This window comes from Mycobacterium sp. IS-1590 (assembly GCF_001500025.1).
Lineage (GTDB): Bacteria > Actinomycetota > Actinomycetes > Mycobacteriales > Mycobacteriaceae > Mycobacterium.
The window spans coordinates 398,413-511,537 of sequence record NZ_LQIW01000001.1 but is presented as its reverse complement, the minus strand read 5'-3'; the positions used below and the strand labels follow the sequence as shown (position 1 = coordinate 511,537).

The window sequence follows — 113,125 nt, the reverse complement described above, 5'->3', positions numbered from 1 at the left end:
CCGGGTTCCGCGACGGGCTGACCGTCGTGCACACCGGCGACTCGGTCCCGTCCGCGCCGCATGTGGCGATGACGGTTGCGATGCTGCGCGACGCGGGAGTCGCCGTCGACGACGGCCGGGACAACCAGTGGCGGGTGTCGCCGGGGCCGATAACAGCCCGGCACTGGGACATCGAGCCCGACCTGTCCAACGCGGTGCCGTTCCTGGCCGCCGCGGTGGTCAGCGGGGGCAGCGTGCGGTTGACGGGCTGGCCCCGGGTGAGCACGCAGCCGGCCGATGCCATCGTCTCGATCTTGAAGAAGTTGGGATCTGTTGTGCAACACGGTGATACCTATCTCGAAGTGTCGGGAGCCGGAGTGTACGGCGGTATCGACGTCGATCTGCACGACGTCGGCGAGCTCACGCCCGCCGTCGCCGCCCTGGCGGCACTGGCCGCTCCGGACTCGGTGTCGAAGCTGTCGGGTGTCGCGCATCTGCGTGGGCACGAGACCGACCGGCTCGCGGCACTGTCGGCGGAGATCAACGGTCTCGGCGGTCAGTGCGAGGAGACCGAGGACGGGCTGGTGATCACGGCCCGGCCGCTGCACGGCGGGTTGTGGCGGTCCTACGCCGACCACCGGATGGCGACCGCGGGCGCGATCGTGGGGCTACGAGTGCCCGACGTCGCGGTGGAGGACATCGACACCACAGCCAAGACGTTGCCCGGTTTCGCCCAGTTGTGGGCCGACATGCTCGCGGGGCAGACGACCGAGGCCGACCGCGCTTGAGCCGACGCGAGTACGACGAGTCCGATGTCCGGGTGCGACCCGGCCGAGGCTCGCGGCCGCGGACCAAGATTCGGCCTGAGCACGCCGACGCGCAGGAAGCGATGGTGGTGACCGTCGACCGGGGCCGCTGGGGGTGCGCGCTCGGCGGTGATCCGAACCGTCGCGTGGTCGCGATGCGCGCCCGCGAACTGGGCCGCACCCCGATCGTCGTCGGTGACGAGGTCGGCATCGTCGGTGACCTGTCCGGCCGGCCCGACACGCTGGCCCGGATCGTCCGGCGCGGTGATCGGCGAACGGTGTTGCGCCGCACGGCCGATGACACCGATCCGACCGAGCGGGTGGTGGTGGCCAACGCCCACCAGCTGTTGATCGTCGTCGCACTGGCCGACCCGCCGCCCCGCACCGGGCTGGTGGAGCGTGCACTGATAGCGGCCTACGCCGGCGGGCTCAAACCGATCCTGTGCCTGACGAAGACGGATCTCGCTCCGCCCGAACCGTTTGCGGCGCAGTTCGCCGATCTCGATCTGACGATCACCGCCGCAGGCCGCGACGATCCGCTCGATGCGGTGGCCCCGATGCTGACCGACCGTGTCACGGTTCTGCTCGGCCATTCGGGCGTGGGAAAGTCGACATTGGTGAATCGCCTTGTGCCACAGGCTGAGAGGGCTACCGGGGAGGTGACCGATATCGGAAAGGGCAGACACACCTCCACCCAGTCGGTCGCACTGCCGCTGGAATCCGGCGGCTGGGTGATCGATACGCCCGGCATCCGGTCGTTCGGACTGGCGCACATCGAGCCCGACGATGTGCTGCTGGCGTTCTCGGATCTGGCCGAAGCCATCAAGGACTGCCCCCGCGGGTGTGGGCACATGGGTGCTCCCGCCGATCCGGAGTGCGCGCTGGACACCTTGACCGGTCCCGCCGTCGACCGGGTCGCCGCCGCCCGGCGGCTACTGGCCGCCCTGCACCCCTGACCCCCTTTTGCGCGAGCGTGCGTGTTTGCACACGAAACGCCGCGCATATTAGGCATTTTGGGCACACTCGCGGACCCCGATCTGCGATTCGATGCCGAATCCATGACGGATCTGCCCTACCCCGGATCCTCGAGGAGCCGTCCGGGAAGGGGTTGCGCTGACGTTCCATCGCCGACGCCCGGATGTGGTCGGGAGTCGACACCGACACCGCAGGCCTACCGACACCGCGCGCCCGCAGGGGGCGCACGCTCGCCACGCCGTCGGCGTGCGCAAACTGCCGTAAATCCGCGGCGTGTCGTGTGCAGACACGCACGCTCGCGGAAGGGGGGTTGCGCTAGGCGGCCAGTTTCGCTGCGCGCTTGTCGCGGCGCCGGGCCCGCACGGCCGCGATCGACGACTTGAGGCCACGCCGCTGCGTCGGTTCCAGTTCGGCGAACATCCGCTCGCTGCGGGTCTCGGGGGCATCGTCGACGGTGTCGTGCAGGAACCGGTCCGGCAACGACAGCTTGGCGATGGTCCGCCACGTCTTGCCGTACTGCACCAGGAACGAACCCGTCGTGTAGGGCAGGTCGTACTTGTCGCACAACTGGCGCACCCGCGATGAGATCTCGTAGAGCCGGTTGCTGGGCAGATCCGGGTACAGGTGATGCTCGATCTGGTGGCAGAGGTTGCCGCTCATGAACCGCAGTACCGGGCCGTTCTCGAAGTTGGCGCTGCCCAGCATCTGGCGCAGGTACCACTCGCCCTTGGTCTCGCCGACCATGTCGGTCTTGGTGAATTTCTCTGCGCCGTCCGGGAAGTGGCCGCAGAAGATCACCGCGTTGGACCAGATGTTGCGGATGATGTTGGCCACCGCATTGGCCTTCAGCGTCGACTTGTAGGTTGCGCCCGGCGACAACGAGGTCACCGCGGGCCACGCGACGTAGTCCTTGACCACCTGCTGGCCGGCCTTGGTGCCGAACTCGCGCAGTCGCACCATCGTCGCCTTGCGATCGTCGCGGCCCTTGAAGATCTTGCCGATCTCGAGGTGCTGCAGTCCGACACCCCACTCGAAGAGCGTCGCGAGCATGGTGTTGAACAGCAGGTTGAAAACGTTGTGCGGCTTCCACTTCTGGTCGCGCGTCACACGCAGCAGGCCGTAGCCCACGTCGTCGTCCATGCCCAGGATGTTGGTGTACTTGTGGTGCATGAAGTTGTGGGTGAAGCGCCAGTGTTTGGCCGCCCCGCTCATGTCCCACTCCCACGTCGAGGAATGGATCTCGGGATCGTTCATCCAATCCCATTGACCGTGCATGACGTTGTGGCCGATCTCCATGTTCTCGATGATCTTGGCCACGCCCAGCGTCACGGTGCCTGCCCACCACGCGGAGCGGCGCGAACTCGCGGCCAGCATCACGCGGCCTGCGATCTCCAGGACCCGCTGCGCGGCGATGGTGCGGCGGATATAGCGCGCATCGCGCTCACCGCGGGAGTCTTCGATGTCCTGGCGGATCGCATCCAACTCCACGGCCAGACTCTCGATGTCCGCATCGGTCAGATGCGCGAATTCGGGAACGTCGGTGATTGCCATCGTCAGGCCTCCTCTCGCGTGCCTACGCTACCGTAACCTACGTACCCGTAGGTTACCAGCCAGTAAACCTCAGACATCGAGCACACAATCGCCGGATGCTGCGGAAACGCACGTCTGCACGCGACTTCCGGGTTCGTGTTCGACGCCCGTGCGCAGGTCGCGCACATAGCCGTCGACGAGACCCACCACACAGGACTGGCAGATGCCCATCCGGCATCCGAAGGGCATCCGGATGCCGGCCGCCTCGCCGGCCTCCATCAGCGGCGTGGCCGCGTCGACGCTGACCGTCTTACCGCTGCGCGCGAACTCGACGGTTCCGCCCTGCCCGTGCACGGCGGTCTTGGATACGGCGAACCGTTCCAGATGCAGGCGTTCGGCGAGGCCGGCCGCCGACCAGTTCCGCTGAGCCGCATCGAGCATGCCCTCGGGGCCGCACGCCCAGGTCTGGCGTTCGCGCCAGTCGGGCACCTCGTCGTCGAGCCGGACCAGGTCCAACCGGCCCGCGGTGCGCGTCGCGCGCAACCGCAGTTGGTAGCCGCCGTGCGCACGGGCCAGCTCGGCGAGCTCGGCGGCGAACATCACATCGGATTCCGTTGGCGCGGAATGCAAATGGACGATATCGGTGATCTGGTCGCGCCGGACCAGCGTGCGCAGCATCGACATCACCGGCGTGATGCCCGAGCCACCGGTCAGAAACAGGACCTTGGCCGGTGCGGGGTCGGGCATCACGAAATTGCCCTGCGGAGCGGCCAGCCGCACGATCGTGCCCGGCGCCAGCCCGTCCACCAGATGCGTGGACAGAAAGCCCTCGGGCATGGCCTTGACCGTGATGGTGATGGTGCGGGTGGTGCGCGACGGCGCCGAGGTCAGCGAATAGGACCGCCAGCGCCAGCGGCCGTCGATCTGCACACCGATTCCGATGTACTGACCGGGCTGGTAGTCGAACGAGAAGCCCCACCCCGGCTTGATCACCAGCGTCGCCGAATCCTCGGTCTCGCGCCGGACGTCGAGCACCCGGCCGCGCAGCTCCCGCGCCGACCACAGGGGGTTGGCGAGCTTCAGGTAGTCGTCGGGCAGCAGCGGCGTGGTGATCCGGGTCGCGATACTGCGCAGAGCTCGCATGCCCGGATGCCCGCCGGCGACGTTCGGCCGCACCGTATCGGCGACGTTGGCCGAGACCTTGACGTAATTCTTGGCCATGAACCTACGGTACCGTAACCTACGTTTCCGTATCCAGCCGAGATCACGGCCGATACCCGGTTCAGAGCAGTTCGAGCAGGAACGGCAATTCCTGCGGCGCGTACCAGGCCAGGTCGTGGTCCTGGGCGTCGTTGACCACGAAGTCCGCGTCGTCGTCGCCCAGGTCCGCCTCGTCGACGGCCTCGATCGCGGGCAACACCGCGGACTCGGCCTCGGCGTTGTCGACATAGGCGGCGATGACGTCCTCGAAGGCCACCGGACCGGCCAGCCGCACCACCGCATCGTCGAGATCGGGGCGCGGCGTCACACCCTCGACCTCGGCCTCCACCACCGCGCGGCGCGGCGGCAGGTCCCCCACGCCCTCGCCGGCGAGCAGTCGGAGCGACGCCAGCGCGGCTTCCCGGCGCGCGACCTCGGCGAGTTCCTCGTCGTCGCCCTCGGCGTACGACTCACGCAGGGCGGGTGTCAGCGCGAACGCCGTACCGCTGCGGGCATGCAGCACCCGGTCGGCCACGAGCTGCTGCAGCATGGTCAGGGTCGCGGGGATGTAGACGCGCACCAGGCGAGATTAGTCGTCGGGCGACTTGTCGCTCGCCGGATCCTTCTCCACCGAGATGACGAAGTCGTCGCCGTGCTCGGTGACGCCCTGGATGACCGCGGTGTCGACGGCCTCCCGCGCATACTGTCTGCGGACCATCAGCGGGTCGCGGCGCAGGTCCTTGACCAACCCCACCGCCATACCGACCATCACGACGACGAACGGCAGCGCCGCGATGATGGTGATGGTCTGCAGCCCGGTCAGCGCGTCCTCCCCGCCGACCAGCAGCATCACCGCCGCGACCGCGCCGGTGGCCACACCCCAGAAGATCACGGTGGCTCGACCCGGTCTGATCGTGCCGCGTTCGGACAGCGACCCCATCACCACCGATGCCGCGTCCGCGCCGGAGACGAAGAAGATGGCCACCAGCAGCATCACCATCACACTGGCGATCGTCGCGATCGGATACTGGTCGAGCAGGCCGAACAGCTGCGCCTCGATGCTGCCTTCGCCGGCGAGGTCGGTGCCTTCCTCCTGCACGCGGATCGCCGAACCGCCGAACACCGCGAACCACACCAGCGACACCAGGCTCGGCACCAACAGCACGCCGGTGACGAACTGCCGGATGGTGCGACCCCGCGAGATCCGCGCGATGAACATTCCGACGAACGGCGTCCACGACACCCACCACGCCCAGTAGAAGATCGTCCAGGACTGCAGCCACTCGTTGACGTCGGCGCCTTCGGCGCCGGTGCGCGCGGACATCATCGCGAAGTCGGCCATGTAGCTGCCCAGCGATGTCGGCAACAGGTTGAGGATGAAAACCGTTGGCCCGACGACGAATACAAAGAATGCGAGCACCGTCGCCAGCACCATGTTGATGTTGGACAACCACTGGATGCCACGCGCGACCCCGGAGACCGCCGACAGCACGAACGCCGTCGTGAGCACCGTGATGATGACGACGAGGATGGTGTTGCCGGTCTCTCCGATACCGCCGACGATCTGCAGGCCGCTGCGGATCTGCAGCGCGCCCAGACCCAGTGAGGCGGCCGAGCCGAACAGCGTGGCGAAGATCGCCAGCATGTCGATGACCTTGCCCCACGGCCCGTTGGCGCGCGAGCCCAGCAGCGGTTCGAACGCCGCGCTGATCAGCTGCAGCCGGCCCTTGCGGTAGACGCCATAGGCGATCGCCAGGCCCACCACCGCGTAGATCGCCCACGGGTGCAGCGACCAGTGGAACAGCGTGGTGGCCATCGCGGTCTGCACGGCCTCCGGGTTACCGGGCTCACCGGTGCCCGGTGGTGGTGTCACGAAGTGCGAAAGCGGTTCGGCCACCCCGAAGAACATCAGTCCGATGCCCATGCCGGCGCTGAACATCATCGCGACCCACGACACCCCGTGAAACTCGGGTTCCTCGTCGTCACGACCGAGTGGAATAGCGCCGAAGCGGCCGATCGCAAGCCACAGAATGAAGACCACGAAACCCGACGACGTCAGCACGAACAGCCACCCGGTGTTGTCCATGACCCACGTCAGCGCACTGCCCGACGCCGATGCCAGCGACTCGGTACTGACGAAGCCCCACACCAGAAAGGCGATGGCCACGACGGCGGTGACCCCGAAGACGACCCAGTCCACGCCACGCGACCGGGTGACGGCGCCATCTCCTGGCGGCAGATCGAGCGCCGGATGGGGCACGACGGAATCGGTCGGCGATCTGAGTGCGCGCCTCGTGGCGGTTCTGGCTTTTCCCGGCGTCTCGTTCTCTGCGCTCGTCGTCATGGTGACCCAATTCGACCCCGCTGGCGGCGAGAGAGTCAATCCCGCAAACGCACAGTCGGGTTTATTGGGCCGCCTCGAGCAGCTCTTCGAGTGACTCGCGCAGCAGGCTCGGCAAAACATCGACGTCGCTCATGGCGTCGCGGTCGGCGTTGATGCCGAAGTAGACCATGCCGTTGTAGGACGTCACACCCAGCGCCAGCACCTGGTTGCTCAGCAGCGGCGGCACCGCGTAGGTCTCCAGCAGCTTGGTGCCCGCGATGTACATCTGATGCTGTGCGCCCGGCACGTTGGTGATCAGCAGGTTGAACTGGCGCGCCGAGAACGTGGTGGCCACCCGGATGCCCATGGCGTGCAGGGTCGGCGGAGCGAACCCCGACAGGGTCACGATGGTTCTCGCGTCGACCAGGCTGGCTGCGGTGGACGCGGACTCGGTGGCGTGCGCGATCTGGGAGAGGCGAACCACCGGGTTGCCCTCGCCGACCGGAAGGTCGACGAGGAACGGTGTCACCTCGCTGATGGCCTGGCCGGGGCCGGTCGCGTCGAGTTCGGCGTCCGGATACACCGACATCGGTGCCATCGCCCGCACCCGGGCGGTGGAGGTCACCGGTTCGCCGCGCGACATCAGCCAGTTGCGCAACGCGCCGGCGACCACGGCCAGCACCACGTCGTTGACGTCGCAGTCGTAGCGGGCGCGCACGGCGCGGAAGTCCTCGAGCCGCCCGCAGGCGACGGTGAACCGCCGGTTGCGCGACACGGTGGTGTTGAGCGGGCTGCTCGGTGCGGTGCCGCGCGCGACGGTGCGGGCCACCTCGAGTGCCCGACGACCCATGTCGACCAGCTGGCCCGCGTTGGTCGCGACGTCGACGACCGCCGAGCGGACGGCGCCGAGCTGCTCGGCCGGGCGCATGATCCACTCGCCGAGCGCACCGAGCAGCAACTGTCGATCGCTGGGCTCGCGCAACGGGATCCAGATGTCTTCACCGAACTCCGGCGGCTTCTGCGTGCGGTCTGCGATGACGTGGCCGATCTCCAGCGCCGTCATTCCGTTCACCAGCGCCTGGTGCGACTTCGTGTAGATCGCGAGGCGGTTCTTGGCCAAACCTTCGATCAGGTACATCTCCCACAGCGGCCGCGACCTGTCCAACGGGCGTGACCCCAGCCGCGCGATGAGTTCGTGCAATTGGGCGTCGCTTCCCGGCGAGGGCAGGGCGGAGCGACGGATGTGGTAGGTGATGTCGAAGTCGCGGTCGTCCACCCACACCGGGCGCGCCAGGCCCAGTGTCACCTCGCGCACCTTCTGCCGGTAGCGGGGTATCTGCGGCAGCCGCTGTTCGACGGTGGCCAGCAGGGTCTCGTAGCTCAGGCCGCTGCGGGGTTTGCGAAGGATCGACAGCGAACCCACGTACATCGGCGTCGATGTGTTCTCCAGGTGGTAGAACGACGCGTCCGCCGTCGACAACCGGGTGACCATCGCGACGTCGTCCCTCCCCTGTACCGGCGCGGCCCGACCGCGTGCGCCGAAGTTCCCGCCACGCTATAGGCAAACCCTGCGGATGTGCATCACGGGTGCTTCTCGGTGTCTTGGAGCCCCTGCCGGTCGTGCGATCATGGTGGTGTCTGCCACTCTCCAGCAGACGGGTTCTGTCTCGTCGAGTCGCTGGAGAACGCGTTGTGACATCATCGTGCACCCCCGCCGGAGCCACCGTGCCCGCCCCCGACAAGGAGCGACCGGCCGCGCTGGTGGCGCCCGTCATCGACTGTGAGCCACCGCCCCTCGGTGTCGGCGCCTGTGCGCCACCGTCGCCAAAAGCGCTGCGCCGCCGCCCATCCGGCAGGGCGGGTGCCGGTGTGCGCACTCCGCACCCGCAACGGCCCGCGCCGAACCCCGCGGAGCCCGCCCCGCCGCGCGCCGCGGTCGTATTCGCCGATGCGGCGTTGCGCCGGGTGCTCGAGGTGATCGACCGGCGCCGACCCGTGGCGCAGTTGCGCCCGCTGTTGGCGCCGGCGCTCATCGAAACTGTGCTCGCGATGACCCGGCACCCGCACTCCACCGTCGCCACCCTGCGCCGGGTCAGGGTGCGCGTGACCGACGTCGAGGGTCCGGCCGCGGAGGTGTTCGGCACTTACAGTCGCGGACAGCGCATCCGCGCGATCGCGGCGCGCATCGCGTTCGACGGCCGGCGCTGGCGGGTGGTCGCGCTGCAGATCGGTTGAGCGCTAGCCTGCTCGGCGTGCAGGGAAACTCGATCAGCGTGCAACGCCTCATCAAGGCGCATCCGGCCGCGATCTTCGCGTTGCTCGCCGACGCCGGCAGGCATCCGGCCTTCGACGGTTCGGGCACCGTCGCTCACGCACCCGGTGAGAAGTCTCAACCTCTTTCTGCCGGGGCCACATTCGGCATGGCGATGCGGGGCAGGCCCGAGTCGCTGTTCCTTCCGTACCGGACCACCAACACGGTCGTCGAGTTCGAACCCGACCGCCGCATCGCGTGGAAGACGACGATGGGCCCCCTCGGGCTGATCGGCGGGCGCATCTGGCGCTACGAACTCGAACCGACATCCGAGGGCACGCTGGTGCGCGAAACCTGGGACATATCCGGCGACCGGCAACGCCTGTTGCTCAAGCGGGGCGAGACGCCCAAGCAGGCCGAGGACGGGATGCGGGCCACGCTGGGCCGCATCGCCGCTTTGGTCGAGCCTTAACGCCTGCGCATCGTCTTCTGTTCGCGGGCCTGCTGCCGCGCGGCTTCGCGCCGCTGCTTGCGGGTGCCGCCGCTGGGCCCCGCGGGCCGCGGTGCGCCGCTACCGTTGCCGGACCGCTGCACCTCAGCCGAGCCGTCCTCGGACGGCCCGGTGTAGGTCAGCGGACGCGACTCGTCGTCGATCCCCTTGGCGCGCAGGCCGGTTCCGGTCGGCCGTTCCTTTGTGGCCACGCCACCCTGGGCCTGCGCGGCGGCCGCCTCGGCGAACTCGGTGAGGCCCGACGGTGTGGCGATCGGGGCGACGGCCGGCTGCGGCGCGGGTTCGACCGCGACGTTGAACAGGAACCCGACCGACTCCTCCTTGAGCCCCTCGAGCATCCCGATGAACATGTCGTAGCCCTCGCGCTGGTACTCGACCAGCGGATCGCGCTGGGCCATCGCGCGCAGGCCGATGCCCTCCTTGAGGTAGTCCATCTCGTAGAGGTGTTCGCGCCACTTGCGGTCCAGCACGTTGAGCAGCACGTTGCGCTCCAGCTGACGCATCGCGCCCTCGCCCGCGATCTCCTCGATCTGCTTCTCCCGCTCGGCGTAGGCACGTTCGGCATCGGCGAGCAACGCCTCGAGCAGCTCCTCGCGGGTCAGTTCGCCGGGCTCACCGATGGCGTCGGAGTCGATCAGGTCGTGGTGGTCGATGCCGACGGGATACAGCTGCTTGAGTGCGGTCCAGAGCTGCTCGAGGTCCCAGTCCTCGGAGTAGCCCTCGGCGGTGGCCCCGTCCACGTAGGCGGTGATCACGTCGACCAGCATTTTGCGGGCCTGTTCGGCCAGGTTCTCGCCCTCGAGGATGCGGCGCCGCTCGTCGTAGATGACCACACGTTGCTTGTTCATCACCTCGTCGTACTTGAGGACGTTCTTGCGGACCTCGAAGTTCTGCTGCTCGACCTGCGTCTGCGCGCTCTTGATGGCGCGGGTGACCATCTTCGCCTCGATCGGCACGTCGTCGGGCAGGTTGAGCCGGGTCAGCAGCGCCTCCAGCGTGGCGCCGTTGAACCGTCGCATCAGCTCGTCGCCGAGCGACAGGTAGAACCGGGATTCGCCGGGGTCGCCCTGGCGTCCGGAGCGGCCGCGCAGCTGGTTGTCGATGCGCCGGGATTCGTGCCGTTCGGTACCCAGCACGTACAGGCCGCCCGAGGCGATGACGTCCTCGGCCTCGCGCGCGCACTCCGCTTTGACCGCGGACAGCGTCTCGTGCCAGACCTTCTCGTACTCATCCGGCGTCTCCACCGGGTCCAGACCACGTTCGCGCAACCGCTTGTCGGTGAGGAAGTCCGGGTTACCGCCGAGCACGATGTCGGTACCGCGGCCCGCCATGTTCGTCGCAACGGTGATCGCGCCCAGCCGGCCGGCCTCGGCGATGATCGAGGCCTCCTGCTCGTGGTACTTCGCGTTGAGGACGTTGTGGGGGATGCGGCGCTTGGTGAACTGGCGGGACAGGTACTCCGAACGTTCCACGCTGGTGGTGCCGATCAGGACCGGTTGGCCCTTCTCGTAGCGCTCGGCGACGTCGTCGACGACGGCGATGTACTTGGCCTCTTCGGTCTTGTAGATCAGGTCGGACTGATCGGCGCGGATCATCGGTTTGTTGGTGGGGATGGGCACCACCCCGAGCTTGTAGATCTCGTGCAGCTCGGCCGCCTCGGTCTGTGCGGTACCGGTCATGCCGGCGAGCTTGTCGTAGAGGCGGAAGTAGTTCTGCAGCGTGATCGTGGCCAGTGTCTGGTTCTCGGCCTTGATCTCGACGCGCTCCTTGGCCTCGATGGCCTGGTGCATGCCCTCGTTGTAGCGACGGCCGACCAGCACGCGGCCGGTGAACTCGTCGACGATGAGCACATCGCCGTCGCGCACGATGTAGTCCTTGTCGCGCTGGAACAGCTCCTTGGCCTTCAGCGCGTTGTTCAGGTAGCTGACCAGCGGCGAGTTGGCCGCCTCGTAGAGGTTGTCGATGCCCAGCTGATCCTCGACGAACTCGACGCCGAGTTCGTGCACGCCGACGGTGCGCTTGCGGATGTCGACCTCGTAGTGGACGTCCTTTTCCATCAGCGGCACGATGCGCGCGAACTCGGTGTACCACTGCGATGCGCCGTCGGCGGGGCCGGAGATGATCAGCGGGGTGCGGGCCTCGTCGATGAGGATGGAGTCGACCTCGTCGACGATCGCGAAGTTGTGCCCCCGCTGAACCAGATCGGCCAGGGAGTGCGCCATGTTGTCGCGCAGGTAGTCGAACCCGAACTCGTTGTTGGTGCCGTAGGTGATGTCGGCGGCGTAGGCGGTCCGCCGCTGGTCCGGGGTCATCTGCGCGAGGATCACGTCGACCTCCAGGCCGAGGAACCGGTGCACACGGCCCATCCACTCGGCATCGCGCCTGGCCAGGTAGTCGTTGACGGTGACGATGTGCACGCCCTTGCCGGACAGCGCGTTGAGGTAGGCCGGAAGCACACCGGTCAGCGTCTTGCCTTCACCGGTCTTCATCTCCGCGACGTTGCCGAAGTGCAGCGCCGCGCCGCCCATCAACTGGACCTTGAACGGTTTCTGATCCAGCACCCGCCAGGCCGCCTCGCGGGCGACGGCGAACGCTTCGGGCAGCAGGTCGTCGAGGCTTTCGCCGTTGTCCACGCGCTTTTTGAACTCGTCGGTCTTGGCCCGCAGTTCAGCGTCGGTCAGCTTCTCGACATCGGCTGCCAGGGAGTCGACATAGTCGGCCACCCCCTTGAGGCGTTTGACCATCCGGCCCTCGCCGAGACGCAGCAACTTTTGCAGCACGCTAGTTCCCCTATGGGTTTGGAAGTCTTGAGCTCAACCCATGGTAGGCGACATGCTGCCCGACCCGGCCCAGCTACGTCAGGCCAGGGGAAATAGTGCTCGGTCCGGCTCAGGCGAGCCGGACCGAGCCGCCGGCTCAGGCGAGCCGAATCAAGCCGTAGTCGTAGGCGTGCCTGCGGTAGACCACGGACGGCAGGTCGCTCTCCTTGTCGTGGAAGAGGAAGAAGTCGTGGCCCACCAGCTCCATCTGCGACAACGCGTCGTCGACGGTCATCGGTGTGGCCGGATGCTCCTTGATCCGCACGATGCGCCCTGGCTCGTGCTCGTCGAGCGCGGCGCCGTCGTGTTCGGGCGGTGTCGTGGTCAGCGGCTCTGGTGCGGCGGTGAGAGCGGTGGCCTCGGCGACCGATACCGGGGTCTTGTCGCCGTAGTGAATCTTGCGGCGGTCGCGTGCGCGGCGGAGCCGCTCGGCGAGCTTGTCCACCGCCGATTCCATCGCGCCGTAGAAGCTGTCGGCACACGCTTCGGCGCGCACCACCGGGCCGCGGCCGCGTGCGGTGATCTCGACGTGTTGACAGTTCTTGCGTTGACGTCGGTTGCGCTCGTGGTCGAGCTCGACGTCGAACAGATAGATCGTGCGGTCGAATCGTTCCAGGCGTGACAGTTTCTCTGCGACGTACGTGCGGAAGTGGTCGGGGATCTCGACGTTGCGGCCGGTGACCGCGACTTCGGCGCGCGGTCGGGGTTCGGGCGTTTCGTCCTCGATCACCATCGTTCGGGAGTCCAGGGATTGGCTTGACATGCTTGGCAACTCGTTTCTTCGGCGTCCGCACGCGTCAGCGTGCCCGGGTTGTCGTGGATCCGCACCGACGGGGTTTGCATGTCTCGCCGCTCGCCGGTGCAAGGTGTCGTCTACTCACCTCCTACCGCGTCGGCGATGCTGGCGCTTCGAATCTTCAGCGCCGGCCGTGAGTCATTCACGGGTGTTGCAGCCGACGGTAGCCGCGTTCACCCGGTAGTGCCAGTGAATCCGGGTACCTGTTTCCAGTTCTTCACCTCGGTCTGCTATGTGAGCCCGACAATCGGCGCCGCGGCGGCGGTCACGCGTTCGCCACAACCAACACGGCCGCCACGCGCGCCCCAACGGTGTGCAGCACGCGAACCGACTCGGCGGCCGTGGCGCCGGTGGTGATGATGTCGTCGACGACGAGCACTTCGCCCGCGACGGGCCGTGCGACCCGGACCCGGCCGCCGATGTTGCGCTGCCGGGCGGCGGTGGACAGCCCGACCGAATCCGCCACGAACGCGCGGGTGCGCAACGCTGGTAGGACGGCAACCCCTGGCAAGTCGGCCGCCGCGGTGCGGACCATCCGGGTCACCGGGTCACCGCCCCGCCGGCGCGCCGACCACCGCCGGGTCGGTGCGGGGACCACCGTCACCGGGGTGTCGACCAGTCCCCAGGTGAGCAGGTGCACCAGGCCGGCCCGCAGCGCCCCGGCGAGCGCAGGCAGCAGATCGGTTCGGCCGTGCTCTTTGACCGCGATGACGGCTGCCCGCCGCGGCCCGGCGTAACGGCCGAGGGAGTACACCGGAACTCCGGGGTCGACGCGCGGCGAGACGAGGTGCGGATCTTCGGCCTTGACCGTCAGTGCGGCCGCGCACGCCGCGCACCACCGCGTCGACGGGGCGCCGCAGCCCCCGCACTGCAGCGGGAGAACGAGATCGAGCACGCGGTCAGTGTGGCGGTAAGGGGTGACACCCGGGGGTACTCCGTGTCCATGCAGGACCAACGGGAGTCGTTGATCGTCGATTGCCTGGTGAACGCGTTCGCCGATCTGATGGAGGCCGATCCAGATGCGTTCCGGACCAAGTTCCGCAAGATGGCCGCCGAGCCCTTCGCCTTCTTCCGCGGCAGCGCCTGCGTCTTCTACCGCGACGTCGCCGAGCGTGAGGACCGTTGGGTTGACGAGCGCACGAGCCGGGTGTGGATCCAAGGCGACCTGCACACCGAGAACTTCGGCACCTACATGGACGGCGCAGGCAAGCTGATCTTCGACGTCAACGACTTCGACGAGGCCTACATTGGGCACTTCACCTGGGACCTGCAGCGGTTCGCCGCCAGCGTCGCGCTGATGTGCTGGCAGAAGGCCCTGTCGGATCACGAAATCAGCAGGCTGATCGACACTTTCACACGCGCCTACATCGATCAGGTGCGGTGGTTCCTGCAGGCCGACGACGACGCGAGCTTCTCGTTGAATCTCGACACCGCGCGCGGCGCCGTGCGGTCGGCCTTGCAGAGCGCACGGCTGTCGACGAGGTCCGAGATGCTGGATCGTCTGACCGCGGTGGACGATCGGGACAGACGCTTCCGGCAGGCCGCCGGGGTACGTCGACTCGAGGACGCTGAACGCGCCAAGGTCGAGACTGCCTTCGCCGAATATCTTGAGACCATTCCGAAAACCAAACGGTTCCAGGGGATCACCTACGACATCAAGGATGTGATCGGTAAGAAGGGTCACGGTATCGGCAGCGCGGGTCTGCCGACCTACACCGTGCTGATCGAGGGGTTCAACCAGGCGTTGGACAACGACGCCGTGCTGTCGATGAAGCAGGGCAACGTCGCCGCGCCCAGCCGCGTCGTTCAGGATGGAGGCCTGAGTCGGCACTTCAAGCACCACGGCCACCGAACGGCCGTGTCTCAACGCGCGCTGCAGGCGCACGCCGATCCGCTGCTGGGCTACACCGACATCGACGACGTCGGCTTCGTCGTCAGCGAGATATCCCCGTATGCAGCCGATCTGGACTGGAGCGAGTTGACCGAACCGGACGAATTGGCCGAAGTGATCGAGCAGCTGGGGCGGGCGGTGGCCAAAGTGCACTGCGTCGGGGATGCCGACAGCGACCAGAGGGTGGTCGAGTTCCAGACCGAGGAGGCGATCGACTCGGTCATCGGCGACCATGTCGAGGAGTTCTCGGCCGACCTCGTGACGTTCGGTCTGGAGTACGCCGGCATCGTGCGCGACGATCACCGCCATTTCGTCGAAGCGTTTCGTGAAGGCCGCATTCCCGGCGTCACGTCAACGTGAGGTGCTCAGCGTAAGATGATCGAATCTCCCTGCAGGTCAACCTGTCTCGACCCCAGAGGACGGGCTGCCGGCCCGTTGGCCACCGTGCCGTCGAGGTTGAACCTGCTGCCGTGACAGGGGCAGTTGATGGTGCCGCCCGCCACGTCGCGCACCGTGCACCCGGCGTGAGTGCAGGTGGCCGAGAACCCCTTGAAATCACCTGGCGTCGGCTGCGTCAACACCGTCCCGTCGACGATCACACCTCCGCCGACCGGAACGTCGGCGACCTTTGCCAGGACCGCGACCGGCGCCCCCGCTCCCCCGGTGGTCGTGGCGGCCGGCTCCTCGGCGGCGCCGGAATCTTCACCGTACGTGCTGCAGGCCGCCAGCGCGCCGGTCGCGATTCCGAGCCCGGCGCCCACCAGAAATTGTTTGCGTCGCATGGCAATCCCTTCGTCAGAACCTCAGTCCGCTGGTTTGGAAGAACCACAGCGCCGAGGTGAGCCAGACGTAGACCAACCCGAAGAACACCAGTCCCCCGACGATGGGAAGCACCCAGCCGCGAAGCCCACCACGCGTCAGCAGGATCATCTTGGTGACGAAGACGCCGTAGAAGAAACAGCCGAACAGCGAGTGAAACAGCACCCGACTGTCGGTGTCGGCGAAGCCGAGCGCGTAGAGGCAGTGCACGGCCACCGGCACGGTCGCCAGCACCGCCAACCGGCCCGACCATACGTGGGCCGTTCCGATCCACGCCGGCGCGCGCCCACCGGGGGTCAACCGGTACATCACGAACGCCGAGAACAGTTGGAACAGCGCCAACGAAACCGCAAGGGTGGCCAGCCACGACTTCACCGCCGTGCCGCTGGAGAACCCCGCGACGTTGATCGAAAAGAATTGCGGCTCATGGAGCTTGCCGAACACCCCGAGCGTGATGGCGACCAGTGCGCCGAGGCTGACGGCGATCAGCATCCCCGCCGCGCCGGTGTTGCGGGTGGCCACCAACCCAGAAGCGGGATCAGACATCGCTGCCACCGCCGACGCGAACGGCCCTGACCCGCTGCCCGTCGATCACCGCGGTGCCGTCGGTGGCCAGAACCGGTGCGGGACCGATGGATCCGTCGTTGCGACGGAGCACGCCGGTGACGTCACCGTCCTCGTCGACGATCCAGCTGCTCCGCACGCCGTCGCGCTCGTATACGAACAGGCCGGCGGGCGCTTCGGCGGCCGGCGCCGTGAACACCCAGCTCTTCTCGCCGATGGTCAGCAACCCCATCACCGCATCGCCGTCGAGGTGGCCGTCGAGAACCCCGGTCTTGTCCCTGCTCGTGAGGTTCACGACACCGTCCGTGGCGTCGCCTCGCAGCCACATCTCGACCGAGTCGCCGTCACAGGCGTACGCGATCGCCTGGTCGCCGTCGACCGAGATCTCCAACGTGATCGGGCCGATGGCCGTCGGCACGGTTCCGACGTAGTCGGCCCTGGCCGGGAAGCCCGTCGCGGGCGGTTGCGGCGCGGTTGCGGGCGCCGGAGCGCTCGGCGTGGTGGCCGATTCGGTCGCCGGCGCGGCCGCGGGCGCGGGTTCCTGGGAAGCATTGCCGAGCCACAGCGCGGCTGCCAGCGCGGCGACCGCGCCCAACGTGATCAACGGACCGCGAGTCCTCATCTTCACTCCTGGCTGATAGCAAACGCCTGCGGCGTCGTTCTGTCAGGACAACGGGCGATACCGGAGGTCGGTTCACATCGATTTCTCGCGAACGCAACACCAGGGTCGTGACGAGGGGTGTGTTTGCAACCCTGGTGTTGATTTCGCGAGCCGGCTCTAGCCCGGCAGCACGGGCTCGGCGCCCGGCACCAGCAGCGGACGCACCTCGGCCCACGCCGGATCGTCCTCGGCCACCGAGCCGGATAGTTGCACCACCCCGCGGGCATCGGCGACGTACACCGTCGACGGGTTGGCCGCCACGGTGGTGACCGGCATCAGCAGGTTGCGGCTCGGTCCGTCGGAGTTGACGCCGTCGAGGTTCACGTACGAGACCGGATGCTGGGGATCGGTGCGGCTGACCACGATGTCGTCACCGGTGCGCCATGACAGCGACACCACGGTGTTGCCCAGGCCGTACCCCAGCCGTCGCGGGTAGGTCAGCGCGTAGCCGCCGCCGGGCGTCTGCTCGACACCGGCCAGGATCACCCGTCCATCGATGACCATCGCCGCGCGCGTGCCGTCGCGCGACAACTGCAGCTCGGTGACCACGCCGGGGAACCTGCTCGACACCAGCGTGGAGTCGACCGGTATCCGCGCCGGCTGGCCCGATGCGTCCTGGATGACGCGCACGACGTTGTTACCGTCGATCACCACCCAGACCGCGTTGTCGAGCGACCAGCTGGGCCGCGACAGGCTCCGCGCATCCAACACCTGCGATGCGGCGCCACCGAGCGCGCCCACCCACATCGACGACGCCATATCCGGTGCGCCCGGCCGCAGCGTGACAATCGAGGCCACCTCCTGCCCCGTGCGGGACACCGCCGCAGCGGTCTGGTCCGGCATCTGCCCGAACTGTCCCGGAACCCGCGGCGCCCGCCGACCGTCGAGCGCGACGAGCGAACCCCCCACCAACGCGTGCAGGCCGGCCGCCACTCCCGAGGCCGCGCCGGGATCGGTGGCCGCCACGTCGGAGGTCTCCCAACCGTCGGCGAACCGGTCGTCAAGGGCGGCACCGTCGGCATTGATGACGTACGGCCCGTTGACCCCCGCGCGCGACAGCGTCCAGATGAGTTGCGCCGCAAGCAGTTGCCTGCTGTGCGGATCGGTGGTCGACAGGTTGTCCAGATCGATCCTGGCGCCGCCGTAGCCCCGGCCGACGCCCATCTTGCCGCCGTCGGCGCGCGTCACCGGGCCCCGTAGTTTCAGGGGCGGTTCGAGGAGATTACGAACGGTCTTGGCCATCTCCGGTCGCGGTCCGGCGATCAACTTGCTCACCAGTTCGGTGGCCAGCTGGTCGGGATCGGAGACCGCGACATAGCGCGGATCGGGCACGACGGTGCCACCGGTCGGATCGACGAAATACAGGGTGTTGCGCCGGTAGGTCGCCTGAAATTGCTGCCAGTCGAGGAAGACGCCGTTCGGCAGCTTGTCGATGCGCCAACCGTCGGGGGTCTTGACCAGTTCGATCGGCCCCGGGTCGGGCAGCGCGCCCTCCCCCGTCTCGAACACGCCCATGTCCGACAACGACCCGAGGATGTCGGCGCGCATGCTCACCGAAACCCGTTCGGGACCACGCGTCTCGACGAACACCACGTTGTCGATCAACAGCGCACTGCCCGCGTCATCCCAAGCCTGCGAAGCGGATTCGGTGAGGAACTGGCGCGCGGCCAGGTGCCGGTTGGCCGGATCGGCGGTGGCTTTGAGGAATTCGCGCAGCAACACGTCGGGATCCATGCCCGGAGTCGGTTTGGGCAGGCTGGGCGGGGCGGGCCGGTCGACGGTTCCGATGGCTTGCGGCGAGGACGAACTGGGCACGCCCGCACAGCCGGTCAGAACCAATGCCAGCGCACCCAGGACGGCCAGCAGGGTTCTCACACGGACTCCTGCGCAGGTTCACGATCACGGCTGCGCGGCGGCACATCTTCCGGCCCAACGGGTTTCAGCGGCAGCGGGCTGGTGGTCACTTTGTGCCCGCGGACGAGCGGCAGCGTCAGACGGAAGCAGGCGCCCTTACCGGGTTCACCCCAGGCCTCCAGCCTGCCCTGGTGCAGGCGGGCATCCTCGATGCTGATCGCCAGACCGAGACCGGTGCCGCCGGAACGACGTACCCGCGAGGGGTCCGACCGCCAGAAGCGGCTGAACACCAGTTTCTCCTCGCCGGGGCGCAGCCCGACCCCGTGGTCGCGGACGGTGACGGCGACGGTGTCGTCGTCGGCGGCCATCCGGATGCGGACGGGTTTGTGCTCGGCGTGGTCGATGGCGTTGGCGATGAGGTTGCGCAGGATGCGCTCCACCCGTCGCGGATCGACCTCGGCGATGACCTCCTCTCCTGGCATGTCGACGCCGAGTTCGTCGTCGGCGTCGGCCGCGAGATGCCCGACGTTGTCCAAGGCGCTGCGCACCGTCGAGCGCAGATCCAGCGACTCGACCGACAGCTCGGCGACACCGGCGTCGTGGCGGGAGATCTCCAACAGATCGTTGAGCAACGTCTCGAACCGGTCGAGCTCGCTGACCATCAACTCGGTGGACCGGCGCAGAGCGGGATCGAGATCATCACTGTGGTCGTGGATCAGGTCGGCGGCCATGCGCACCGTCGTCAGCGGGGTGCGCAGTTCGTGGCTGACGTCGGAGGTGAACCGGCGCTGCAGGTTGCCGAACTCCTCGAGTTGGGTGATCTGGCGGTGCAGGCTCTCGGCCATGTCGTTGAACGAGACGGCGAGGCGGGCCATGTCGTCCTCGCCGCGCACCGGCATGCGCTCGGTGAGGTGGCCTTCGGCGAACCGCTCGGCGATGCGCGACGCCGAGCGCACCGGCAGCACGATCTGGCGCGCCACCAACAGGGCGATCGCGGCGAGCAGTCCGAGCAGCACCACGCCCCCGGTGGCCATCGTCCCGCGCACCAGCGCGATCGTGGACTCCTCGTTGTTGAGCGGGAAGATCAGGTAGAGCTCGAGGTTCGTCACCGATGACGACGTCGGACTGCCGACGATCAGCGCGGGCCCGGAGAAACCGTCGGTGTGCACTGCTGCGTACTGATAGCTGACCTGGCCGGCCTTGACGAACTCCCGCAGCGTGTTGGGCACCTGCTGAACCGGGCCGGCCGCGGTCGCCGCCCGAGGCCCGTCGCCGGGAACCACCAGAACCGCGTCGTAGGTTCCCGCCAACCCCGGTTCGGCGTCGGCGCTGCGATCGATCAGTGTGTTGCGCGCCAGCTGCAGGCTGCTGTCGAGCGAGCGGGTCTCCTCGCCGCCGACGATTCCGCTGACCGTGGTGCGTGCACGGTCGATCTGCTCGGTCGCCGCTCGCACCTTGACCTCGAGGATGCGATCGGTGATCTGGCTGGTCAGCACGAATCCGAGCACCAGGATCACGGCCAGCGACAGGCCCAACGTCAACGAGACGACGCGCAGCTGCAGGGAGCGCCGCCAGGCCAGGCTGATCGCCCGCCCCAGCGCGCCCAGTCCGCGCACCAGCGGCGCCGAGCGCCGATGGATGCGTCGTCTGGAGCTGAAGATCACGGCGCCCGCCGAGTGGTCAGCACGGCGACCGCCAAGCGGTCGGGATCACGACCACGGCCGAGAGCCGTGCATGTCACGGCGGTCCGGCCTTGTACCCCACTCCTCGAACAGTGAGTACCACCTGCGGGTTCTCCGGATCCTTCTCGACCTTGGCCCGCAACCGCTGGACATGCACGTTCACCAAACGGGTGTCCGCGGGGTGTCGATAACCCCACACCTGTTCGAGCAGCACATCACGAGTAAACACCTGCCGCGGTTTGCGCGCCAACGCCACCAACAGGTCGAACTCCAGCGGGGTCAGCGAGATCTGTTCGCCCTGGCGGGTGACCTTGTGGGCCGGCACGTCGATGTCGACGTCGCCGATCGACAGCATCTCGGCCGGCTCGTCCTCGTTGCGCCGCAGGCGGGCCCGCACCCGCGCGACGAGCTCTTTCGGCTTGAACGGCTTCATCACGTAGTCGTCGGCGCCGGACTCCAGGCCCAGTACGACGTCGACCGTGTCGGTCTTGGCGGTCAGCATGACGATCGGCACGCCGGAATCCGCGCGGAGCACCCGGCAGACGTCGATGCCGTTCATGCCGGGCAGCATCAGGTCGAGCAGGACCAGATCGGGCCGCAGCTCACGGACCGCGGTCAGCGCTTGGGTGCCGTCACCGATGACCGCCGTGTCGAAGCCTTCGCCCCGCAGCACGATGGTGAGCATCTCGGCGAGCGACGGGTCATCGTCGACAACCAGAATCCTTTGCCTCATGGAGACCATGGTGTCACCGAATTGCGATAAACCCCGGCTACCACACGGCGCGTTTCGCGCTTTGACCGGCGAATGACGCCGAACGGGACTAGTGAGGGTCCAGTTCGGCGGCGAGTGCGGCCGGATCGACCTCGGGCCCGGCGACCTCCCAGCGTCCGCACCACTGCGATGCGGCCAGGGCGGCGTAGACGTCGGAGGTGCGTTGCTGCAGCCCGCCGTCGCGCTCGTAGGCGTCCTTGGCCCGGTCGACCTCGGTGTTGGCGCGCTGCTCGGCCCGCTGAGCCGCCAGTTCGATCGGCACGGCCAGCAGTACCTGGGCATCGGGCCGCGGTAGCGCGAGGCGCTCATACTCCAGGGCGCGCACCCACTCGACGACCTCACCGCCCGCGTCCTGGTGCAGGCGCGCGGCGCTGTAGGCCGCGTTGGACGCGACGTAGCGGTCCAGGATGACGACGTCGTAGGTGTTCTGCAGGCGTTGGATCTCGGCTCGCGCGCGGGCACGGTCGAGCGCGAACAGCACCGCCATCGCGTACACCGAGTCGGCGAGGTCACCGTGGGACCCGTGCAGCGCCTCGGCGGCCACGTCGGCCTCCACCGACTGGCCGTAGCGCGGAAATGCCAGGGTTGTCGTCGTTCGGCCGGCGGCTTCGAACGCGATGCGAAGCCCGTTGGTCAGCGTGCGCTTGCCCGCGCCGTCGACCCCCTCGATGACCATCAGCACGGCTGTGACACTAGCGATGCCGGGCGCCTCGGTGCCCGAGGCCGATCAGACGTCGTGTTCTGCCGGGTCGGTGGCCGCCTCCTGCGAGATCGCCCGGAGGCGTTCGAGATCGGCCGGGTGGAGGTCGGGTTGGGCGTCCATGGCGTCCATCAACAACCCGATCTGCCTGCGTAGCGGGGCGATGTACTCCTGCCGGCCCACGCTGCGAGCGTGTTCGATCAGCATCCGCAGCACCCGCAACACCGTCGCAACGACGTTCGGTTGACCGACCGAACTCTGGCGGATCTGGTCGAAGGCGTGCGCGATGTATTCCTCGTGCGACAGATCCCAGGGCCGAAGAAGAATCCTGTCGTCGGGTCCGCAAACCGCCTGCGGCGGCATGTCGGCCGCCAACAGTTTGCGCATCAGGCTGCCGATTCGGAGCACCACGTCGGCCGCCGTGGTCGGGTCGTTGACGGCGGGGCTGAGCGCACGCAGAGCGATGTCGACCAGCTGCCGGACGCCGAAGTCGACATCTTGCTGCATGGTGCGGATATCGGCCACCTCCACCGTCGACCTCAGCTTGCGGTCGACGCGACCGGCGTCGGCCGGCTTCGGCCACAGCGTCATCAGCACCTCGCCCCGGTGTATGTAGGCGCCGGTGCGCGTCTCCAATCGCACGACGGTCGCGGGCGGGACCGCGGCCAGGATGTACCTGCTCGCCGACTGGGTGACCCAGCCGTCGCTGCCCGCATGGACCGTCAGGTGCTCGCCCGTTCCCGGCGCCGGGTGGGGGGCCGGTGTCTCCATGCGCGTCTGCCGCTCCTGCTCCTCGATCACCTCGTCGGCCTCCGCGGCAATGGTGCGCACCACCTCCCCGACCTGCAGCCCGTAGGCCAACCGGTTGAGGTAGGCGATGATCAGCAGCACCGTCACTACCGCCAGTACGACCGCCGCCGTCATCGACACCCGCGGCGCATTCGACATCGGGTCCCCGCTGATATGGCGAAGGGTCAGCACACAGAAGACGAAGGTGCCCACCAGTAGGCCGATGACCAACTGGCTCAGCCGGTCCCGGATGAACGACCGCATCACCCGTGGTGAGAACTGGCTGCTGGCCAATTGCAGGCTCACCACCGTGAGCGAGAAGACCACTCCCGCGGTGGTGATGGTGGCGCCGGCGACGGTGCTCAGTAGCCACGTCGCCGCGTTGCTGTTCATTTCGAGGGTCAACGGGAGTGAGGTGTTCACGCCCACGATGTCGTCGAGGTAGGCCGTCGCCTCCGCGAGGGCGATGCCGCCCACCAGCACCAGGGCGGGGAGCGCGAAGAGACTTTCGCGAAAGTGGTAGCGGGCGGTGGCGAAGCGCAGCGCCGACGGTCGACTGAAGAGCCGCATCATGTCCACGTACACCTTCTGAGTTGTCGTGCGCCAATGGACGGGTGGTGAGAGGTCGTGATGGCTTCAGCAGTGTCGCAGACGCATTCGCCTACGTCCGCACTGCGCGAGGACTATCCGGCAAGGCGGCCGGCGATCGTGACCACCCGTTGCGCCATGTGTTCGAGCGCGGCGTTGGTCGCATCGTTGACAGGGGACTTGTTGTCCGGGCCGGTGATGTGGCTGACGCCGTACGGGTTTCCATCGGCGAACTTGAGCTCGTTGGTGTACCCGGGTGGCACGATGATGCCGCCGAAGTGCATCAGCGTCACGTAGAGGTTGATCAACGTGGTCTCCTGCCCGCCGTGAGCGGTTTGCGACGACGTGAACCCGGCGTAGACCTTGTCGGCGAGTTTCCCCTGTGCCCACAACCCACCCAGTGTGTCGATGAAGGTACGGAAAGGCGCTGCGGGAGAACCGAATCGGGTCGGTGAGCCGAAGATCACCGCGTCGGCCCACACGATGTCGTCCCCCGTCGCCGACGGAAGGTCCTTGGTGTCTTCGTAGTTGGCCGACCAGGCGGGGTTGTCCGCGAACGACTTGGGATCGCGGGTTTCGGCGACCGGGCGGAACCGGACCTCGGCGCCGGCCTTCTCCCCGGCCTCGGCAACGGTGCGCGCCATCGCGGTGCCGTGCCCCGTTGCGGAGTAGTAGATCACTGACAGTTTCACCATGATTGGCTCCTTCCGATCGATGGGTGCTTGATAGGGGTTCCTCTTTCACCGGCTACTAATCCACGGTGCTGCGTTCAGGGCGCCGACGCACTCGCTCGCAGGATCTCGCCAGAGGACGTGAGGTCTTGGGCGAACCGGGCCAGAAGCGTGGCGAGGTCCCGCCGGTCGCGTTCGGGCCAGTGCGCGAATGCGCGCGCGACGACGTCGGTGCCTGCGACGTCCATGCGTTGACAGGTCCGGCGCCCCTTGGCGGTCGCGGTGAGCAGTGCGGCCCGTTGATCGGCGGGATCCGGGCGCCGGCGGATCAGATCACGCTGTTCGAGCCTGCGAACCTGCAACGACATCGTGGACTTGTCGACGCCCTGCCAATGGGCAAGGTCGGAGATTCGCACTGGACCGTTGGAGACGATGGCGCGCAACAGGTCCACGTCGATCGGTGAGAAATCCTGTGCGGCCCGTCCGAGCAGCGCGGCGCGCGCGTCGGGGCGGTTGGACCACCGCGCAATCTGCCGGATCGCCTCGTACACGGCCCGGTCTTCGCCCTCTTCGTGTTTGGCCACCGCGTTCACACCTGCTTAATAGTTGGTATATACCAACCAAAGATACTATAGTTGGGTAGTACCAACCAACTAGATCAGATAGGAGATTTCATGACAGCGACGTTGAACCGAAACTCACTGGAGTCGATGGTGCTGCGCGTGTATCCGACCTACGAAGAGGCACAGCGCGTGGTGGATAAACTGTCAGACGAGGGCTTTCCCGTCGAACGTGTGCGCATCATCGGTCACGGCGTCGACAGTGTCGAGCAGGTGACCGGCAGGATGACCAAGGGCAGGGCCACGCTGATGGGCGCCGGGGCGGGCGCCGGATTCGGTCTGCTGTTCGGCCTGCTGTTCAGCCTCTTCGTCCTCGTCCCGTCCGGGGTGTTGCTGACGCTGCTGGGCAGCCTGTTGATCGGCGCCTTCTGGGGCGGCGTTTTCGGTTTCATCGCGCACTGGACTACCGGTGGCCGGCGCGACTTCTCGAGCATCTCGGGTCTGGTGGCCAAGAGCTACTCGGTGCAGGTCGATGCCCCCTACTTCGACGAAGCGGTCCGCATCGCCGACGGAATCTGACCCGTTCAGAGGACCTGTTGCGTCGATCCGGCGTCAACCGTCGGCAACAGGTCCTCGACCTAGCGCGCGCTTCCGTCGGTGAGGCATCGAACCGCGCCGGCGGGGTCGTGGGACACGGGCGCGGCCTCGGGTATACACCAAGCAATGTCGACCGAAACGCCTCTGCTGCTGGTGCTCGACCTCATCGGCACGTTCGCGTTCGCACTCAACGGTGCGCTCGTGTCGCTGCGCGCAACGCGTCTGGACATCTTCGGCGTGGTCACCGTCGGCATGCTCACCGGGCTGGGCGGTGGCGTCATCCGCGACATCCTTCTGAATTCACTTCCGCCCGCGACCTTCGTGGACTGGCGCTATCTGGCCGTGGCCGCGGGCGGCGGCGCCATCGCGTTCGTGCTGAGCCCCGCCCTCGAGCGGTTCACCATGCCCATCACCATCGCCGATGCCGTCGGGTTGAGCGTGTTCGCCGTGCTCGCCGCCTACAAGGCACTGAACCTCGAGTTCGGCGTCCTGCAGGCGGTCATCGTCGGCACCATCACCGCCGTCGGCGGCGGCACCATCCGTGACATGGCGATCGGGCAGGTGCCCACGGTGTTCCGCAGCGAGCTCTACGCGATTCCGGCGATGATCGGCGCGGCCTGTGCGGCGCTCCTCTACGGCCTCGGCGTGCAGAACATCGCGGCGACGCTGGGCGCCGCGACCGTGTGCTTCGTGATCCGCATGGTCGGGGTGCGATTCGATCTCAACGCCCCCCGGCCTCCATGGCAACGATGACGCCGCCACCGCAGAATCCGCGAGGAAACCGCGGTCCCTTATCGAAAGCCGACGACCCGGCTAGCTTGGATACTGTGACCGAGTCCGGGCGCACGAACGGAACGCGCAGACGCGAATCGTCCGCGGCGTCGAAGCCGCCGAACAACGACGACCCCAAACCGTGGCGCACCGAAGGGCTACCCAACCAGAACGCGGACGCCGACGGTCAACGTCGACGGCCGCGCTGGTGGGTCGTGCTGATGTACCTCGGTCTCGGCTATCTGGCGGTGTTCGGGCTGCTGTCCTTCCAGGACACGCTGGGCGATCCGGCCAAGGTGCCGTACACCGAGTTCACCGCACAGGTGGAGCAGCGCAACGTCGCCGAGGTGTTCTCCCAGGGCGAGTCCATCCAAGGCACGTTGCGCGAAGCGAAACCCGTTCCAGCTCAAGATGATGCGTCGAAAACCTACGACCGTTTCACCACCGAACGGCCCACCTTCGCCCAGGATGACCTGCTCACCCAGCTCGAGGAGGGTGGCGCCACGGTTTCGGCGGAACCGCTGAGCACCGACCGCGGTATCTTCTGGAACCTGCTGCTGTCCTTCGCCCCGATCCTGCTGCTGTTCGGGTTCTGGTTCTGGCTGTTCAAGCGCGCCCAGTCGATGCAGGGTGGTGGCGGCGGACTCTTCGGCATGAACTCGCGCAAGCGCGAGCCCGTCGACCCGGAGACGGTCCGGGTCACCTTCGATGATGTCGCCGGCATCGACGAGGTCAAGGCCGAGATCAACGAGATCGTCGACTATCTGCGTCATCCGGAGAAGTACCGCAAGCTCGGTGCGAAGGTGCCCAAAGGTGTGCTGCTGACCGGCCCACCCGGCACCGGCAAGACGCTGCTCGCACGGGCGACGGCGGGCGAAGCCAACGTGCCGTTCTTCTCGGCGAGCGGAGCCGAGTTCATCGAGATGATCGTCGGCGTCGGCGCCTCCCGGGTGCGCGAACTCTTCGAGGAAGCCCGCAAAGTCGCTCCGTCGATCATCTTCATCGACGAGATCGACACCATCGGCCGCTCGCGCGGCGGCGGTGCCAGCGTCGGCGGGCACGACGAGCGCGAGCAGACGCTCAACCAGATCCTCACCGAGATGGACGGTTTCAGCGGATCGGAGGGAGTGGTGGTGCTCGCCGCGACGAACCGCCCCGATGTCCTGGATCCGGCGCTGCTGCGGCCGGGACGGTTCGACCGCACAGTCACCGTCAACCCGCCCGACCGCAAGGGTCGCATCGCCATCCTGCGCGTGCACACGCGCTCGGTACCGCTGGCCGACGACGTCGACCTCGACACGGTCGCCGCCGCGACACCCGGCATGACCGGCGCGGACCTGGCCAACCTGGTCAACGAGGCGGCGTTGGCCGCCGCCCGCGACGGGCTGACCCACGTGACGGCCCGCTATCTGTCCGACGCCCTGGAGAAGGTGCAGCTCGGGACCGCCCGCAACGTGGTGGTTTCCGAGGAGGAACGTCGCCGCACGGCCTATCACGAGGCCGGACACGCGTTGCTCGGCATGCTGCAACCGGGTGCCGACCCGGTGCGCAAGGTGTCCATCATCCCGCGTGGCCACGCCCTGGGCGTGACGTGGTCCACCCCGGAGGAGGACCGCTACGGCTACACCGCCGACTATCTGCGTGGGCGCATCATCGGCGCCCTGGGCGGGATGGCCGCAGAAGAGGAGATCTTCGGCGTGGTGACCACGGGTTCGGAAAGCGACCTCGAGACGGCTACCAACGTTGCGCGCGCCATGGTCGGACGGTGGGGCATGTCCGAGCGGATCGGCCCGGTGTCGGTGCTGCCTCGCGAGGGCGATCCGCGGATGGGTGGTGTCTCGGACTCCATGCTCGGCTCCGTCGACCAGGAGATCCGTCGACTCATCGACGAGTGCTACGTCGAGGCCCGGCGGCTATTGCGCGACAATCGGCGCCGGCTCGACCGCATCGTCGCCGAGTTGCTTGCCCAGGAGACCCTCGACGAGACCCAGGTGTACGAGGCCGCCGGCATCTCCAGGGCGGCCACCGCGTCGGTGTGACCTGTCAGCGGTTTCGTCAGACGTCGCGCTCACCGTCCGGTTCCTCGCGTGGCTCGTGCGCGCGTTGGCTGCGACGGCCGGCGGAGTTGGCGATGGCGTGACCGGAGGCCGGCGAGGACGCCACCATGAAGGCGATGGTCAGAAACGCGAAGGCGATGATCGCGGCGTTCTCGGTGGCGATCGAGGACGCCAGCACCGCGATCACTCCGGGACCGGTGGCCAGGCCCTGGGCGTGCAACTGGCTCAACGTGTCCGGTATCCGCAGCAATCCGTAGACACTGATCGTCAACAGCACCAGTCCCGCGACCAGCAGCACCGCGCCGAGGGTGTCGAGCACCAGGGAGATCACTCGAACGGCCCTCCGGATCCGAGGTAGCGCGCGGTGGCGACGGTCGCGACGAACGCGAGAAGCGCGAGCGCGACCGCCGCGTTCAAGTAGTAGGGCACGTCGCGCAGATAGCTGACGAGCGCCAGCAGCGCGACCAGGAGCACGGCCAGCAGGTCCAGTGCGATGACGCGCTGGAGCACATCGCGCGCTCGTAGCAGTAACAGTCCTCCGGCCACGGTGAGCACGGTGGTCCAGACCAGGGCGACGATGAGCAGCGCGGTGGGCATGGCGGTCACGGAAAAACGCGGCGCTGCGCGTGCTCGTAGGAACGCATCTGCTCGCGACGGATGGCGTCGGGGTCGCGCGCGTCCAGGACGTGCAACACCAGCGTGCCCTCTTCGTCGTCGACATCGACGACGACGGTGTCCGGAGACAACCCGACACGGATCGCCCAGGCCGTCGCCGACGCCGGTGAACCGGGACGGATCGCCATCGTCACCAGGCCGGGCGACATCGGCTGCAGGCCCAGACAGTGCCGGGACACCGTCCAGCTCGCACGGCACATGTCGAGCACCGTGACCCCGATCAGCGCCGGTACTCCGGCCATCCGGCGCCACGGCGTCGTGCCGGCCGGCCGGTCCGGATGCCGGGTCCGTTTTCGCATGACGGTTCCCGCCAGCACGATCAGGGTCGCGAGCAGCGCCCCGATGAGGATGTCGGCGGGTTCGACGCTGCTCAGCACCATCAGGTAGACGGCGGTCAGCGCGACGACCCGGGATATCGCGGCGATCATGTGAACCTCCCGGTGAGGGCTTCGGCGGCGGTCTGGCTGAGGATCAGAAGCGGCTCGGCCCACAGGCCCGCGGCGATCACGAGAAGAGCGATGGCGGCCACCAACGTGCGCGCCGAAACAGGGCTCACCGCAACGGGTTCGGCGGGCGTGAGATCCGTGCGCCAGAACCGTCGTTGGTAACTGGGAAACATGTAGACCAAGGACAGCACGCTTCCGATGAGGAGCAGCACGACCAGGGCCGCGCTGTCGGCGGCGATCGCGGTGCGGAACAACTCGAGCTTGCCGACGAAACCGAGCGCCGGTGGCACACCGGCGACACTGAATGCCCCGATCGCGAACGCGGCGGCCACCATTGGGCCGCGCAGCCCGTCGGCCAGAAACAGCAGGCCCTTGTTCAGCGCGTTGACCACGCTGTAGAGGACGGCCGCCGCGAGCCCGATCGGACCGCCGACGCCGAGCGCGACCAGGACGTAGCCGACCTGTCCGATCGCCGAGTAGGCCAGCGTCTCGCCGATGTCGCCGCGCGACACCGACACCACGCCGCCGTAGAGGATCGACGCGACACCGAGCACCACGAGTGCGGTCGCCGCGAACCGCACTTCCTCGCCGAAGATTCCGGCGCCGAAGCGCAGCAGACCATAGCCGCCGATGTTGGCGACCGCACCGCTGAGAATGGCCGCCACGGCGGGCCTGGTTCCCGCGTAGACCGTCGGCAGCCAGAAATGAAACGGAAAGAGCCCGAGTTTGACACTGAACGCCACGAAGTAGCCGACCGCGACGAGCAATGTCGCGTTGGCGCCGACGCCGTGGATGCGCTCGGCGACATCGGCCATCGCCAACGCGCCGGTGATGCGGTAGGTACCCGCGACCGCGATCAAGAACAGGAACGACCCCAGCAGGTTCACCGAAGCGAAGATCAGCGCCGCGCGCAGCTGGCGGGCGCCGCCGCCGTAGGTGGCCAGCGCGTAGGACGCCATCATCGAGATCTCGAAGAAGACATAGAAATTGAACACGTCGCCGGTGAAGAACAACCCCGTCAGGCCCGCCGCCAGCAGCACCACCAAGCCGGGGAAGGTGCGGTTCTGCACGCCGACGATGGCTTCGTTGCAGGCCGCGACGAGCAACACGACCACCGAGACCAGCGCGAACGTGGCCCCCAGCGCGTCGGCGTTCAGCACGATGCCCACCCCGGCCGGCCAGCCGCCGGTCGTCGACTGCCGCCCACCGTCGGTCACCACCTGCACGGTGAGGACCGCGAGCACCGTCAACGTCGCCGCCAGCGCGCCCACCGCCGACCAGGCGACCCAGCGGCGCCGGCCGTCCAGCCCGACGAGCACCGCACCCGTCACCCACGGGATGAGCAGGGCCAGCGACAGCGACAGCGAGACCGACATCAGCGCATCACGTCATCTCACTGCTGTCGCGTCGGCGATCGCGCTCGAGCACCTCTTCGTGCGCGATCTCCTGGGCGGCGAGTTCGTCGTGATGGGCTGTGCGCGAAGCGATGACCGCGCGGTGCACCAGGGCGAGCAGCAACGCGAGCGTCGCCAGCCCGATGACCAGCGCGGTGAGTACCAGAGCTTGGGGCACCGGATCGCTGACCGGGGCGCCGGCCTGCGGATCGATCGGGGCCTGCCCGCGTGACAGCCCGGCGCCGATCAGCGTCACCACGGCGGACTGCGAGATCAGCGCGACACCGACGACGATGCGGATCAGGTCGCGCTGCAGCAGAAGGTATGCGCCGCAACCGAAAAGTATGGCCGCGGCAACGGCGAACGCCAGGGTCACGACTCAGCCCCCTCTCCGTCGTCGGCGGCGTGGGCATCGGGTTCGGCCATCTGGTGCAGCAGCACCGTCATCACGCCGACGACGAGAAGGAAAATGCCGAGGTCGAAGATCAGCGGCGTGAACAACTCCAACGATCCGAAGGTGGTGACGGGTTCACCGGGGCCGGGCTCATGGCTGAACAACGGCGCGTTGAACAGCACTGGGAAGAAACCGACGGTCAGCGACATCAGCAGCCCGCCGATGGCGCAGTGCGGCGAGTATCGGAGCGGGGGCAACAAGCGCTCGGCGTCGGCGGCCCCGAAAGCCACGTAGCACAATGCGATTGCGAGCGCGACCACCATACCGGCGGCGAAGCCGTCGCCGACGTCGGTGTAACCCTTGACGATCAGCGCGGCGGCCACCATGAGGCTGGGCCCGAGCAGAAGCCGTGCCACCACGCGCAACACCACGCTCGTCCGCCTCACCACAGTCGACCTCGCCGCAGCAGGGTCGCCACCCCGACGACCGCGACCAGCAGCACGGTGATCTCGCCGAGCGTGTCCAGGCCGCGGAAATCGGTGATGATCACGGTGACGACGTCCTCCCCGTGCGCGATCGGGGTGCGCCGGATGTACTCCTCGGCCACTCCGGCCATCTGCGTCGGCGCCGAGAGGAATCCCCAGATGCTGACGAACGCGGCGATTCCGGCGACCCCCCCGGCAATCACGTTGCGCCACTGACGAATCCGCTCTGTACGGTTCGGGGGCGCCGGCTCGACGGGCCCGCTGGAGGGGGCCCGCTTGGGTAACCGATTGAACGCGGCGATGAAGACCAGGGTGATCATCGTCTCGACCAGGACCGCCACGAGCGCGATGTCGGGTGCGGCGACCAGGGCGTAGACGGCGGCCAGCGCGAAGCCGACCACCGACAACGCCAACACCATCCCGACCCGCGTGCCGATCCGGGCGGTCGCCAGTGTGGCGATGGCGACCAGCCCCAGCAGCGGAAGGATCAACCAGTCGCTTCCGTGCACCGCCCCCACCGCGTACTGGCCGGCCGTCGGCGTCACCGCGAACGCGAACGCGGTCAGCGCACCTGCGGGCACGAGCACGGCCGCGATGCTGCTGCGCAGGTCGCGCACCTCCCGATCGTGAATGGCAGCCGAGATACGCCCCAACACGCGAAGGCTTCTGGTGTAGATGCGCAGCGACCCCGCGCGCTCGCCGGCGCGGGCCAGTACCCGAGAAACGCTGTCGCGCAGCCGAGGCGTGGCGATCAGCACCGCCGCCAGCGCCCATACGCTCAGCGCCATCAGGTTCGCCGGACGCGCGTCGAGATGGTAGGCGGGTGACAGCTGCACCGGGGCGGCGTTGGTGACCGAGCCGGCGTCCGCGGCCAGGCCGCTGAACAGCTGCGGCACCAGTCCTGCCGCCACGCTGATGACCGCAAGGACGACGACGGGCGCGGTGAGGACGCCAGACACCGCCCGAGGCTGCGCCCGCGTCGGACCCAGGAACAGCTTCATCCAGAAGCGGCCGATGTAGGTCAGGGTCAGCACCGCGGCAAGGATGGCGAGCGTCGTCGGCAGCGCTCCGGCGGCACCGGCCGCATCGAAGAACAGTTCGTCTTTGAAGAACCCGGCCGTAAGGGGCAGCCCCGCCAGGCTCGCGGCCGCGACACCCGCCGCCGCCGCGAGCACGGGTCGACGCCGGCCCAGCCCGCCGAGCCGGGACAGCCGATCCTCCCCCGTTGCCATCGTCACCGCGCCCGCGGTCATGAACAGGGCGCTCTTGGCCACACCGTGCGCCAGCACATAGAACGCGGCCGCGCCCGCCGCGGCCCCGCCGCCGATGCCGTAGAGCATCACGACGTAGCCGTACTGGGAGATCGTCGAGTAGGCCAGCACCTGCTTGAGAACGTCCTGGCCCAGCGCGAGCACCCCTCCGACGACGATGGATGCCACGCCGACGACGAGCAGGCCGGTGAGCACGGCGTCGCTGCGCGCCAGCAGCGGATGCACCCGTCCGAGCACGAGCACGCCCGCCGCCACCATCGCCGCCGAATGCAGATAGGCCGAGACCGGCGTCGGCGCCGCCATCGCCTTGGGCAGCCAGAAGTGCAGGGGCACTTGAGCGCTCTTGGCCAACGCCGCCACCGCGAGCAGCACCGCGGCGACGGTGGTCGTCGTCCCGGGCTCGACTCGCTCGAGCAACTCCGGGATCGAGAACGTTCCGTGGCTCGCGTACAACAGCACCGCGGCGATGAGCATCGCCACCGCGCTGGCGACCGTGATCACCAGCGCCATCAGCGCCGCTCGACGCGCCTTCTGTTCGCCGCGGTCGAAACCGATCAAAAAGTACGAGCAGATCGCGGTGATGTCGAAGAAGACGAACAGCAGCACGAGATCCTGCGCGGTGGCCAACCCGACCATCGCCAGCGCGAACAGCACCATCCACGGCCAGAACCGCCACCGCTCCCGCGCCGGGCGACCTTCGTGCGCCAGGTGCAGCGACAGGTACCCGGTTCCGTACCAGAACACAAGGGCGCCGATGCCACAGGCCAGCATCGAGTACAGGGCGGCCAGGCCGTCGAACGAGAAGCTCAGGTGCAGATCCAGGGTCGGCACCCAGGGCACCGTGAACTCGCCGCCGCCGCGCAGCCACATCAACAGACACAGCACGAACCCGGCGAGCGCGATCGCGGCCGAAGCCCACCCCTGCCAGTCCGGCGGCATCCGCGGACGGTTCGACGCGACACCGAGCCCCCCGCTGCTGGAGGTTTTGGCCACGAGGTGCTCCTCGTCGACGGACGGACGGACGGACGGACTCCGGGCGGTACCGCTTACATCGCCTCATCATCATTACCCGCGCCGCCGGAATCTACGCGGGCAAACCCCACCGCGACGGCAGTGCGACGAACTAGTGTCCAGGTACCGGCAATCACCGCCCCAGCGATCTCACGATCGCGTGACGAGGAGTTGGCCTTGGCGACAGCCTCCGAGCCGATCGGCGCGCCCGCCGCGATCGGCGACCCTTACGCCTTGGACCCCGCGAAAATCAAAGAGCCGCCGAAGGGTTGGGGACCGAGCGTTCGCTTCCTCGGGCCCGGCATGATCACCAGCGCCGCCGTCGTCGGCTCCGGTGAGCTGATCACCGCCACGACTCTCGGCGCCGAAGTGGGCTTTCTGCTGCTGTGGCTGGTCTTCGTCTCGACGTTCGTCAAGGTGGCCGTCCAGATCGAAGTGGCCCGCTGGTCGATCTCCACCGGGCAGTCGGCTATCGAGGGCTACAACCGAGTGCCGCCGCGGTTCCTCAAGCGCGGCTGGGTCTCCTACCTCGCTGTGCTGATGTTCCTGCAGTTCCTGACCAGTCAGGCCGGTGTGTTGAGCGCCGCGGGCCTCGCACTGTCGCTGCTGGTGCCGATCGGGGGTGACTCGCCGAGCACCGCATCGGTCGGATTCTGGGTGCTGGTGATGGTGGTGGTCGCCATCGCCATCCACATCGCGAACCGCTACGGAATCGTCGAGAAGGTGTCGACGGTCCTGGTCGTGATCGTCACCGCGGCGGTGGTCGTCCTGGTGTTCGGCATCCAGGTCACCCCGTTCGCGTGGAGCATCTCGGACCTCGCCGGTGGCATGCAGTTCCAGCTCGCCGCAGGGACCATGGGAGTCGCGCTGGCGATGTTCGGCCTCACCGGCGTCGGAGCCGGCGAGATCACGTCGTACTCGTTCTGGTGTGTGGAGAAGGGCTACGCCGCCTGGACCGGACCCAACGACGGATCCGAGGCCTGGGTGCGGCGGGCGCGGGGCTGGATCTCGGTGATGAAGAAGGACGTCTGGGTCGCCTGGGTCATCTACACCACCTCGACGGCGTCGTTCTACATCCTCGGCGCGGCGGTGCTGAATCCGCAGGGGTTGGTGCCCGCCGGAAACGAAGTGCTGACGACGATCTCACGGATCTTCACCGACACCGTGGGCGACTGGGTCGGCGTCGTGTTCCTGGCGTTCGCCGCGCTGGCGCTGTACAAGACGATCCTGGCCAACGTCCCCAGCCTCAGCAGGCAGGTCGCCAACGCGATCGCGGTGTTCGGCGTCTTCGACTGGAAGGACTCGACGTCCCGCGACCGGTGGCTGCGCGGCCTGATGGTGGTCCAGCCGATCCTGTGGGGTGTGCTCGGGGTGGTGGCCGCCTCGCCGCTGGCGCTGGTGATCCTCGGCGGCATCCTCAACGCCCTGTATCTGGTGGCGGTGTCGATCGCGAGCTTGTACCTGTCGTTCAAAGAGACCGATCCGCGGATCAAGGACGGCCGGATGTTCACGGTCTACCTGGTCATCTCCGCGATTGCGATCTTCGCGGTCGGGGCGATCTCGCTCTACGACATGTTCTGACGGGCACCGGTGACAACTGCCGGCCGCCGCGCCTGGATCGACGCGACCGCGGGAGTCGCAGGCGACATGCTGCTCGGTGCGCTGATCGACGCGGGCGCGGGGCTGCCGTCGGTGCAACGCGCCGTCGCCGCGGTCGTTCCCGGTGAGGTGGAGGTCGGCACCCGCACCACCCGTCGCGCCGGTCTGCGGGCCGTGCACGCGCGGGTCACCAGCGTCGCCGAAGAGCACCCACATCGCCGCTGGGCGGACGTCCGGTTGTTGCTCGAACAGGCACCGTTGACCATCGGTGTCCGGGAGTCCGCGCTGAGGGTCTTCGCTCTGCTCGCCGACGCCGAGGCGCGTGTCCACGGTGTGCCCGCCGACGAGGTGACATTTCACGAGGTCGGTGCGTGGGACGCGATCGCCGACGTCGTGGGCGTGTGCGCCGCGCTGGCCGACCTGGGCGCCACAGAGGTGACCGCAAGTCCGGTCGCGCTCGGCTCCGGGCGGGTCGACACCGCCCACGGCGATCTGCCCGTGCCCGCACCCGCGGTGACCGAACTGTCCCGCGGCTGGCGGGTGTCCTCGGGCGGCGACGGTGAACTGGCCACACCGACCGGACTGGCCCTGCTGCGAGGACTGGCCACACAATGCGGCCCCCTACCCGCGATGACCGTGTCGGCCGTCGGCGTGGGCGCCGGAAGCCGCGACGTGGCGGGCCGGCCCAACGTGGTGCGCGTCGTCCTCGGTGAACCAGAATCTGCAGCGGTGGCGTCGATGATGTGGGTGCTGGAAACCAACGTCGACGACATCGACCCGCGCGTATGGCCGTCCACGCTCACCGCGCTTCTCGACGCGGGCGCCGCAGACGCATGGCTGGTGCCGATCGTCATGAAGAAGGGCAGACCCGCGCACACCCTCTGCGTGCTCGGAGCCGAAGGCAAACGCGACACGTTGCGCTCGGAGATCTTCGCTCTGACAGGAACTCTGGGCGTACGGGAGGCTCCGGTGCACCGGAGCGCACTGGAGCGCGTCGTGGTTCCGGTCACCGTCGAGGGCGGCCGGGTCCGGGTCAAGATCGGGCTGCGCGGCGGGGCCGTGGACGTGGCCACGCCCGAGTTCGACGACGCGGCGGCGCTGGCACAGCAGCGCGCGGTGCCGGTGCGGCAGGTCCTCGACGAGGCGAACGCGGCCGCCGCGGCGCGCGGAATCCGCCGTGGCGCGCCGTGGCCGGGCGATGCCGGCCCTCAGGTCGGAGCCGCGATCTGAGCCGCCAAATGCCCTGCGCCGTAACCGTTGTCGATGTTGACCACACCCACACCGGGCGCACAGCTGTTCAGCATTCCCAGCAACGCCGCCAACCCATCGAACGCGGCGCCGTAACCGGTGGAGGTCGGCACGGCCACCACCGGTGCAGCGACCAGACCCGCGACCACCGCGGGTAGCGCCCCGTCCATCCCGGCCACGACGACGATCGCGCGGGCCGCCCGCAGAGCGTCCAGCTTGCCCAGCACCCTGTGCAACCCCGCGACGCCGACGTCCATGATGAGCTCGGCCGGCCTGCCGAGGTGGCGCGCGGTCAACAGTGCCTCGCGCGCGACGACGTGGTCCGCGGTGCCCGCGGCCACGACGAGTACCAGGCCTCCGACCGCCCCCGGCGGCTCCGCCGGCCACGCCAGCAGCCCGCAGTCGTCGGCGTAGAAGGCGTCGGGCAGCGCGGCGATGACGGCACGGGCGTGTTCGGGTGTGGCGCGGGTGAACAGCGCGCGGGCACCGTGCCCTCGCAGGGTGGTGGCGATGGCGCCGACCTGCTCCGGTGTCTTGCCTTGACACAGAACGGCTTCGGGATAGCCGCGTCGCCGGGCGCGATCCAGGTCCAGCTCGGCGAAGGGTTCGGACGCGTCGGCTTCGTCAGTCACCGCGGACGACCATGAGCGGGACGGTGAAAGCGCCGGACTGGATGCCCGCCAGGTCCACCGCCACGAAGCGGAAGCCCGCCGACGTGACGGCGTGGTGTACCTGCGTGCGCAGCTCGCCGGTCGCGCGGCCGATGTCGGCTTGGGGCAGCTCGACGCGGGCGACGTCACCGTGATGGCGGACTCGGCAATCGTCGAATCCCAGTCGGAACAACTCTCTTTCAGCAATCTCGATCTGCGCCAGCTTCTCCGGGGTCACGGGCTCGTAGTGCGGGATCCTGGACGCGAGGCACGGCCGAGCGGGTTTGTCGGCACACGGCAGCGACATCACCCGCGCGATGCGGCGCACCGCCGCCTTGTCGAGGCCCGCGTCGGCGAGAGGACGCAACACCCGATGCTCGGTCGCGGCTCGCGCGCCCGGGCGGTCTTGGCGCGCAACGTCATCGGCGTTCTCACCGTAGGCGACGGCGTCGAGCCCATGATGCTCGCAGACTTCGCCGCCGATGCGGGTGAACAGCTCGTCCTTGCAGTAGAAGCAGCGATCCGGTCCGTTGGCGCGGTATTCCGGGCGCTCCCCCTCGTGGGTCGCGACCTCCACCACCGATGCGCCGAGAAAACGCGCGACGTCGTGGGCGGCCGAGCGTTCGTCGTCGGCGAGGCTGGGCGAGACGCCGATGACCGCGAGCACGCGGGACGGTCCCAGCGCGCGGATCGCCAGTCCCAGCAGCGTCGCGGAATCCACCCCGCCCGAGTACGCCACACCGAGTCGGCCGATCCCGTCGAGTTGCGCGGTCACCCGGTCGACGCCCGCCTGGTCGTCCCCGAACACCATGCCCAAAATCCTAGAGGCTCAACTCACGTGCCAGGGTCGCGACGGCGTCGCGCAACCTGTCGTCGTCGACGCCGAGGCGGGCCAGCACCCGGTCCACGGCCTCGTCGATTCCGGCCGCGGCGGCAAGCGCGGTGAACTCCTCGGCAGCGATGTCGTTCACGGGAGCACCCTGTCCACGCAGATGGCATACCCAGGCCGCCAGGATTCGCGCCGCGCCGACCGGTACGCGACCGGCGGCGAGTTCGCCCCGCACGGTGGGCAGCACCCGGATCGGCAGCTTCTGCGAGCCGTCGGCGGCGATCTGGCTCAGACGGTGGCGGATGCGCGGGTTCGCGTAGCGCTCCAGCAGCGCGGCGCGGTAGGAGGCGATCTCCGCATCGGGCAGCGGCAACTGCCGCGCGGCGTCGTCCCACCACTGCTGGACCCAGCCGAGCACCACCGGATCCGACACCGCCTCGTCCACGGTGTGATGACCGCGCAACGTCGCGGCGTACGCCATCAGCGAATGAGACCCGTTGAGCAGCCACAGTTTTCGCGCCTCCCACGGCGCGATGTCAGCGACGATGCGGGCCCCTGCCGCCTCCCAGCGGGGACGGCCCTGGGGAAACTCGCCGCACAACACCCATTCGGAATATGGCTCGGTGACCACCGCGGCCGGGTCGTGTGCCGCCGCACGGTCGTCGTCGGTGGGGCGCGGCGTGATCCGGTCAACGACGGTGGAGACGTAGGCGATGTGCGCAGCGATCCACTCGGCGAGACCCGGGTCGACGGCCTCGGCCAGATCGGCGACGACCCGCTCGGCCATCGCCCCGTTGTCCGGGACGTTGTCGCACGGCACCACCGCCAATCCGGGCAGACCCAGGCCGCGGCGCACCGCGAAACCGAGTACGAACTTGCCCGGCGCGGTGACCACCTCGGCGGCGGTGCCGTGGTGGCGCAACGCGTCGATATCCGCGACGACCTCGGCGTCGGCCCGGTCCAGGGAACCATCACCTGCCCGCCGGTAGCCCGCCTCGGTGACGGTCAGCGTGGCCAGCGCCAGCTCCGGAAGGGCGAAACAACGTCGCCAGTCGTCGAGGTCGGCGGACACGCTGGTCAATGAGGAGATGATTTCCGGCCGGTCGCCGTCGGCGCCGCGGACCAGCAGTGTGTAGAGCCCGTCCTGGGCGGCCAGCTGTCGTGCGGTGGCACCGGATCGGCCGGCGAACGCCGCGATCCCCCAGTCCGCACCGTCACCGGCGTGCTCGGTGTACCAGGCCTGGTGCGCCCGGAAGAAGTTGCCTGTTCCCAGGTGAGCGATGCGGACCGGGCGTGCCGGGAGGTCGCCGTCGCGGCGATACAGCAGATGCCCGACGTCGGTCATCCGTCGATTGTGCGTCGGGTGCGCGCCACAGTGCCAATTCCTCCCTGCCAACGCCTCCCTGCCGGGCGTCCTTGCCAACGCGTCGAGCGGACCGCAGGATCGGGGTCATGACACTGATCGGCGAGGTACCGCCCGGGCTGGCCGCGAGCGCAGCGCGGGTCGGCGGTGCGGCAACCGTGCTCACCGAGGACGAGGTCACCGAGTTCGTCCACGAGCAACTCGGCGCCCATCCGTTCGACGGGCGCAGTGTCTGTGTCCTCGTGCCCGACGCCACCCGCACGTGTCCGCTTCCGCTGCTGTTGCGTGCGGTGCACGCTGCGTTGTACGGACGCGTGAGCCGGCTGACCGTGCTGATCGCGTTGGGCACGCACGCCAAGATGAGCGAAGAGGCGCTCGCCGAGCACCTCGGCTACCAACCCGGGCGCCTGGCGGACAGCTATCCGGGCACCACGGTGATCAACCACGAGTGGTGGAAACCGGAGAGCTTCGTCGACCTCGGCACCATCCCCGCATCCCGCATCGCCGAGCTGTCCGAAGGGCGGATGAACCTCGCTGTGCCGGTGTTGCTCAACCGCGCCGTCGTCGACCACGACATCGCCCTGGTGCTCGGGCCCGTCCTGCCGCACGAGGTGGTCGGCATCTCCGGCGGCAACAAGTACTTCTTCCCGGGGGTGGGCGGCCAGAAGATCATCGACGTCTCGCACTGGCTGGGCGCCCTGATCACCTCGGCCGAGATCATCGGCACGACAGGCATCACCCCGGTGCGCGCCCTGATCGACGACGGGGCGGCATTGATTCCCGGCGAGAAGTTGGCATTGTGCGCGGTCACCGCCGAGACCGCCGACGGCGCAACCGACAGCGCCGTGGGCAGCACCGTGCGATCGCCGGTACAGACCAGCGGCCTGCATTCGCTGTCGTTCGGGGACACCGTCGCATCCTGGGCGTCGGCGGCCGAGGTGTGTGCGGCCACCCACGTCACCTACCTCGATGCGCCCGTCCGCCGGGTGTTCTCGATCGTCCCGCAGATGTACGACGACATCTGGACCGCGGCCAAGGGCTTTTACAAGGTGGAGCCGGTGGTCGCCGACGACGGCGAGGTGATCCTCTACGCCCCGCACGTCACGGAACTGTCCGCCTCCCACCCCGAGATCTACGAGATCGGCTACCACTGCCGCGATTACTTCGTCAAACAGTGGGACCGTTTCGCCGCGCTGCCCTGGGGTGTGTTGGCCCACTCCACGCACCTTCGGGGTGCGGGCACCTATGACGCCCAAACGGGCGAGGAGAAGCTCCGTGTCCGGGTCACACTCGCCACCCGGATTCCCGAGAACGTCTGCCGCGCCGCGAATCTGGGTTATCTGGATCCGGACTCGGTGGACCCGCAGACCTACGCGGACGACGCCGACACGTTGGTGGTGCCGCGCGCGGGAGAGATGCTCTTTCGACTGCGTTGACCGCCCGAGTCAGAACCGTCCGCAGTTCGGCGCCGTCGGCACACCCTTGAATCGGTCGGCGATCCACTGCATGGCGGGTTCACCGTCGACCAGCATGGGCAGGCCGTGGTTGACCATCGCCTTGTTGAGGAACGGCGGTTGCTCGTTGGTGCGCGCCTCGACGTCTGCGCCCTGGGCGCACCAGTCGCGACCCATCTGCATCGCGGGCGCCCACGGAACCAGCGGGTCGAATCGGTTGGCGTTGATGAGTACGGGCGCATTGGGTTTCGTGCGGCCCAGTTTCTGCTCGTCGAACAGCGACCTGAACGGCTCCTGCTCGACGAGTTCGAAGATGTCCTGATTGAAGTAGGGCTGCAGATGCCGGAACATGAACTTCGTCAGGGTCTCTGCGACGCACTGGTCCTGCACCTTGAACAGCATGTCGGCGCCGCGCGGTGTCAGCGTCGCTCGGATCGCCGCCTCGTGCTCCGGGTAGGCCTTCATCACCCCGTTCAGCGCGTATCCCACCGCCCCGATCAGCATGCTGCCGTCGATGAACGGGAACAGCGCCTTCAGATCGGCGGGCGGCGCCCCGGCGTAGGAGCCGACCACGTTGAGTTCGGGGGCGTACGACTCGGCCATCTCCGCGGCGGACGCCGCCGCACCACCGCCCTGCGAGTAACCCCAGAACGCCAGCGGACCGTCGGGAACCAGCGAGGTGCCGGGCAGGTTCTTGGCGGCCCGCGCCGCATCGAGCATCGCGTGGCCCTGCGACACCCGGTTCGCGTAGGTGTGCAGCCCCGGGGTGCCCAGACCTTCGTAGTCGGTCATGACGATCGCGAAACCGCGCGCGACCATCGTCGCGACGAACAACTCCTCGTAGTTGAACGCGATGTCGAGGTACGGCGACCAGTGGATGCCCTGATTGAACTGACGCGACGGCGCGCACTGGTCGCCCTGGCCCTGGGTGCCCGGGCCGTAGACGATCAGCGGGCGGGGCCCGCCGAACGGCCACGGCGCATGCGGCTCGAAGTACGTACCGGTGACGACGTTCGGGTTACCGCGAGCATCGTTGCTGCGGTACATGATTCGGGTGCCGTCGGCCATGATCATGCCGAGTTGACCCGACGGCTCGAGCACGAGGCGCGACGGTTCGGTGCGGATCAGGTCGCCGGGCTTGCCCGGCGGCAGCGGATCCGGCGGCGTGTAGAACGCCTGGTACTCGTCTTCGTTGAAATACGGATGGTGATCGTCGATCGTCGGGTCGTCGGCCGCCGCCGGCACGGGGATCGCCCAGCACAATGCGAGCACGAACGCGATGACCAACCCGCGCACGCCGCGACCCACTCGCCGACCCTAACAAGAACCGCTACCGCTCGGCGGCAACTAGCTGCCGTACCGCCGGGGCGACCTCCGCGGCGTAACGTTCGGTGGTGGCGGTGTCGTCGGAGGCCAGTACGAAGCCGCTGACGCCGAAGGCCAGCGCGACGTCGGTGAGCTCCTCTGCCCACTGCCGCGGAGGTCCCTGCAAAAAGCCCGATCCGGAAAAGCTGCCGCCGATGTTGAGCAGCCGGCGGATTGCGCGCGGTTCGCGTCCGGCGGCCGCCGCCGCGTCGTCGATGTGGCGGTTCAGCGCCGTGAGGTCGGCGACGCCGCCGGGGAGATACTGCAGCGAGGGCAGCCACCCGTCGGCTTCGCGGCCGATCAGCCGCAACATCCGCGGCCGGTAGGCGCCCAGCCAGATGCCGACGTCGTGCGCCGGTGCGGGTCCGCGTTTGGCGCCGCGCACGCGGTAGTGCGCTCCGTCAACGGTCAGCACACCGGTGGCGTCGACGTCCCACATGCCGCGGATGATCGCGATGGCCTCCTCCAGCGCCGTGACCGACTCCCCCGCGCCACGGCGCGGCCCGCCCATCGCGGCCACCCCGTCCCAGAACGCGCCCGCACCCAGGCCCAGCTCGACTCGACCACCGGTGAGCAGATCGAGGCTGGCCACCGAACGGGCCAGCACCGCCGGCGGGCGCAGCGGCAGGTTGATCACGTTGGCGCTCAGCCGGATTCGTTCGGCTCGCGCGGCGACGTAGGACAGCAACGTCCAGGTGTCGTGAAACCTCGCCACGTACGGGTGGTCCTGGTAGGTGACCAGGTCCAGGCCCGCCCGCTCGGCAACGACGGCCTGGTCGACGGCCTGACGGGCGGGGCTGTTGTTCGGCGTGACGAAAGTGCCGAAGATCAGGTCGTGCCCGTAGTCGGTCACGGCATGACCCGCATGTCCGGGTCGCGCAGTTGCGGCAGCGCGGCCTCGATCGCGGCCCGGTCCGGCTCCAGCCACGGCGGCAGCTTCAGCGTCCGCCCCAATTCCATCAACGGTTCGTCGACGGTGAATCCCGGAGTGTCGGTGGCCATTTCGAACAGCACTCCGCCGGGTTCGCGAAAGTAGATGGACCGGAAGTAGTTGCGGTCCAGGATCGGTGTGACGTTGAGCCCGTTGCCCAGCAGGAGTTCGCGCCAGCGCTGCTGGTCGGCGTCGTCGGGGACCCGCCAGGCGATGTGGTGCACGGCGCCGGCGGCGACGAGTCCTCGTGGCGCCTCCGGTGAGCACACCACATCGAGCCGTGAGCTCGCGCCGCCGTCGCCGGTGCGGAACCGGAACCGGTTGCCCGACTCGTCGATGTAGCGGAATCCCATTGTGTCGGTGAGTAGTTCGGCGGTGCTTTCAAAACCGGCCTCGGTCAGCGTGACCGAATGCAGCCCGCGGATCGCGTGCTCGGCGGCGACAGGCCCCTGTTCCCAGACCGGTTCGTCGGCGGCCTCGGGGTGGGCGGCCAGTTCCAGGCACAGACCGTCGGGGTCGCGCACCGTCATGGCGTCCTCCCCGTTGCGGGTGCCCGGCTCACCGACCGCGACATCCAAGGCCGTCAGCCGGTCCCGCCACCAGCCCAGCGACGCCTGCGGCACCGACAGCGACACGGTGGTGGCCTGGCCGGTGCCGCGGCGCCCGGGCGGGAGGCCAGGCCATGGAAAGAAGGTGATCAGCGTGCCGGGTCGGCCGGACTCGTCGCCGAAATACAGGTGGTAGCCGTCGGCCGCGTCGAAGTTGACCGTCTTCTTCACCAGCCGCAAGCCAAGCACCTCGCGGTAGAAGTCGACGTTGCGCTGCGGGTCCGCGGCGATCGCCGTGACGTGGTGCAGGCCCGCCGATGATTCGGGCCTGGTCGTCATGGTCTCTCCCGAGGCAGCATTGGGCTTCAACGGCAACGGATACCCACGGCGCCGACGAGGTACGCCCGGCGGGTCGAGCGATGAGTTCACGCGCCGGCGCGAGTCTGCCTAGCCGAATGCTCACGTGACGAGGAGGTAGTTGAAATGACGACGCACGCGGTCGGGACGCGTGACCAGTGGCGAGCGGCCTACGAGCGACAGTTGGCCAACGAGAAGGAGCTAACCCGCAGGGCCGCCGAGCTGGCAAAAGAGCGGCAGGCACTGCCGTGGGTGCGGGTCGACAAGCCATACGAGTTCGACACCACGGCCGGACGCCGCACGCTCGCCGAACTGTTCGACGGCCGATCCCAGTTGATCGTGCGGCATTTCATGCACGGCCCGAAGACACCGGAGGGCTGTCCGGGCTGCACCTTCGAAACCGACAATCTCGTCGGGGCCGTCCCGCACCTGGCGCAGCGCGACGTCACATTCATTCTCTCGTCGCGTTCGCCGCTGCCGGTTCTGAGCGCTTACAAGCAGCGGATGGGCTGGGAGGTGGAGTGGGTGTCCTCCGGGGACAGCGATTTCGACACCGACTTCTTCGGCTACATGCATGTTCCGACGCCGCGCCGCGACTTCGGATCGGGCAGCGGCAGCATGCTCGACGTCATGGAGTTGATGGCGCTGAGCTGTTTCGCGTTGGAAGACGGCGTGGTCTACCACACCTACTCGACCTACGATCGCGGCACGGAAGCGCTGAACGCCACCTGGCAGCTGCTGGACCGGGCGCCCAAGGGCCGCGGCGAGGACTTCTCCGACTGGCCGCGCAAGCGCGACGAGTATCCGGCGTAGCCGCGCCGCTGCAGGGTTTCTGCGCGCCTCCTGTGAATCTGCTTGGGACGCAGAGCATCAGCGATCACTCGGTTCCACACTGGCACTGACACCTCGACCGAAGGAGTCCGTCCGATGTCCGGAACCCGTAGGGCATACCCGCTCTCGTTGGCCGTTTTGGCCGGCGCCGCGCTGCTCGGCTTGTCGCCGTCGGCCAGCGCCGAACCACCGAACTGCACCAGCGCCGACCTCGAAGGCGTCCGCGCCGGGGTCGACGCGTCAACGTCGGCCTACCTGTTCACCCACCCTGATCTCAACGGCTTCATGAGCACGCTGCGGGGCATGTCGCGTGAGGGGGTGGCCGAGCAGGTGAAGGGATACATGGCCAGCCACCCGCAGGAGAAGGCCGAGATGGCCGGCATCCGGCAGCCGCTCATGGATCTGAAGAACCACTGCGGAGGCTTGGACCCGACACCCTGAACCGCCGCAGCACAACCCGTCCGTGGCCGATGCCCACGAAAGCGAGAGCCCCCCGGCAGGCGGATGTGCCGGGGGGCTTTCGGGTGTCGATCAGTAGCGGTAGTGCTCGGGCTTGTACGGGCCCTCCACATCGACGCCGATGTACTCGGCCTGCTCCTTGGTGAGCTTGGTCAGCTGACCGCCGAGTGCCTCGACGTGGATGCGCGCGACCTTCTCGTCGAGGTGCTTGGCCAACCGGTACACCGCGTTGTCGTACTCGTCGTTCTTGGTCCACAGTTCGATCTGGGCGATGACCTGGTTGGAGAAGCTGTTGCTCATCACGAACGACGGGTGGCCGGTCGCGTTGCCCAGGTTGAGCAGCCGGCCCTCGGACAGCACCACGATCGACTTGCCGTCGTCGAAGATCCACTGGTCGACCTGCGGTTTGATGTTGAGCTTCTTGGCGCCCGAGCGTTCGAGGGCGGCGATGTCGATCTCGTTGTCGAAGTGGCCGATGTTGCCCAGGATGGCCTGGTCCTTCATCGCCCGCATGTGCTCGAGGGTGATGATGTCCTTGTTGCCCGTGGCCGTGATGACGATGTCGGCCTGGCCGATGCCGTCCTCGACGGTGACCACGTCGAACCCGTCCATCAGGGCCTGCAGCGCGTTGATCGGATCGATCTCGGTGACCGACACCCGCGCACCCTGGCCGGCCAGCGACTCCGCGCAGCCCTTGCCGACGTCGCCGTAACCACAGATCAGCACCTTCTTGCCGCCGATCAGCACGTCCGTGCCGCGGTTGATGCCGTCGATCAGCGAGTGCCGGGTGCCGTACTTGTTGTCGAACTTGCTCTTGGTGACCGAGTCGTTGACGTTGATCGCCGGGAACGGCAGCTCACCGACGGCCTCGAACTGGTAGAGACGCAGCACGCCGGTCGTCGTCTCCTCGGTGACACCCTTGACCGATTCGGCGATTTTCGTCCACTTCGTCTTGTCCGTCTCGAAGCGCTCGCGCAGCACGCCGAGGAAGACCTTCCACTCCGCCGGATCGTCGTCCTCGGCGGGCGGGACCACGCCCTGCTTCTCGTATTGCGCGCCGCGCAGCACCATCATCGTGGCGTCGCCGCCGTCGTCGAGGATCATGTTCGCCGGCTCGCCTTCCCAGGTGAGCATCTGCTCGGCGGCCCACCAGTACTCCTCCAGCGTCTCGCCCTTCCACGCGAACACCGGGGTGCCCTTGGGCTCCTCCGGGGTGCCGTGCGGGCCGACGACGACGGCCGCGGCGGCGTGATCCTGGGTGGAGAAGATGTTGCACGAGGCCCAGCGGACCTCGGCGCCCAGCGCCGTCAGCGTCTCGATCAGCACCGCTGTCTGCACGGTCATGTGCAGCGAGCCCGAGATCCGCGCGCCCTTGAGCGGCTGGACGTCGTGGTACTCCTCGCGCAGCGCCATCAAACCGGGCATCTCGTGCTCGGCCAGGCGGATCTCCTTGCGGCCGAAGTCGGCCAGAGACAGGTCGGCGACCTTGTAGTCGATCCCGTTGAGGGAGTCGGCCTTCAGCTCAGTCATGTAGAGCCCCTTTTCATTCGTCGTGTCTATGAGCATTGCCTATGAGCGCACAGATGTGCGCACGGCGACATCTGAGTAGACATCCATAGCCTGCGGGCTCGCGGGACAGGCGCGTGCGGTTGAACCAGCCGTGGCGCTCTGACAGCTAAGGAATATCGATAACACCGTAGCGTTCGGCGAAGGGCGTCATCAATCGGGCCAGGTCACGCGCCACGTCGTGGCCGCGAGCGGGCGATGCGGCCGGGTCGGTTTCGGGCGGCATCGAGACGTAGCTCATCGCGAGCCGGACGATGGCCCTGGCCAGCACTCCGGCGTCCTCTTCGCTGGCCTTCACCCAGCTGTCGACGAACGTCTGGGTCAGCCGCCTGCTGCAGTGGATGATGATCGGCCCGCTGTCGGTGGTGATGAGCTGCAACAGGTCGGGTTTGGCCTCGCCCGTCAGCAACGAGATGACCAGCGGGTCGGCCGCGGACTCGGCGAAGAAGTCGCGGAAGCCCTGGTGGAACGCGGCGAAGACGTCGCCAACGTGGCCCTCGATGGCGTCGTCGATCTGGTCGACGAGCCGGTCGGCCAGGCGCATGGCGTAGGCCTGCGCCAGTCCCTGGCGCGAGCCGAACTCGTTGTAGATGGTCTGGCGGCTGATGCCTGCCGCCTTGGCGACGTCGGCGAGGGTGATCGCCGACCAGTCGCGGGTGAGCAGGAGTTCGCGCATCCCGTCCAGGATGGAGTCGCGCAGCAGCACCCTCGACGCTTCGGCGTAGGGGATGCGCGGCGCGGTCCGGCGCGGGCTGTTCACACGCGCGAGACTAGCGTCACGGACGGGCGACCTCGACCATCTCGAAGTCGGACTTGGCCGCGCCGCAGTCCGGGCAACTCCAGTCGTCGGGAATATCGTCCCAGCGCGTGCCGGGGGCGATACCGTCCTCCGGCCAGCCCTTCTCCTCGTCGTATTCGAATCCGCACTGCACGCAGACGAACAGTTTGTACGGCTCGCTCATCGGATGTTCCTTTCTCGAACTCGGCTCAGACGCTCTCGAAATCGACCTTCTCGCGCACTGCGCAGTCGGGGCAGCACCAGTCCTCGGGAATCTCGGTCCAGGCTGTGCCGGGCGGAAAGCCCTCCCGCGGAGCACCTTTGGCTTCGTCGTAGACGTAGTCACAGCCCGGGCAGCGATAGGCGGTCATGCGTGCACCCCGTGGCGGGCCAACACCTTGTCACGCATGCGGGGATGCACGTTCACCCGGGTGATGTCACCGTCATAGTGGTCGAGCACCCGGTGGTCCATCACCTTGCGCCACAACGGCGGAAAGTACGTCAACGCGATCATCGACGCGTACCCGCTGGGCAGGTTCGGCGCACCCTCCATGCTGCGCAGCGTCTGGTAGCGCCGGGTCGGGTTGGCGTGGTGGTCGCTGTGGCGCTGCAGGTGATACAGGAACAGGTTGGTCACGATGTGATCGGAGTTCCAGCTGTGCACGGGCGCGCACCGCTCGTAGCGACCGGAGTCGAGTTTGCGCCGCAGCAGGCCGTAGTGCTCGAGATAGTTGACGGTCTCGAGCAGCGTGAAGCCGAACACCGCCGAGATGATGATGTAGGGGATCAACGCCCAGCCGAACACCGCGATCAGCGCGCCGTACAACACGATCGACATCGCCCACGCGTTGAGCACGTCGTTGCTCGGATGCCACTTACTCCTGCCTGCCCGCTCGAGCCGCTTGGCCTCCAGCTCCCACGCCGACTTCAGCGACCCGAACACGCTGCGCGGCAGGAACTCCCAGAACGTCTCACCGAAGCGGGCCGACGCCGGGTCCTCCGGGGTGGCGACGCGCACGTGGTGGCCGCGGTTGTGCTCGATGTAGAAGTGGCCGTAACAGGTCTGCGCCAGCGTGATCTTGGCCAGCCAGCGCTCCAACGAGTCCTTCTTGTGCCCCATCTCGTGCGCGGTGTTGATACCCACCCCGCCGAGCAGGCCGACCGACAGCGCCAGGCCGATCTTGGCCGGCCAGCCCAATCCGCCGTCGAACCCGAGCCAACTCAGGTCCGATGCGGTGAACAGGTAGGCGCCGAGGATCACGCTGGCGTACTGGAACGGGATGTAGGCGTAGGTGCAGTAGCGGTAGTACTTGTCGTTCTCCAGTCGCTCCATCACCTCGTCGGGTGGGTTCTGCCCGTCGGGCCCGAACTTGAGGTCCAGCGCCGGCAGCAGGATGTAGAGCAGGATCGGCCCGATCCAGAACGGCACCTGCGCGGCGGCGTGCCAGCCCCACTGGTTGAAGGCCCACACCAGCGGGAGCATCACGAACAGTGCGGTCGGGGCGATCAGGCCCATCAGCCACAGGTAGCGCTTCTTGTCGCGCCACGCAGCGATGTCCGGTTCCTGGGTCTGCATGGCCATTGCCGAGCCTCCTGAAGTGAGTGCCATCACGTCCGAATTTGACTATAGAGGTCAATTTGTCGGTTGTCTAGACACAAACTCATCCTATGTAAGGCACTGTGGCGTGCGAGCGTGCAGCCTTGTACGGTCTCGAGCTCGAGATGTGTACAAGGCTGCGCGCTCGGCAGCGGTGGAAACCCTGTTACAGGGCTACGCCGAGATCTCCTGGCGTTCGCGGCGGCCGAGCACCGAGTGGCGACGGCCGTACAGGAAGTAGATGACAACGCCGATCGCCATCCAGATCAGGAAGCGGATCCACGTCAGCGCGGTGAGGTTCAGCATCAACCACACGCAGGCCACGATCGAGGCGATCGGCAACCACGGCACGCCCGGGACTCGGAAGCCACGTTTGAGGTCGGGCCGGGACCGTCGAAGCACGATCACGCCCGCGGACACCAACACGAACGCGAACAACGTGCCGATGTTGACCATCTCCTCGAGCTTGCCGATCGGGAACACCGACGCCGTGATGGCCACCAGCACGCCGACGATCAGCGTGATACGCACCGGCGTGCCGTGGCGTCCGGTCCTGGCCAGCCCACGAGGAATCAGCCCGTCGCGCGACATCGCGAAGAAGACCCGCGTCTGGCCGAGCACCAGCACGATCACCACCGTGGTCAGGCCCGCGAGTGCACCGATCGAGATCACCTTCGCCGCCCAGTCGATCCCGTTGGCGCTGAAAGCCGTTGCGAGGTTGGCCTTCTCCCCCGCCTCGCGCAGCTCGGTGTAGTGCACCATGCCGGTCAACACCAAAGCCACCGCGACGTAGAGCACCGTCACGATCCCGAGCGAGGCCAGGATGCCGCGGGACACGTCCCGCTGCGGGTTCTTGGTCTCCTCCGCGGTGGTGGCCACGACGTCGAAACCGATGAACGCGAAGAACACGATGGAGGCGCCGGCCAGCAGGCCGTACCACCCGTAGCTGCTGCCCTCGGCGCCGGTGATCAGCGAGAGCAGCGACTGGTCGGTCCCCCGTCCGCCTTCGCCGGGTTCGGCAGGCGGCACGAACGGCGAGTAGTTGGCCGCCTTGATGTAGAAGGCGCCGACGGCGACCACGAGCAGCACCACCGCCACCTTGATCACGGTGATCGCCAGGCTGACCCCGGCGGAAAGCTTCGTGCCCAGGGCCAGGATGGTGGTGACAAACGCGATGATCAGCAGTGCGCCCCAATCCAGTTGCACGACACCGAGATCGGCGGTCCCACCGCCGAACTCGAAAACCTCGCCGAGGTAGCTCGACCATCCCTTCGCGACCACCGCCGACGCGACCGCGAACTCGAGGATCAGGTCCCAGCCGATGACCCAGGCGACGAACTCGCCGAACGTCGCATAGGAAAACGTGTAGGCGCTGCCCGCGACCGGCACCGTCGAGGCGAACTCCGCGTAGCACAGCGCGGCCAGCCCGCAGGCGATCGCGGCGAGGACGAACGAGATCGAGATCGCGGGCCCGGTGATGTTACCGGCGGTCGAGGCGGTGATGGTGAAGATGCCCGCGCCGATCACCACGGACACCCCGAACACGGTGAGGTCCCACCAGTTCAGGTCTTTGCGTAACCGGGTGTCGGGTTCATCGGTGTCGGCGATGGACTGCTCCACCGACTTCGTCCGCCGAGCCATCGCACGTCCTCCTGGTTGGGTCCGTTCGGGCAATCTACCGAGTACCGTGCACCCAATGGGGCGGAGTTATAAACACGTGGCCGTCATCGGGGGGAGCCTCGCGGGCATGTGCGCGGCCCGGGTGCTCTCTGATGTCAGCGATCGGATCACCATCTACGAGCGCGACGATCTGCCCGACGATCCCGCCAACCGCGCGGCCGTGCCGCAGGGCCGTCACGTTCATCTGCTGATGGCCCGCGGCGCCGAAGAGTTCGAGAGCCATTTCCCCGGCCTGCTCGCCGACATGGTGGCCGACGGCGTCCCGATCCTGGAGAACCGGCCCGACTGCATCCACTTCGGCGCGGCCGGGCACGTGCTCGGTACCGCACACCGGTTGCGTGACGAGTTCACCGCCTACGTGCCCAGCAGACCCCAACTCGAATGGCAGATCCGCAAGCGGGTGAAGGGCATCGACAACGTCGACTTCGTGCACGCCGGCGTCACCGAACCCGTCTACGACGCCGCACGGGAACGCGTGACCGGTGTGCTGCTCGATTCGGGTCAGACCGTCGAGACCGATCTGGTGGTCGACGCCGCCGGTCGGGGCACCCGGCTGCCCGCGTGGCTCGAGAAGTGGGGTTACGCGCGTCCAACCGAAGAAACGGTCGATGTCGGCATCGCGTATGCCAGCCACCAGTTCCACGTGCCCGACGGCCTGTTGGCCGAGAAGGTCGTCGTCGCGGGCGCTTCGCGAGACCAACCGCTCGGCATCGGCATGCTGTTCTACGAGGACGGCAACTGGAACGTCACGGCCTTCGGGGTGGGCAAGGTGCCGCCGCCGCAGACCGTCGAGCAGATCCTCGACCTGGCCGACGACATCCTTCCCCCGCACGTCTCGGCCGCGCTGCGGCAGGCCACCCCGTTGGGCGAGATGGCGTTCCACCGCTATCCGACGAGTCGGTGGCGCCGCTACGACACCCTGGAGCGCTTCCCCGCGGGCATCATCCCGTTCGGGGACGCCGTCGTCAGCTTCAACCCGACGTTCGGCCAGGGCATGACCATGACCGCGATCCAGGCCGGCAACCTGCGCTCGGTGCTGACATCCGGCGATCCGGACGTGGCCGGTGCTCTGGCGAAGGCGACGGCCAAGACGACGTGGCCGGTGTGGGTGATGACGGCCATCGGCGACCTGACGCTGCACAACGCGAGCGGCGAGGCGAAGTGGTGGTACAAACCGGTCGGCGGGCTGTTCGATCAGTTTCTCGGTGCCGCGGAGACCGATCCCGTTCTCGCCGAGTGGTTTCTGCGCCGGTTCAGCCTGCTCGACAGCCTCTACATGGTGCCCTCGCCGCGGCTGGTGGGCCGCACCATCCGGCACAATCTGCGGTTGTGGCTGGCCGAGAGGCGGGCGGCCAAACAAGCCGCGGCGGTGCCTCAATCGGCGTGAACCGGGCAGTAGCGGGTACTTTCTTGGCCATGACGAGGACGCGATGAGCGCAGGATTGTTCGGGCTGCTGGACGACGTCGCGGTCCTGGCCCGCATGGCCGCCGCATCGGTCGACGACATCGGGGCGGCCGCGGGCCGGGCCACGGCCAAGGCCGCCGGCGTCGTCGTCGACGACACCGCCGTGACGCCGCAGTACGTTCACGGGCTGGCCGCCGAGCGCGAACTGCCGATCATCAAGCGCATCGCGATCGGCTCGCTGCGCAACAAGCTGCTGTTCATCCTTCCCGCCGCGCTGCTGCTCAGCCAGTTCCTGCCGTGGCTGCTGACGCCGCTGTTGATGCTCGGTGCGACGTACCTCTGCTACGAGGGCGCCGAGAAGGTCCTGGGGCTGCTTCGACGAGATTCCAGCCACGGCCACCACGCCCCCGTCGCGGCCGAGGGCGAGGACGCCGAGAAGTTCATGGTGACCGGCGCCATCCGCACCGATTTCATCCTGTCGGCCGAGATCATGGTGATCGCGCTGAACGAGGTGGCCGATCAGTCGTTCTGGCCGCGGCTGATCATCCTGGTCGTCGTCGCGATCGTGATCACGCTCGCGGTGTACGGCGTCGTCGCCGGCATCGTGAAGATGGACGACATCGGCCTGCACCTCGCTCAGCGCAGTTCGAAGTTCGCGCAGAAGATCGGCCGCGGCCTGGTGGCCGGGATGCCGAAACTCCTTGCCGCGCTTTCACTCATCGGCACGGTGGCGATGTTGTGGGTCGGTGGTCACATCCTGCTGATCGGAAGTGACGAGTTGGGTTGGCACCTGCCCTACAGCGCCGTGCACCACGTCGAGGAGATCGTCCACCACGCCGTCGGCGGGATCGGCGGTGTGCTGGCGTGGCTGGTCAACACGGCCGCGTCGGCGGTCATCGGTCTGGTGGTCGGCGCGATCGTCGTCGCGGTCATGCATGTGCTGCCGTTCGGCCGTCCCAAGGACGACACGGCGCACTGAGCGCGCGCTAGATTCCGACGGTTGCGCGGAACAGTCGCGTCGGCTCCGTGGCCGCCAGCCGGATCGGCCCCTCGTCGGCGGGCACCCACGCCGCAGATCCCCGGTTCAGCGTGACGGTGCCGCCCTTGGCGTGCACCACCGTCGACCCCTGGGCGCACAGCAACAGCTGCGGGCCGTCGTGCCTCGTGGGTGCGTCGATCTCGTAGCCGACCCGTTCGGCGTCGATGTCCAGCACCGACAGCGAGAACTCCTGTGCCGGTGTGCGGTACACCCATTCGATGCCGTCTTCGACGTTCTCGGGCCGGACCACCACATCCTCGGCGGGAGTGAAGTCGAGCACCCGCAACAACTCCGGGACATCGACGTGTTTGGGTGTCAACCCCCCGCGTAACACGTTGTCGGAGTTGGCCATCACCTCCACACCGACACCGCTGAGATAGGTGTGCAGGTTGCCCGCGGGCAGATAGATGCCCTCGCCGGGATTCAGGGTGATGCGGTTGAGGAGCAGAGACGCCAGCACACCCGCGTCGGCGGGATAGCGTTCGCCGAGCTCGAGCACGGTCCTGGCCTCGGCCGCGAATTCGGCTCTGCCCGAACACACGTAGTGGATGGCCCCGTCGATCACCGCGGGTACCAAGATGTCCAGGTCGGGTTGCGGTGCGGTGATCCAGGTCGTGAACAGCGCGCGCAGGCCGTCACCGTCCGGCTGGCCGGAGAGCAGGTTGACGAACGGATCGAGATCGCTGACCTCGAGCGCACGCATCAACTCGATGGTCCGCCCGACCGGCCGGAAACCGGCGAGTGCCTCGAATGGCCTTACGGCGACAATCAATTCGGGCTTGTGGCTAGGGTCGCGGTAGTTGCGGTTGGGCGCCGAAACGGGGATGCCCAGCCGGTTCTCGCGTTCATAGCCCTCGACCGCCTGCTCGGCGCTGGGATGCGCCTGAAGCGACAACGGCTCGTCGGCGGCCAGCACCTTGACAAGGAACGGCAGCGCCTCGCCGAAGCGCGCGCAGACCGCCGCGCCCAACTGCCCCTCGGGATCGTCACGCAGCGCGTCGAGCAGCGAACGCTCTCCGTCGTCGGTCTCCAGCATGGCCGGGTCACCGGGATGGGCGCCGAACCACAGCTCTGCCTCGGGATGTGCTGTGGGACTGGGCCTTCCAGTGAACTCGGCAATGTCCGTGCGTGAACCCCAGGCATAGGTCCGCACCGCTCCGCGTAGCAAGTGCACTGGCTAACCTCGAACTAGTTTCAGGTAGACGGCAGTCATCTCCAAGCGGACCGCGAGCATGGCCAACTGCTGTTCCATGCCCGCCGCCGTCGACGCGTCCGGCACCGCTGCTGCCTCCGGCAGTTCCGGCACGTCCTGCGCGCTGAGCACATCGACATCGTCGAGATCCGCTGCCCGGGCAGCGACGATCGGCTGCTCGGCATCGGTGGTCAGCACGAACGTGCGCATCCGCCGGGGAAGCGGACCGTCGATCTGTTCGTCGTGGAACATCGACCGCTCCCGGTCGGCCGCCGACGTTCCCGCCATTCCACCGCGCAGCACCACGAGCGCATCGGCGAAGGCGGCCGCGGCGACAACGCGGTGAGCGATGCGCAAGAGGATGGCCGCACAGTGCCGAGCGACCGCCAGCGTCGCCGCGCTGTCACCGGCCAGCACCACTTCGCGGTCGGACATCCGCTCGGCCAGTGTCTTGGCCGGATTCGTGAACAGCTCCCGGTTCGCGCTGTTGCGAAGCGCTTCGGCGTCGAGTTCGTCGGCCAGCGCCTCGAGATCGACGTGCATGGTCGGATCGACGGCGTCCAGTGTCGCCAGCCCGGCGGCGAGGTAGCGCACGAACCCGAACTCGTCGGGCACCCACACCCTGGGCGACAGCGCCGCCGCCCGGCCGGCCGCGACATCGCGCAGCGGTCCTTCATACGGCGCGACGACCACCACGCGCGCGCCGCGCCGCACTCCGGTGGCGGCCGCGTTCACCAGAGCGGGATCGCCCGGGTCGTCGCCCGCGACGACCAGCACGTCGAGCGGACCGATCCACGGCGGAACCTCGGAGGCGACGACGATGGGCGCGGCCACGGATCCACCCCACGCCGAAGCCAGCAGCGATCCGGCCGTCTCCGCGTTGCCGCGACCGGCGACCCAGATCAGCGTCCGCGGGGTCCCGTCGCTGCGCAGCGACTCCAGTTCGCCCTCCGCGAGCGCGGCGGCGGTGGAACGAACCTGGGCGCCGGCCATCGACGCCGCGCGCAGCAGACCCTCGCGGTCGGCACCGAGCAGGGCGTCGACGTCGTCGAGGTCGATGGTCGCGGATGGTCCAGTGGTCACGTGACCACCTCGGAGTCGGAAGGGACCCGACCGGAAACGGTTTCGGAGACCTGTCCGACGATCTGGTCGATCTCGTCGGTGGTGCGGGCTTCGACATTGAGCCGCAGCAGGGGTTCGGTGTTGGACATCCGCAGGTTGAACCAGGTGCCCTCACCGAGGTCGACGGTCACACCGTCGAGGTGGTCGATCGAGTGGATCCGGCTGCCGAACGCCTTGAGCACCTCGTCCACGCATCGCTCGGCGTCGGTGACGGTGAAGTTGATCTCGCCGGACGCCTCGTAGCGTTGGTAGTCGGCCATGATCTCCGACAGCGGCCGGTGTTGTTCGCCGAGCGCGGCCAGCACGTGCAAGGCCGCCAGCATGCCGGAGTCGGCGCCCCAGAAGTCGCGGAAGTAGTAGTGCGCCGAGTGCTCGCCGCCGAAGATCGCACCGGTCTCGGCCATCAGCGCCTTGATATAGGAGTGCCCGACACGGCTGCGAACCGGCGTCCCCCCTCGCTCGGTCACCAGTTCGGGCACCGCCCGTGAGGTGATCAGGTTGTGAATCACCGTGGCGCCGATCTCCCTGCCGAGTTCCCGCGCGGCGACCAACGCGGTCACCGCTGACGGCGAGACCGGATGCCCTTTCTCGTCGACGACGAAACACCGGTCGGCGTCGCCGTCGAAGGCCAGCCCGATATCGGCGCCGGTTTGCAGGACGAAGGCCTGTAGATCGGCCAGGTTGGTTGGATCCAGCGGATTGGCTTCGTGGTTGGGGAAGGTGCCGTCGAGCTCGAAGTACAGCGGCGCCAGCGTGATACCGGAAATCGGACCCAACACCGCCGGCGTGGTGTGGCCGGCCATACCGTTGCCCGCGTCCACGGCGACCTTGAGCGGTCGCAGATCGGCCAGGCTCACCAGCGACCGCAGGAACTCGCCGTAGGCGTCCAACACATCGCGGTCGCTGATCGCGCCGGGCGCACCGTCGTAGCCGGGGACACCCGCGATGACCTCTTCGGCGATGGTCGTCAGCCCGGTGTCCTTGCCCACGGGTTTGGCGCCCGCGCGGCACAGCTTGATGCCGTTGTAGGCGGCCGGGTTGTGGCTGGCGGTGAACATCGCGCCGGGGCAGTCCAGAAGGCCCGAGGCGAAGTACAGCTGGTCGGTCGAGGCGAGTCCGATCCGCACCACGTCGAGGCCCTGGGCGGTGACGCCCTCGGCGAACGCGTCCGCCAGTGCGGGTGAGCTGGCCCGCATGTCGTAGCCGATGACCAGCTGCGACGCGTTGTCCCGGACGAGGCGTGCGAAGGCGCCGCCGACGTCGGCGACGAACGCCTCGTCGAGTTCGGCACCGACCAGGCCACGCACGTCATACGCCTTGATGACGCGATGAACCGACGCGGCGGGCCGGGACATTAGGACTCCTTGTGACACGGACTACTACTGGAGCCAGCCTAACGGGCCGCAGTGACCCGCATGCGGTCTAGTCGGTGGGGTCCGGCAGCACCCGCAGATGGCCTCGGCGACGGCCGTTGGACTCCGGTCGTCTGGCAGGCGGCGCCATCAGCGAGCCCCCGGGTGCACCGGTGACGGGGTCGGAGAACCCGGTCGCCATCCGGTTGATCGGCGGGGCGACGTCACGGCCCTCCCGGACCGCATCGGCGAGCGCGACCAGATCGTCTTCGTCGGGGTGTGCGGGCAGTGGACCGGCGTGCCGCACCAGTTCCCAGCCGCGGGGGGCGGTGACGCGGCCGGCGTGCACGACGCACAGGTCCCATGAGTGCGGTTCGGCCACCGTCGCGAGGGGGCCGACGACCGCCGTGGAGTCGGCGTAGACGAATGTCAGCGTCGCGACCGCATAGTGCGGACACCCGGGCCGGCAACAGCGACGGGGAACGTTCACAGCGGAAGGCTATCGTGGCCGCACTCTGCACGCCGCCGGACACGCGCGGCCTGCCGACGGCCGATCTCGAACCGTTACGATCCAGTGCATCGCGCACGAAAGGAGCACCCAAGCGGTGGCCAAGCGTGGACACATGCGCGCGCGCCGGGGTCGCGAGATGCGCGGGCCGTTACTTCCCCCGACGGTGCCGGGCTGGCGCAGTCGCGCCGAGAAGTTCGACATGGCGGTGCTGGAGGCCTACGAGCCGATCGAGCGGCGCTGGCAGGACCGGCTGGCGCAACTCGACGTGGCGGTCGACGAGATACCACGGATCGCGCCGAAGGATCCCGACAGTGTGCAGTGGCCGCCGGAAGTGATCGCCGACGGACCGATCGCACTGGCCCGGCTGATCCCGGCGGGCGTGGACGTCAGGGGGAACGCCACACGCGCGCGAATTGTACTGTTCCGCAAGCCGATCGAGCGGCGGGCCAAGGACTCCGCCGAACTCGAGGAGTTGCTGCATGAAATCCTGGTAGCTCAGGTCGCCACATATCTGGGCGTCGAGCCGTCCGTCATCGACCCGACGATCGACGACGATTGACCCCGCGGCTCAGATGATTCCGCGCTTGAGGCGGCGACGCTCGCGCTCGGACAGGCCGCCCCAGATTCCGAAGCGTTCGTCGTGCGCCAGCGCGTAGTCCAGGCAGGCGTCGCGCACTTCGCAGCCCTGGCAGATCCGCTTGGCTTCGCGCGTCGAGCCGCCCTTCTCCGGGAAGAACGCCTCGGGGTCGGTTTGGGCGCACAGCGCCTTCTCCTGCCAGAGTTCATCCTCCGGTGTCAGTGCCGGCGCCACATCGATCGGATCTGGCACCAAACTCAGCTGCGGACGCCGCGGCGTCTCAACCGGTGCCGGTTCCGAATGGGCGTGCGGCGCGCTGTCTACTGAGCCGAAGACTCGGCTGTCGAACCGAACCATGCGATCGAAATCGCCGAACTCAAAAGACATCTTCCGCCTCCTCACCTGGTCTCGTTGATCCCCTATAAGTGGCCCACCGGAACGTGGAACACTTCCAATTCGAACAAGTGATCGAATCTCGGTCTGCGGCACCGGAACCGGATGGCCTACCGGGAAATGACACTGCTGTGATTACACACGCGTCAGTCGCCCTGGTCAAGCTCTAGAACAGGAATTCATACCATTCCGTGATCGAAATACGGCGAGTCGTGACCTCGGCGTGTCCATCACACTCCCGGCCGGGCGGGCCGACCGCACTCCTGCCCGTACCGAACTCGCTTGGACGGCCTACCCTCGATCGATGTGAAGGTCACCGTACTGGTCGGCGGCGTCGGCGGCGCCCGCTTCCTGCTCGGCGTGCAACATCTGTTGGGGCTGGGGCAGTTTGGCGCCACCAAAGGTACTGCTGGGACTGATGATACTGCTGAGCACGAACTGACTGCAGTGGTCAATGTGGGCGACGACGCGTGGATGTTCGGCGTGCGGATCTGTCCGGACCTCGATACGTGCATGTACACGCTCGGCGGTGGTATCGATCCCGACCGTGGCTGGGGACACCGCAATGAAACCTGGCATGCCAAGGAGGAACTCGCGGCCTACGGCGTCCAACCCGACTGGTTCGGACTCGGCGACCGGGACCTGGCGACCCATCTCGTGCGGAGCCAGATGTTGCGCGCGGGTTATCCGCTGTCGCAGGTGACCGAGGCGCTGTGCGCCAGGTGGGCTCCTGGGGCCAGACTGCTGCCGGCCAGTGACGACCGCAGCGAAACACACGTCGTCATCACCGATCCCGGCCCCGGCGAGTATGCCGGAGACAGGCGCGCCATCCATTTTCAGGAGTGGTGGGTGCGGTACCGCGCGAAAGTCCCGACGCACAGCTTCGCTTTCGTCGGCGCCGACAAGGCCACCGCGGGGCCCGGCGTCGCGGAGGCGATCGAATCGGCGGACGTCGTCCTCCTCGCCCCCTCGAACCCGGTGGTGAGCATCGGCGCGATCCTCGCCGTTCCCGGTATCCGCGGCGCACTGCGATCGACACCGGCGCCGGTCATCGGCTACTCGCCCATCATCGGCGGGAAGCCGTTACGTGGCATGGCCGATGAATGCCTCTCCGTGATCGGCGTGCCGAGCACCTCCGAAGCCGTCGGCAGCCACTACGGCGCGCGCTCCGGTGTCGGGATCCTCGACGGTTGGCTGGTGCACGAGGGGGACGGCGCGAAAATCGACGGTGTCGAGGTCCGCGCGGTGCCCCTGCTCATGACCGATCCCGAAGTCACCGGCGAGATGGTCCGCGCCGGAATGGATTTGGCAGGCGTGAAGCCATGACCGACCCCTCCCCAACGGCGCCGCCGAGCGGCGACCCTTCCCCAACGGCGCCGCCGAGCGGCGACCCTTCCCCAACGGCGCCGCCGAGCGGCGACCATGGCTCCGCCGCCGCGGTGGAGCTGTTGCCCGTCACAGGACTGCCCGAGTTCCGGCCCGGCGACGACCTCGCGGCGGCGATCGCCGCGGCCGCGCCGTGGCTGCGCGACGACGACATCGTCGTGGTCACGAGCAAGGTGATATCGAAGTGTGAGGGCCGCATCGTCGATGCGCCCATGGACCCGGAAGAACGCGACGTGCTGCGGCGCAGGCTAATCGACGCCGAGGCGGTCCGCGTGCTCGCGCGCAAGGGCCGCACGCTGATCACCGAGAACGCGATCGGCCTGGTTCAGGCCGCCGCGGGCGTCGACGGATCCAATGTCGACTCGGCCGAACTCGCCTTGCTGCCAACCGATCCCGATGCCAGCGCCGCGGCACTGGCATCGGCTCTGCGCGAGCGTCTGCACGTGACCGTCGGCGTCGTCGTCACCGACACCATGGGCCGGGCGTGGCGCAACGGGCAGACAGACGTCGCGATCGGCGCGGCGGGAGTGACCGTCCTGCACGGTTACGGCGGTTCGGTCGACAGGCACGGCAACGAACTGATCGTCACCGAGATCGCGGTCGCCGACGAGATCGCCGCGGCCGCGGATCTGGTGAAAGGCAAGCTGACCGACATCCCCGTCGCGGTGGTGCGCGGGCTGCGGCTGCCCGACGACGGTTCCACCGCGCGCCGGCTGGTACGGGCAGGCGAGGAGGACCTGTTCTGGCTCGGGACCGAGGAGGCCATCGCGCTCGGCAGGAGCCAGGCGCAGCGGCTGCGACGTTCGGTGCGCCGGTTCACGGCCGAGCCCGTTGAGCCCGAACTCGTGGAATCCGCTGTCGCCGAGGCCCTCACTGCGCCGGCGCCGCATCACACCCGGCCGGTGCGGTTCGTGTGGTTGCAGGACCCGGCTCGACGGTCGGTTCTGCTGGATCGGATGAGGGACAAATGGCGCGCGGACCTCACCGCCGACGGGCGTCCCGCCGACGCCGTCGAACGGCGCGTCGAACGCGGCCGAATCCTCTACGAGGCGCCGGAAGTCGTCATCCCGTTCATGGTGCCCGACGGCGCGCACAGCTATCCGGACGCCGACCGCACGGCCGCCGAACACACGATGTTCACCGTCGCGGTTGGCGCGGCGGTACAGGCGCTGCTGGTGGCGTTGGCCGTGCGGGGTGTCGGGAGCTGTTGGATCGGGTCGACGATCTTCGCCCCCGACATCGTCCGTGCGGAGCTCGATCTGCCCGAGGACTGGGAACCGTTGGGCGCGATCGCGATCGGCTATCCAGAAGACGGGATGCCGTCGCGACCGCGGAAGCCCGTGCCGACCGACGGATTACTGGTTCGCAAGTGAGCCTGCACGCATCGGCGGTCGAGATCCTGACCCGTTGGCACGCACCGGATCCCGCGCAGGACACCCTGCGGCACGCGGTACTGGCGTTCCTGGCCGCCAGACCGGACGGGTGCCTGCGCGAATGCGCTCCCGGCCACGTCACGGGGTCGGCGCTCGTGGTGGACCACACCGGCACGCGGGCGCTTCTGACATTGCACCCCCGATTCGGGCGATGGCTGCAACTCGGCGGGCATTGCGAGCCGACCGATTCCGACGTCGTCGCGGCGGCGTTGCGGGAAGCCACCGAGGAATCCGGTATCGACGGTCTCACGATCGATCCGGTCATGGCCGCGTTACACGTGCATCCCGTCACGTGCTCGCTCGGGGTGCCGACCCGTCACCTCGACATGCAATTCATCGTGCGCGCTCCCGCCGACGCCGAAATCGCGGTCAGCGAGGAGTCTTTGGATCTTCGGTGGTGGCCGCTGGACGCGCTACCAGAGGACTGCGACTTCGGCCTCACCCAATTGGCCGCCGCCGCCCGTCATCGGTGATTTCGGTGCCCAAACGCTCGCTCAGCGACTGTGCGAGCACCGAAATCGCTCCGACTCATACGTCGGTCGAGAAGCGGATTCCGCCGTCGGGAATCGTCACTCCCGGCCACACGCGCGCACCGCGAAGGAGTTCGCAGCGGGCACCGATATCGGCGCCGTCGCCGATCACGCCGTCGCGGATCAACGCGCGCGGGCCGATCCGGGCACCGAACCCGACGATCGAGCGTTCGATCACCGCGCCGGCGCCCACCCGCGCGCCGTCGAAGATGACCGCGCCGTCCAACCGTGCGCCACCGGCGATCTCAGCGCCGCGGCCGACCACTGCGCCACCGACCAGCAGTGCCCCCGGTGCGACGCTGGCGCCGTCGTGCACCAACTTCTCACCGCGGTGCCCGCCAAGTGCGGGCGACGGCGCGATGCCGCGCACCAGATCGGCCGATCCGCGCACGAAGTCCTCCGGCGTGCCCATGTCTCGCCAGTACGTGGAGTCGACGTAGCCGCACACCCGAAGCCCATCGGACAGCAGGCCCGGGAACACCTCGCGTTCGACCGAAAGCGCCCGGCCCTTGGGGATGCGCTCGATCACCTCACGCTTGAACACATAGCAGCCCGCGTTGATCTGATCGGTCGGAGGGTCTTGGGTCTTCTCGAGAAAGGCGGTCACCATTCCGTCGGAATCGGTTGGCACGCAACCGAATGCCCGAGGGTCGCCCACGCGTACCAGGTGCAGCGTGACATCGGCGGCGTTGCTCTCATGCGAGTTCAGCAGCGCGCGCAGGTCGGCCCCGGACAACACGTCACCGTTGAACACCAGCGCGGTGTCGTGCCGCAGCTTCCCGGTGACATTCGCGATGCCGCCGCCGGTGCCCAGCGGTTCGGTCTCGACCACGTAGTCGATCTGCAGACCGAACTTGGAGCCGTCGCCGAACTCGGACTCGAACACCGCGGCCTTGTACGACGTGCCGAGCACGACGTGCTCGATTCCGGCCTCGGCGATGCGCGACAACAGGTGCGTCAGGAACGGCAGACCGGCCGTCGGCAACATCGGCTTGGGCGCGGAAAGCGTCAACGGCCGCAACCGGGTGCCCAGGCCGCCGACGAGGATGACGGCGTCAACATGTGCGGGATTCACCAGCGCCGTCCTTTCGCCCGTTGGCGTCGTGAGTTGCGGACCACCAGGCCCGCACGCGCGGCGAGCGAGCTTCGAATCGTCCACCGCAGCGGACCCTGCCACCACCGGGGGTACCGATCCGCCAAGAAAGTGTAGGTGCTGGTGTGATGGGCGGCCAAGTTGCGCGCGGGATCCTTGCCGGTCGCATGGCCCTTGTCGTGCAAAACCTCGGCGGCCGGCACGTAGACGTTCTGCCAGCCCGCCCGCGACAGCCGATCACCGAGGTCGACGTCCTCCATGTACATGAAGTAGCGCTCATCGAAGCCCGAGATCTCCTCGAACGCCGACCGGCGCAGCAACAGACATGATCCCGACAGCCAGCCGACGGTGCGTTCGCTGGGCTCCCGGCGCTCCTGACGATATTCGGCGGTCCACGGGTTGGACTTCCAGAACGGCCCCACGACGGCGTGCATCCCACCGCGCACCAGGCTGGGCTGGTGCCGGGCCGAGGGATACACCGAACCGTCGGGATCGCGGATCAGCGGCCCGAGGGCACCCGCGCGCGGCCAACGGGCGGCGGCTTCGAGCATGATGTCGATGCTGTGCGGGCCCCACTGCACGTCGGGGTTGGCCACCACGAAGAAGTCGTTGTTGTCCGAGTCCTTCACGTACTCGGCGACCGCACGGTTGATCGCGCTGCCGTATCCGAGATTGCCGCCGGTGCGCAGCAATCGGGCGTTGGGATGACGCGTGAGCGCCTCCTCGGGCGCACCGTCAGTGGAGCCGTTGTCGGCCATCACGACCGTCACCGGACGGTCGGTGGCGTGCGACAGCGACGCCAGGAACCGGTCGAGGTGTGGACCCGGTGAGTACGTCACCGTGACGACGACCAACTCGTCACTCATGCGGCACCAGTTCCGAACTCACGGCGTCGAGGGTATCGGGCCGCCACGCCCGTACCGCGACAGCGCATCCAGCAAGGCCTCGCGCCACGGTCGCAGCGGCGTGAGCCCGGCCTCGGCGGAGCGTCGGCCCGACAGCGCGGAGTACGCCGGGCGCGGCGCGGGCCTCGGCTTTTGGCCGCTGGCGACGGGCCGCACCCGCTCGAGGTCGGCGCCGACGGCCTCGAAGACGGCCCGCGCCTGTTCGTAGCGGCTGGCCTCACCGCCGTTGGCGGCGTGCAGCACCGGTGCGCGGATCGCGCCGTCGGCGATCTCCAACAGCGCCGAGGCGAGGTCGCCGGCGTAGGTCGGGGATGCGGTCTGGTCGGCCGCGGCCTCGACCGGGTCCGCACCGGCGGCCTTGCGGCGCACCGTCGCGGCGAAGTCCGATCCGTCCCCGCCCTCGTACACCCACGAGGTGCGCACGACGTGCGCGCCGGGCAAGGCGGCCAACACCGCCCGCTCCCCCGCGAGTTTGGTGCGGCCGTAGACGTTCACCGGCCCCGTCTGGTCGTCGATCTCATACGGGCGGCGCGCTGTGCCGGAGAACACGTAGTCGGTCGAGATGTGGATCAGGCGGGCGCCGACGATGCCGCACGCCCGCGCGAGGTGAGCGGGTCCGTCCGCGTTGACCGCGTGCGCCCGCTCCTGCTCCGCCTCGGCCGCGTCCACGTCGGTGTAGGCGGCGCAGTTGATCACCACGTCACCGGGTTCGACGACACGCTGGGCGGCCGCAGGGTCGGTGATGTCGAGCTCCGACGACGTCAGCGCCAGTACCTCGCGGCCCTGTCGCCGGGCTTGACCTGCCAGAACCCGGCCGACCATGCCGCCTGCGCCGGGAATGACGATGCGGCCCGGCTCGCGAGAAGTCATGGTCACGAGTCTGGCACGCCGAGGCGCGCTACCCGCTTCGCGCCGGTATGGCCAGTAGCCTGGGCTGATGCCCGGTCGAATGCTCCGTGTCATCGCCGTGTCCGCGGCGCTGGCGATCGTGGTCGGTACGGGAGTCGCGTGGGGCAAGATCCGCTCGTTCGAATCCGGCATCAACCACATCTCGTCGATCGCGCTCGGCGAGGGCGGCGAAGACGGCGCGATCGACATCCTGCTCGTCGGCATGGACAGCCGCACCGACGCGCACGGCAATCCGCTGTCCCAGGAGGAACTGGCGGCGCTGCGGGCCGGTGACGACGAAGCCACCAACACCGACACGATCATCTTGATCCGCGTCCCCAACAACGGGAAGTCCGCGACCGCCATCTCGATCCCCCGCGACTCCTATGTCGAGGCACCGGGCATCGGCAAGATGAAGATCAACGGCGTGTACGGCTCCGAACACCTCGAAAAGATGACCGAGCTCGTCGAGCAGAAGGGCGTGGACCCGGCCGAGGCCGAGCCGCAGGCCAAAGAGGCCGGGCGCGAGGCCCTGATCAAGACCGTGGCCAACCTCACCGGTGTCACCGTCGACCACTACGCCGAGGTCGGCCTGCTCGGCTTCGCACTGATCACCGATGCCCTCGGTGGTGTCAACGTGTGCTTGAAAGAGCCTGTGTACGAACCTCTTTCGGGAGCTGATTTCCCTGCGGGCTGGCAGACACTCAACGGCCCACAGGCCTTGAGCTTCGTCCGGCAGCGCCACGATCTGCCGCGCGGCGACCTCGACCGGGTGACACGTCAGCAGGCGGTGATGGCTTCCCTTGCGCACGAGGTGATCTCGGGCAAGACGCTGTCGAGTCCGGCCACCTTGAACCGCTTGCAGGATGCGGTGCAACGCTCCGTCGCGCTCTCCGACGGTTGGGATGTCATGCAATTCGCCGATCACCTGCAAAAGCTGGCCGCAGGCAACGTCGCGTTCGCCACCATTCCGGTGCTGCAGGAAAACGGTTGGAGCGACGACGGGATGCAGAGCGTCGTGCGGGTGGACCCCACCGAGGTCAAGAGCTGGGTTGAAGGCCTGCTGCACGAGCAGGACGAGGGTAAGACCGAGGAGATCGCCTACTCGCCGGACAAGACCACTGTCGAGGTCGTCAACGCCACCGAGGTCAACGGTCTGGCCGCGGCGGTGTCGCAGGTGCTGACCAACAAGGGGTTCACCCCCGGCGCGACCGGCAATCACGAGGGCGACCCGGTGGCCAGCAGCCAGGTGCGCGCCAACAAGACCGATGACCTTGGTGCACAAGCCGTCTCGAAGGACCTCGGCGGGTTGGCGATCACCGAGGACCCGTCGGTGGCGCCGGGACATGTGCGCGTTGTGCTGGCCGACGACTACACCGGCCCGGGTTCCGGCCTGGACGGGAGCAGCGTTCCGATGCTGACCACCGATTCGGTGACCGTCGGTTCGACCGAGACGGCTCCGCCCCCCTCGCCGATCCTGACCGCCGGATCCGACGACCCGGAGTGCGTCAACTAACGTCGATCAGGTGACGACAGTCAGCGGGGCAGTCCTCGACACACTCATGGCCTCCGACCCCGCCGGCCCCCGCATCACCTACTACGACGACGCGAGCGGCGAACGCATCGAGTTGTCCACCGCCACGCTCGCGAATTGGGCGGCCAAGACAGCCAACCTGTTACGCGACGAGTTGGGCGCAGGCCCGTCCTCCCGCATCGCGGTTCTGCTGCCCGCGCACTGGCAGAGCGCCGCCGTGTTCTTCGGTATCTGGTGGATCGGCGCCGAGGTGGTGCTCGGGGACGTGTCCGCGGATTCGGCCGATGTCGCGCTGTGCACCGCGGACCGGTTGGCCGAGGCCGACGAGGCAGTGGGGATGGGCAGCGGAATCGGCGAGGTCGCGGTGCTGTCGCTGGACCCGTTCGGCAAGCCGGCGGCCGACCTGCCGGTCGGCGTCACCGACTACGCCACCGCCGTGCGGGTACACGGCGACCAGATCTCACCGGAGCGCACACCCGGCCCCGCGCTCAACGGCCGCGGCGTCGACGAGCTGCTCGCCGCGGCCCGCCGATCCGCGGCGGCACAGGGTCTCACCGCATCCGACCGCGTGCTGTCCTGCGCCGGATGGGACACCGCCGACCAGCTCGTCGACCACATGCTGGCCGTCTTCGCCGTCGGCGCCTCGCTCGTGCAGGTGGCCAATCCCGACCCCGCGCTCGCCGACCGTCGGCGGACAACCGAGAAGGTCACCAGGGGTTGAGCGGCCACCTCGGCGAAATCGGGCTTTCGCAGCCGTAGCGGGCCTACCAGTGCCACGCTGGAGGGCGTGATCGACCGGCGCGAATTCTTCGTGCTGTCGGCGGGCGTAACGGCCGCCGTCGTGAGCGGCTGTTCGTCGCGGCCGCCCGAACCGGCTTCGGCAGATCGGGCCACCGGCCCGCGATTCGACATCACGTTCACGCCCGCGGAGGTGGACGTCGACCTCGGCGGTGTCGCGGTCCGCACGTGGGGGTACGGCGATCGGCTGCCCGGGCCGGAGATCCGCGTCCGCAAGGGCGAGAGGATGCGCGCGCAACTGGACAACAGGCTGCCCGCCCCGACCACCATCCACTGGCACGGCCTCGCGATACCCAACCCCATGGACGGCGTGCCCGTGCTGACGCAGCCCGCCGTGCCCGCGGGCCGGTCGTTCACCTACGACTTCGTCGTGCCCGACGCCGGGACGTACTGGTATCACTCGCACGAGGGCACCCAGCTCGACCGCGGTCTGTACGGTCCGCTGATCGCCGAGGATCCCGCCGACGGCGCCGAGTACGACGACGAACTGGTCGTCGTGCTCGACGATTGGGTCGACGGCACCGGCCGCACGCCCGACCAGGTGCTGGCGGCGCTGGACAATGCGGGCATGGCTCCGATGCCCAACCTCCCGGACGCCGGTATCACCCCGGCCAGGCCGCTCGGCGATGACGGCGGCGATGTCACCTACCCGTACTACCTCGTCAACGGCCGCCTGAGAGCCGATCCGCAGGTGGTCGATTACCCTGTCGGACAACGTATCCGGCTGCGCATCATCAACGCGGGGTCGGACACCGCGTTCCAGGTCGGCGTGCCGGGGCATTCGCTGCGCGTCATCGCGACCGACGGATTCCCCGTCGAGTCCACGCAGGCCGATTCGGTCATCCTCGGGATGGGCGAACGGGCCGACGCGATCGTCACCCTGCAAGGGTCGGCCCCGGTCATCGCCGCGGCCTACCGCAAAGACGGCTACGCGCGGCTCGACATGCGCGTCGACAACAAGGCCGCCGCCGGCAACATCGACGACTACGTCGCAGCGCTGCGGACCCGGCCCCCGCTCGACACCGCGACGCTTGCGGCCACACCCGAAGTGAACCTGCCCGAGCGCGCCGTCCAACAGGTCATCGACATGCGGTTGGCCGGTCCGGTCGACGGCTACACCTGGACGATCAACGGACGCCGCTACAACCCGCCCCGTGACGGATACCCGGTCACGCCGGGCCAACGCGTGCGCATCCGCTATGTGAACGAGTCGAAGATGTTTCACCCCATGCACTTACACGGGCACACGTTCCAGGTGATGGGGGCCAATGGGCCGCGGGCCCGCAAGGACACGGTACTGGTCGCACCGCTGCGCACCGTCGACATCGACTTCGACGCCGACAACCCGGGGCGCTGGATCACCCACTGCCACAACACGTATCACCTCGAGACCGGGATGGCCACGTTCATCGAGTACGCCTGAGCCCCGGCGGAAAACCGAAAGCGACTACTTGAGCAGCGCGCGCGACATCACCACGCGCTGAATCTGGTTGGTGCCCTCGTAGATCTGGGTGATCTTGGCATCGCGCATCATTCGCTCGACAGGGAAGTCGGTGGTGTAGCCGTAACCACCGAACAGCTGGACCGCGTTGGTGGTCACCTCCATCGCCACATCGGAGGCGAAGCACTTCGACGCCGAGGAGATGAACCCGAGCTCGGCCTCGCCGCGCTCGGCCCTGGCGGCGGCGGAGTACACCGTCAACCGGGCGGCCTCGATCTTCATCGCCATGTCGGCGAGCATGAACTGCACCGCCTGGAAGTCGCCGATCGGTTTGCCGAACTGCTTGCGCTCCTTGACATATGCGATCGAGGCGTCGAGTGCGCCCTGCGCGATGCCGACGGCCTGCGCGCCGATTGTCGGCCGGGTGTGGTCCAGGGTGGCCAGCGCGGTCTTGAAACCGGTGCCCTCGTCGCCGATGATCCGGTCGGCGGGGATGCGGCAGTCCTCGAAGTACAACTCGGTGGTGGGCGAACCCTTGATGCCCATCTTCTTCTCCTTGGCGCCGATGGAGAAGCCTGGATCGTCCTTGTGCACGACGAACGCCGAGATGCCGTTGGCCTTCTTGTCCGGATCGGTCACCGCCATCACCGTGTACCAGGTCGATTGGCCGCCGTTGGAGATCCAGCATTTCGCGCCGTTGAGCACCCACTCGTCACCCTCACGGCGGGCCCTGGTGCGCATCGAGGCGGCGTCGCTGCCGGCCTCGCGCTCGGACAGCGCATAGGACGCGACGGCTTCACCGGCGGCGATCGACGGCAGCACCTGTTTCTTGAGTTCCTCGCTGCCGCGCAGCAGCAGCCCCATGGTGCCGAGCTTGTTGCAGATCGGGATCAGCGACGACGACGCGCACACCCGCGCGACCTCCTCGATCACGATGCACGCCGCGATCGAGTCGCCGCCCTGACCGCCGTACTCCTCGGGGATGTGGATGGCGGCCATGCCCGAAGCGGTCAGCGCCGCGAGCGCCTCGTCGGTGTAGCGCGCTTTCTCGTCGACGTCGGCCGCGTGCGGGGCGATCTCCTTCTCGCAGAGGTCGCGCAGCACCGCACGCAGTTCGTTGTGCTCGTCGGAGAGCCGAAACAGGTCGAATGACGGGTTGCCGATGGCCATGAAAAACTCCTTGCTACTCGCCGGTAACCTTACTCCCGGGTGATCCGGCTCCCTATTCGCCGATGAGGCGGTCGCGCAGCGCCGCGTCCTTCTGCAGCACGGTGTCGTGCAGATCGGCCTGGAACTGCACGACCCGCTTGCGCAGGGCCGCGTCCGCCGACGCCAGGATCCGCACCGCCAGCAAGCCGGCGTTGCGGGCGCCGCCGATCGACACCGTGGCCACCGGCACCCCGGCGGGCATCTGCACGATCGACAGCAGCGAGTCCAGGCCGTCGAGTTTGGCCAGCGGCACCGGAACGCCGATGACGGGCAGCGGGGTCGCCGACGCCACCATGCCGGGCAGATGCGCCGCCCCGCCGGCACCGGCGATGATCACCTCGATGCCGCGGTCCGCCGCGCTCTGGGCGTATTCGAGCATGCGCACCGGTGTGCGGTGCGCGGAGACGACGCCGACCTCGAAGGGCACATCGAACTCGGCCAGCGCGTGGGCGGCGTCTTCCATCACCGACCAGTCGCTGTCGCTGCCCATGATCAGGCCGACCCGCGGCGCAGGAGCACTACTCATGTGGATCCCATCCGTCCGTCCATTCCGCGTGCGACAACCAGTGTGCCGCCCTGGCCGCGCGTTCGCGCACATCGGCGACGAACGCGTCGTCGTCAAGAGAACCGGTGGCCGCGCCGAGGACGTTGACGTGGCCGATCTTTCGGCCGGGCCGCTCGGCCTTGCCGTACAGATGCACCTTCGCGTCGGGCATCCTGGCGAACAGGTGGTGCAGCCGCTCGTCCATCGTCATCGCCGGCGCCTGTTGTGCGCCAAGCACATTGGCCATCACGGTGACCGGGACGATCTGCGAGGTGTCCCCGAGCGGATAGTCGAGCACCGCACGCAGGTGCTGTTCGAACTGGCTGGTATGCGCACCGTCCATGGTCCAGTGGCCGGAGTTGTGCGGGCGCATGGCGAGCTCGTTGACAAGCAGGGCGCCGTCGACGGTTTCGAACAACTCGACGGCCAGCACCCCGACGACCCCGAGCTCGGAGGCCAGCTGCAGACCCAATTGCCCTGCCGCTGAGCGTAATTCGTCATCAAGTCCGGGCGCCGGTGCGATCACCTCGACGCAGATGCCGTCCCGCTGCACGGTTTCCACCACCGGCCACGCCGCGCCCTGCCCGAACGGCGAACGCGCCACCAGCGCCGCCAGTTCGCGGCGCATCGCGACCCGCTCCTCGACCATCACCTCCGCCCCGCCCTCCAGGTAGCGCTGGGCAGCCTCACGCGCCTCGGCGACGTCGCGCGCCAGCGTGACCCCGCGGCCGTCGTATCCCCCGCGCACCGTCTTGACGACGACGGGGCCGTCGATCACCGCGGCGAACGCGTCGACGTCGGACAGGTCGTCGACCGCCGCGAACCGCGGCACCGGCGCGCCCAGCGCCTCGAGCCTGCGACGCATCACCAGCTTGTCCTGGGCGTGAATCAGCGCCGACGGCGGAGGTGCCACGTTCACACCGTCGGCCAGCAGCTTCTCCAGCAGTTCGGTGGGCACGTGCTCGTGATCGAAGGTCAGCGCGTCGGCCCCGGCGGCTGCACGGCGCAGCGCATCGAGATCGGTGTGTGTGCCCAACACCACATCCGGGCTCACCTGAGCGGCCGGGTCGCCGGGGTCCACGGCGAGGACGCGCAGCGTCTGGCCCAGCGCGATGGCGGCCTGATGGGTCATCCTGGCCAGCTGACCACCGCCGACCATGGCCACCACCGGCGGTGCTTTGGAGTCCTGTGACACGTCCTCATGGTGTCATGACCGGTCGGTGGGCCTGGTTCCCATGTACCGGCCGCGACCTGCATGAGTACACGTAGAGTGCGGTATTTCCGTACACTGCCCTGTTGTGTCCTTTACCGATGCGACGATCGCACGGCTGCCCCGTCCGGTACGGCCGTACTTCGAGCGGCATCACGAACTGATCAAGTTCGCGATCGTCGGCGCGACGACGTTCATCATCGACACGTCGGTCTTTTACACGCTCAAGCTCACCGTCCTCGAGCCCAAACCGGTCACGGCCAAGATCATCGCCGGCATCGTCGCGGTGATCGCGTCCTACATCCTGAACCGCGAGTGGAGCTTCCGCGACCGCGGCGGGCGGGAGCGTCATCACGAAGCGCTTTTGTTCTTCGGCGTCAGCGGTGTCGGCGTGCTGTTGAGCATGGCCCCGCTGTGGATCTCGAGCTACGTGTTGATGCTGCGGGTGCCCGAAGTCAGCCTGACGGTGGAGAACATCGCCGACTTCATCTCCGCCTACATCATCGGCAACCTGCTGCAGATGGCGTTCCGGTTCTGGGCGTTTCGGCGCTGGGTGTTCCCCGACGAGTTCGGCCGCAATCCCGACCGGGCGATGGAGTCGCTCACCGCGGGCGGGCTTGCCGAACTCCTCGAGGATCATCACGAGGGCGTCGCCGCCGAGCACGCCGACCACGTCGAGGCGAACGTCACCCCACTGCGCCGCCCCGGCCGACGCGCCGGAGGCGCCGCTCAGCTCGGCGACTCCTCCGAGCCCAGGGTGTCGAAGACCTCGTGATACAGCAGCGAGTGGACCCGTTCCACTCGCGGGATGTCGTGGAACTCGAGCGGGTCCTGCGCCGCTGACTCGATGATCAACGTGCCGGTTCGCAGGATGCGGTCCAGCAGACCGTGCCGGAACTCGACGCTGTTGATCCGCGCCAGCGGGATGTCGATCCCCGACCGGGTCAGCACCCCGTGCCGGAACATCACCCGACGATCGGTGATCACGAAGTGCGTCGTCCACCAGTTCAGGAACGGCCAGATCGTCAGCCATCCGACGATCACGAGCCAGATCGCGCCGATCACGATCAGCACGACGTTGCGGGCGGTCTGATCCCAATCCATGGTGTTGACGTATCCGGCGCCGAACGCGGCCAGCGCGGTCACCAGCAGCAACAGCAGGACCGGCCCGATCAGCCGCTTCCAGTGCGGGTGGCGGTGCAAGACCACCTGCTCGTCGGATGCGAGCACGTTGTCGGGATAACCCATGCGATGACCTTAAGGCGAAATCACTGGTCGGGCCGTAAATGGACGATGTCGCCCGCGGAGACGGTCACCGGCCGGCCGTCGGCCTCGATGACCAGCCGGCCCTGATCGTCGATGTCACGCGCCACGCCGACGACCTCCTGATCGCCGGGCAAAAATGCGCGGACCCCCCGACCCAGCGTCAGGCTGCGGGCCCGGTAGTCGGCGGCAAGGGCGGCGTCGACGCCTCCGGCCCGGACCCACGACTCGACGCGGTTGCCCAATTCGTGCAGGAGCCGTACGACCAGGCGGTGCCGGTCGGGTGCGGGGACCCCGAGGTCCGTCAGCGACGTCACCCCCTCGACGCCGACGTCCTCACCGCGCAGCGAGACGTTGAGCCCGACGCCGATCACCACGGCCTGTTGGCCGCCGGCGACCTCCGCCAGGATGCCCGCCAGCTTGCCGCCTCCGGCCAGGACGTCGTTGGGCCACTTCAGGCCCGCGGTCACACCGGTGTCGGCCACCGCGTCGACGACCGCGACCCCGGTGGCCAGCGGCAGCCAGCCCCAGGTCGAGCTGGGCACCCCGGTCGCGTCGAGGCCGACCGACATCGTGATCTGCGCGTACGGCACCGCCGACCAGCTGCGGCCCCGGCGGCCACGGCCCGCGGTCTGATTCTCGGCGATCAGCACGGCGCCGGCGATGTCCTCGCCGCGTCCGGCGGCTGCGATCAGATCAGCGTTGGTGGATCCGGTCTCGGCCACCACGTCGATGCGCCGCCAGGCGCGCGAACCGGCGGCCACCTGCTCCCGCAGCGACTCGACGTCGAGCGGAGCCCGGTGCGCGGTCATCGGAATCGGACTCCCATCGTCTGGCTCGTTCGGTCCTCACTACTACCACCGGCGGGTCGGCGTGCGGTGCGCAAGGCAGCTTAAGGGGACCTTAAGGACGCGCCGTCGGTCGCGCGCAGGGCGTTCGTTAGCATCGACCACCATGACCTCCGTTCAGAAGCCGTCGGTCGAGCCGTCAGGCGAACACGAGATCGACATCCACACCACCGCGGGCAAGCTGGCCGATCTGCGCAGGCGCACCGAGGAGACCTTGCACCCGGTCGGCGAGGAAGCGGTCGAGAAGACACACGCCAAGGGCAAGCTCACCGCTCGCGAGCGCATCCTGGCGCTGCTTGACGAGGGCTCGTTCGTCGAACTGGACGCGCTGGCGCGCCACCGCAGCACCAACTTCGGGATGGAGGCCAACCGCCCGCTGGGTGACGGCGTGGTGACCGGTTACGGCACCATCGACGGCCGCGAGGTGTGCATCTTCAGCCAAGACGCGACGGTGTTCGGGGGCAGCCTCGGTGAGGTGTACGGCGAGAAGATCGTCAAGGTCCAGGAACTGGCGATCAAGACCGGCCGGCCGTTGATCGGCATCAACGACGGGGCGGGCGCGCGCATCCAAGAGGGTGTCGTCTCACTCGGCTTGTACAGCAACATCTTTCACAACAACATCCTGGCCTCCGGCGTGATCCCGCAGATCTCGCTGATCATGGGCGCGGCGGCGGGCGGCCACGTGTACTCCCCCGCGTTGACCGATTTCGTGATCATGGTCGACCAGACCAGCCAGATGTTCATCACAGGACCCGACGTCATCAAGACCGTCACCGGCGAAGAGGTGACGATGGAGGAGCTCGGCGGCGCGCACACCCACATGGCGAAGTCGGGGCTGGCGCACTATGTGGCCTCCGGCGAGCAGGACGCGTTCGACTATGTGCGCGAACTGCTTTCGTACCTGCCGAGTAACAACTACGCCGATCCGCCGCGCTACCCCGAGGCGGTTCCCGAAGGGCCGATCGAGGACAACCTCACCGACGAGGACATCGAGCTGGACACGCTGATCCCGGACTCGCCGAACCAGCCCTACGACATGCACGAGGTCATCACCCGCATCCTCGACGAGGACGAGTTCCTCGAGGTGCAGGCCGGCTACGCGCAGAACATCATCGTCGGGTTCGGCCGCATCGAGGGCCGTCCGGTCGGCATCGTGGCCAACCAGCCGACACAGTTCGCCGGCTGCCTGGACATCAACGCCTCGGAGAAGGCCGCGCGGTTCATCCGGACCTGCGACTGCTTCAACGTCCCGATCGTGATGCTGGTCGACGTACCGGGCTTCCTGCCGGGCACCGGCCAGGAGTACAACGGCATCATCCGGCGCGGCGCCAAGCTGCTCTACGCCTACGGTGAGGCCACCGTCGCCAAGATCACGGTGATCACCCGCAAGGCCTACGGCGGCGCCTACTGCGTGATGGGGTCCAAGGAGATGGGCGCCGACGTCAACGTCGCCTGGCCCACCGCGCAGATCGCGGTGATGGGCGCCTCGGGCGCCGTCGGGTTCGTGTACCGCAGCAAGCTCAAGGAAGCGGCCAAGAACGGCGAGGACGTCGACGCGCTGCGCCTGGAGCTGCAGCAGGAGTACGAGGACACGCTGGTCAACCCGTACATCGCGGCCGAGCGCGGCTATGTCGACGCGGTCATCCCGCCGTCGCACACGCGCGGTTACGTCGCGAACGCGCTGCGGCTGCTGGAACGCAAGATCACGCAGATTCCGCCCAAGAAGCACGGGAACATTCCCCTGTGAGCGGGGCGAACGATCCAACTCCTGTGAGCGGGGCGAGCAATCCAACTCCTGTGAGCGGGGCGAACAACGTGGAGGCCGACGTGGCGGTGACCGGTGAGCAGATCGCCGCGCCAGAAGATCACGAGGCGCACATCCAGGTCGTCAGGGGTGAGCCCAGCCAGGACGAACTCGCCGCCCTGATCGCGGTGCTCGCCGCCGCGTCGAGCGCGCCGTCCGAGCCGCGCGAGCAGGAAGAGAACCTCTGGGGTCATCCCGTGGACCGGCTGCGGTACACGCCGTTCAGCTGGCAGCGGGTGACGCTCGTGGAACGGGCACACATGCGCCGTCGATGACGCGCGTCGTCCTCGCCTCGGCGTCCTCCGGCCGTCGAAAAGTGTTGCGGCAGGCCGGAATCGATCCCCTGATCGTCGTGTCCGGTGTCGACGAGGACGCGGTTGTCGCCGAGCTCGACCACGCGGCGACACCCGCGCAGGTGACGGTCGCGCTCGCCGCGGCCAAGGCCGACGCCGTCGTCGCCGAACTCGATCCGGCGGTCGGCGCCGACTGCGTCGTGATCGGCTGCGATTCCATGCTGTTCCGCGACGGGACGTTGGTCGGCAAACCCGCATCGGCCGAGGCCGCACTGGCCGGCTGGCAGCAGATGGCAGGCTCCTCCGGCCAGCTCCACACGGGCCACTGCGTGATCAGGTTGCAGGACAACAGGATTGCGTGCCGGCTCGCTGAAGCCGAGGCCACCACGGTGCACTTCGCGTCGCCGTCGAGGAGCGATCTCGAGGCCTACGTCGCCAGCGGGGAGCCCACTGCGGTGGCCGGGGGCTTCACCCTCGACGGCCTCGGCGGCTGGTTCATCGAGGGTGTGCACGGTGACCCGTCGTCGGTGATCGGCATCGGCCTGCCCCTGGTCCGCGGCATGTTCGAGCGCGCCGGGCTGTCGCTGGCCGACCTCTGGCGCGACAACCCGGTCACCTGATCCCACAGGACACGCATGCCTCGGTAGGCTCGGGTTTGTGCCTCTACCTGCCGATCCAGACCCCGCCCTGCAGTCATACGCCCACCCCGAACGCCTGGTCACCGCCGACTGGTTGTCGGCGAACCTGGGCAGGCAGGGGCTGGCCATCGTCGAGTCCGACGAGGACGTACTGCTCTACGACACCGGCCACATACCGGGCGCCGTCAAGATCGACTGGCACACCGACCTGAACGATCCCCACGTGCGCGACTACATCACCGGCGAACAGTTCGCCGACCTGATGAACCGCAAGGGCATCTCCCGCGACGACACCGTGGTGATCTACGGCGACAAGAGCAATTGGTGGGCGGCTTACGCCCTCTGGGTGTTCACGCTGTTCGGCCACCCCGACGTACGCCTCCTCAACGGGGGCCGCGACCTGTGGATCTCCGACGGTCGCGAAACCACCCTTGACGTGCCGACCAAGACCAGCACCGGCTACCCCGTCGTCGAGCGGGACGACGCGCCGATCCGCGCGTTCAAGGAGGACGTACTCGACGCGCTCGGAAAGGCGCCCCTGATCGACGTCCGCTCGCCGCAGGAGTACACCGGGGAGCGCACCCATATGCCCGACTACCCCGAGGAAGGCGCGCTGCGGGGCGGCCACATACCCACCGCGCGTTCGATCCCGTGGGCCAAGGCCGCGGATGACAGCGGCCGATTCCGCAGCCGTACCGAACTCGAGGACCTGTACGGCTTCCTGACCCCTGACGACCAGACGATCGTCTACTGCCGCATCGGTGAACGTTCGAGCCACACCTGGTTCGTCCTGACCCACCTGCTGGGGCTGCCGGGGGTTCGCAATTACGACGGCTCGTGGACCGAGTGGGGCAACGCCGTGCGGGTGCCCGTCACCGCCGGGGAAGAGCCAGGCGACGCGCCGTGAGCATGCCGGCCGCGCTGGCGGAGGTGGTGTCGGACTTCAAGGAGGTGCAGGGGCAGGACAAGCTGCAACTGCTCCTGGAGTTCGCCAACGAGTTGCCTGCGCTGCCCGCCGACCTCGAAGAGGCCGCGATGGAACCGGTGCCCGAATGCCAGTCGCCGCTGTTCCTGCATGTCGACGCCGACAACCGCGAACATGTCCGGCTGTATTTCAGCGCGCCCGCCGAAGCGCCGACGACACGCGGGTTCGCCGCGATCCTGGCCGCGGGCCTGGACGACCACTCCGCCGACGAGATCCTGGCCGTGCCCGACGACTTCTACTCCGAACTGGGGCTGGCGGCGCTGATCAGCCCGCTGCGGCTGCGCGGGATGTCGGCGATGCTGGCCCGCATCAAGAAGCGGCTTCGCTGACGCCCACCGGGCGAGCGATCAGTGGTGTACAGGATGCGGCGTCGACGCCGTACCTGGATGAACGTTCGCGGATCTGTGGCAGCAACACCGGTTTATTACTCGCTGGTAAGGGACCAGCCCACGGGCACCTCGGCGACGCCGCATAAACTCCCTCCGTTACATTCTTAAAGACGTTTCTTAGACATGCCACCAGGAGGCGCAGTGCCCAGTCACGCCAGCTCGAAGATCTCCAAGGTGCTGGTCGCCAACCGCGGGGAGATCGCGGTCCGGGTGATCAGGGCCGCCAAGGACGCAGGGCTGCAGAGCGTGGCGGTGTACGCCGAACCCGACGCCGACGCACCTCACGTGCGACTCGCAGACGAGGCCTTCGCCCTGGGCGGGCAGACCTCGGCGGAGTCGTACCTGGTGTTCGAAAAGCTGCTCGACGCCGCTGAGAAGTCCGGAGCCAATGCGATCCACCCGGGCTACGGGTTCCTTTCCGAGAACGCGGATTTCGCGCAGGCGGTCCTCGACGCCGGCCTGATCTGGATCGGGCCCAGCCCGCAGTCGATCCGCGACCTCGGCGACAAGGTGACCGCCCGCCACATCGCCGCGCGCGCCAAGGCGCCGCTGGTGCCCGGCACCCCGGAGCCGGTCAAGGACGCCGACGAGGTCGTCGCGTTCGCCGAGGAGTACGGCGTGCCGATCGCGATCAAGGCCGCCTTCGGCGGCGGTGGCCGCGGTATGAAGGTGGCCCGCACGATCGAGGAGATCCCCGAACTGTACGAGTCGGCGGTCCGCGAGGCCGTTGCGGCGTTCGGCCGCGGTGAGTGCTTCGTCGAGCGCTATCTGGACAAGCCTCGCCACGTCGAAGCGCAGGTCATCGCCGACCAGCACGGCAACGTCGTCGTGGCGGGCACCCGGGACTGCTCGCTGCAGAGGCGGTTCCAGAAGCTGGTCGAGGAGGCGCCCGCGCCGTTCCTGACCGATGCTCAGCGCAAAGAGATCCACGAGTCGGCCAAGCGCATCTGCAAGGAGGCCGGTTACTACGGCGCCGGCACCGTCGAGTACCTCGTCGGCCAGGACGGGCTGATCTCGTTCCTCGAGGTGAACACCCGTCTGCAGGTCGAGCATCCGGTGACCGAAGAGACGTCGGGCATCGACCTGGTGCGCCAGCAGTTCCGCATCGCCAACGGCGAACCGCTCGACATCACCGAGGATCCGGCTCCTCGCGGCCACTCCATCGAGTTCCGCATCAACGGCGAGGACGCCGGTCGCGGCTTCCTGCCCGCCCCCGGCCCGGTCACCAAGTTCGTGCCGCCGACCGGTCCCGGCGTGCGGCTGGACTCCGGCGTCGAGTCCGGTTCGGTCATCGGCGGTCAGTTCGACTCGATGCTGGCCAAGCTGATCGTCACCGGCGCCACCCGCCAAGAGGCCCTCGAGCGGTCCCGTCGCGCGCTCGACGAGTTCACCGTCGAGGGCCTGGCCACGGTCATCCCGTTCCACCGGGCGGTCGTCTCCGACCCCGCGTTCATCGGCGACGACAACGGTTTCACGGTGCACACTCGCTGGATCGAGACCGAGTGGGACAACACCATCGAGCCGTTCACCGGTGGCGATCCGATCGAGGAAGAGGACACCGTGCCGCGCCAGACCGTGGTCGTCGAGGTCGGCGGTCGCCGGCTCGAGGTGTCGCTGCCCGGGGACCTGGCGCTCGGCGGTGGCGGCGGTGCGGGAGCCTCCGGTTCCAATGTCGTCCGCAAGAAGCCCAAGGCCCGCAAGCGTGGGGGCGGCGGCGGAGCGGCGGCGTCCGGTGACGCCGTGACCGCACCGATGCAGGGCACCGTGGTCAAGGTCGCCGTCGAGGAGGGCCAGGAGGTCTCCGCCGGTGACCTCGTCGTGGTGCTCGAGGCGATGAAGATGGAGAACCCGGTCACCGCGCACAAGGACGGCACGATCACCGGCCTGGCGGTCGAGCCCGGCGCGGCGATCACCCAGGGGACCGTCCTGGCCGAGATCAAGTGATTTCGGTGCGCAAGCGAGCGCGCAGCGAGCGTTAGCGCACCCAAATCGCATGGAGCCCGTCGAGATCAACGCCGGCGCGTGGTATCTGCGCGCGCCGCGCGATGACGACCTGATCGACGACGGTCCTGCCCTCGCCCAGATGGGTGAGACCGATCCCGGCTACATCGCCCGCTGCCGCGCCCAGTGGTCGTCCGACACCGCATACACCTGGGCGGTGTGCGAACCGACCACCGGCGAGATGCTCGCCGAGATCAGGCTCGACCCACAGGCTGCGCTACTGCGCACGCGGTTCCGCGACGGCTACGCCGACGCGGCGGCGATCGCCGAACATTCGGTGCGCCGCTTCGCGACGGCGATGCTGGGCCTCACGATCGGCTGATTGCCAACCCGCCTAACGGACGTCGATGTCGCGGCCCGTCGCCAGATCCGCGCAATCAACCACCACGACGTCGTCGCGGCCGGCCAGAAACGATCGTGCCCCCGCGTCGCCGCGGACCTCGTCCAGCAGCGCCGCCCAGTGCCTGCGCGCGATCACCACCGGGTGTCCGGGCGCCTGCCCGTAGCGGGCGCGGGCCAGACCCGAATCCGATGCGGTCGCAGCTCGTAGAACCCGGCGCACCACATCGGCGCCGACGTCGGGCGTATCGACGGTGTGCAGCACCGCGAAGTCGGCCTCGACCGCCGACAACCCGGCCCGCAGCGAAGCCGACAGCCCGTCCGCCCAGGCCTCGGCGAAAACGGCGCGCGCGGGCGGCGGAACCTCGACCATCGCAGCGCCCAGCACCACCACCACGTCGTCGCATCCACCGGCGTGCAGGGCCTGCACTGCCGCATTAAGCCATTCACCTTGCGCTGCAAGCACTTTGGGCATCCCATAGCGGGTGCCGGCACCGGCGGCCAGCAGGACACCCGCAATCGTCATGCCATCAGTGTCCGACGTGGGTCGAGTTTCGACAAATTTGCCGTTCATCGGCTCTTACCGACGCTCTGACCAGTGGCTAAGACCGTGATAACGATTTCGATTGTGCATGTTCAGTGAGCGGCGTAGGGTTCATTGCAGGTTGAGTTCACAGCCGAGCTGGAACGTCATCGACGTGCAAGGGCAGAACTCCCGCCTCTGCTGCGAAGGCTTTGAATACGCAGGGCCCCAAATTTTTGACGTGAACCACAGTCCGAATCGCGCATTGACTGATGGAGTCACAAATGTCTATTTCTCATATCTCCGGGTCCATTCCCGAAGCGCAAGTCGTTGAAACCCGCGACTGCCACACCGCGTACTTCGCGACCCGTCGGCCGCGACCCGATACCGCGATCGTCGCCGCGCACGGTGAGATCGACGCCGCGAACTCGCGGGCGTTCGTCGACTATGCGATGCGCGACGCCGCACAGCTCGAGCGCCTCGTCATCGACCTCTCGGGTGTCGAATTCTTCGGCACCGCAGGTTTTTCCGCGCTGCACACGCTCAACGTGCGCACCGCGGGAGAGAAGATCGAGTGGGCCATGGTGCCGAGCGCGTCGGTCAGCCGGCTGCTACGCATCTGCGATCCGGACGCCGCATTGCCCGTGTGCGACAGCCTCGAGTCGGCGCTGTCGAGCGCAGGTGAGGTCAAACCGCTACTGAAGCTGGTCCCGAAGTCTGGCTAGGGATTTCGCGAGCAATCGCGACACGTGCATCTGTGAGATGCCCACGCGCTCGGCGATCTGCGTCTGGGTGAGGGACTCGAAGAAGCGCAGCAACAACACCGTTCGTTCCCGCTCCGGCAGCGCAGCGAGCAACGGTCGCAGTGCTTCCCGGTTCTCGATCTGGTCGAGACCAAGGTCGACGTCGCCCAGTGTGTCGGCGATCGCGGGGGCGTCCTCGGTTCCGCTGCCGCCGCTGTCGATCGACAGCGTGTTGTAGGAGCTGCCGGCGACCAGGCCCTCGACGACCTCGTCGCGGTCCATGCCCAGTTCCGCAGCCAGTTCCGATGCCGTCGGGGCGCGGCCGAGCCGCTGTGACAACTCCGCGGTGGCGGCGCCGAGTCGCAGATGGAGTTCCTTGAGCCGCCGCGGCACCTTGACCGACCAGCTGTTGTCGCGGAAATGACGTCGGACTTCGCCCATGATGGTGGGCACCGCGAACGAGACGAAGTCCGAGCCGGCCTCGACGTCGAAGCGGATCACCGCGTTGACCAGTCCGACGCGGGCCACCTGGACGAGGTCTTCGCGCGGCTCGCCGCGGCCGTCGAAGCGGCGCGCGATGTGGTCGGCCAGGGGTAGGCAGCGCTCGACGATGCGGTCTCGCTGCCGCTGAAACTTCGGCGAGTCCTCCGGCACACTCTTCAGCTCGCGGAACATGTCGGCGACATCCGCGTACTCAGAGTTCGAACGCGACGACGAACCCTGTGACGTCGACGGCGTCACTGCAGCGTCGCTCGTCTCGTCGTCATGGAGATCCCGAACACCTGGGCGTTCTCGGGCCCCTGTCCGTTCTCAAAGGTCTTCACCTCGTCGGTCAGTGAGCTCAGCACGTGCCAGCTGAAGCTGCCCGGCGCCAGGATGTCGGAGTTCTTGCATGTGGTCGACGCGTCGATGATGACGGCGTCCTCGCGCGGCTCGATGACGAGCAGCAGCACGGAGTTGGGTACCGCGGATCGGATCAGCCTGGTACAGGCCTCGTCGACCGCGAGACGCAGGTCGGCGACGGCATCGAAGTCCAGATCCTCGAAGGTCGCCACGGCGGCGACCAGGGTGCGCAGAACCGCAAGGTTCTCGAGCTCGGCGGCGACCCGGAGTTCCACCGACCGCGCGCCGTGCCCGTGCCCGTTGTTCTTGTTGGCGACGTCGGCCATTTGACCTCCCGGCAATGTCGAAGCGAGGTTACCCCAGGTCGGATCCCACCTAACCACGAGTACTCCGGCGACCCGGCGACGGCGACGTGTGCCACACGCCGGCGCGGGTATTTACCCGGTCATGGAGACGTTCCCACCCCGTAGGCCTCGGTCCGGGCCGATGAAACAGCGAACACGACTGTGACGAGCGGCGTTCTGATGGCGCGACGAAGTAAGGCTTCTCCATGGTGCGGGTTCAATACCCCTGTGCGCTCAGGGACCAAACATGCGACTTCGCCGTAGCGTCGTCAGCGGCCCCGGTCTGCGTCGGTTGCGTCGCGGTCGCGGGTTCTCCTACCACCATCCCGACGGCAGCCCGGTCACCGACGAGAAGACCCTGCAGCGCATCAAGGAGCTCGTCATCCCGCCGGCCTGGAAAAAGGTATGGATCTGCCCCTATCCCAACGGCCACATCCAGGCGGTCGGTACCGACGCCGCGGGCCGGCGCCAATACCTGTACCACCAGAGGTGGCAGGAGGAGCGCAACGAGGAGAAGTTCGACCGGGTCCTGGAGATGTCGGCCGCGCTGCCGGAGATGCGCAGGCGCATCGCCGCGGACATGCGCAGCCGCGGCCTGCACCGCGACCGCGTGCTCGCACTCGCCCTGCACCTGGCCGACCTCGGCTACTTCCGGTCGGGTTCGGAGCAGTACGCAGAGGAGAACAACTCGTACGGCATCGCGACGCTGCTGTGCGAGCACGTGAAGGTGCAGCGCAACGCGATCGAGTTCGACTTCCCCGCCAAGAGCGGGGTGCGGCGCACGCTGCTCATCGACGATCCCGAAGCGGTCCGCTCGGTTCGTGCGCTGATGCGCCGCCCGGAGCGCACCGAGCGATTGCTGGTGTGCCGCAACGGTTCAACCTGGATCGACATCCACGCCGACGACCTGAACACCCGGTTCAAGGAACTGGTCGGGGATCGGTACACGGTCAAGGATCTGCGCACGTGGCACGGCACGGTGCTGGCGGCGGCAGCATTCGTCGACGCCGACCCGCCCGTCAACAAGACCGTGATCAAGCGGGTCGAGTCCGCGGTGATGAAGGAGGTCGCCGAGGAACTCGGCAACACGCCCGCGGTGGCACGCGGGTCATACGTCGACCCGCGGGTAGTCCAGGGCTACGAATCCGAGCTCACGATCGCCGCGGCCGTCCGCCGCGCCGCGAAGGCCAAAACCCTCGCAGAACGTCAGGAGGTGCTCGACCGCGGCACGGCGCGCCTCATCCGCAAAGTCGCCAAAGGTCAATAGCCCGAGGGGGTTCCGTTACCCAGGTAGGTCAATCCGGCCTCGCTGAGCAACGCCCGGTCGAGCAGGTTGCGGGTGTCGACGACGACGGCGCCGGGCGCGTGCTCTCCGATCAGGGCCCAGTCGAGTTCCCGAAACTCGGGCCATTCGGTGAGCACGATGATTGCGTCGGCGTCCTTGGTGGCCAGGTACGGATCGTCGACCGCCACGATTGACGATGCCCGCAGCCGCGTGTGATCCATCGCGTCCAAACGCGGGTCGTAGCCCGTGACCTGCGCACCGGCGCGCCCCAGGTCGCCGCAAACGGTCAACGCCGGGGAATCGCGCACGTCACTGGTGCCGGCCTTGAAGGTCAGGCCCAGGGCGGCGACACGGGCTTCGCCGAGCGGAGTGACCACTTCTCGGCGCAGGGTCGACACGATGCGCGCGGACTGCGTGGAGTTGGTCAGGCGGGCCGAGTCGATCTCCGGCAGCTCTACACCCGCGACCCGTCCGGTGTGCAGGATGGCTGAGGTGTCCTTGGGCAGGCAAGACCCGCCCCACCCCGGGCCCGGCTGCAGGAAGTGCGGGCCGATGCGCACGTCGGCGCCCATGCAGCGGATCACGTCGGTGACGTCGGCGCCCATGTGCGCACACAGCCGTGCCAGCGAGTTGGCGTAGGAGATCTTCACCGCGAGAAACGCGTTGCTGGCGTACTTCGCCAACTCGGCGCTCTCCGGGCTCATCCGGAAGGTCTGCGTGTGGTTGCCGTACACGCGCGACACCAGATCGGCTGCGTCGGGGTCCACGGCCCCGATCACGATGCGGTCCGGGTTGCGGAAGTCGTAAATGGCGTGGCTCTCGCGGAGAAACTCGGGGTTGGAGACCGCGCGGATGCCGGCGCCCTCCACCCGGCGCGCGATCCGCCGGGTGGTGCCGACCGGAACCGTCGACTTGAGCACCAGCACCGAGTCCGGTCGCAGCACGGTGACGAGCCGCGCGACCGCCGCGTCGACCGCCGACAGGTCGGCCGATCCGTCCGATCCGCTCGGCGTCGGCACGCAGACAAACACCACGTCGCAGTCGGCCAATTCGCGGTATGCGACGGTGAATTCGAGGTTCTCGGTCTCAAGGCCTTGGCGCAGCAGCTCGGGGAGGCCCGGTTCGTCGAGTAGCGGCACACCGCTGCGGAGCTGTTCGACCCGCCCGGCGTCCACATCGACGCACACCGTGTGGTGGCCCCGCTCGGCCAGGCACACCGCGGTCGTCAGCCCGACGTAACCCGCGCCGATCACACCCGTGCGAATGGCGTTCATGCGCAGTCCTTCAGCAGCCTCTCGCTGGCGTCGAGGACGCGGCCGACCGTGATCAGCAAGAGCCCACTGTGGGGGCGGTCGGCGTGGGGGTCGCCCCTGTCGCCGGCCCAGACCGCGATGTGCGGACCCGATCCCCTGGGCCCCCACCGGTTCGGTGGTGTCGGACCGAACAGCAGCACCGACGGAGTGCCGGTCGCGGTCGCGATGTGTCCGACGCCGGTGTCGCCACAGATCAACAAGCGGCAATCGTGGATCAGCGCGACGAGTTCGAGCAGGCCGAGAGTGCCTGCGAGGACGGCTGATCGGGGCAGGCCGGCGGCGTCGGCCACCGACGTCGCGAGGTCGACTTCGCGGTCGTCGCCGGTGATGACCACGTCGTGCCCGCGGTTGCGCAGTGCGCCGGCCACTTCCGCGAACCGCTCCGGTGGCCATCGCCGCGCGGCGTATGCGGCACCGGGGTGGATCACGACGGCGGACGACCGATCCGGATAGCCGGGCGGCCGTGGTATCACCAGATCCTCGGGGTTGCAGGGTATCCCGGCCCATTCGAGCAGGGTGCACCAGCGGTCGACCTCATGGAGATCGGCGCGCCATCGTGGCCCGTCGACGCCGGGGAAGGCGGAGTGGCGGTGGCTGATCAAGGCTCGGGGGCGCATCGCGAGCAGGTCGGCGATGCTCTCGGGGCCACTGCCGTGCAGGTTCACGGCAAGGGCAGGCGGCTCGTGGCGGGGTCGGAGCCGACCGAGGCCGGGCGTCGGGTCGAGCTCGTCGACCGCGCCGGAGAGCATCGCCAGATCTCGATACCGCTCGGGCGCGGCGAGCGCGATGTGCGCGTCTGGGTACGCGCGCCGCAGACCGCGCAGCGCCGGGATCCCGGTGAGCAGATCGCCGAGGCCCAACGCGCGCAAGACCAGAACGGTGGCGGGGCTCACGGCCACGAAGACTCCGTCGAGGCGCACACCACGAGCTCGCGGACCTCGCAGCCCGTTGGCTGGGACAGCGCGAACACCACGGTGTCGGCGACGTGCTCGGGCTGGTTCAGCTTGGCGTCCGGCGGCGGCTTGTACTGCTCGTCGCGGTTGTCGAAGAACGCCGTGTGCATACCGCCGGGGATCAGCGTCGTCACTCCCACCTCCCCCGCCAGTTCTGCGGCCAACGCACGGGAGAATCCGATGACCCCGAATTTGGAGGCGCAGTACGCGGTCGCGTCGCTGACGGCCTTGATCCCCAATGTGGATGCGCACGTGACGATCCGGCCGCCCGTGTTCCTCAGGTAGGGCAATGCCGAGCGGATCACCGCCGCGGTGCCCAGCAGGTTGACGTGGATGACGCGTTCCCAGTCCTTGACCGCGACATCGGAGAGCTTGCCGCACATGTCGGTGCCTCCGGCGGTGAACACGCCGTGAATCTGACCGCCGGCCTGCTCGGCGAGCGTGCGCACCGCGGCGTCGACGGCCCCGGTGTCGGCGAGGTCGGCGCGCGCGAAGGCCACTCCCGGTTTCGGGTCGTTGCGGTCGATCACCAGCGGTGTACCACCCTGGCGTGCAACGGCTTCCGCCGTAGCCGCGCCGAGTCCCGACGCACCACCGGTGATGATGATGTTGCCCAGAGCGATTCCCAGAGCCATTGAGGATTCCTTTCTGTTCACGACCGCGCTGCCGCGATCAGGTTCGACGACGAGTAACCGGCGACGGTCGGCAGCAGCACGACCTCGCCGCCGTGGCGGCGGACCACGCCGGCCTCGGGGAGGTCGGCCTCGGTGTAGTCGCCACCCTTGACCCAGACATCGGGCCGCAGTTGCTCCAGCACCGCTTCGGGTGAGCGTTCGTCGAAGACGACGACGGCGTCGACGCATGCCAGCGCGGCCAGCACCCGCGCCCTGTCCCGATCGGCGACGACGGGTCGCCGCGGGCCCTTCAGCGCCCGAACGGAAGCATCGGAGTTGAGCAGCACCACCAGCGCGTCGCCGAGATCGCGGGCCTGCCGCAACAGCCGGACGTGGCCGGTGTGCAGCAGGTCGAAGCACCCTCCGGTCGCGACCAGCCTGCCCCCGCGGCGGCGCAGCCGGTCCCGGACCTCGGCGATGTCCCCGGTGATGGCCGTCGACGTTGCGGCCGAGGGTGTTCCGCCGATCGAGTCCGCGCTCGACACGCCGACCGCGCCGCCCGCGGCGACGAATCTGCCGGCGGCGTCCACCGCGTCGGCGACGGCGTCGTGGATGTCCTTACCCGCGGCGAGCGCGATGGTGGCCGCGATTGCGAATCGGTCCCCCGCGCCGCAGGTGTCGCCGTGCCCGGACCGCGCGACCGCATCCTGCACCGGGTGATGCGCGTTGCCGGTGTCGGTGGCGACCAGTGCCCCCTTCGAGCCCAGGGTGACGCACACCGCGCGTGCGGCCCACCGCTCGCGCAGCGACTCCGCCGAGCGTCCCGCCGCCTCGTCTTGGTTCGGCGTGACCAGCCAGCAACCGGGAACCGGCTCGCTGCCGCGGGGATGCGGGTCCCACACCGTCGGCACCCGCTGCGCGGTCCACGCGAGCAGTTCGCGGATCCCCGTGTGCGCAGTGACGCCGCGTCCGTAATCGGCCACGCAGACGGCGCCGGCCTCACCGAGGAGGTCGGAGACCTCGGCAGGCGGCGGTGTGCCCGCTGCGGAACCGTCGCCGCGGTCGAGCCGCAGCATCGACTGCCCGGCCGCCCGAATCCGGGTCTTGCACACCGTGCTTCCGGTCAGCTTCAGCGCGATGAGCCGCACACCCGCGTCGGCCAACAGGTCGGTCAACGCCTGACCGTCGGCGTCGTCGCCGATCGCGGTCACCAGCACCACGTCGAATCCCGTGCGAGCGGCGAGCACCGCGGCCAGCCCGGCACCGCCGGGGCGGCGCCAGATCCGTTCGACGTCGACCACCGGTACCGGCGCCTCGGGGCTGAGCCGCGTTGCGGAGCCCTCGATGTCGAGGTCGAGCATCGAATCGCCGATGATCACCAGGGGCCTATTCATGTGACGCCCCCAGCAGTACCTCGTCGACGGCGATGCACAGCGCGTGCACGAGCAGGAGGTGGATCTCCTGCACGGTCGCGGTGGTCGGCGCTTCCACGCAGACCGCGTCGTCGCACATGGCGGCGAGGGCGTTCGGTTGCGGTCCCGTGAACGCCCATGTGGTCAGGCCGGTTTCGTGCGCGGCCTTGACGGCGGCGAGCACATTCGCGCTCGTACCGCTGGTCGACAGTGAGACAAGCACGTCCCCTGGCCGCCCGTGTGCCCGCACGCCCCTGGCGAACATCTCGTCGACGCCGTAATCGTTGGCGATGGCCGTGAGCGCAGAGGTGTCGGCGTGCAACGAGATCGCCGACATCGGCATCCGCTCGTTGTGGAAACGGCCGACCAGTTCGGCGGTCAGATGTTGCGCCTCGGCGGCGCTGCCGCCGTTGCCGCACGCCAGGAGTCGGCCGCCGGTGGTGAGCGCGTCAGCGAGCCGCCGACCCCATGCTGCCAGCTTGGGCGCTTCGGGTGCGATGTGATCGGCCGCATGTGACAGTGCGCAGATGTGCGTCTGGATCGTCGTAATCATTGCCGTCCTCCAATTCGGTTGACCGCGTGGAGCAGTTCGTCGTCGGTGATGCCGTCGAGACACGGATGGCCCGCCACCGGGCATACGCGGGCGCGGGTGAGGCGGCACGGAGCCTGCTGGTCACCGAGGCGAACAACGGTGGCGCCGTACGGGCTCCACTGCGAGGCAGGTACGACGGGAGCGAAGAGGGAGACCACGGGCGTGCCGACGGCCGCGGCGAGGTGCGCGGGCCCGGTGTTGGGCGCGATCACCACGCGCGCGGCGGCGTAGACGGCCGCCAACGTGTCGAGGGTGGTGCGTCCTCCGAGGTCGAGGGCGATGTCCCCGGCGACGGCCGCAGTGAGGTCGCGTTCGGCGGGGTCGCCGGTGACCACGACCCGGTTTCCCGCACCGACGAGGGCTTCGATCATTCGGGCGCTGCGTTCTGGAGTCGGTCGGCGTGCGGGCACGGCGGCACCGGGATGGAAGACGACAAAGGGCTTGTCGCCCAGCGTTTCCGCGAGCTCCGGCGCCAGGGGCGGCGGTCGGTGCACCCGCAGTGCTCCCTCGTCGTCGGCGGGCAAGTTGCAGCCGGCGGCCCGGGCCAGTGACAGCGCGCGCTCCGGTTCGGGTATGCCATCCGGTACGTGGTGGCGCAGGTCGAGCAGTGTCCCCGGATAGTCCTCGCTGATCGCCCCGACCCACGGCACCGAGGCCATTCGGCAGATCAACGCCAGCGGCAGCGGCGACTGGTGAAACGACGTGAAGACGTAGACCCGTTCGGGGGCAAGGTCGCGCAATTGTTTGACCAGAGCCTCGACGTGTCCCGCGGTCAACGCGGGTGACTCGAAGTCCACCCACGGCGCCTGCCACTCGATGACCTCGTCGACGCCGGGCAGCAGTTCGGCGGCGGCCCGCCCGCGCGGACCGGCGAGAAAGGTGACCGCGTCGTGCGTTTGCGCTACGGCGCGGACCGCGGGACCGGTGATCAACACATCCCCGGCGCTGTCCAGACGCGCAACGACCGCCCTGCTCATCGGCGCTCCCTCAGCACCATCGAGACCGCCTCGTCGAGGGTCGTCGCCACCCGCGCCTTCATCCGGGCCTCGCCGATCTCGTGGACAAGCGTGCGCGCCGTGGGCACCAGGATCGCGTCGGCGCCCGCGGCCAGCGCTGCGTCGACGTCCCCGCCGGTGTCGCCGATCATCACGCACCGGGACGGGGGGACGCCGAGCGCGGCAGCGGCGTCCTCCACCATGCCGGGAGACGGCTTGCGGCAACGGCATCCGTCCTCGGCGTCGTGTACGCACAGGTGCCAGGAATCGAACGGACCCAGCGCCGCGTCGACCTCGGCGTTGACGGCTCGGAGTTGCTCGGCGCTGATCAACCCTCTCGCCACCCCGGACTGATTGCTCACGACGGCCAGCGGTAACCCCTTGCTGCGCAATCGATTCAATGCGCGCACGGCTCCCGGCAGCGGGCGAACCCCGGCCGGATCGTTGAGATAGGGTCCGTCCGCGATGATCGTGTCGTCACGGTCGAGCAACACCGCCAGCGGCGGGTCGGGCCGCGACGCGCGAAACTGCCACTCACCGGCCAACCGGTGCCACACCGCGACCGGCGGGATCAGGGCGCTGGTGAGCACCACGCGACCGGCCTCGGTGACGGATCGCGGTCCGGGCCAGATTCGGCGGGCGGCGAACTCCGCCGTCAGCGACGCCCAGACCGCACCGGCGGTGCGTGCGACGCGCCACCGACCCATTAGCGTGCTCAGCACCGCGACGCCGGCGGCGGCGGTGGCCACGGAATGCGCCGGTAGGCGGCCTCGGCCCTCACCGATTTGCGAGCGCCACCTCCTGCCGAATTTACGGCGCAACAGCGCGTTGTCACGGTTGCCGATTTGTGCGCGCACGCTGCTCATCAGCGTGGCAGTCGCGACGGGATGGGTGCAACGGCGGGCTCCGCGGACGATAGTGTTGCCGCCCTGGGTGATTCGCAGGGCGATGTCCGAATCCTCGCGGTACGCCCGGGGGAACCGCTCGTCGAATCCACCGACGGCGACCAGGACATCGCGCCGAAACGCCATATCGGCGGTGATCCACTTGGCCTCCGCGAGGCGCTGGGTGCGACGCTCGTCGTCGGTGGCTTTGCGGCCGCCCACCCGCGGCACCTCGATCACGGCCTGCGATCCGGCCGCCGCCTCCACTTCGGCCTTCGCCAGATCTTCGGAGACCGCAGCGAACCAATTCGACTGCGGGACAACGTCGTCGTCGAGAAAGCAGATCCAGTCGGCTCCGGCGGCGCGCCATCCCGTGTTGCGCGCCGCCGCGGGCCCTCGCCCGCCGCTTCGCAGCACCGTGACCGGAAGCCGCGACGTCACCTCCAGCGCGCCGTCCGGATCAGGCCGGTCGTCGACGACGATCACCGCGGTCGGTGCCGGTCCGGCCGAACCGTCGAGTTCTGCGAGCAGCCGGTACAGCGACGAACGGCCCACCGTCGGCACGACGACTGCGAACGCCGGCGTCATCCGGGCCTCCTCACGAGGAACGGCCCGATCGCGAGCACGTCGATCGGGGCGCTGCCGAAGCACTCGAGCGCGTCGCGCGGGCTGTCCACCATGGGGCGCCCGGCCGTGTTGAAACTGGTGTTGACGATCACCGGGACGCCGGTGCGGACAGCGAACCGGCTGATCGTGGCGTGCAGCAGCGGGTGGCTGCGATCGACGGTCTGGATGCGGGCCGTGCCGTCGACGTGGGTGACGGCGGGAATGCGGTCGCGCCATTGGGCGGCGACCTCGTGCACGAACAACATGTACGGGCTCGGGATCGGCCCGCCGGAGAAGATCTCGGCGGCGCGCTCGGCCAGCACCATCGGTGCGACGGGTCGGAACTGTTCGCGGCCCTTCACGGTGTTGAGCCGCTCCAAATTCTCGATCCGCCGGGGATCGGCGAGCAGTGAGCGCTGACCGAGCGCGCGGGGGCCGAACTCGGCGCGGCCCTGGAACCAGCCGACGAGCTTGTTGTCGGCCAACGCGTCTCCGATCGCGGCGGCCAGATCGGCGGGCCGCTCGTGCGGTATCGCCGCCTCGGTCAGCACCGCTTCGATCTCGTCATCGGAGAACCCGCGACCCAACGCCGCCGACGGCATCGGCGCGATCGGCTCGCCGTTCTCCCCCGCCAGCGCAAGCGCCGCGCCCAGCGCCGTTCCCGAGTCACCGGCCGCGGGCTGCACCCACACCCTCGAGAAGCCGCCACGGCTGTAGATCTTCGAATTCGCCACGCAGTTGAGCGCGACTCCGCCGGCCAGGCAGAGGCTTTCGTGATCAGTGCGCTCACGCAGCCACCCGACCAGCTCGAGCAGCACCTCCTCAACGACCGTCTGGACACTGCACGCCAGATCGGCGTGCTCCGGTTCGGGGCGGTCGAGCGCGTGTCCCTTGCCGGCGCCGGGCCCCCGGGCCGGCGTGATCACGTTCCAGTCCACCGGTTCGGTGCGAAAACCTCCCTCGCCGCAGGCGTAGACGGCTTCGCGGAACCTGTCGGCGAACCGCGGCGTTCCGTAGGACGCCATCGCCATCACCTTGTACTCGTCGCTCGACCGCTTGAATCCGAGGTGCTCGGTGAGACTTTCGTAGAACAGACCCAGCGAGTGCGGCAACGCCTGTGTCGCGAGCACGTCGAGCTTGTGGTCACGGTAACTCCCGGCGAGCATCGAGGACCGCTCGCCGCGGCCGTCGACGACGAGCACCGCGCAGTCGGGGTGCGGGGAGGCCAGCGCTGTCGATGCGGCGTGCGCGACGTGATGGCGGACGTGGCGCACGATGCCGGGGTCGAGGCCGGGCAGCGCGGACCGAAGGAAGCGCGGGGCGCGCTCGGCGTAGAGCGTGCGCAGGTACTCCCAGTCGCGGTCCAAACCGCTTAGGTTCTCGGCGGACTCGTCCATCAGGCGGGGGTCGTACGAATAGCCGACCAGGTCCAGATCGGACGGCTTCAACCCGGCCTGTTCGAGGCACCACCGCGCCGACTCCACGGGCAACTCCCACGTCGAGAACGGCACGGCCTGCTTACCGTGCTTGCGTCGGGTGAATCGCTCCTCCTCGGCGGCCGCGACGATCTGACCGTCGATCACCAGCGCGGCAGCCGGGTCGTGAAATACTGCGTTGACTCCCAGGATGCGCATGGCTTACCTCAACTCCCCTGCAGCGCAACGGTTGTCGATTGCCGACGGAACCAGTCGACGGTCGTGGACAAGCCTTCGGTGTAGCTGATCCGCGGTTGCCACCCGAGCAGCTCCCGGGCCAGCGTGATGTCGGGGCACCGCCGTCGCGGATCGTCCTGCGGCACCGGGCGGAACTCGATCGGTGAATCACTGCCGACCAGATCGCGGATGAGCTCGGCGATGCGTAACACCGTCAGCTCGTCGGGGTTGCCGATGTTGATCGGTCCAGTGCAGTCGGATTCGCCCAACGCGATCAGCGCCGCGACGGTGTCGTCGACGTAGCACAGCGACCGGGTCTGGGCACCGGTACCGTTGACCGTGATCGGTTCGCCCGCCAGCGCCTGGTGGCAGAACGTCGGCACGATGCGGCCGTCGTCGCGCCGCATCCGGGGCCCGTACGTGTTGAAGATCCGCGCAACGCCGATGTCGGCCGACCGTTCGCGCAGGTAGGCGAACGCCAACGCCTCGGCGAACCGTTTGGCTTCGTCGTACACGCTGCGAGGCCCGATGGGATTGACGTTCCCCCAATATGTTTCGGGCTGCGGGTGTTCCTGTGGGTCGCCGTACACCTCGCTGGTGGACGCCAGCACCAGCCGTGCGTCGCATCGTTCGGCATATTGCAGCATGTGCTCGGTGCCCACTGCGCCCGTGCGCAGCGTCTGGATCGGCAGCTGCAGATAGTCCACCGGCGAGGCAGGCGACGCCAGGTGGAAGACGGTGTCGATCTTCACAGGAAGGTCGGGCAGTGCCTCGCTGATGTCGTGGCGGACGAAGCGATATCCCGAGCGATCGAGGAACAGATCGGCCGCGGTCGGCGCGCTGGTGGATGAATCGTCGACGCAGATCACCTCGACCCCCCGATCGAGCAGCCGCTCACACAGGTGCCCGCCGAGAAACCCGCCGCCGCCGGTGACCAGAGCGCGTTTGATGTCACGCATCGTTTGCCTTCCGAATGTGCGGGTAGCCACCCCGGTCATGCAGGGCCGAGCCTTCTCCGACCTCTCGTTCGTGATAGCCAGCCGGAATCGCGCCACCGAACTCGCGACGGTGGCGGCCCGGCTGCTGGACACCACCGCATGCCCGATCGTCGTGGTGGACAACGCATCCACCGATGACACCGCCGCGATCATCGACAGGATGGCTGAGCGGTCGGCGAACCGCCTTCAGCTGATCCGGCTCGACACCAATCGTGGCGCGGTCGGCCGCAACGTCGGGGTGGCGGCGTGCGCCACGCCGTACGTCGCCTTCTGCGATGACGACTCCTGGTGGACGCCGGAGTCCCCTGCGACCGCAGTGGAGGCGTTCGAACGGTATCCGTCGGTGGGACTGCTGGCCGCGCGCACGATCGTGTGGCCGCAGCGCCGCGAGGATTCGTTCTCCACACGGCTGGCACATAGCGCGCTGGGCCGGCGAGCGGACCTTCCGGGCCCGTCGATCCTCGGTTTCATGAGCTGTGCGGCCGTGGTGCGCAAGCGGGCGTTTCAGCAGGCCGGGGGTTTCAGCGCCATCCTGCACTTCCGCGGCGAGGAGCAACTGCTCGCACTGGACATGGCTGCGGCCGGATGGGACCTCTGCTACCACCCCGAGCTGGTCGCGATCCACCAGCCCTCCCCGGTGCGGGCCACGACCGCCGCGCAGGCCGCGCGGGTATTGCGCAACGACGTGCTCACCACATGGCTGCGACGTCCGATTGGCCACTGCCTGAACGCAAGTGGGCGGATGCTCGCCGCGGCGCTGCGTGATCGCGAGCATGCCAAGGGCGCGGTCGAGGCGGTGGTTCGCCTCCCCGCGGTCGTCGTGCAGCGGCGCACGTTGCCCAGCGAGCTCGAGCGAGCGGTGCGTCTGCTGGAGTCGGGCTGAACCGGTCATCCCGACGACACGCTGGTCGCCGGCGCCCGCACCGGCGCCAGCCGGTCGTAGATCCGCTGGCTGTCGGTGGCGATCCGGTCCCAGGAGTAGCGGGCCCGGGCACGATCCCGGCCGGCGGCACCCATGCTCTTCCTCAGGAAGTCGTCTCGCAGCAGAATGTTCACCGCCTTGGCGACCTCGTCGGGGCGCTTGGGCTTGACGAGTTGCCCGGTCACGTCGTGCACGACGGTGTCGAGCATTCCGCCGACCGCCGAGGCGACCACCGGAACACCACACGCCATCGCCTCGAGCGGCACGATGCCGAACGGTTCGTACCACGGGGTGCACGCGACCACGTCGGCTGACCGAAGGATGGCCGGCATGTCGCCGCGGGACACCGAGCCGTAGAGATGAACGCGGTCCGCGACACCCAACTCCCCTGCCAGGCCCATCAATCGATGCGCCTCGGGCTCGGTGTCGAGCCGGGACGCCTCGGGTCCGCCGACGATCACCAGCTCGGTATCGGGCATGTGTGGCAATGCGCGCACGACGACGTCGAAACCCTTTCGCGGCACGAACCGGCCGACGCTGACGATGCGTCGCAGGTCACCGCGCGGCGCGACAGGACCTTGTGGGCTGAACAGGTCCAGATCCACGCCGCACGGCACCACGGAGATCCGGTTGCGGGACCGGCCCATGCGCATCAACTCGAACACCTCGTCCGTGCACGTGGCGGCCACCCAGGTCGCGGAGCGGGCCACCATCGCCTCGAGGTGCAACCGGTCCGGCGGACTGGTGTCACGGACACCCTGATGGCGACGCTTCACCACACCGAGCGCATGAAAGGTCTGCACGGCGGGCAGGTCGAGATGACGTGCCGCGAGTTGGGTTGCGATACCGGACATCCAGAAGTGGGCGTGGGCCACGTCGGGCCGGTCGGTTGCCCATTCGTCGTCGAGGAATTGCGCGAACGGCCCCATATGGGCGAGGAGTTCGTCTTTGGGGAGCGGTTCGGCCGGTCCGGCCGGCACGTGTACCACGGTGTATCCCTGCGAGGTGACGACCCGGTCGGGAAGCTTCGGATCGTTTTTTCTGGTGTAGACGTCGACCTGATGACCCCGCCTGGCCAGTGCCGCTGACAACTCGGCGACGTGCACGTTCTGGCCCCCGGCATCGACTCCGCCGAGCGCAGCGAGCGGGCTGGCGTGCTCAGACACCATTGCGATTTTCATCGGCGCCCTCCTTTCCTCGTCACCGACAGCACTCGTCGATGAGGTCGTCCCATTGCGCAAGGAACCGATCGATTCCGAACTGCGCCCTGGCGAAATCACGCGCCGCCTTACCGGCCGCGGTGGCGGCGGCGCCGTCCGCGACGAAGTGGGCCAAGGCGCGGCCGAGTGTGTCGACGTCGACGCTCACGACACCGGCTTCCGGCGGCACGGCCAGCGGCGCCATCGTCGACGCGACGGCCACCACCGGCATTCCGATGAACATCGCCTCGATGAGCGACAGGCCCAGCGACGTCCACCGGGCGGTGTGCACGAAGACGCGACGTCGGGCCACCTCGGGCAGCAGGGCGGCGGTCGGCACGTCACCTCTTCCGCGCACCCGCGGACTGTCGATGCATACGCTGATCACATCGGTGTCGATGCCCCAGACGTCGATCGGGACGTGCTCGGAGAATCCGGCCAGCAAATCCGCGCCGACCGTGCGCCAGCGCCTGCACGGCTCGTTGATCATCGTCGCGGCGGCTGCGACGTCGCCGCGGTAGAGCAACCCCGGGTCGGCGATCCCGTGAGTGATGACGCGAGTCGGGGCCGAACCGTTGTTCCACATGAGCCGGTTGAAGTCGGTCACGTGCACGATCGGGATATCGGTGCGCTCAGCAACCGGATGAACGCTGTCGACCGCGAACGGTCGCGGGGCGTTGTGCTCCACGTAAACCGCGGGTACGTCTTGACCCGGTCGGCGTCCCAGCCACCGGTTCGTCAGCTCGATTTCCTCGGGACGTTGCAAGACCACCAGGTCGATGTCCTCGTCATACAGATCGTCGAACGAAACCTCGTGCGCCCGTGGCCAATTGCGTCCGCACAGCCCGCGGCCGTCGGAATCTCTACGCTGATTCACAGGCAATACACAGCGATGGCCGCCGGCGACAAAGGATTCGGTCCAAGACCCGTGCACATGCCAGAGGAGCACCGAACGGGGCGTCGAAGACATCGACATGCGGCCCGCCTACCCGAGCCCTTCTGGGGCAAAACGGTTCTCCGATTGACTCTTCGCATAGCGGACGAGAGGCGATTCGCATATCGGACTTTCCCGTCGAACTCCGAGAGAGGCGCGACTCCGGCGCCGTTTTGCCACCGGGCGCACGGGTACCCGACCGGCATGTCAGACAGCGAAGGCCTGCCCGACGACGTTCCCCTCGCCGATGCGATGGAGCAGCAGCGCGACACCAGCGAACCGGTTCTCGACGAGGAGGCCAGCGCCGAACCCGAACCGGACCCGCCGCTGGAGGCTCCGCCCGCGGATTGGCAGGATCAACTCGAGACGGTGGAGATCGACGACGAGGACGGCACCGTCGGGGACTGATTGGCACCAGTCCGATGCCCGGCTACGAGCGCGCTCGACGACTCCAGGGACCACTGGTCCTGCTGGTCGTACTCGTCGCACTCGGGTTTCTACTCACGTGCTGCCCCGCTAATCGCGACGGCATGCCGGGCCAACTCGCCAGCGCGATGGAGGAAACGACGTCGGCGGCGCGCAGCGGCGCCGCGGCGTTGGACCTGTGGTCGCAGGGACGGTCGACCGCTCGACTGACCGGTGTGCAACTGTCGGACGCCCGCTCCGACGTCGTGAAGGCCTACCAGGGCATCGCCGATCTGCGCGCCCGCGACTCTGTCGACGTCGGACGCCAGCGCATGCTGGCCGACTCGATGACCGACATCATCGGCATCCTCAACGCCGCAGTAGCCAGCATCAGACAGGTCAGCAGCGAACCGTCGCCGCAGCGGGCTCGCGCCGACCTCCTGGCGGCGGCGACTGCGCTCGAAAGCCGTTACCGCTGATGAAGAAGCTCTTGTCGGTCGCGCTCGGGATACTGACCGCGATCGGGGGATTCGTCGACATCGGCGATCTGGTCACCAACGCCGTGGTGGGGTCGCGATTCGGAATGGGACTGGCCTGGGTCGTTGTCGTCGGTGTCGCGGGAATCTGCCTGTACGCCAACATGGCCGGCCGGGTAGCGGCGGTCAGCGGCCGTGCGACCTTCGAAATCATCAGGGAACGGCTCGGTCCGCGCACCGCGGCCGCCAACCTCGCGGCGTCGTTCTTCATCACACTGATGACGTTGACCGCCGAGATCGGCGGCGTTGCCCTGGCCCTGCAACTGGCCACGGACGTCGGCCCGATGATGTGGATTCCCGTCGCGGCGTTCGCGGTCTGGGTGGTGGTATGGCGGGTCAAGTTCAAGATCATGGAGAACGTCGCGGGCCTGTTGGGACTGTTCCTGATCGTGTTCCTGGTCAGTGTGTTTCTGCTGCAACCGGATTGGGCTGATCTCGCCGATCAGGCGATGACACCTGCAATCCCGGAGCAGGAATCCGCTTCCACCTACTGGTACTTCGCCATCGCGCTGTTCGGCGCCGCGATGACGCCGTACGAGGTCTTCTTCTTCTCCTCGGGAGCCGTCGAAGAGCATTGGACCCGCAAGGATTTGAGCACGTCACGCGTCAACGTGCTCGTCGGCTTTCCCCTCGGAGGTCTCTTGTCGCTCGGCATCGCGGCCTCGGCGGCGATCGTCCTACTCCCCCAACAGATCGAGGTGACCTCGCTGTCGCAGACGGTCATGCCGGTCGTGGCCGCCGGCGGAAAGCTCGCGCTGGCGTTCGTGATCGTGGGCGTCGTCGCGGCGACGTTCGGTGCGGCGCTGGAGACGGCGCTGTCCAGCGGATACATTCTGGCCCAGTTCCTCGGCTGGCCGTGGGGCAAGTTCCGACGTCCCGCCGAGGCCGCCCGATTCCACGTCGTCATCTTCGTCGCGATCGTCGCCTGCGCAGCGGTGTTGTTCACCGGAATCGACCCCATCCTCGTCACCGAGTACTCCGTGGTGTTCTCCGCCATCGCGCTTCCGCTGACATACCTGCCAATCCTGATCGTGGCCAACGATTCTCAGTACATGGGTGGTGAGACCAACGGAAGGGTGACTAACATGCTCGCCTCGGTATACCTGGTGGTCATCGTCGCGGCGTCGGTGGCGGCGATCCCGTTGATGATCGTGACGGGAGCGGGACAGTGAACGATCTGCCGGTCAAGCGTCATCGCGGTCGCCTACTCGACGCCCGGCTGCATCTACTGGACCGCCAGATGCTCGACGACGCGGGTGATCCTGTCGGAATCGTCGACGACATCGAGCTGACCGGCATCGAGATGGATCACGACGTGGCCGCCGGCGCCCAGCCGCCGCGGGTCAGGGCCCTGCTATCGGGACAGGTGGTGGCGACACGGATCTTGGGTGGATCACCTCCTCGGTCGCGGCTACAGGAGATTCCTTGGCGCCTGGTCGCCTCGGTCGGGGTCGTCGTAAGGCTCAAACCCACCGATATGACATTCGACATCGGCTGGGTTGAACGCTGGCTGCGCGATCACATCGTCAAACGCGTTCCGGGAGGCCGACATGCGGCTGAGTGAGCTGCTGGGGCTGCAGGTCTTCGACGCAGGCAACCATCGGGTCGGAACGGTGATCGACGTTCGCCTCGCCACCAGCGGCGACCCGACCGACGATCCGCCGGCGCCGCGGGTTTTGGGACTCGTCGTGAGCCCCAAAACGCGGTCGTCGTTCTGGGGTTTCGAACGGTCGGGCGCGACCGCCCCGGCGCTGATAGCCCGAATCGCGAGGTGGCGGCACCGCGGAACCTTCCTCGCGGCGTGGGAGGACGTCGCCCGTGTCGGTGCGGACGGCGTGCGGTTGCAGGCCGACTACACCCGCTTCTCGGCGATGCTGCCCACCGCGGGCGTTTAGTCGATCAGGGCCTCGGGAACCCGACACCTGCACGAGGAAGTTCCTCGTGATTGGACTGAATCCACTCCACTGCGGAAGGTGAACATGACCGAGAAGAACAGTGGCCCTGAAGAAGGCATCAAAGGCGTCGTCGAAGACGTGAAGGGCAAAGCCAAGGAAACGGTCGGCACCGTCACCGGCCGCGACGACATGGTTCGCGAAGGCAAGGCCCAGCAGGACAAGGCCGATGCTCAGCAGGACGCCGCCAAGAAGGAAGCCGAGGCGGAATCCGCCCGCGCCGGCGCCGAGGCCGCCGAGAAGCGCCAGGAGAACGAGCAGTAACTGATTTCAACGAGAAAAGCCCAGCCGCATCGGCTGGGCTTTTTTCTTCGGTGTGTCAACTACTCGGTTTTTGCCGTTGCGCGTCGGGATGTTCTGCGTACCAACGATCTTCGATCTTGCGCACCCGCAGATGCTCGACGAGCAGCCAGCCACCACCGATGATGAACAGTGCAGCGGAGCCGCAGCCGAGGCCGATGCCCACCCCGTGGTGGCCGGCGCCGTGAGCCGCCAGCGCAGAGACGAACAGCACCAGGGCCACGCCGATGAGGATCAGCCCCGGCATGTTCTTGGTGTCCTTCATCGACTCCCCGGCGTGTGGACGTGTGGTCCTCGCGTGGTCGACGGGATCCTTCGGGCTCTTCATCGGTACTCCTCTCTCGGCATACCTCCACCCGGATATGGGTTACTGACAACGCTAGAACTACCCGACCTCACAGGGGCAGAAACGGGCCGTGAGCGGCCGTCACCGGTACGACAGATACTGATCGGCGCGCAGGGCTGCCGCGAGATGAGCAGCATTGCGGGCCAACGCGGCAGTCGTCGACGCGACAGGTTCGGGCACCTCGTCGAGGTCCTTGTAGTCGGTGCTCTGCATCGCTTCGCCGGTCCAGTAGGTGCCACCCTGGGCCGGAATGGTGTAGCCGATGTCGTTGAGGCCTTGAAAGCAGTCGGCGATCACCTTGTGCGCGCCGTCCTCGTTGCCGACGACCCCGACCACTGCGACCTTGCCGACCATGACCGGCCGGCCCGCGTCGTCGGTGTTGGACAGTTCGGCATCGAGCCGCTCCAGCACACGCTGTGTCACGCTGGCCGGATGCCCCAACCAGATCGGGGTGGACAGCACCAGGATGTCGGCGCGCAACAGTTTCTCGCGGATGCGGGGCCATTCGTCGCCGTCGCCCATATCGGCCTCGACACCCGGGGCGATCGCGTAGTCAACGCAGCGCACCACCTCCGTCTCGACCCCCGCACCGCGCAGGTTCTCGCAGATGTGTTCGGCCATCAACGCACTGCTCGACTCCGCGGGGCTGGGCTTGAGGCTGCACACCAGCGCCACGGCGGTCAACGGTCGGTCATCGCTGCCGGGCGTGTTCATCCGCCGAGCACCGCGAAACCGGTGAGCGCGGGCATGCTCGTCATGAGCACCAGCAGCATCGACGTCAGCAGGAACCATCCCGCGCCTTGCCACGCCGTCGACATCTCGCCCCTGCGCCAGTTCTGATAGGCGCGGAAGAAGGCGCGCGCCCCGCCCAGCAGCAGGACGGCGGGCGCCCCGAGGGCCAACAGGGTCCGCTGGGGCGCGCCGCAGGCCAGGGTGTCGGCCGTGGCGCCCTGGCAGGTGCTCACCCACACCATCGCGCCGAGCAGGAAGATCGCGCCGGTGGCACCGATCCCGATGGCGAACCGCACTGCGTCGCGGATGCCGGTGTCGACATGCCTCAGCTCGCTGGGACCGTGGTACACGACGAGAACTCCCGAATTTGCTGCGCAATCAGCGATATGAATGAGACGCAGAGGGTGTTCCCGGCTGCCCGGCTCGGTAAACCTCAGTTTTCGACGCGATAGTGCGCGGTCAGCAGGAGCCGGTCATAGGTGGACCGCGGCGGCAACTCCTCCTCGTAGGTCAGCCCCAGGAAGTCTCTGGCAATTTGCTCAGCCAACACCCGCAGCTTGGTGTTGGTCTCCTGCGAACGCCACCGGAGCAGCTCGAACGCCGAATCCGCCGAGATCCGATAGATGAGCATCAGCATCCCTTTGGCCTGCTCGATCGGTCCGCGGGCCTCGGCCATCTCGGTGACCGCGGCGCTGAAGGCCCGGTCGTGCCGCTGCAGGGTGGACGGGGTGACGTCGACGTAGAACCCGTGGGTGCCCACCACCTGATCGGTGTCGTCGAAGAGCTGGTCACCGACGACGACGACGTGGTGCACCTGCCCGCGGGTGTCGATGATCCGGTGGCGGGTGGAAAACGCGCCCGACGTACGCCGGATCTCGTCCAAGGTCGCCGCCACCTGGCGGTAGTCGTCGGGGTGTTTGTGGGACAACACGAGTTCGGTCGTCGGCTCCGTGGTCCCCGGCTCGTAGCCGTGCATCCGTTCGACTTGCGGCGACCATTCCCAGCGTTGGTCGGCGAAGTAGAACCGGAACCACCCCACCCGATGCGGGTCGCCGCCCGCGAGGGCCTGCTCGACGGGTGTCTGCCCGTCGGAATCGGGCAGCTCGTCAGTCATGACCGCAGGTTGACTCCGGTGATTGCACACGTGTATTCCACCACGATCGGCCACTCGTTTCTCGGACAAACGTCGGCTCGGCCGGCGCGGGGATGTCGGGGGCGCGCCTTACGATCCGTCGCGTGATCGTAAAGCTGTACCTGGCCTCGGCCTCGGCGGCGGGCGTGGGGGCATGGCTGTTCGGGGTCGCGCCGCAGTGGAGCTTCGCGCTCGGACTCGTCGCCCCGCTGGTGCTCGCCGCGCTCCCACGCTTCCTCGCAGGCACCCTTGTCGGCGTCACCACTCCCGGCGCACGCGAGGACCGCACCGCCGCGATGTCGGGCCCGGAGTTCGAGGATCACGTGGCACGGGTGGCCCGATCCTGCGGGGTGCCGGTGATCATGACCGCGATCACAGGCGATTGGGGGGTCGACATCATCGTCGGCAGACGACCGAATCGCATCGCCATACAGTGCAAACGCCAGTCGCGCCCGGTCGGAGCGAGCGCTGTACAGGAAGTGGTGGCGGGCGCGCCGATGCAGGACTGCAGCAAGACGATGGTCGTCACGAACCACGAATTCACCGCCGCCGCACGCAAACTCGCCGAGCTTCATGGATGCGAGCTGGTCGGTGGCGCCGACCTACCCCGGTTACGGTCGACGATTCGGCGACTGCTGGAGCCGTCGGCCCCGACGCAGATCAGCTGAGCGCGTCCCGCACGGCGGCCCGGGTCGCGTCGATGGCGGCGTCGATGTCCTCGCGCGACACCGTCAGCGCGGGCCGGAATCGCACGCTGCACGCTCCGCTCGGCAGCAGGATCACCCGCCGGTCCCACAGCCTGCGAATCAGCTCGTCGCGAAGCGCAGGCGTCGGCAGGCTGAACGCGCACATCAGCCCGCGGCCCCGAACGTCGAGGACGACCCCTGGAAACTCCGCGGGCAGGACCCCGAGCCGGGCCAGCAGATAGTGGCCCATCTCGGCCGCGCGGGCCACCAGCCCGTCGGCCTCGATGACCTCGAGGATGCGGCGGGCCCGCACCATGTCGGCGAGGTTGCCGCCCCACGTCGAGTTCAGCCGCGAGCTCACGGTGAAGACGTTGTCGGGCACGGTGTCGACGCGGTGACCGGCCATGATGCCGCAGACCTGGGTCTTCTTGCCGAAGGCGACCACGTCGGGTGTCACACCGAGCTGTTGGTAGGCCCACGACGTCCCGGTCAGGCCGCATCCCGTCTGCACCTCGTCGAAGATCAGCAGCGCGTCGAACTCGTCGCACAGCTCGCGCATCGCCGCGAAGAACTGTGGCCGGAAGTGGCGGTCACCCCCTTCGCCCTGAATCGGTTCGGCGATGAAACACGCGATGTCGTGCGGGTGGGCCTCGAACGCCTCCCGCGCCTGACGCAGCGACTCGGCCTCGATGGCGTCCATGGCTTCATCGTCCAGACCAGGGCGGATCACCGGCGCGTCGATGCGCGGCCAGTCGAATTTCGGGAACCGCGCCACCTTGACCGGATCGGTGTTGGTCAGCGACAAGGTGTAGCCGCTGCGGCCGTGGAACGCCCCGCGCAGGTGCAGAACCTTGGCGCCGAGCGCGGCGTCTCGCCCGTTGGCCTCGTTGTGTCTGCTCTTCCAGTCGAAGGCCACCTTCAGCGCGTTCTCCACCGCGAGCGCTCCGCCGTCCACGAAGAACAGGTGCGGCAGCGCAGGATCGCCGAGCACGCGCACGAAGGTGTCGACGAAGCGAGCCATCGGCACCGAGTACACATCCGAGTTGCTCGGCTTGTTGACAGCGGCCCGGGCCAGCTCGGCGAGGAAGTCGTCGTCGCCGGCCAGCGCCGGGTGATTCATCCCCAGCGCGGACGATGCGAAGAAGGTGAACATGTCCAGGAAGCGATCGCCGGTCCGTGCGTCGACCAGATGCGAACCCGACGACCGCTGCATGTCGAGGACCAAGTCCATCCCGTCGGCCAGGATGCTGCGCGACAGCACGGCATGGACGTCGCCGGGCCCGACACCGGCCACCGGCGCGTCGACGGCGGGGCGCGCGAGGAGATCGGTCATGCTGCCCAGGTTAGCAGGATTTTTACTGTTTATCCTTGGCTAAGCCGTAATAGTTACGGGACCAGGTCGCGTCGCTCGTAAAACGTCTGTAGGATGATCGTGCTTCGCGTCCGCACATTGGCGGCGGTGCGAATCTGCTGCAACAGGTTCTCGAGCGCCCGCGCCGACTCGACGCGGACCAGCAGGACGTAGCTTTCGTCGCCGGCCACCGAATGACAGGACTCGATGGCCTCGATGTGTTGGAGGCGGGCGGGAGCGTCGTCGGGCTGCGAGGGATCGAGAGGAGTGATCGCCACGAATGCCGACAGCATCTTGCCGACCGCTTCGGGATTGATCCGGGCCGAGTATCCGGTCACCACACCTCGCGCCTCGAGCCGGCGCACCCGTGACTGCACCGCCGAGACCGAGAGGCCCGCGGTAGCGGCCAGATGCGCCAGCGTCGCGCGGCCGTCGGCGATCAGTTCACGAACCAGGGTGCGGTCGATATCGTCGAGATGCGTCGCGGTATCGGGCTGTTCGGGGGCTCCAGCCATGGCGGCACTGTATCGGAGGCGGTGCCCGCGGTGACCCCGAAGAGCCTTGAACCCTGGCAACTGCGAGCCCGGTTCGCCGCCGAACTGTCCCGGATGTACGGCGCCGAGGTGCCCGCCTACACCGCCCTCGTCGAGGTCGCTTCCGAGGTGAATCGCGAGCATGCCGCGAGCGCACCCGACCCCGAACGATTCGGCTCGCTCGAGCGAGTCACCGCCGAGCGGCACGGGGCGATCCGGGTCGGCAGCGCCGCCGAACTCGCCGGGGTCGCCGACCTGTTCGCGGCGTTCGGCATGTACCCGGTCGGCTTCTACGACCTGCGCGAAGCCGCTTCGCCGGTACCCGTGGTGTCGACGGCGTTTCGTCCGATCGATCCCGATGAACTGCGGCGCAACCCGTTCCGGGTGTTCACCTCGATGCTCGCCACCGCCGACGGCCGCTTCTTCCCCGCCGAACTACGGGTCCGGGTCGAGGAGTTCGTGGGGCGTCGCCACTTGTTCGACCCCGCGTTGATCGCCGAAGCCCGGCGCATCGCGACGGCCGGAAGCGTGGACCGGGACCGCGGCGAACGGTTCGTCGCCGACGCGGTGGCCGCGTTCGCGTTGTCGCGCACACCGATCGACCGCGGGTGGTACGAGGAGCTGAGCAGGGTGTCCGCGGTGGCGGCCGACATCGCGGGCGTCACCACCACCCACATCAACCACCTCACGCCGCGGGTACTCGACATCGACGAGCTGTACCGCCGGATGGCGGATCGCGGCATCACGATGATCGACGCGATCCAGGGCCCACCGCGTGTCGACGGTCCCCCAGTGATGTTGCGGCAGACGTCTTTTCGCGCGCTTGCGGAGCAGAGGCGCTTCCGCGAACCGGACGGGGCGGTGTCGGGGCGCGCGTTGCGGGTGCGCTTCGGCGAGGTCGAGGCTCGCGGTGTGGCGCTGACGCCCCGAGGGCGCGAACGCTTCGACGCCGCGATGGCCACACCGGATCCGGCCGCCGTCTGGTCTCAGTACTTCCCGACTACCGACGAAGCGCTGGCCGCGTCCGGTCTGGCCTACTACCGCGGCGGAAACCCGTCGAAACCGGTTGTCTACGAGGACTTCCTGCCCGCTTCCGCGGCCGGCATCTTCCGCTCGAACCTCGATGACGACGCACGGGCCGACGTGTCCGCCGGTGGCTTCGACTACAGCATGGCCTGGCTGTCGGACCGGATTGACAAGCCCGTTCACGACCCTTACGCGCTCTACGAGAAAGCAGCACAATGACGATCATGACGACAGCGACACTTCCCGCGGTCGAGACTCTGCGCACCCGCGCTCGCGAGGCGCTCAGCGCCGTCGGCTGGGACGGGGACCTCGGCGCCGCCGGGGAGCACGGATTGCAGGCCGGCACACCGATCACCGGTGAGGTGCTGTTCACCGTCGCCGAGACGACGGCGCAGGACACCGCACGCGCGATCGCCGAAGCGGCACAGGCGTTCACGACATGGCGCACCACACCGGCGCCCGTCCGCGGCGCTCTGGTGGGACGGCTTTGTGAGCTGCTGGTCACCCACAAGGCCGACCTTGCCACGCTGGTGACGCTGGAGGCCGGGAAGATCACCTCCGAGGCGCTCGGCGAGGTGCAGGAGATGATCGACGTCTGCCAGTACGCCGTGGGCCTGTCGCGCCAGCTCTACGGCCGCACCATCGCCTCCGAGCGTCCCGGCCACCGGTTGATGGAGACCTGGCATCCGCTCGGCGTGGTCGGCGTGATCACCGCGTTCAACTTCCCCGTCGCGGTGTGGGCGTGGAACGCGGCCGTGGCGTTGGTGTGCGGTGACACCGTGGTGTGGAAGCCGTCGGAGCTGACCCCGTTGACCGCGCTGGCGTGTCAGGCGTTGATCGAGCGCGCCGCCGGCGATGTCGGGGCGCCGCCCGAGGTGAGCCGGTTGGTTCTGGGCGGGCGCGAGATCGGCGAACGCCTCGTCGACGATCCGCGGGTCGCCTTGCTCAGCGCGACGGGGTCGGTGCGGATGGGCCAGCGGGTCGGACCCCGGGTGGCGCAGCGCTTCGGCAAGGTCCTGCTCGAACTCGGCGGCAACAACGCCGCGATCGTGACGCCGTCGGCCGATCTCGAATTGGCGGTACGCGCGATCGTGTTCAGCGCTGCGGGCACGGCGGGGCAGCGGTGCACGACGCTGCGCAGGCTGATCGTGCACTCCTCCGTCGCCGACGACGTGGTCCAGCGGATCGTCGCCGCCTACCGGCAACTTCCTGTCGGTGATCCGTCGGTCGACGGCACGCTCGTGGGCCCGCTGATCCATGAGACCGCATATCGGGACATGGTGCGCGCGTTGGAGATTGCCGGTGCCGACGGCGGCGAGGTCATCGGCGGGCAGCGTCAAGACGTCGGCGACGAGAGCGCCTACTACGTCGCACCGGCGGTGGTGCGCATGCCCGCCCAGACCGAGGTCGTGCATGCCGAGACGTTCGCCCCGATCCTGTACGTGATGACATACGACACCCTCGATGAGGCGATCGCGATGAACAACGCTGTTCCGCAGGGACTTTCGTCGTCGATCTTCACCCTCGACATGCGCGAGGCGGAGCGGTTCCTGGCCGCCGACGGCTCGGACTGTGGGATCGCCAATGTCAACATCGGGACCTCGGGCGCCGAGATCGGAGGCGCATTCGGTGGCGAGAAGCAGACCGGCGGCGGCCGCGAGTCGGGCTCGGACTCGTGGAAGGCCTACATGCGGCGGGCCACCAACACCGTCAACTACTCGACCGAACTACCGCTGGCGCAAGGCGTGCACTTCGGTTAGGACGTCTCCAACGCCTTGGCGCAGCCGTCGAGAACAGCGCGAAAGTTCCATCGGAGCAGCCGCGAACTCACGGGTTCGAACGCCTTGCCGCCGGACCACAGCGGATGGGTGTACCTGGTCACCCACTCGACGTGGGTGCCGGCGCCTGCGGGGGTGAACGTCAGCGTGCCGCCGTCGTGAACGAAACCCGGAACCGAGCGCAGGATCAGGTAGGAGTAGCTGTGCGGCGGGTCGTAGGCCGTGTACTCCTCTTCGAACCACATGCCGGTGCCGGTCACGGTCCGCACCGCGCCGGCCTTCAGCGCCGACGACCCCTTCGCCAGCCGGGCGCCGAGCACGAGCGGCGCGGCGGTGAGGCTCTTCGGGTCGGCAAGCCAGTCGAATACGCGCTCGGGCGCCGCGGCGATGGTGCGGTCGATGCGTAACTCGATCATCGCGCCAGTCTAGGTCGCCCTACAGGATTGGTCTGCCCCCGGTGACCGCAATCCGCGCGCCCGTCACGTAGCTCGCCTCATCGGAGGCCAGCATCACGTAGACCGGCGCCAACTCGACCGGCTGTCCCGCACGGCCCAACGGCGTGTTCTCGCCGAACTGCTTGACCTTCTCCGGCGGCATGGTCGACGGGATCAACGGTGTCCAGATCGGGCCCGGCGCCACACTGTTGGCGCGAATGCCCTTCTCCCCCAACATCTCGGCCAGGCTCGCGGAGAAGTTGGCGATCGCTGCCTTGGTCGCCGCGTACGGCGCCAGCTTCGGATTCGGCATGTCGGAATTCACCGACGAACTACCGATGATCGACGCACCGGCGCCCATGTGCGGCAGCGCGGCCTTCACGAGGTAGAAGTACGCCCCGATGTTGAGCCGGAACGTGTAATCCCATTCCTCGTCGCTGATCTCGTCGAGGGAGTCGTGCGTCATCTGATAGGCGGCGTTGTTGACGAGCACATCGATACCGCCGAACTCCTCGACGGCGCGGTCCACGACCGCGCGGCAGTGCGCCGGGTCCGACAGATCGCCCGGCACCAGTACGCATTTGCGGCCGGCGTCCTCGACGTACTTCTGCACCTCCTTGGCGTCGCCATCCTCGTTCAGGTAAGCGATCAGCACGTCGGCGCCCTCGCGCGCGTAGGCGATGGCGACCGCGCGGCCGATTCCGCTGTCGCCGCCGGTGATGATCGCGCGCTTGCCGGTCAGCCGGCCCGATCCGCGGTAGCTCGTTTCACCGCAGTCGGGGGCCGGGGTCATCTCGCTCTGCACGCCGGGCGGGGACTGCTGCTGTTCGGGGAAGCTCATCGATCGCCTTTCATCTGAAGTCTGTTTGATGTCTGTTCCTGCGCGGGTTACCCCGCAGCGGTCCGAATACTCCGGGAGAGCCGCTGTTTGACATGTGTTCACTACGATGAGGCGCATGGCCGAGTCCCGACGGCGGCTCTCCCCCGCCGACCGACGCAGCGAACTGCTGACGCTCGGTGCCGAGGTGTTCGGTCAGCGGCCCTACGACGAGGTCCGCATCGACGAGATCGCCGAGCGCGCCGGAGTGTCCCGGGCGCTGATGTACCACTACTTCCCGGACAAGCGAGCGTTCTTCGCCGCGGTGATCCGCGCGGAGGGCGAGCGGTTGTTCGAGGCCACCAACGTGCCCCCGCGGTCCGGGCAGAGCCTTTTCGCCCAGGTGCGCGAGGGTGTGCTCGCGTATCTGCGCTATGACGACGAGCACCCCCACGGCGCGTGGGCCGCCTACGTGGGATCCGGCCGCTCCGACCCCGTACTGCGCGGCATCGAGGACACCGACAACGACCGTCAGGCCAACCGCATCCTCGGCCGCATCCACGCCGCCCTCGGCGACGACCTGGACTCCAAGGTCGAGCGCGACCTCCGCATCACCGTCTATGGCTGGCTGGCCTTCACCTTCGAGATGTGCAGACAACGGCTGATGGACCCCTCCATCGAGGCCGGACCGGTCGCCGACGCGTGCGCACACGCGCTGCTCGACGCCGTCGGACGCGTCCCTGGCATCCCTTCTGCCCTACGCGAAGCGGTCTCGCCGAAACGCCGCTGACCTGCGCTCTCGGTGCGCCAACTGTCGCCGGGAGACACCTGGGGCGCCGAAGCGGCCGAGGACTTGTCGGTGGTGAGGTGCACCATGGACGTCGATGAGCAAAGACCCCCTCGCCCGGTTCAGCGACCTGACCCGGGAGTGGTTCACCGGCACGTTCGCCGAGCCGACGCCCGCCCAGGCCCAGGCCTGGGCGGCGATCGCCGACGGCGACAACACGCTCGTCATCGCGCCGACCGGGTCCGGTAAGACGCTCGCGGCGTTCCTATGGGCGATCGACCAGTTGGCGTCCGGCCCCGCCGAACCCCGGGCCGGCACCAAAGTGCTGTACGTCTCGCCGCTGAAGGCGCTCGCCGTCGACGTGGAGCGCAACCTACGCACCCCACTCACCGGCATCGCCCGCGTGGCCGAGCGGCGCGGCGTACCCGCCCCACAGATCAGCGTCGGCGTGCGCTCCGGCGACACCTCGCCCGCGCAACGGCGAGATCTGATCGCCCGGCCGCCCGACATCCTCATCACCACGCCCGAATCGCTGTTTCTGATGTTGACCTCGGCGGCGCGCGACACCCTGGCCGACGTTCAGACGGTCATCGTCGACGAGGTACACGCCGTCGCGGCCACCAAACGCGGCGCCCACCTCGCGCTGTCGCTCGAGCGGCTGGACCAACTGCTGGACACAGCCGCGCAGCGGATCGGGTTGTCGGCCACCGTCCGTCCGCCCGAGGAGGTGGCGCGGTTCCTGTCCGGCCAGGCCCGCACGACCATCGTGGCGCCGCCCGCCGCCAAGACATTCGACCTGTCGGTCCAGGTTCCGGTGCCCGACATGGCGAACCTCGAGAACAACACCATCTGGCCGGACGTCGAGGAACGCATCGTCGACCTGGTCGAATCGCACAACTCGTCGATCGTGTTCGCCAACTCGCGGCGACTCGCCGAGCGACTCACCTCGCGGCTCAACGAGATCCACGCCGAGCGCACCGGCCAGGAACTCGAGACGGGTCCCAACACCGGGGTCGCGGGCGGTTCGCCCGCGCACATCATGGGCAGCGGGCAGGCGTCGGGTGCGCCCACACTGCTGGCGCGCGCGCACCACGGTTCGGTCAGCAAGGAACAGCGCGCGCTGGTGGAGGACGATCTGAAAAGCGGCCGACTCAAGGCCGTCGTGGCGACCTCGAGCCTGGAGCTCGGGATCGACATGGGCGCAGTCGATCTGGTGATCCAGGTGGAGGCCCCGCCCTCGGTGGCCAGCGGGCTGCAGCGCATCGGCCGCGCCGGCCACCAGGTCGGCGAGATCTCGCAGGGTGTGCTGTTCCCCAAACACCGCACCGACCTGATCGGCTGCGCGGTAACGGTGAAGCGAATGCTCTCCGGTGAGATCGAAACCATGCGGGTGCCCACCAACCCGCTCGACGTGCTGGCCCAGCACACCGTCGCCGCGTGTGCGCTCGAACCGCTCGACGCCGACCGCTGGTTCGACGCGGTGCGGCGCAGCGCCCCGTTCGCCACCCTGCCCCGCAGCGCGTTCGAGGCGACGCTGGATCTGCTGTCGGGTAAGTATCCGTCGACCGAGTTCGCCGAGCTGCGGCCCCGCCTGGTGTACGACCGCGACACCGGCACGCTGACGGCTCGGCCCGGAGCACAGCGGCTGGCGGTCACCAGCGGCGGTGCGATCCCCGACCGCGGCCTGTTCACGGTCTACCTGGCCACCGACTCCGAGAAGCCCTCCCGTGTCGGCGAACTCGACGAGGAGATGGTGTACGAGTCACGGCCGAGCGACGTCATCTCTTTGGGCGCGACGAGCTGGCGGATCACCGAGATCACCCACGACCGCGTCCTGGTGGTCCCGGCACCCGGCCAACCGGCGCGACTCCCCTTCTGGCGCGGCGACGGCGTCGGCCGCCCGGCCGAACTGGGCGCCGCGGTCGGGGCGTACACCGGCGAGTTGGCCCGCCTCGGTCGCGACGAGTTCGACCAGCGGTGCCGGTCAATGGGTTTCGACCAGTTCGCCGCCGACAATCTGTGGCAGCTGATCGACGACCAACGCCAGGCGACGGGTGTTGTCCCTTCCGACGCGACATTCGTCGTCGAACGGTTCCGCGATGAGCTCGGCGACTGGCGCGTCATCCTTCACTCGCCCTACGGACTGCGGGTGCACGGCCCATTGGCGCTGGCGGTGTCGCGACGGCTGCGCGAGCGGTACGGCATCGAGGAGAAGCCCACCGCCTCCGACGACGGCATCATCGTGCGCCTGCCCGACACCGAAGACGTGCCGCCCGGCGCCGACCTGTTCGTCTTCGACGCCGACGAGATCGAGCCGATCGTCACCGCCGAGGTCGGCGGGTCGGCGTTGTTCGCGTCCCGGTTCCGCGAGTGCGCCGCCCGCGCGTTGCTGTTGCCGCGCCGCCATCCCGGCAAGCGTTCCCCGCTGTGGCACCAACGCCAGCGCGCCGCGCAACTGCTCGACGTCGCGCGCAAGTACCCCGACTTCCCGATCGTGTTGGAGGCCGTGCGGGAATGCCTGCAGGACGTCTACGACGTGCCGGCTCTGACTGAGCTGATGCACCGGGTTGCTCAGCGCCGGTTACGCATCGTCGAGGTGGAGACCACCACGCCGTCGCCGTTCGCCGCCTCGCTGTTGTTCGGGTACGTCGGCGCCTTCATGTACGAGGGCGACAGCCCGCTGGCCGAACGCCGGGCCGCGGCACTGTCTTTGGACAGTGTGCTGTTGGCCGAACTGCTGGGCCGGGTCGAGTTGCGCGAGCTGCTCGACCCGCAGGTCATCACGACTACGACCCGACAACTCCAGCATCTGAGCGACGACCGGCAGGCCCGCGACGCCGAGGGCATCGCCGACCTGCTGCGGCTGCTGGGCCCGTTGACCGAAGCCGAGATCGCCGAACGCTGCACGACTTCCGACGTCGGCGGCTGGCTCGACGGTTTGCGTGCCGCCAAGCGTGCCGTGACTGTGTCCTTCGCCGACGAGACGTGGTGGGCCGCCATCGAGGACATCGGCCTGTTGCGCGACGGCGTGGGTGTGGCCGTACCGGTCGGGGTGCCGACGGCGTTCACCGAATCGGTCGACGACCCGCTGGGCGAGCTGGTGGGCCGCTACGCCCGCACCCGGGGACCGTTCACCACGCACGACGCGGCCGCCCGGTTCGGCCTGGGTCTGCGCGTCACCGCCGACGTGCTGGGCCGGATGGCCATCGACGGCAAGCTGATTCGCGGTGAGTTCACCGACCTACCGGTCGCCGACCCGGTTTCCACCGAGCAGTGGTG

The 113,125-nt window shown here is 68.2% G+C and carries 116 protein-coding genes (2 of these 116 running past the window's edge); 44 read left to right on the top strand and 72 right to left on the bottom strand.

Going from position 1 to position 113,125, the window contains the following annotated elements; translation table 11 throughout:
- A protein-coding gene (aroA, locus tag AU197_RS02500; RefSeq protein ID WP_064400768.1) for a 3-phosphoshikimate 1-carboxyvinyltransferase crosses the window boundary here: on the top strand, positions 1-767 show its 3' portion. 553 nt of this gene lie to the left of the window's left edge; the window shows 767 of its 1,320 coding nt (coding positions 554-1,320); its start codon lies off the left edge, out of view; the stop codon is at positions 765-767.
- Entirely contained in the window at positions 764-1,741 is a 978-nt protein-coding gene (gene rsgA / locus AU197_RS02495) for a ribosome small subunit-dependent GTPase A (RefSeq protein ID WP_064400767.1), read from the top strand. The genes aroA and rsgA overlap by 4 nt, the downstream gene beginning before the upstream one ends.
- A gap of 334 nt (positions 1,742-2,075) precedes the next feature.
- On the opposite strand, the gene AU197_RS02490 is transcribed toward rsgA, so the two are convergent.
- From AU197_RS02490 to AU197_RS02470, 5 genes are all read right to left on the bottom strand, one after another.
- The gene (locus tag AU197_RS02490; protein ID WP_064400766.1) at positions 2,076-3,311 is read right to left on the bottom strand and encodes a fatty acid desaturase family protein; all 1,236 of its coding nucleotides are present in this window, start codon (positions 3,309-3,311) and stop codon (positions 2,076-2,078) included.
- Positions 3,312-3,380: 69 nt separating this feature from the next.
- Entirely contained in the window at positions 3,381-4,511 is a 1,131-nt protein-coding gene (locus tag AU197_RS02485; RefSeq protein ID WP_064400765.1) for a ferredoxin reductase, read from the bottom strand.
- Between the two features lie 61 nt (positions 4,512-4,572).
- The gene (locus AU197_RS02480; protein WP_502687850.1) at positions 4,573-5,073 is read right to left on the bottom strand and encodes a DUF6912 family protein; all 501 of its coding nucleotides are present in this window, start codon (positions 5,071-5,073) and stop codon (positions 4,573-4,575) included.
- A 6-nt stretch (positions 5,074-5,079) separates the two neighbouring features.
- The gene (locus AU197_RS02475; RefSeq protein WP_064400763.1) at positions 5,080-6,834 is read right to left on the bottom strand and encodes a BCCT family transporter; all 1,755 of its coding nucleotides are present in this window, start codon (positions 6,832-6,834) and stop codon (positions 5,080-5,082) included.
- 61 nt (positions 6,835-6,895) lie between these two features.
- A complete protein-coding gene (locus AU197_RS02470; RefSeq protein ID WP_064400762.1) occupies positions 6,896-8,305 on the bottom strand; it encodes a WS/DGAT/MGAT family O-acyltransferase in 1,410 nt (469 codons plus the stop codon).
- A 233-nt stretch (positions 8,306-8,538) separates the two neighbouring features.
- Between AU197_RS02470 and AU197_RS02465 the strand changes: the two genes are divergently transcribed.
- Positions 8,539-9,048: an Rv3235 family protein gene (locus AU197_RS02465; protein WP_064400761.1), complete on the top strand. Its 510-nt coding sequence runs from the start codon at positions 8,539-8,541 to the stop codon at positions 9,046-9,048.
- Positions 9,049-9,065: 17 nt separating this feature from the next.
- Positions 9,066-9,536 carry an SRPBCC family protein gene (locus AU197_RS02460; protein ID WP_064400760.1) on the top strand — a complete coding sequence of 157 codons (471 nt, stop codon included), beginning with the start codon at positions 9,066-9,068 and terminating at the stop codon, positions 9,534-9,536.
- Here the strand turns inward: AU197_RS02460 and secA are convergent.
- The 3 genes from secA to AU197_RS02445 form a co-directional block, all read right to left on the bottom strand.
- Positions 9,533-12,355, bottom strand: coding sequence for a preprotein translocase subunit SecA (gene secA / locus AU197_RS02455; RefSeq protein ID WP_064400759.1), 2,823 nt, complete (start codon positions 12,353-12,355; stop codon positions 9,533-9,535). The genes AU197_RS02460 and secA overlap by 4 nt on opposite strands.
- A gap of 136 nt (positions 12,356-12,491) precedes the next feature.
- Positions 12,492-13,127, bottom strand: a complete 636-nt coding sequence (hpf, locus tag AU197_RS02450; RefSeq protein ID WP_197415446.1) for a ribosome hibernation-promoting factor, HPF/YfiA family — start codon at positions 13,125-13,127, stop codon at positions 12,492-12,494.
- Between the two features lie 328 nt (positions 13,128-13,455).
- A complete protein-coding gene (locus tag AU197_RS02445; RefSeq protein ID WP_064400757.1) occupies positions 13,456-14,085 on the bottom strand; it encodes a ComF family protein in 630 nt (209 codons plus the stop codon).
- Positions 14,086-14,133: 48 nt separating this feature from the next.
- On the opposite strand from AU197_RS02445, the gene AU197_RS02440 reads away from it, so the two are divergent.
- Positions 14,134-15,441, top strand: a complete 1,308-nt coding sequence (locus AU197_RS02440) for a DUF2252 domain-containing protein (RefSeq protein WP_064400756.1) — start codon at positions 14,134-14,136, stop codon at positions 15,439-15,441.
- 5 nt (positions 15,442-15,446) lie between these two features.
- On the opposite strand, the gene AU197_RS02435 is transcribed toward AU197_RS02440, so the two are convergent.
- From AU197_RS02435 to AU197_RS02390, 10 genes are all read right to left on the bottom strand, one after another.
- Positions 15,447-15,863 carry a QcrA and Rieske domain-containing protein gene (locus AU197_RS02435; RefSeq protein ID WP_064400755.1) on the bottom strand — a complete coding sequence of 139 codons (417 nt, stop codon included), beginning with the start codon at positions 15,861-15,863 and terminating at the stop codon, positions 15,447-15,449.
- A 13-nt stretch (positions 15,864-15,876) separates the two neighbouring features.
- Positions 15,877-16,446, bottom strand: coding sequence for a DUF6529 family protein (locus AU197_RS02430; protein ID WP_064400912.1), 570 nt, complete (start codon positions 16,444-16,446; stop codon positions 15,877-15,879).
- The gene (locus tag AU197_RS02425; RefSeq protein WP_064400911.1) at positions 16,439-17,086 is read right to left on the bottom strand and encodes a hypothetical protein; all 648 of its coding nucleotides are present in this window, start codon (positions 17,084-17,086) and stop codon (positions 16,439-16,441) included. The genes AU197_RS02430 and AU197_RS02425 overlap by 8 nt, the downstream gene beginning before the upstream one ends.
- Before the next feature lie 156 nt (positions 17,087-17,242).
- Positions 17,243-19,000, bottom strand: a complete 1,758-nt coding sequence (gene lpqB, locus AU197_RS02420) for an MtrAB system accessory lipoprotein LpqB (RefSeq protein WP_064400754.1) — start codon at positions 18,998-19,000, stop codon at positions 17,243-17,245.
- Positions 18,997-20,643: an MtrAB system histidine kinase MtrB gene (gene mtrB, locus AU197_RS02415; protein ID WP_064400753.1), complete on the bottom strand. Its 1,647-nt coding sequence runs from the start codon at positions 20,641-20,643 to the stop codon at positions 18,997-18,999. The genes lpqB and mtrB overlap by 4 nt, the downstream gene beginning before the upstream one ends.
- Before the next feature lie 73 nt (positions 20,644-20,716).
- On the bottom strand, positions 20,717-21,403 hold the full coding sequence (mtrA, locus tag AU197_RS02410; RefSeq protein WP_064345844.1) for a two-component system response regulator MtrA: 687 nt from the start codon (positions 21,401-21,403) through the stop codon (positions 20,717-20,719).
- A gap of 79 nt (positions 21,404-21,482) precedes the next feature.
- Positions 21,483-22,115 (bottom strand): dTMP kinase, encoded by a 633-nt coding sequence (locus AU197_RS02405; protein ID WP_064400752.1) that lies wholly within the window; start codon positions 22,113-22,115, stop codon positions 21,483-21,485.
- A gap of 45 nt (positions 22,116-22,160) precedes the next feature.
- Entirely contained in the window at positions 22,161-23,495 is a 1,335-nt protein-coding gene (locus AU197_RS02400) for a DUF2254 domain-containing protein (protein WP_082696476.1), read from the bottom strand.
- A gap of 110 nt (positions 23,496-23,605) precedes the next feature.
- Positions 23,606-24,205: an NAD(P)H:quinone oxidoreductase gene (gene wrbA / locus AU197_RS02395; protein ID WP_064400751.1), complete on the bottom strand. Its 600-nt coding sequence runs from the start codon at positions 24,203-24,205 to the stop codon at positions 23,606-23,608.
- A gap of 74 nt (positions 24,206-24,279) precedes the next feature.
- Entirely contained in the window at positions 24,280-24,765 is a 486-nt protein-coding gene (locus AU197_RS02390) for a MarR family winged helix-turn-helix transcriptional regulator (protein ID WP_197415435.1), read from the bottom strand.
- A 90-nt stretch (positions 24,766-24,855) separates the two neighbouring features.
- On the opposite strand from AU197_RS02390, the gene AU197_RS02385 reads away from it, so the two are divergent.
- The 3 genes from AU197_RS02385 to ftsH all read left to right on the top strand — a co-directional run bounded on the left by AU197_RS02385 (position 24,856) and on the right by ftsH (position 28,148).
- Entirely contained in the window at positions 24,856-25,320 is a 465-nt protein-coding gene (locus tag AU197_RS02385) for a YflT domain-containing protein (RefSeq protein ID WP_064400749.1), read from the top strand.
- Between the two features lie 144 nt (positions 25,321-25,464).
- Positions 25,465-26,091 (top strand): trimeric intracellular cation channel family protein, encoded by a 627-nt coding sequence (locus tag AU197_RS02380; RefSeq protein ID WP_064400748.1) that lies wholly within the window; start codon positions 25,465-25,467, stop codon positions 26,089-26,091.
- A gap of 74 nt (positions 26,092-26,165) precedes the next feature.
- Entirely contained in the window at positions 26,166-28,148 is a 1,983-nt protein-coding gene (ftsH, locus tag AU197_RS02375) for an ATP-dependent zinc metalloprotease FtsH (protein ID WP_064400747.1), read from the top strand.
- A gap of 16 nt (positions 28,149-28,164) precedes the next feature.
- On the opposite strand, the gene AU197_RS02370 is transcribed toward ftsH, so the two are convergent.
- Genes AU197_RS02370 through mbhE form a run of 7 tightly spaced genes read right to left on the bottom strand, consistent with a single transcriptional unit; the run spans position 28,165 to position 33,824 of the window.
- Positions 28,165-28,497 carry a cation:proton antiporter gene (locus tag AU197_RS02370; RefSeq protein ID WP_064400746.1) on the bottom strand — a complete coding sequence of 111 codons (333 nt, stop codon included), beginning with the start codon at positions 28,495-28,497 and terminating at the stop codon, positions 28,165-28,167.
- On the bottom strand, positions 28,494-28,763 hold the full coding sequence (locus AU197_RS02365; protein ID WP_064400907.1) for a monovalent cation/H+ antiporter complex subunit F: 270 nt from the start codon (positions 28,761-28,763) through the stop codon (positions 28,494-28,496). The genes AU197_RS02370 and AU197_RS02365 overlap by 4 nt, the downstream gene beginning before the upstream one ends.
- A 5-nt stretch (positions 28,764-28,768) precedes the next feature.
- A complete protein-coding gene (locus AU197_RS02360; RefSeq protein WP_064400745.1) occupies positions 28,769-29,269 on the bottom strand; it encodes a Na+/H+ antiporter subunit E in 501 nt (166 codons plus the stop codon).
- Entirely contained in the window at positions 29,266-30,663 is a 1,398-nt protein-coding gene (locus AU197_RS02355) for a complex I subunit 5 family protein (RefSeq protein WP_064400744.1), read from the bottom strand. The genes AU197_RS02360 and AU197_RS02355 overlap by 4 nt, the downstream gene beginning before the upstream one ends.
- Before the next feature lie 7 nt (positions 30,664-30,670).
- The gene (locus tag AU197_RS02350) at positions 30,671-31,057 is read right to left on the bottom strand and encodes a sodium:proton antiporter (protein WP_064400743.1); all 387 of its coding nucleotides are present in this window, start codon (positions 31,055-31,057) and stop codon (positions 30,671-30,673) included.
- A complete protein-coding gene (locus AU197_RS02345; protein ID WP_197415434.1) occupies positions 31,054-31,521 on the bottom strand; it encodes an MnhB domain-containing protein in 468 nt (155 codons plus the stop codon). The genes AU197_RS02350 and AU197_RS02345 overlap by 4 nt, the downstream gene beginning before the upstream one ends.
- Positions 31,518-33,824: a hydrogen gas-evolving membrane-bound hydrogenase subunit E gene (gene mbhE, locus AU197_RS02340; RefSeq protein WP_197415433.1), complete on the bottom strand. Its 2,307-nt coding sequence runs from the start codon at positions 33,822-33,824 to the stop codon at positions 31,518-31,520. Before mbhE ends, AU197_RS02345 begins: the two co-directional genes overlap by 4 nt.
- 195 nt (positions 33,825-34,019) lie before the next feature.
- Between mbhE and AU197_RS02335 the strand changes: the two genes are divergently transcribed.
- Complete coding sequence (locus AU197_RS02335) at positions 34,020-35,423, top strand: Nramp family divalent metal transporter (protein WP_197415432.1); 1,404 nt, start codon at positions 34,020-34,022, stop codon at positions 35,421-35,423.
- Between the two features lie 9 nt (positions 35,424-35,432).
- Complete coding sequence (gene larC, locus AU197_RS02330) at positions 35,433-36,671, top strand: nickel pincer cofactor biosynthesis protein LarC (protein WP_231744794.1); 1,239 nt, start codon at positions 35,433-35,435, stop codon at positions 36,669-36,671.
- Here the strand turns inward: larC and larB are convergent.
- Genes larB through AU197_RS02315 form a run of 3 tightly spaced genes read right to left on the bottom strand, consistent with a single transcriptional unit; the run spans position 36,650 to position 39,513 of the window.
- A complete protein-coding gene (gene larB, locus AU197_RS02325) occupies positions 36,650-37,321 on the bottom strand; it encodes a nickel pincer cofactor biosynthesis protein LarB (RefSeq protein ID WP_064400741.1) in 672 nt (223 codons plus the stop codon). The genes larC and larB overlap by 22 nt on opposite strands.
- Positions 37,314-38,150, bottom strand: a complete 837-nt coding sequence (gene larE, locus AU197_RS02320; protein WP_064400740.1) for an ATP-dependent sacrificial sulfur transferase LarE — start codon at positions 38,148-38,150, stop codon at positions 37,314-37,316. The genes larB and larE overlap by 8 nt, the downstream gene beginning before the upstream one ends.
- Before the next feature lie 10 nt (positions 38,151-38,160).
- Positions 38,161-39,513, bottom strand: a complete 1,353-nt coding sequence (locus tag AU197_RS02315; RefSeq protein ID WP_064400739.1) for a mannitol dehydrogenase family protein — start codon at positions 39,511-39,513, stop codon at positions 38,161-38,163.
- A 107-nt stretch (positions 39,514-39,620) separates the two neighbouring features.
- Here AU197_RS02315 and AU197_RS02310 point away from each other — a divergent pair, with 107 nt between their 5' ends.
- Entirely contained in the window at positions 39,621-40,967 is a 1,347-nt protein-coding gene (locus AU197_RS02310; RefSeq protein WP_064400738.1) for a lactate racemase domain-containing protein, read from the top strand.
- Positions 40,968-40,976: 9 nt separating this feature from the next.
- Here AU197_RS02310 and AU197_RS02305 read toward each other — a convergent pair whose 3' ends face one another.
- The 3 genes from AU197_RS02305 to AU197_RS02295 are packed head-to-tail and all read right to left on the bottom strand — an operon-like array spanning position 40,977 to position 44,168.
- Entirely contained in the window at positions 40,977-42,293 is a 1,317-nt protein-coding gene (locus AU197_RS02305; protein ID WP_502687845.1) for a lipase family protein, read from the bottom strand.
- A gap of 22 nt (positions 42,294-42,315) precedes the next feature.
- Positions 42,316-43,203 carry an LLM class flavin-dependent oxidoreductase gene (locus tag AU197_RS02300; RefSeq protein ID WP_064400737.1) on the bottom strand — a complete coding sequence of 296 codons (888 nt, stop codon included), beginning with the start codon at positions 43,201-43,203 and terminating at the stop codon, positions 42,316-42,318.
- A complete protein-coding gene (locus tag AU197_RS02295) occupies positions 43,200-44,168 on the bottom strand; it encodes a ring-cleaving dioxygenase (RefSeq protein WP_064400736.1) in 969 nt (322 codons plus the stop codon). Before AU197_RS02295 ends, AU197_RS02300 begins: the two co-directional genes overlap by 4 nt.
- A gap of 144 nt (positions 44,169-44,312) precedes the next feature.
- Here AU197_RS02295 and AU197_RS02290 point away from each other — a divergent pair, with 144 nt between their 5' ends.
- On the top strand, positions 44,313-44,999 hold the full coding sequence (locus AU197_RS02290) for a DUF899 domain-containing protein (protein ID WP_064400735.1): 687 nt from the start codon (positions 44,313-44,315) through the stop codon (positions 44,997-44,999).
- Between the two features lie 114 nt (positions 45,000-45,113).
- Positions 45,114-45,458, top strand: a complete 345-nt coding sequence (locus AU197_RS02285; protein WP_064400734.1) for a heme-binding protein — start codon at positions 45,114-45,116, stop codon at positions 45,456-45,458.
- A gap of 90 nt (positions 45,459-45,548) precedes the next feature.
- Here AU197_RS02285 and ahcY read toward each other — a convergent pair whose 3' ends face one another.
- The 6 genes from ahcY to AU197_RS02255 all read right to left on the bottom strand — a co-directional run bounded on the left by ahcY (position 45,549) and on the right by AU197_RS02255 (position 51,058).
- On the bottom strand, positions 45,549-47,006 hold the full coding sequence (gene ahcY / locus AU197_RS02280; RefSeq protein WP_064400897.1) for an adenosylhomocysteinase: 1,458 nt from the start codon (positions 47,004-47,006) through the stop codon (positions 45,549-45,551).
- Positions 47,007-47,151: 145 nt separating this feature from the next.
- Positions 47,152-47,802, bottom strand: coding sequence for a TetR family transcriptional regulator AlkX (gene alkX, locus AU197_RS02275; RefSeq protein WP_064400733.1), 651 nt, complete (start codon positions 47,800-47,802; stop codon positions 47,152-47,154).
- A gap of 16 nt (positions 47,803-47,818) precedes the next feature.
- On the bottom strand, positions 47,819-48,004 hold the full coding sequence (locus tag AU197_RS02270) for a rubredoxin (protein WP_064400732.1): 186 nt from the start codon (positions 48,002-48,004) through the stop codon (positions 47,819-47,821).
- A 25-nt stretch (positions 48,005-48,029) separates the two neighbouring features.
- A complete protein-coding gene (locus tag AU197_RS02265; RefSeq protein WP_064400731.1) occupies positions 48,030-48,191 on the bottom strand; it encodes a rubredoxin in 162 nt (53 codons plus the stop codon).
- Positions 48,188-49,402, bottom strand: a complete 1,215-nt coding sequence (locus AU197_RS02260; RefSeq protein ID WP_156434272.1) for an alkane 1-monooxygenase — start codon at positions 49,400-49,402, stop codon at positions 48,188-48,190. The genes AU197_RS02265 and AU197_RS02260 overlap by 4 nt, the downstream gene beginning before the upstream one ends.
- A gap of 189 nt (positions 49,403-49,591) precedes the next feature.
- Positions 49,592-51,058: an amino acid permease gene (locus tag AU197_RS02255; RefSeq protein WP_064400730.1), complete on the bottom strand. Its 1,467-nt coding sequence runs from the start codon at positions 51,056-51,058 to the stop codon at positions 49,592-49,594.
- Between the two features lie 55 nt (positions 51,059-51,113).
- On the opposite strand from AU197_RS02255, the gene AU197_RS02250 reads away from it, so the two are divergent.
- Together AU197_RS02250 and AU197_RS02245 are read left to right on the top strand one after the other, a co-directional pair.
- The gene (locus AU197_RS02250) at positions 51,114-52,484 is read left to right on the top strand and encodes an FAD-dependent oxidoreductase (protein ID WP_064400729.1); all 1,371 of its coding nucleotides are present in this window, start codon (positions 51,114-51,116) and stop codon (positions 52,482-52,484) included.
- Between the two features lie 43 nt (positions 52,485-52,527).
- Positions 52,528-53,481, top strand: a complete 954-nt coding sequence (locus AU197_RS02245; protein WP_064400728.1) for a DUF808 domain-containing protein — start codon at positions 52,528-52,530, stop codon at positions 53,479-53,481.
- Between the two features lie 7 nt (positions 53,482-53,488).
- Here the strand turns inward: AU197_RS02245 and manA are convergent, their stop codons facing one another.
- From manA to AU197_RS02225, 4 genes are all read right to left on the bottom strand, one after another.
- On the bottom strand, positions 53,489-54,715 hold the full coding sequence (manA, locus tag AU197_RS02240) for a mannose-6-phosphate isomerase, class I (RefSeq protein WP_064400727.1): 1,227 nt from the start codon (positions 54,713-54,715) through the stop codon (positions 53,489-53,491).
- A gap of 3 nt (positions 54,716-54,718) precedes the next feature.
- Positions 54,719-55,816, bottom strand: coding sequence for a hypothetical protein (locus AU197_RS02235; protein ID WP_064400726.1), 1,098 nt, complete (start codon positions 55,814-55,816; stop codon positions 54,719-54,721).
- Positions 55,813-57,210, bottom strand: coding sequence for a phosphomannomutase/phosphoglucomutase (locus AU197_RS02230; RefSeq protein WP_064400725.1), 1,398 nt, complete (start codon positions 57,208-57,210; stop codon positions 55,813-55,815). The genes AU197_RS02235 and AU197_RS02230 overlap by 4 nt, the downstream gene beginning before the upstream one ends.
- Before the next feature lie 67 nt (positions 57,211-57,277).
- Positions 57,278-57,697 carry a DUF3499 domain-containing protein gene (locus AU197_RS02225; RefSeq protein WP_064400724.1) on the bottom strand — a complete coding sequence of 140 codons (420 nt, stop codon included), beginning with the start codon at positions 57,695-57,697 and terminating at the stop codon, positions 57,278-57,280.
- A gap of 157 nt (positions 57,698-57,854) precedes the next feature.
- Here AU197_RS02225 and AU197_RS02220 point away from each other — a divergent pair, with 157 nt between their 5' ends.
- Complete coding sequence (locus AU197_RS02220) at positions 57,855-58,277, top strand: metallopeptidase family protein (RefSeq protein WP_064400894.1); 423 nt, start codon at positions 57,855-57,857, stop codon at positions 58,275-58,277.
- A gap of 9 nt (positions 58,278-58,286) precedes the next feature.
- On the opposite strand, the gene AU197_RS02215 is transcribed toward AU197_RS02220, so the two are convergent.
- On the bottom strand, positions 58,287-58,547 hold the full coding sequence (locus AU197_RS02215) for a WhiB family transcriptional regulator (RefSeq protein ID WP_231744793.1): 261 nt from the start codon (positions 58,545-58,547) through the stop codon (positions 58,287-58,289).
- A 447-nt stretch (positions 58,548-58,994) separates the two neighbouring features.
- On the opposite strand from AU197_RS02215, the gene cofD reads away from it, so the two are divergent.
- Genes cofD through AU197_RS02200 form a run of 3 tightly spaced genes read left to right on the top strand, consistent with a single transcriptional unit; the run spans position 58,995 to position 61,980 of the window.
- Positions 58,995-60,014, top strand: coding sequence for a 2-phospho-L-lactate transferase (gene cofD / locus AU197_RS02210; RefSeq protein WP_064400722.1), 1,020 nt, complete (start codon positions 58,995-58,997; stop codon positions 60,012-60,014).
- Entirely contained in the window at positions 60,011-61,447 is a 1,437-nt protein-coding gene (locus AU197_RS02205; RefSeq protein WP_082696453.1) for a coenzyme F420-0:L-glutamate ligase, read from the top strand. The genes cofD and AU197_RS02205 overlap by 4 nt, the downstream gene beginning before the upstream one ends.
- Positions 61,444-61,980 (top strand): NUDIX hydrolase, encoded by a 537-nt coding sequence (locus tag AU197_RS02200; RefSeq protein WP_064400720.1) that lies wholly within the window; start codon positions 61,444-61,446, stop codon positions 61,978-61,980. Before AU197_RS02205 ends, AU197_RS02200 begins: the two co-directional genes overlap by 4 nt.
- Before the next feature lie 55 nt (positions 61,981-62,035).
- Here AU197_RS02200 and manB read toward each other — a convergent pair whose 3' ends face one another.
- From manB to rfbD, 3 genes are read right to left on the bottom strand one after another with little or no spacing between them, the layout of a single operon-like run.
- The gene (gene manB / locus AU197_RS02195) at positions 62,036-63,115 is read right to left on the bottom strand and encodes a mannose-1-phosphate guanylyltransferase (RefSeq protein WP_064400892.1); all 1,080 of its coding nucleotides are present in this window, start codon (positions 63,113-63,115) and stop codon (positions 62,036-62,038) included.
- Positions 63,109-63,996, bottom strand: coding sequence for a glycosyltransferase family 2 protein (locus tag AU197_RS02190; RefSeq protein ID WP_064400719.1), 888 nt, complete (start codon positions 63,994-63,996; stop codon positions 63,109-63,111). The genes manB and AU197_RS02190 overlap by 7 nt, the downstream gene beginning before the upstream one ends.
- Before the next feature lie 18 nt (positions 63,997-64,014).
- On the bottom strand, positions 64,015-64,905 hold the full coding sequence (gene rfbD / locus AU197_RS02185; RefSeq protein WP_064400890.1) for a dTDP-4-dehydrorhamnose reductase: 891 nt from the start codon (positions 64,903-64,905) through the stop codon (positions 64,015-64,017).
- A gap of 67 nt (positions 64,906-64,972) precedes the next feature.
- On the opposite strand from rfbD, the gene AU197_RS02180 reads away from it, so the two are divergent.
- From AU197_RS02180 to AU197_RS02170, 3 genes are all read left to right on the top strand, one after another.
- Positions 64,973-66,439, top strand: a complete 1,467-nt coding sequence (locus AU197_RS02180) for an LCP family protein (protein ID WP_064400718.1) — start codon at positions 64,973-64,975, stop codon at positions 66,437-66,439.
- A gap of 10 nt (positions 66,440-66,449) precedes the next feature.
- Positions 66,450-67,178, top strand: a complete 729-nt coding sequence (locus tag AU197_RS02175) for a TIGR03089 family protein (RefSeq protein ID WP_156434271.1) — start codon at positions 66,450-66,452, stop codon at positions 67,176-67,178.
- Between the two features lie 66 nt (positions 67,179-67,244).
- Entirely contained in the window at positions 67,245-68,678 is a 1,434-nt protein-coding gene (locus tag AU197_RS02170) for a multicopper oxidase family protein (protein ID WP_064400717.1), read from the top strand.
- 24 nt (positions 68,679-68,702) lie between these two features.
- Here the strand turns inward: AU197_RS02170 and AU197_RS02165 are convergent, their stop codons facing one another.
- From AU197_RS02165 to AU197_RS02155, 3 genes are read right to left on the bottom strand one after another with little or no spacing between them, the layout of a single operon-like run.
- Complete coding sequence (locus tag AU197_RS02165) at positions 68,703-69,866, bottom strand: acyl-CoA dehydrogenase (protein ID WP_064400716.1); 1,164 nt, start codon at positions 69,864-69,866, stop codon at positions 68,703-68,705.
- Positions 69,867-69,918: 52 nt separating this feature from the next.
- A complete protein-coding gene (gene purE, locus AU197_RS02160) occupies positions 69,919-70,431 on the bottom strand; it encodes a 5-(carboxyamino)imidazole ribonucleotide mutase (protein WP_064400715.1) in 513 nt (170 codons plus the stop codon).
- Positions 70,424-71,608 carry a 5-(carboxyamino)imidazole ribonucleotide synthase gene (locus tag AU197_RS02155; RefSeq protein ID WP_064400886.1) on the bottom strand — a complete coding sequence of 395 codons (1,185 nt, stop codon included), beginning with the start codon at positions 71,606-71,608 and terminating at the stop codon, positions 70,424-70,426. Before AU197_RS02155 ends, purE begins: the two co-directional genes overlap by 8 nt.
- 139 nt (positions 71,609-71,747) lie before the next feature.
- Between AU197_RS02155 and AU197_RS02150 the strand changes: the two genes are divergently transcribed.
- Entirely contained in the window at positions 71,748-72,434 is a 687-nt protein-coding gene (locus tag AU197_RS02150; RefSeq protein WP_064400714.1) for a GtrA family protein, read from the top strand.
- Here the strand turns inward: AU197_RS02150 and AU197_RS02145 are convergent.
- Entirely contained in the window at positions 72,389-72,907 is a 519-nt protein-coding gene (locus AU197_RS02145; protein WP_064400713.1) for a PH domain-containing protein, read from the bottom strand. The genes AU197_RS02150 and AU197_RS02145 overlap by 46 nt on opposite strands.
- A gap of 20 nt (positions 72,908-72,927) precedes the next feature.
- A complete protein-coding gene (locus AU197_RS02140) occupies positions 72,928-73,734 on the bottom strand; it encodes a biotin--[acetyl-CoA-carboxylase] ligase (RefSeq protein WP_064400712.1) in 807 nt (268 codons plus the stop codon).
- Positions 73,735-73,876: 142 nt separating this feature from the next.
- On the opposite strand from AU197_RS02140, the gene AU197_RS02135 reads away from it, so the two are divergent.
- From AU197_RS02135 to AU197_RS02105, 7 genes are all read left to right on the top strand, one after another.
- Entirely contained in the window at positions 73,877-75,517 is a 1,641-nt protein-coding gene (locus tag AU197_RS02135; protein ID WP_064400711.1) for an acyl-CoA carboxylase subunit beta, read from the top strand.
- A 50-nt stretch (positions 75,518-75,567) separates the two neighbouring features.
- On the top strand, positions 75,568-75,849 hold the full coding sequence (locus AU197_RS02130; protein ID WP_502687844.1) for an acyl-CoA carboxylase epsilon subunit: 282 nt from the start codon (positions 75,568-75,570) through the stop codon (positions 75,847-75,849).
- Positions 75,846-76,487 (top strand): Maf family protein, encoded by a 642-nt coding sequence (locus AU197_RS02125; protein WP_064400709.1) that lies wholly within the window; start codon positions 75,846-75,848, stop codon positions 76,485-76,487. The genes AU197_RS02130 and AU197_RS02125 overlap by 4 nt, the downstream gene beginning before the upstream one ends.
- Before the next feature lie 37 nt (positions 76,488-76,524).
- Entirely contained in the window at positions 76,525-77,412 is an 888-nt protein-coding gene (locus AU197_RS02120) for a sulfurtransferase (RefSeq protein ID WP_064400708.1), read from the top strand.
- Positions 77,413-77,414: 2 nt separating this feature from the next.
- A complete protein-coding gene (locus AU197_RS02115) occupies positions 77,415-77,819 on the top strand; it encodes a SufE family protein (protein WP_064400707.1) in 405 nt (134 codons plus the stop codon).
- 201 nt (positions 77,820-78,020) lie between these two features.
- Positions 78,021-79,823: an acetyl-CoA carboxylase biotin carboxylase subunit gene (locus AU197_RS02110; protein ID WP_064400706.1), complete on the top strand. Its 1,803-nt coding sequence runs from the start codon at positions 78,021-78,023 to the stop codon at positions 79,821-79,823.
- A 49-nt stretch (positions 79,824-79,872) separates the two neighbouring features.
- Positions 79,873-80,202: a hypothetical protein gene (locus AU197_RS02105; RefSeq protein ID WP_064400705.1), complete on the top strand. Its 330-nt coding sequence runs from the start codon at positions 79,873-79,875 to the stop codon at positions 80,200-80,202.
- Between the two features lie 12 nt (positions 80,203-80,214).
- On the opposite strand, the gene AU197_RS02100 is transcribed toward AU197_RS02105, so the two are convergent.
- Positions 80,215-80,745 carry a nucleotidyltransferase family protein gene (locus tag AU197_RS02100; protein WP_082696451.1) on the bottom strand — a complete coding sequence of 177 codons (531 nt, stop codon included), beginning with the start codon at positions 80,743-80,745 and terminating at the stop codon, positions 80,215-80,217.
- Between the two features lie 281 nt (positions 80,746-81,026).
- On the opposite strand from AU197_RS02100, the gene AU197_RS02095 reads away from it, so the two are divergent.
- Complete coding sequence (locus AU197_RS02095; protein ID WP_064400703.1) at positions 81,027-81,467, top strand: STAS domain-containing protein; 441 nt, start codon at positions 81,027-81,029, stop codon at positions 81,465-81,467.
- Here the strand turns inward: AU197_RS02095 and AU197_RS02090 are convergent.
- Together AU197_RS02090 and AU197_RS02085 are read right to left on the bottom strand one after the other, a co-directional pair.
- A complete protein-coding gene (locus tag AU197_RS02090; protein ID WP_502687849.1) occupies positions 81,438-82,160 on the bottom strand; it encodes an RNA polymerase sigma factor SigF in 723 nt (240 codons plus the stop codon). The two genes, AU197_RS02095 and AU197_RS02090, sit on opposite strands and share 30 nt — an antisense overlap.
- 62 nt (positions 82,161-82,222) lie before the next feature.
- Positions 82,223-82,654 (bottom strand): ATP-binding protein, encoded by a 432-nt coding sequence (locus AU197_RS02085; RefSeq protein ID WP_064400701.1) that lies wholly within the window; start codon positions 82,652-82,654, stop codon positions 82,223-82,225.
- Positions 82,655-82,919: 265 nt separating this feature from the next.
- On the opposite strand from AU197_RS02085, the gene AU197_RS02080 reads away from it, so the two are divergent.
- Positions 82,920-83,939, top strand: coding sequence for a DNA topoisomerase IB (locus AU197_RS02080; RefSeq protein WP_064400700.1), 1,020 nt, complete (start codon positions 82,920-82,922; stop codon positions 83,937-83,939).
- On the opposite strand, the gene AU197_RS02075 is transcribed toward AU197_RS02080, so the two are convergent.
- Genes AU197_RS02075 through AU197_RS02035 form a run of 9 tightly spaced genes read right to left on the bottom strand, consistent with a single transcriptional unit; the run spans position 83,933 to position 93,937 of the window.
- Positions 83,933-85,231 (bottom strand): UDP-glucose dehydrogenase family protein, encoded by a 1,299-nt coding sequence (locus AU197_RS02075; protein WP_064400699.1) that lies wholly within the window; start codon positions 85,229-85,231, stop codon positions 83,933-83,935. The genes AU197_RS02080 and AU197_RS02075 overlap by 7 nt on opposite strands.
- Positions 85,228-86,169, bottom strand: a complete 942-nt coding sequence (locus tag AU197_RS26415; protein ID WP_064400698.1) for a glycosyltransferase family 9 protein — start codon at positions 86,167-86,169, stop codon at positions 85,228-85,230. The genes AU197_RS02075 and AU197_RS26415 overlap by 4 nt, the downstream gene beginning before the upstream one ends.
- Positions 86,160-86,858 (bottom strand): SDR family oxidoreductase, encoded by a 699-nt coding sequence (locus tag AU197_RS02065; RefSeq protein ID WP_064400884.1) that lies wholly within the window; start codon positions 86,856-86,858, stop codon positions 86,160-86,162. The genes AU197_RS26415 and AU197_RS02065 overlap by 10 nt, the downstream gene beginning before the upstream one ends.
- 17 nt (positions 86,859-86,875) lie before the next feature.
- Complete coding sequence (gene rfaE2, locus AU197_RS02060; RefSeq protein ID WP_064400697.1) at positions 86,876-88,231, bottom strand: D-glycero-beta-D-manno-heptose 1-phosphate adenylyltransferase; 1,356 nt, start codon at positions 88,229-88,231, stop codon at positions 86,876-86,878.
- Positions 88,224-88,802, bottom strand: a complete 579-nt coding sequence (locus AU197_RS02055; protein ID WP_082696450.1) for a D-sedoheptulose-7-phosphate isomerase — start codon at positions 88,800-88,802, stop codon at positions 88,224-88,226. The genes rfaE2 and AU197_RS02055 overlap by 8 nt, the downstream gene beginning before the upstream one ends.
- Complete coding sequence (locus AU197_RS02050) at positions 88,799-89,818, bottom strand: glycosyltransferase family 9 protein (RefSeq protein WP_064400696.1); 1,020 nt, start codon at positions 89,816-89,818, stop codon at positions 88,799-88,801. The genes AU197_RS02055 and AU197_RS02050 overlap by 4 nt, the downstream gene beginning before the upstream one ends.
- Entirely contained in the window at positions 89,815-91,308 is a 1,494-nt protein-coding gene (locus AU197_RS02045) for an HAD-IIIA family hydrolase (protein WP_064400695.1), read from the bottom strand. Before AU197_RS02045 ends, AU197_RS02050 begins: the two co-directional genes overlap by 4 nt.
- A complete protein-coding gene (locus AU197_RS02040) occupies positions 91,305-92,960 on the bottom strand; it encodes a carbamoyltransferase family protein (protein ID WP_064400694.1) in 1,656 nt (551 codons plus the stop codon). Before AU197_RS02040 ends, AU197_RS02045 begins: the two co-directional genes overlap by 4 nt.
- Before the next feature lie 8 nt (positions 92,961-92,968).
- On the bottom strand, positions 92,969-93,937 hold the full coding sequence (locus tag AU197_RS02035) for an NAD-dependent epimerase/dehydratase family protein (RefSeq protein ID WP_082696449.1): 969 nt from the start codon (positions 93,935-93,937) through the stop codon (positions 92,969-92,971).
- 37 nt (positions 93,938-93,974) lie between these two features.
- On the opposite strand from AU197_RS02035, the gene AU197_RS02030 reads away from it, so the two are divergent.
- Positions 93,975-94,859, top strand: a complete 885-nt coding sequence (locus tag AU197_RS02030; RefSeq protein WP_064400692.1) for a glycosyltransferase family 2 protein — start codon at positions 93,975-93,977, stop codon at positions 94,857-94,859.
- 5 nt (positions 94,860-94,864) lie between these two features.
- Here the strand turns inward: AU197_RS02030 and AU197_RS02025 are convergent, their stop codons facing one another.
- Together AU197_RS02025 and AU197_RS02020 are read right to left on the bottom strand one after the other, a co-directional pair.
- Positions 94,865-96,079 carry a glycosyltransferase gene (locus AU197_RS02025; RefSeq protein WP_064400691.1) on the bottom strand — a complete coding sequence of 405 codons (1,215 nt, stop codon included), beginning with the start codon at positions 96,077-96,079 and terminating at the stop codon, positions 94,865-94,867.
- 19 nt (positions 96,080-96,098) lie between these two features.
- On the bottom strand, positions 96,099-97,073 hold the full coding sequence (locus AU197_RS02020; RefSeq protein ID WP_082696448.1) for a glycosyltransferase: 975 nt from the start codon (positions 97,071-97,073) through the stop codon (positions 96,099-96,101).
- A gap of 162 nt (positions 97,074-97,235) precedes the next feature.
- Here AU197_RS02020 and AU197_RS02015 point away from each other — a divergent pair, with 162 nt between their 5' ends.
- The 6 genes from AU197_RS02015 (at position 97,236) to mbp1 (ending at position 100,188) form a co-directional block, all read left to right on the top strand.
- Positions 97,236-97,439: a hypothetical protein gene (locus tag AU197_RS02015; RefSeq protein ID WP_064400690.1), complete on the top strand. Its 204-nt coding sequence runs from the start codon at positions 97,236-97,238 to the stop codon at positions 97,437-97,439.
- 122 nt (positions 97,440-97,561) lie between these two features.
- The gene (locus AU197_RS02010) at positions 97,562-97,915 is read left to right on the top strand and encodes a hypothetical protein (protein ID WP_231744792.1); all 354 of its coding nucleotides are present in this window, start codon (positions 97,562-97,564) and stop codon (positions 97,913-97,915) included.
- Positions 97,915-99,144 carry an Nramp family divalent metal transporter gene (locus AU197_RS02005; protein ID WP_064400688.1) on the top strand — a complete coding sequence of 410 codons (1,230 nt, stop codon included), beginning with the start codon at positions 97,915-97,917 and terminating at the stop codon, positions 99,142-99,144. Before AU197_RS02010 ends, AU197_RS02005 begins: the two co-directional genes overlap by 1 nt.
- Entirely contained in the window at positions 99,141-99,536 is a 396-nt protein-coding gene (locus AU197_RS02000; RefSeq protein ID WP_064400687.1) for a hypothetical protein, read from the top strand. Before AU197_RS02005 ends, AU197_RS02000 begins: the two co-directional genes overlap by 4 nt.
- Positions 99,523-99,867 (top strand): PRC-barrel domain-containing protein, encoded by a 345-nt coding sequence (locus AU197_RS01995; protein ID WP_064400686.1) that lies wholly within the window; start codon positions 99,523-99,525, stop codon positions 99,865-99,867. The genes AU197_RS02000 and AU197_RS01995 overlap by 14 nt, the downstream gene beginning before the upstream one ends.
- An 84-nt stretch (positions 99,868-99,951) precedes the next feature.
- A complete protein-coding gene (gene mbp1 / locus AU197_RS01990; protein ID WP_064400879.1) occupies positions 99,952-100,188 on the top strand; it encodes a microaggregate-binding protein 1 in 237 nt (78 codons plus the stop codon).
- 55 nt (positions 100,189-100,243) lie between these two features.
- Here mbp1 and usfY read toward each other — a convergent pair whose 3' ends face one another.
- The 4 genes from usfY to AU197_RS01970 all read right to left on the bottom strand — a co-directional run bounded on the left by usfY (position 100,244) and on the right by AU197_RS01970 (position 102,416).
- Positions 100,244-100,552 (bottom strand): protein UsfY, encoded by a 309-nt coding sequence (gene usfY, locus AU197_RS01985; RefSeq protein ID WP_064400685.1) that lies wholly within the window; start codon positions 100,550-100,552, stop codon positions 100,244-100,246.
- Between the two features lie 99 nt (positions 100,553-100,651).
- A complete protein-coding gene (locus tag AU197_RS01980) occupies positions 100,652-101,284 on the bottom strand; it encodes a flavodoxin family protein (RefSeq protein WP_064400684.1) in 633 nt (210 codons plus the stop codon).
- Positions 101,281-101,652 (bottom strand): hypothetical protein, encoded by a 372-nt coding sequence (locus AU197_RS01975; protein ID WP_064400683.1) that lies wholly within the window; start codon positions 101,650-101,652, stop codon positions 101,281-101,283. Before AU197_RS01975 ends, AU197_RS01980 begins: the two co-directional genes overlap by 4 nt.
- An 83-nt stretch (positions 101,653-101,735) precedes the next feature.
- The gene (locus AU197_RS01970; RefSeq protein ID WP_064400682.1) at positions 101,736-102,416 is read right to left on the bottom strand and encodes a PAS and ANTAR domain-containing protein; all 681 of its coding nucleotides are present in this window, start codon (positions 102,414-102,416) and stop codon (positions 101,736-101,738) included.
- A gap of 92 nt (positions 102,417-102,508) precedes the next feature.
- Between AU197_RS01970 and AU197_RS01965 the strand changes: the two genes are divergently transcribed.
- Entirely contained in the window at positions 102,509-103,102 is a 594-nt protein-coding gene (locus tag AU197_RS01965) for a restriction endonuclease (protein WP_064400681.1), read from the top strand.
- On the opposite strand, the gene lat is transcribed toward AU197_RS01965, so the two are convergent.
- Together lat and AU197_RS01955 are read right to left on the bottom strand one after the other, a co-directional pair.
- Positions 103,095-104,453 carry an L-lysine 6-transaminase gene (lat, locus tag AU197_RS01960; protein ID WP_064400680.1) on the bottom strand — a complete coding sequence of 453 codons (1,359 nt, stop codon included), beginning with the start codon at positions 104,451-104,453 and terminating at the stop codon, positions 103,095-103,097. The genes AU197_RS01965 and lat overlap by 8 nt on opposite strands.
- Positions 104,454-104,506: 53 nt before the next feature.
- Complete coding sequence (locus AU197_RS01955; RefSeq protein ID WP_064400679.1) at positions 104,507-104,986, bottom strand: Lrp/AsnC family transcriptional regulator; 480 nt, start codon at positions 104,984-104,986, stop codon at positions 104,507-104,509.
- 93 nt (positions 104,987-105,079) lie between these two features.
- Between AU197_RS01955 and hglS the strand changes: the two genes are divergently transcribed.
- The gene (gene hglS / locus AU197_RS01950; protein WP_231744802.1) at positions 105,080-106,249 is read left to right on the top strand and encodes a 2-oxoadipate dioxygenase/decarboxylase; all 1,170 of its coding nucleotides are present in this window, start codon (positions 105,080-105,082) and stop codon (positions 106,247-106,249) included.
- 5 nt (positions 106,250-106,254) lie between these two features.
- Entirely contained in the window at positions 106,255-107,790 is a 1,536-nt protein-coding gene (gene amaB / locus AU197_RS01945) for an L-piperidine-6-carboxylate dehydrogenase (protein ID WP_502687843.1), read from the top strand.
- Here amaB and AU197_RS01940 read toward each other — a convergent pair.
- Positions 107,787-108,224 carry an SRPBCC family protein gene (locus AU197_RS01940; protein WP_064400677.1) on the bottom strand — a complete coding sequence of 146 codons (438 nt, stop codon included), beginning with the start codon at positions 108,222-108,224 and terminating at the stop codon, positions 107,787-107,789. The genes amaB and AU197_RS01940 overlap by 4 nt on opposite strands.
- A 19-nt stretch (positions 108,225-108,243) precedes the next feature.
- Positions 108,244-109,083 (bottom strand): SDR family oxidoreductase, encoded by an 840-nt coding sequence (locus AU197_RS01935; RefSeq protein ID WP_064400676.1) that lies wholly within the window; start codon positions 109,081-109,083, stop codon positions 108,244-108,246.
- Positions 109,084-109,198: 115 nt separating this feature from the next.
- On the opposite strand from AU197_RS01935, the gene AU197_RS01930 reads away from it, so the two are divergent.
- Together AU197_RS01930 and AU197_RS01925 are read left to right on the top strand one after the other, a co-directional pair.
- Entirely contained in the window at positions 109,199-109,849 is a 651-nt protein-coding gene (locus AU197_RS01930; RefSeq protein ID WP_064400675.1) for a TetR/AcrR family transcriptional regulator, read from the top strand.
- Between the two features lie 94 nt (positions 109,850-109,943).
- Positions 109,944-113,125, top strand: the 5' portion of a protein-coding gene (locus tag AU197_RS01925; protein WP_064400674.1) for an ATP-dependent helicase. The gene runs 1,357 nt beyond the window's last position; only the first 3,182 of its 4,539 coding nucleotides appear in the window; it begins with the start codon at positions 109,944-109,946; its stop codon lies off the right edge, out of view.

Excerpts from the sequence above, each read along its gene's own strand:
- AU197_RS02105 (WP_064400705.1), top strand. The coding sequence starts at position 79,873 with ATGGAGCCCGTCGAGATCAACGCCGGCGCGTGGTATCTGCGCGCGCCG.
- AU197_RS02255 (WP_064400730.1), bottom strand. The coding sequence starts at position 51,058 with ATGGCTCGGCGGACGAAGTCGGTGGAGCAGTCCATCGCCGACACCGAT.
- AU197_RS02065 (WP_064400884.1), bottom strand. The coding sequence starts at position 86,858 with ATGGCTCTGGGAATCGCTCTGGGCAACATCATCATCACCGGTGGTGCG.
- AU197_RS02155 (WP_064400886.1), bottom strand. The coding sequence starts at position 71,608 with ATGGTCGGCGGTGGTCAGCTGGCCAGGATGACCCATCAGGCCGCCATC.
- hglS (WP_231744802.1), top strand. The coding sequence starts at position 105,080 with ATGTACGGCGCCGAGGTGCCCGCCTACACCGCCCTCGTCGAGGTCGCT.
- AU197_RS02425 (WP_064400911.1), bottom strand. The coding sequence starts at position 17,086 with ATGAGGACTCGCGGTCCGTTGATCACGTTGGGCGCGGTCGCCGCGCTG.
- AU197_RS02045 (WP_064400695.1), bottom strand. The coding sequence starts at position 91,308 with ATGACGCCGGCGTTCGCAGTCGTCGTGCCGACGGTGGGCCGTTCGTCG.
- AU197_RS02385 (WP_064400749.1), top strand. The coding sequence starts at position 24,856 with ATGACAGCGACGTTGAACCGAAACTCACTGGAGTCGATGGTGCTGCGC.
- AU197_RS02380 (WP_064400748.1), top strand. The coding sequence starts at position 25,465 with ATGTCGACCGAAACGCCTCTGCTGCTGGTGCTCGACCTCATCGGCACG.
- AU197_RS02140 (WP_064400712.1), bottom strand. The coding sequence starts at position 73,734 with ATGACCGCGCACCGGGCTCCGCTCGACGTCGAGTCGCTGCGGGAGCAG.
- rfaE2 (WP_064400697.1), bottom strand. The coding sequence starts at position 88,231 with ATGAATAGGCCCCTGGTGATCATCGGCGATTCGATGCTCGACCTCGAC.
- mbp1 (WP_064400879.1), top strand. The coding sequence starts at position 99,952 with ATGACCGAGAAGAACAGTGGCCCTGAAGAAGGCATCAAAGGCGTCGTC.
- mtrA (WP_064345844.1), bottom strand. The coding sequence starts at position 21,403 with ATGGTCTCCATGAGGCAAAGGATTCTGGTTGTCGACGATGACCCGTCG.
- AU197_RS02125 (WP_064400709.1), top strand. The coding sequence starts at position 75,846 with ATGACGCGCGTCGTCCTCGCCTCGGCGTCCTCCGGCCGTCGAAAAGTG.
- AU197_RS02085 (WP_064400701.1), bottom strand. The coding sequence starts at position 82,654 with ATGGCCGACGTCGCCAACAAGAACAACGGGCACGGGCACGGCGCGCGG.
- AU197_RS02090 (WP_502687849.1), bottom strand. The coding sequence starts at position 82,160 with ATGTTCCGCGAGCTGAAGAGTGTGCCGGAGGACTCGCCGAAGTTTCAG.
- AU197_RS01935 (WP_064400676.1), bottom strand. The coding sequence starts at position 109,083 with ATGAGCTTCCCCGAACAGCAGCAGTCCCCGCCCGGCGTGCAGAGCGAG.
- AU197_RS02360 (WP_064400745.1), bottom strand. The coding sequence starts at position 29,269 with ATGATCGCCGCGATATCCCGGGTCGTCGCGCTGACCGCCGTCTACCTG.
- AU197_RS02315 (WP_064400739.1), bottom strand. The coding sequence starts at position 39,513 with ATGACCGACGTCGGGCATCTGCTGTATCGCCGCGACGGCGACCTCCCG.
- AU197_RS02475 (WP_064400763.1), bottom strand. The coding sequence starts at position 6,834 with ATGACGACGAGCGCAGAGAACGAGACGCCGGGAAAAGCCAGAACCGCC.
- AU197_RS02025 (WP_064400691.1), bottom strand. The coding sequence starts at position 96,079 with ATGAAAATCGCAATGGTGTCTGAGCACGCCAGCCCGCTCGCTGCGCTC.
- AU197_RS02145 (WP_064400713.1), bottom strand. The coding sequence starts at position 72,907 with ATGGGTTATCCCGACAACGTGCTCGCATCCGACGAGCAGGTGGTCTTG.
- AU197_RS01980 (WP_064400684.1), bottom strand. The coding sequence starts at position 101,284 with ATGAACACGCCCGGCAGCGATGACCGACCGTTGACCGCCGTGGCGCTG.
- AU197_RS01940 (WP_064400677.1), bottom strand. The coding sequence starts at position 108,224 with ATGATCGAGTTACGCATCGACCGCACCATCGCCGCGGCGCCCGAGCGC.
- rfbD (WP_064400890.1), bottom strand. The coding sequence starts at position 64,905 with ATGACTTCTCGCGAGCCGGGCCGCATCGTCATTCCCGGCGCAGGCGGC.
- AU197_RS02400 (WP_082696476.1), bottom strand. The coding sequence starts at position 23,495 with ATGATGCGGCTCTTCAGTCGACCGTCGGCGCTGCGCTTCGCCACCGCC.
- AU197_RS02260 (WP_156434272.1), bottom strand. The coding sequence starts at position 49,402 with ATGGCCATGCAGACCCAGGAACCGGACATCGCTGCGTGGCGCGACAAG.
- lat (WP_064400680.1), bottom strand. The coding sequence starts at position 104,453 with ATGACCGATCTCCTCGCGCGCCCCGCCGTCGACGCGCCGGTGGCCGGT.
- AU197_RS02250 (WP_064400729.1), top strand. The coding sequence starts at position 51,114 with ATGGGGCGGAGTTATAAACACGTGGCCGTCATCGGGGGGAGCCTCGCG.
- AU197_RS02020 (WP_082696448.1), bottom strand. The coding sequence starts at position 97,073 with ATGTCGATGTCTTCGACGCCCCGTTCGGTGCTCCTCTGGCATGTGCAC.
- AU197_RS02355 (WP_064400744.1), bottom strand. The coding sequence starts at position 30,663 with ATGTCGGTCTCGCTGTCGCTGTCGCTGGCCCTGCTCATCCCGTGGGTG.
- wrbA (WP_064400751.1), bottom strand. The coding sequence starts at position 24,205 with ATGGTGAAACTGTCAGTGATCTACTACTCCGCAACGGGGCACGGCACC.
- AU197_RS02310 (WP_064400738.1), top strand. The coding sequence starts at position 39,621 with ATGACACTGATCGGCGAGGTACCGCCCGGGCTGGCCGCGAGCGCAGCG.
- AU197_RS02205 (WP_082696453.1), top strand. The coding sequence starts at position 60,011 with ATGACCGACCCCTCCCCAACGGCGCCGCCGAGCGGCGACCCTTCCCCA.
- AU197_RS02010 (WP_231744792.1), top strand. The coding sequence starts at position 97,562 with ATGCCGGGCCAACTCGCCAGCGCGATGGAGGAAACGACGTCGGCGGCG.
- AU197_RS01930 (WP_064400675.1), top strand. The coding sequence starts at position 109,199 with ATGGCCGAGTCCCGACGGCGGCTCTCCCCCGCCGACCGACGCAGCGAA.
- AU197_RS02485 (WP_064400765.1), bottom strand. The coding sequence starts at position 4,511 with ATGGCCAAGAATTACGTCAAGGTCTCGGCCAACGTCGCCGATACGGTG.
- AU197_RS01970 (WP_064400682.1), bottom strand. The coding sequence starts at position 102,416 with ATGACTGACGAGCTGCCCGATTCCGACGGGCAGACACCCGTCGAGCAG.
- AU197_RS02490 (WP_064400766.1), bottom strand. The coding sequence starts at position 3,311 with ATGGCAATCACCGACGTTCCCGAATTCGCGCATCTGACCGATGCGGAC.
- AU197_RS02190 (WP_064400719.1), bottom strand. The coding sequence starts at position 63,996 with ATGAGTGACGAGTTGGTCGTCGTCACGGTGACGTACTCACCGGGTCCA.
- AU197_RS02295 (WP_064400736.1), bottom strand. The coding sequence starts at position 44,168 with ATGACGACCAGGCCCGAATCATCGGCGGGCCTGCACCACGTCACGGCG.
- hpf (WP_197415446.1), bottom strand. The coding sequence starts at position 13,127 with ATGGTGATCGAGGACGAAACGCCCGAACCCCGACCGCGCGCCGAAGTC.
- AU197_RS02135 (WP_064400711.1), top strand. The coding sequence starts at position 73,877 with ATGACCTCCGTTCAGAAGCCGTCGGTCGAGCCGTCAGGCGAACACGAG.
- AU197_RS02040 (WP_064400694.1), bottom strand. The coding sequence starts at position 92,960 with ATGCGCATCCTGGGAGTCAACGCAGTATTTCACGACCCGGCTGCCGCG.
- usfY (WP_064400685.1), bottom strand. The coding sequence starts at position 100,552 with ATGAAGAGCCCGAAGGATCCCGTCGACCACGCGAGGACCACACGTCCA.
- larE (WP_064400740.1), bottom strand. The coding sequence starts at position 38,150 with ATGGTGTTCGGGGACGACCAGGCGGGCGTCGACCGGGTGACCGCGCAA.
- AU197_RS02035 (WP_082696449.1), bottom strand. The coding sequence starts at position 93,937 with ATGCGTGACATCAAACGCGCTCTGGTCACCGGCGGCGGCGGGTTTCTC.
- AU197_RS02100 (WP_082696451.1), bottom strand. The coding sequence starts at position 80,745 with ATGACGATTGCGGGTGTCCTGCTGGCCGCCGGTGCCGGCACCCGCTAT.
- purE (WP_064400715.1), bottom strand. The coding sequence starts at position 70,431 with ATGAGTAGTGCTCCTGCGCCGCGGGTCGGCCTGATCATGGGCAGCGAC.
- ahcY (WP_064400897.1), bottom strand. The coding sequence starts at position 47,006 with ATGACTGAGCTGAAGGCCGACTCCCTCAACGGGATCGACTACAAGGTC.
- AU197_RS02270 (WP_064400732.1), bottom strand. The coding sequence starts at position 48,004 with ATGAGCGAGCCGTACAAACTGTTCGTCTGCGTGCAGTGCGGATTCGAA.
- AU197_RS02470 (WP_064400762.1), bottom strand. The coding sequence starts at position 8,305 with ATGGTCACCCGGTTGTCGACGGCGGACGCGTCGTTCTACCACCTGGAG.
- AU197_RS02050 (WP_064400696.1), bottom strand. The coding sequence starts at position 89,818 with ATGAGCAGGGCGGTCGTTGCGCGTCTGGACAGCGCCGGGGATGTGTTG.
- AU197_RS01995 (WP_064400686.1), top strand. The coding sequence starts at position 99,523 with ATGCGGCTGAGTGAGCTGCTGGGGCTGCAGGTCTTCGACGCAGGCAAC.
- AU197_RS02180 (WP_064400718.1), top strand. The coding sequence starts at position 64,973 with ATGCCCGGTCGAATGCTCCGTGTCATCGCCGTGTCCGCGGCGCTGGCG.
- AU197_RS01955 (WP_064400679.1), bottom strand. The coding sequence starts at position 104,986 with ATGGCTGGAGCCCCCGAACAGCCCGATACCGCGACGCATCTCGACGAT.
- AU197_RS02030 (WP_064400692.1), top strand. The coding sequence starts at position 93,975 with ATGCAGGGCCGAGCCTTCTCCGACCTCTCGTTCGTGATAGCCAGCCGG.
- AU197_RS02095 (WP_064400703.1), top strand. The coding sequence starts at position 81,027 with ATGTCTATTTCTCATATCTCCGGGTCCATTCCCGAAGCGCAAGTCGTT.
- AU197_RS02080 (WP_064400700.1), top strand. The coding sequence starts at position 82,920 with ATGCGACTTCGCCGTAGCGTCGTCAGCGGCCCCGGTCTGCGTCGGTTG.
- AU197_RS02265 (WP_064400731.1), bottom strand. The coding sequence starts at position 48,191 with ATGACCGCCTATCGCTGCCCGGGCTGTGACTACGTCTACGACGAAGCC.
- AU197_RS02220 (WP_064400894.1), top strand. The coding sequence starts at position 57,855 with ATGCGCGGGCCGTTACTTCCCCCGACGGTGCCGGGCTGGCGCAGTCGC.
- AU197_RS02055 (WP_082696450.1), bottom strand. The coding sequence starts at position 88,802 with ATGATTACGACGATCCAGACGCACATCTGCGCACTGTCACATGCGGCC.
- AU197_RS02075 (WP_064400699.1), bottom strand. The coding sequence starts at position 85,231 with ATGAACGCCATTCGCACGGGTGTGATCGGCGCGGGTTACGTCGGGCTG.
- AU197_RS02230 (WP_064400725.1), bottom strand. The coding sequence starts at position 57,210 with ATGTCCCGGCCCGCCGCGTCGGTTCATCGCGTCATCAAGGCGTATGAC.
- AU197_RS02290 (WP_064400735.1), top strand. The coding sequence starts at position 44,313 with ATGACGACGCACGCGGTCGGGACGCGTGACCAGTGGCGAGCGGCCTAC.
- AU197_RS02430 (WP_064400912.1), bottom strand. The coding sequence starts at position 16,446 with ATGTCTGATCCCGCTTCTGGGTTGGTGGCCACCCGCAACACCGGCGCG.
- AU197_RS02285 (WP_064400734.1), top strand. The coding sequence starts at position 45,114 with ATGTCCGGAACCCGTAGGGCATACCCGCTCTCGTTGGCCGTTTTGGCC.
- AU197_RS02115 (WP_064400707.1), top strand. The coding sequence starts at position 77,415 with ATGCCGGCCGCGCTGGCGGAGGTGGTGTCGGACTTCAAGGAGGTGCAG.
- AU197_RS01965 (WP_064400681.1), top strand. The coding sequence starts at position 102,509 with ATGTCGGGGGCGCGCCTTACGATCCGTCGCGTGATCGTAAAGCTGTAC.
- AU197_RS02005 (WP_064400688.1), top strand. The coding sequence starts at position 97,915 with ATGAAGAAGCTCTTGTCGGTCGCGCTCGGGATACTGACCGCGATCGGG.
- AU197_RS02365 (WP_064400907.1), bottom strand. The coding sequence starts at position 28,763 with ATGCCCACCGCGCTGCTCATCGTCGCCCTGGTCTGGACCACCGTGCTC.
- amaB (WP_502687843.1), top strand. The coding sequence starts at position 106,255 with ATGACGACAGCGACACTTCCCGCGGTCGAGACTCTGCGCACCCGCGCT.
- AU197_RS02245 (WP_064400728.1), top strand. The coding sequence starts at position 52,528 with ATGAGCGCAGGATTGTTCGGGCTGCTGGACGACGTCGCGGTCCTGGCC.
- AU197_RS02165 (WP_064400716.1), bottom strand. The coding sequence starts at position 69,866 with ATGGCCATCGGCAACCCGTCATTCGACCTGTTTCGGCTCTCCGACGAG.
- AU197_RS02015 (WP_064400690.1), top strand. The coding sequence starts at position 97,236 with ATGTCAGACAGCGAAGGCCTGCCCGACGACGTTCCCCTCGCCGATGCG.
- AU197_RS02435 (WP_064400755.1), bottom strand. The coding sequence starts at position 15,863 with ATGCGACGCAAACAATTTCTGGTGGGCGCCGGGCTCGGAATCGCGACC.
- AU197_RS02440 (WP_064400756.1), top strand. The coding sequence starts at position 14,134 with ATGCAGGACCAACGGGAGTCGTTGATCGTCGATTGCCTGGTGAACGCG.